Genomic DNA, 86,947 nt, shown 5'->3' with positions numbered 1-86,947 from the left:
TCGACACCGCCTTCAACGCCGTCGCGCTCCTCTTCGTCGTCGCAGCCCCAATCCTCGTCGCAATCAAAATCGGATTCGCAAAACGCGCGAAAGCACGTGCTGCCATTGCTCATGATACCGGAGGCTTGCCCCGAGCTCAGCCAAGCACGCCCGCTTCTGAGCGTTGAGTCAGCCACTGCTTTGGAGCGCCGATCCTCGCTATCCAGTCACTCCGGCGAGTTCCCTCTGGCGGATGCAGGCGACGCTGTGGCCGGGGCCAACCTCTTCGATCGCTGGCACCGCACTGGCGCAGGCATCGATCACATGCGGGCAGCGCGTGCGGAAGACGCAACCCGAGGGCGGGTTCAGCGGGCTCGGAATGTCGCCCTTGAGGATCACGCGTTCGCGCCTGACGCTTGGGTCCGGCACCGGGGCCGCCGAGAGCAGCACCTTGGTGTAGGGATGGCGCGGATTGGCGTAGACCTCCTGCGCCGGCCCCTTCTCCATGATCCGGCCGAGATAGAGCACGACGATGTCGTCGCAGAGATATTCGACCACCGAGAGGTCATGGCTGATGAAGACCATGGTCAGGCCAAGCTCGCGCTGCAGCTCCTGGATCAGGTTGAGCACCTGCGCCTGGACGGAAACGTCGAGCGCCGAGACCGGCTCGTCGGCGATAATCAGTTCCGGCTCGACGGCGAGCGCCCGGGCGATGCCGATGCGCTGTCGCTGGCCGCCCGAGAACTCATGCGGATAGCGCCTGGCATGGTCGGGATTGAGCCCGACACGGCCGAGCAGCTCGGCGATGCGCGCCTCCCGGGTCTTGCCCTTGGCGAGGCCATGCGTGTCGATCGCCTCGCCGATGATCTCGCCGACGCGCATGCGCGGGTTGAGGCTGGAATACGGGTCCTGAAAGATGATCTGCAGGCGGCGGCGATAGCCGCGCAGCGCCTTCTCCGGCAGGCCGAACAGGTCGGTGCCATCGAACACCGCCTCGCCGCCGGAGGGCTCGACCAGGCGCAATATGCAGCGCCCGACCGTGGTCTTGCCGGAGCCGGATTCGCCGACGATGCCGACGATGCTGCCGCGGCGGACCTCGAACGACACGTCGGAGACGGCGCGAACCTCGCCGCCACGCGTCGAGAAGATCTTCTGGAGATTGCGGACGGAGAGCAGCGGGGCGTCTGCCTGGACATTGCTTACGGCGTTCATAGCGCGTCATGCCTCCAGCAACGGGTGAGATGGGCGGCCGCAACGTCGATCAGCGGCGGCGCATCGTGCGTGCAGCGCTCCTCGACCAGCGGGCAGCGCGGCGCATAGGAGCAGCCGGGCGGCAGTGCGAGCGGGCTCGGGACATTACCGGGGATGGCATTGAGCAAGGCTCGGCCCTGGCCGGGGATGCGGTCGCGCCGGGCATCGGGAATGCAGGCGAGCAGGCCGCGCGTATAGGGATGGCGCTGGCGCGCGAACAGGCCGCCGACCGGCCCCTGCTCGACGACGCGGCCGGCATACATCACCGCGACCTCATGGGCGATCTCGGCGACGACGCCGAGATTATGGGTGATGAACAGGATGCTCATGCCGATCTCGGCCTGGAGCCGACGCAAGAGGTCGAGGATCTGCGCCTGGATGGTGACGTCGAGCGCGGTGGTCGGCTCGTCGGCGATCAGCAGCGAGGGATTGCAGGACAAAGCGAGCGCGATCATCACGCGCTGGCGCATGCCGCCCGACATCTCGTGCGGATACTGCGCAAGACGCCGCTCGGCCGCGGGTATCTCGACCAGCTCGAGCATCTGCTTGGCCCGTGCCCGCGCCTGGCTGCGCGACATCGTCTCGTGCAGCAGGATCATCTCCATGATCTGGTCGCCGACGGTGAAGAGCGGGTTGAGGCTCGTCATCGGCTCCTGGAAGATCATCGCGATCTCGCTGCCGCGGATGGCGCACATGCGCTTCAGCGGGACCTGCGCGAGGTCGACGGTCTCGCCGCTGCGGAGCCGGTAGAGGATGCGCCCGCCGACGATGCGGCCGGGATCGGCGAGCAGGCGCATGATGGTCAGGCTGGTCACCGACTTGCCGGAGCCGGATTCGCCGACCACCGCCAGCGTCTGGCCGCGGCGCAGCGAGAAGCTGACGCCGTCGACCGACTTGATCGCACTCGAGCCGATCAGGAAGTGAGTCTGCAGGTCCTCGACCTTGAGCAGGACGTCGTCGTCGGCGCGCGGCGCGGCGACGGCGGCGGGTTCCGTGGTCGCCATCATCACAGATCCTTTCGCAGGCGCGGATCGAGCAGGTCGCGCAGGCCGTCGCCGACCAGCTGAAGCGAGAGCACGGTCAGCACGATCGCGGCGCCGGGGAAGAGCATCATCCAGTCGGCCTGGCCGATGTATTGGCGCCCGCCGGCAATCATCGTGCCCCAGGTCGGGATCTCCGGGCTGACGCCGACGCCGAGGAAGGACAGGCTCGCCTCGGCCAGCATCGCATAGGCGAAGATGAAGGTGGCCTGGACCAGGATCGGCGAGACCAGGTTGCGCAGGACATGGCGCGTCATGATCCGCCAGGTCGGCACGCCGAGCGCCCGCGCCGCCTCGACATAGGGCAGTTCGCGGATGATCAGCGTCGAGGCGCGCACGATGCGGGCAAGGCGCGGCGCGTAGACGATGCCGAGCGCGACGATGACGGTGGCGAGCGAGGGGCCGAGCGCCGCCACCAGCGAGATCGCCAGCAGGATGTCGGGGAAGGCCATCATCGCATCGATGACGCGGGCGATGACGCCGTCCAGCTTGCGGAAGAAGCCGGCGACCAGCCCGAGCGTGATGCCGAGGACCGCGGCGAGTACGGTCGCCGCCGCGCCGACCAGCAGCGAAAGCTGGCCGGCATAGATGGTGCGGCTGAAGATGTCGCGGCCGAATTCGTCGGTGCCGAAGAACCAGCGCTCGCTCGGCGGCTTCAGGCGGTTGACCACCGAGAGCCGGCTCGGTGAATAGGGCGCGATCAGCGGCGCGAGGATCGCCAGCAGCGCGATGACGGTGAGGACGATGAGGCCGATCACCAGCGTCTTGCGCTGCAGCATCAGGCTGGCGAGCCGCGGGCGGCCGGCAGGAGCGGACGAGGCGGCCATCAGTAGCGCACCCTTGGATCGATCGCGAGATAGAGCATGTCGATCAGGAAATTGATCAGCACGTAGAGGGCGGCGATCACGAGAAGCGCGCCCTGGATCACCGGATAGTCGCGGCGCAGCACGGCCGAGACGACGAGGTTGCCGATGCCGGGCAGGCTGAACACCGTCTCGGTCACCACCGCGCCCGAGATCAGCAGCGCCGCGGTGAGGCCGACCACGGTCAGTACCGGGATCAGCGCGTTCTTGAAGGCGTGCTTCATCACGACGCCCCATTCACCCATGCCCTTGGAGCGGGCGGTGCGGACATAGTCGTCGTTGAGTACGTCGAGCATCGAGGCGCGGGTGAAGCGGGTGATCAGCGCCGAGGAGACGATGCCGAGCGCCAGCGCCGGCAGGACGAGATGGCGGAGCCGCTCGAGGAAGGAGGCGTCAGGGCCGCCATAGCCGGAAGCCGGCATCCAGCCATAGCGCACCGCGAAGACCTGGATCAGGATCAGCCCGAGCCAGAAGCTCGGAATGCTCGCGGCGAACATGGCGAAGGTGGTGGCGAGCTGGTCGAACAGCGAGCCGCGCTTGTAGGCCGAGAGGATGCCGACCGGCAGCGCGATCGCGCTGGCGATCAGGATCGAGAACAGGGTGAGGAAGAAGGTCGGCTCGGCCCGCTCGGCGAGGGCGCTGAGCACGGGCATGTTGAGGAAGATCGACTGGCCGAGATCGCCACGCAGGAGCTGGCCGAGGAAGAGCACGTATTGCGTCGGCAGCGACTGGTCGAGCCCGAGCCGGCTGCGCAGGCCGGCGATGTCGGCGGCCGTCGCATCGGGGCCGAGCATGACGGCGGCCGGGTCGCCCGGTGCGACGCGGACGATGACGAAGACGATCGTCACGACGGTGAACATCACCGCCAGCATGCCGAGGATGCGCTGCATCACATATCGCGTCATCGCGTGCCGGCTCCCTTTTGCATTTCGTGGCGTTCATCGCCTGCCAACTGTCGTTGCAGACGTCTCCCGCCATCGGCGTTCGTAAAACTCAAGTCATCCCGGACGCAGCGAAGCGGAGATCCGGGATCCATTCCTGAAGCGTTCCGGAATGGGTCCCGGGTCTCCCTGTGGTCGCCCGGGACGACCCGCGCTTGTCGGGAGCGAGAAACTGCTCCCGATGCGCCTCAGGGCTTGAGCGAGGCGTTCCAGAAATACGGCCAGGGCGAGGCCGTGTAGCCGGACAGGCGCGGGGCCTTGGCGCTGAGGGCGGCGAAGTCACCGACCTTGTAGAAGGGCACTTCCTCGAAGATCAGCTTCTGCAGATCGGCGAAGATGGCGATGCGCTTCTTCTCGTCCGACTCGGCGTTCAGGGCCGAGAGCAGCTTGTTCTTGGCTTCACTCGCCCACCAGCCGGGATAGCTGTCCGGCAGCGGCGCGATCAGGGCCGGCTCGGCCAGGAACGGGCTGTGGGTGATGAAGATGTCCCACAAAGCCGGCTCGGCCCGGCGCTGCACCAGGGTCGCCCAGTCGACGACCTGAAGGTCGACCTTGAGGCCGGCGGCCTTGAGGTATTCGGCCGCGACCTGCGCCATCTTGTAGTGGAACTCGTATTGCCGGCTGGTCAGGATGCGGATCGGCGCACCGTCATATTTGGCGGTCTTGGCCAGAGCCTTGGCCTTGTCGGCATCGCCCTGGTTGTAGGCCTTGATGCCGGCATCGCTGCGCCAGGCATAGCCTTCCGGATACATGGCGCCGTCGAGCTTGTAGAATTCAGGCTTGCCGAAGGCCGCTGCCAGCATGTCCTCGGCATTGAGCGCCGTCTGGACAGCCTTGCGCATGTCCTTCGACGTCATCATGCCCTGCTTGTTGTTCATGATGAACATCGGCCAGCCGAAGCCCTGCATCAGCACCGGCTCGGTCTTGGCCTGGCCCTTCAGACGGTCATAGGCCTCGACCGGGATCAGGTCGGCGAAATCGAACTGGCCGGCGAGCGCGCCCTCGACGCGGGTGTTGGCGTCCGGCACCGGCACGAAGCGGATCTCGTCGAGATACTGCTTGCGCGCGCCGCCGAAGCCGTCGGGCTCGCCCTGGCGCTGCTTGTAGCCGTCGAAGCGGACGAGCTGGATGTACTGGTCGGGCTTGCGCTCCTTGAGCTGGTAGGGCCCGGTGCCGATCACCTCCTTGATCGGGTTCTCCATCTTGTCGGCCGGCATGATCACCGCGGCCGAGTTGTTGAAGGCGAGCAGCGCGGTCAGCGGCGCGAACGGGGTCTTCAGCGTGATCTTGACGGTCTTCTCGTCGGCGGCCTCGATTCCCGCGATGTTGTCGGCGACGAGCTTGCCGCGCGAGGCCAGCTCGGTCCAGCGCTTCAGCGAGGCGACGACGTCCTGCGCGGTCATCGCCTTGCCGTTATGGAAGGTGACGCCCTGGCGCAGCGGGATGGTGTAGACCTTGCCGCCCTCGCTGATCTGCGGGAGCGTCTCGGCCAGCAGCGGCGCCAGCGCCCAGTTCTTGTCGAAGGTGTAGAGCGTCTCGTAGAAGTGCTGGGTGATCATGCCGAGCAGGTCGCCGGCGGCGACCATCGGGTCGAGCGTGTTGGGCTCGCCGATCGTGGCGACATTGATCGCCCCACCCTTCTGCTGGGCGAGAGCCGGCGCGCCGGCGCTCAATGCCGCGGCAGCGAATGCCGCTGCCCCGATCCGGGTCAATCTCTGCAACATCTCAAGTCCTCCCAGTTTTTCTTGGCTGTTGGTCGTCGGAAAATTGCGCGTGGTTTGTCAGCGCAGGCGGATCGTCTCCACCACATGGGCCAGCTGCGTGGTCACGGCGGCGGTGATGGCCTCACCCTTCTCGCGGGTGGCGAGCGAAGGGTCGCCGACGACGCCGGTGCCGCCGGACATCTCGTGCATCGAGCGGAACAGGGCGCCGCGGGCCGGCAGGATCATGTCGGCATTGGCCCAGTCATGGGTCTCGACATAGCTCATGCCTGAGACCAAGGCGGTGCGGACGCTCGCGGGCGCGCCGAGCAGCATCAGCGAGGTCTCGAACTCGCAGGCATGGTTGATGCCGGCGAAGGCGCTCTCGCGAATGGCGCCGAGCTCCTTGGAGGCGAGCCGCCACCAGGTCAGGAAGGCGACGCGGCACTCGCGGTGCTTGGTGCCGAAGGTCTCGAGCAGCACCTGGCCGATCGCCTGGTTGCCGCCATGGCTGTTGAACAGCACGATGTTGCGGAAGCCGTGGCGGACCACGCTCTCCAGGATGTCGCCGACATAGGCCAGGAAGGTTTCGTGGCGGACGCTGAGCGTGCCGGCGAAATCCATATGGTGCTCGGAGCAGCAGACCTTCACCTGCGGCAGGATCAGCACCTGCTCGCCGAGCTTCTGCTCCAGCGCCTGCAGGAAATGGTCGCCGATGACGGCGTCGGTCTCCAGCGGCAGATGCGGGCCGTGTTGCTCGATCGCGGCGACGTTCAGCACGACCGGAATGTCGCGGTCGAGCGCGGCGACTTCGTTGGTCGTCAGGGTTTCCCAACGCATGGATCTGAGCTCGCTGTTCAGGAAATCGTGCGGCCGCCGATGCGGAAGCGGGCGATGGCGGCTTCGTCGAGGATGATGCCGAGGCCCGGCCCCTCATCGGGGATGCGCACATGCGGCGGTTCGAAAGCGAGCGGCTTCACGAGCAGATCGTGGCTGCGGATCATCCGGCCGAAGATGTCGCTCGGCCAGACGCAGCTCTTCGCCGCCGCGGCCTGATGCACATACATCGCCTCGAGGATGCCGAGATCCACCTCCGAGCCGTGCCAGCAATAGACGCCGGCAGTCGCGGCGATATGGTCGAGCGTCTGGAACTTGGCGAGGCCGCAATTGAAGTTGAAGCCGTCGACCGCACCATGGGCGATGGCGTTGATTGCGTCATGCGGACGCTGGCCCTGATAGACGTAAGGCAGGGAGACGTGCAGCACGATCGGGATCGAGGAGAAGCGGCGCAGCTCGGCGAAGTCCTGCAGCATCCAGCGCGGCAGCGGATCTTCCAGCAGCAGGACGTTGCCGACCTTCTCCAATTCCCGGATGATCGGGCGGGCATTGCCCGAATTCTCCCAGCGCTGGTTGGGATCGAAGATCACCTTCATCCCGGGCGCATACTCCTTGATGCGCGCGCACCAGCCGGCGACATCGTCCTCAAGGTCGCACTTGAATTTGATGACCTTGTAGCCCTGCTCGAAATAGCGCTTCACCCAGGGGCCGACCTCACCTTGCGTGCGGTGGCTCGACCAGGCGCTGACATTGACCCGGTCGCGGATGGCGCCGCCGAGCAGACGATGCATCGGCACGCCGAGCGTCTTGGCGTAGGCGTCCCAGATCACGCATTCGAAGCCGTCATATTCGCGGCAAAGCGGCAGCGGCAGATCCTGCAGCGGCAGGTCGAACACCGACTGGCCGAGGAGGTTGGCGCAGATCGCCTCGATGCGCGGCCATTCATGGTCGCGGTAGAACTCGCCGATGCCGACGACGCCGTTCTTCAAGGTCATCCGGACGATGAGCTTGGGCAGCTCGTCGAACTGCACGCTCCAGCTCGCCTTGCCGCCGACCGGCAGCATGTGGAGCGGCTTGGCCAGGCTGTCCGAGTTGATCACGCCGGGATGGGCGGGGACTACGACCTCGTCGAACTGGAAGGAAACGATCGTCCCGTCGGCTGGCTGCATGGCTCGGCTCGTCTTTTGTTATTGCGCAAGGCGCGACGAGCCGGGAATGTAGCTAGATTACATTTCTTGTCAATCTGACCGAGGCGGTTTGCCCTGTCTGCTCCCTTGGTCACCCGGCGACAATGCCATTCATGGTCGCTCATGCAGGGCCGGAAGCCTTCCGCGTTCAATGGCGAAAGCTAATACATATCATTGATATAATTGATTTCAATTGCGGGGTGCGCGTCGATCGACCGCGCTTCTTGGTACGATCTTCTTGTTGAAATCCAAAATGTAGCAAAATTACCAAATGGCCAAGTCAATCGCCGATCGGCTGGCCTTCGGTGCTGCCATGCAGGGCGATCAGCGTCGCTCGCGCCCGCCAGAGCTTCTTCGAGACAATCTTCATGCGGCGCGCGCCCAGGAGCGTCGCCATGCAGTCGAGCAGGAAGAGCTGCCCGTAGCGGCCGCGATTGGGCATGTAGAAGAACTTTTCCTCGTCGAAGGCCTGCAGCGGCACCAGCACGCTGGCGAGTTCGGCGAGCGGGCTTGGCGGATGGGTGACCGCGATGACCCCGGCACCCTGGCTGCGGGCGATCTCGGCACTGTCGAGCAGCGAGCGCGGCTTGCCGGTGACCGAGAAGATCAGCAGCACGTCCTCCGGGCCGCAGGTCGCGGCCATGACGCGCTGCTGATAGGGGTCGGCCGTCGAGGACGCCGCGACGTCGAGGCGGAAGAGCCGATTCTCCGCCTCGGTCGCGACATTGGCCGAGCTGCCGCCGACGCCGAAGCAGAAGACGCGGCGCGCCTTGTCGAGCCGGTCGACGGCCGCTTCGATCGCTTTCGGATCATGCTGGCTGAAAGCCATCGCCAGCGCCTGGATGGTGGCGTTGTAGACGTGCTCGGCCACCTCGTTGCCGGTGTCAGCCGGCTGCTGGCGTTCGGCGGCGATATACATCCGGCCGATCGCATATTCCTGCGCCAGGCGGATCTTGAAGTCGGTGAAACCATCGCAGCCCATGCGGCGGGCGAAGCGCACCACGGTCGGCTCGCTGACCTGCGCCTGCGCGGAAAGATCCTTGGTGCTGATCCTCGTCGCGCCGTCGATATCGGCCAGGATGATCTCGGCGACACTGCGCTCGGCCCGATTCATCTCGGGCGCCTCATGCCGCATGCGATCGATCAGGCTGGTCACGTGGCGCATCGTCCTGTTCCTGGCGCTCGTGCTGCGGCGTCACATATCTGCCGATCCCGGCCAAGCGGAATCTGTCGCGAGCCGATTCCGGATTCCACAATTTTCTGCCCGAAGCCATGTCGCGCGAAGGAGCAGCGGCCGCAGCTCGATCGCGGCAGTCCGCTAGAACCGCTTGGTCGAGAGCACGTCGAAGGTCCGGCCGATCGTCGCCACCGCCTTGTCGTAATCGGCCAGCGACAGGCAGGCGATCAACGCGTCGATCACGGCGAGCTGGGCGATGCGGCTGGTCATCGCCTCGGTACGGAACTGGGTCTCGCGCGCCATGGTGTTGAGCACGATGTCGGCATAGGCGAGCAGCGGCGACTTGCCGAAATTGGTGATGCAGATCGTGGTCGCGCCCGCCTCGCGCGCCAGCCTTGTCGCCGTGACGGTCTCATGGGTCGAGCCCGAATGCGAGATCGTGATCGCGACGACGTCGGGGCCGGTCAATGACGCGCTGATCGCCTGGACGTGCGAATCGACCACGACCTTGGATTCGACGCCGATGCGCAGCAGCCGGTAATTGGCGTCCTCCGCGATCGGGGCGGCGCTGCCGATGCCGTAGAGCTCGACCCGGCGCGCCCGCCGGATCGCCCCCACCGCGCTGTCCATCGCGCCCCTGTCGAGCACCTTCATGGTGTCGTGCAACGCCTGCAGATCGCTGCGGAAGATCTTCTCGATCACCGTTCCGGTGTCGTCGGTGCGGGCGAGATCCTCGTGGATGAACTGCACCGGCTGCACGAGATCACGCGCCAGCGTGATCTTGACCTGCTGGAAGCCGCGCGCGCCGAGCTGGCGGCAGAGCGAGATCACGCTGCCTTCGCTCGCCTCCGCCCGCTCGGCCACCTCCGTCACCGACATGTGCACGACCTCGGCCGCATGGGCGAGAAAGACGTCAGCGATGCGTGCCGCCGTCGGCGGCAACGCCGGGCGCAGTGCGGTCAATCGTTCGATCACGCCATCGAAGCCGTCATGGGCCCCGGCGCGCGACCGGTCGAAGCTCTCGGGCATCGCGTCGGTGTCTGGCTTGGTCATGCCGGCAAGGCCATCACGGCTTCTTCCCGCGGGCAAGCTGTCTCGCCATGCGCTTGCGGGAAAATCCCGCCGGCGATCTCGACATAGCGCAGGCCGAAGCGACGGGCGCCCTCGCCATCGGTCTTGGGATTGTCGCCGAGCATCGCAACTGACCGCTTGGGCAGGCCGAGCAGGGCCAAACCCGCGGCGAACAGAGCGGGTTCGGGCTTGCCGACGAGATGGTAATTCACCGAGCCGGCACAGGCGAGCAGCGCCGCCAGCAGCGCGCCGGTTTCCGGCACGATCGCGCCGTCAGGTCCGGGATGGGCGAGATCCGGGTTGGCCACGACGAGCTCCGCCCCCGCCCGCACGGCATTGGCGGCGAGCGCCAGCCGCTGATGGCTGAAGCGCCGGTCGCGGCCGAGGAAGACGATATCGGGCCGCGTCCGAACTGGCACGAGGCCGCGCTCGCGAGCATGGCGCGCCAAGCTGTCACTCGCCAGCACGAGCACGCGCGCACCCGGCCGCCGCGCTGCGATCTGGTCGAGCGCGACTGCGCCGGCCAGCACGGTGCGGTTCGCCGGGACATCGAGCCCCAATTGCCGCAACTCGCTCGCGAGTTCCGCCGGGGTGTGTTCGGCGTCGTTGGAGACCACGACGAAACGGCCAGCGCAGGCTTCCAGAAAGGCATGCGCACCCGGCATCGCCCGGCCACCGCATACCAGGGTGCCGTCGAGATCGATCAGCCAGCCGCGAATATCGTCTGCTGCGTGCACTGCAAACTCCACATCCAAGCGGAGCATGCATGAACTGAGATTGTCTCAGTGTCAAACACAGTTATGAATGAGCAATATTCATAGTCCTGTCATGGAAGGCTGCCAGAAGGCTCGGGTCACGGCCCGCTGAAGCGGCCGTGCAGCGCCACTCGCCGCCCGTCCCCGAGGACGCCATGCTCGCATTCCTAGGCAGCCGTCTCCTGCGCATGACGATCACCCTCTGGGCGATCGTCACCGCCGTCTTCCTGGCGACGCGGCTGACCGGCAATCCGATCGACTTCCTGATGCCGGAAGGGCTCGATGCCGCCTCGCGCGCCGAGATGATCATCTACTGGGGCCTCGACCGCCCGGTCGCCGAGCAATACCTGCTGTTCTGGAAATCGCTGCTCTCGGGCGATTTCGGTCTCGGACTGATGGAGCGGCGGCCGGTTGCCGTCATTTTCGGCGAGCGGCTCTGGCAGAGCGCCTCCCTGCTGCTTGCGACATTGGCGCTGACGGTCGCGGTCGGCGTGCCACTCGGCATCCTCGCCGCGCTCTGGCGCGGCCAGGCGCGCGGCCAAGGCGTGCTCTTCGTCGCCTTCATGGGCTACGCGGTGCCCAACTTCGTCCTCGCCATCCTGCTGCTGCTCGTCTTCTCCTACACGCTGCATTGGCTGCCGAGCGCCGGCTCCGCCAGCCTGCTGCACTATGTGATGCCGACCGTGGCGCTCGCCGCCTATTTCGTCGCGGCGCTCACCCGCTACACCCGCAACGCCATGCTCGACGTCCTCTCCGAGGACTATATGCGCACCGCCCGCGCCAAGGGCCTCTCCGAAGGCGCCGTCATCCTCCGGCACGGCCTGCGCAACGCGCTGATCCCGGTGATCACCGTGCTCGGCCTGCAGATCACCACGCTCGTCTCCGGCGCCGTCGTGGTCGAGACCGTCTTTGCCTGGAACGGGGTCGGCGACCTGCTCGTCGGCGCGACGCTCCGCCGTGACTATCCAGTCCTGCAGTTCGGCGTCCTCGTCGTCGCCGGCGCGGTGATCCTCGTCAATTTCGCGATCGACCTCGCCTATGCGGCGTCGGATCCGCGTGTGCGCCTGGTCGGAGCCTGAACGCCATGACCGAGATCGCAGACGCCAAGCTGATGTTGTCGCCGCGCCGGCTGCCGCGGCTGAAGCTGCCCACACTGGGCGGTGCCAACTTGCTGGTCACGGCAGCCGCTCTGCTCGGAGTGCTGCTGCTGGCGCTCGCCATCCTTGCCCCGCTGGTCTCGCCCTTCGAGCCCGACCAACAGCGGCTGCTGGCGCGATTGAGGCCGCCGGTCGGCGCTGCTGGTGCCAACCCTCTCCACTGGCTCGGCACTGACCAGCTCGGGCGCGATCTGCTCTCGCGCTGCCTTCATGGCCTGCGCCTGACGCTCGCGCTCGCGCTGTTCGGCACCTTGCTCGGCCTGGCGCTGGGCGCGGCGCTCGGCCTCGCCGCCGGCCTGCTGCGCGGCTGGGCCGACGCGCTGATCATGGGGCTGGTCGACATTATGATGTCGCTGCCCTTCACCCTGGTCGCGCTCTTCGTTGTGGCGCTCGCCGGAACCGATGTCGCGGTGCTGATCTGCGTGCTCGGCATCGCCTATTGGGCGCATTTCGCCAGGCTGATCCGGGCCCAAGTGCTCAGCCTGCGCGAGATGCCCTTCGTCGAGGCCGCCCGCGCCGCCGGGGCCGGCCCCTGGCGCATCGCCACCGTCCACATGATCCCGAACCTGATCTCGCCGGTCGTGGTCATGGCGAGCCTCAACTTCTCCAACCTGATCCTGCTGGAATCGGCGCTCTCCTTCCTCGGCCTCGGCGTCCAGCCACCGACGGCGACGCTCGGCTCGATGGTCGGGCAGGGGCGGGACTACATGGCCTCCGCGCCCTGGATCGTCGCCGTGCCGGCCCTCGTCATCGTGCTCGTCAGCCTCGTCGCCATGCTGCTCGGGGATGCCCTGCGCGACCGCCTCGACCCGCGCCTGCGCGGGCGCTGACCACCCACTCGCCGTTCATGCCGTTCACCCGAACAAGGGATCGACAATCATGCGCAAGATCGTGAAGACACTGGCGCTCGCCGCGCTCTCGGCGACCGCCCTCGCCGGCCTCGCCCAGGCGCAGGAACTGAAGGTCGGCGTCCAGAACATGGCGCCCTGGCTCGATCCCGGCCGCGACTTCTCGAATGTCGGCTCGCAGTTCTATTTCAACGCCTTCGATCCGCTGGTCGGCAAGGACGCCACCCGCGCCGAAAGCGTCTGGCAGCCGGGCATCGCCACCAACTGGACTCAAGTGTCGCCGACCGTGATCGAGCTCAAGATCCGCCAGGGGGTCAGCTTCCACAATGGCGACCCGATGAGCGTCGAGGACGTCGTCTTCTCCTTCGACCGCATCATCAATTCGACCTTCGCGCCCTACACCGTGCGCAAGCGCGACACGCTGCCGAACATGGCCAAGGTCGAGGCGGTCGATGGTGAGACCATCCGCATCACCGCGACCCGGCCCGAACCCTTGTTCGAGACGCTGCTCAACGTCCAGCAGGGCATGATCGTCCCGAAGAAATACGTGATGGCCCTGACCGGCGATCCGAACGTCGCCGAAGCCTCCGACTTCGAGGCCTTCGCGCTGAAGCCGGTCGGCACCGGCCCCTACAGGATCAGCGAGTTCGTGCCGAACCAGCGCCTGGTCTATGAGCGCTTCGACGGCTTCTGGGGCGAGAAGGCGCCGTTCCAGAAGGTCACGGTGACGCGCATTCCAGAGCTCTCGGGCCGCCTGACGGCGCTCAAGAACAGCGAGGTCGATCTCATCACCAATGTCCCGCCGGATCAGCTCGAGCCGATCGCGGCCGATCCCAAGCTCAAGGTCGAGGGCATGCAGACGCCGCTCTTCCACGTCGTCATCTTCAACACCCAGAACCCGAAGATGGCCAATCCCAAGCTGCGCCAGGCGCTGTCCTACGCCATCGACCGCAAGACGCTGAACGAGGCGCTCTGGTTCGGCAAGGCGAAGGTGCCGACCTCGCACAGCTTCGCGCAGTTCGGCCCGCTCTACATGCCGGAGCTGAACACCTTCGAATACGACCCGGCCAAGGCCAAGGCGCTACTCAAGGAAGCCGGCTATGACGGCTCGCCGATCCGCTACGACATCCAGGCGGCCTATTACACCAATGGCCTGCTCGCAGCGCAGGCGATCCAGGAGATGTGGGCCGCCGTCGGCGTCAAGATGCAGCTCAACGTCACCGAGCAGTGGACCGGCTCCGACCCGACCATGATGGCGCGCGGCTGGTCGAACCCGATGTATTTCCCCGACCCTGCCGGCGCCTTCGGCATCATGTGGGCGCCGACCGGCAACTCCGCCTCTGAGGGGCGCTTCAAGGCCGACGACGCCTATGTCGCGCTGTGGGACAAGTTCCGCTTCTCGACCGACCTTAGCGAGCGCAAGCAGGCCTATGCCGCGCTGATGCAGGCAATCAAGAACGACCCGCCCGTGCTGCCGCTCTACCAGCCCTATGAGTCCTACGGGATGAAGCGCTCGCTCGCCTGGCGGCCGCTGCAGGGCCACATCCCCTATGTGCTCGATTTCCGCGCCGGCCGCGTGACGCTGGCCGCGCGCTGATGTGCCAGCGGGAGCCGGCTCGGCCGGCTCCCGCCCCCTTTTTCAATCCTGCTCGACGAGCCACGCCATGACCCGCTCCCTCCGCCTCGCCTTCGTCGCCGACATTCACCATGGCGAGAACAGCTTCACCAAGGTCGGCACCGCCGCCCTGCCGCTGATGGGCGAGTTCCGTCGCTTCGTCGCCGATGCCAGGCCTGATGCGGTGATCGACCTCGGCGACCGCATCTCCGATGTCGACCACGCCACCGACTTGCAGCTGGAGCGCGAGGTCGCTGAGGCTTTCGCGCCGATCACGACGCCGCGCTTCCATCTCTGCGGCAACCATGATCGCGACCATCTCAGCGTCGCCGAGAACGAGGCGATCCTCGGCCAGGGTCTCGGCCATCGCACTATCGACCTCGGCGATTGGCGCCTCGTGCTCTGGGCCGCCGACTCGCGCATCCATCGCCCGGGCGGCTTCGTGCTGCGCGAGGCCGATCTAATCTGGCTCGCCGCGACCATCGAGGCCGCCGACCGCCCGCTCGTGGTGATGAGCCATGTCCCCGTTTCCGGCCACGGCCAGACCGGCAACTACTATTTCGAGCGCAACCCGGCCTCCTCGACCTATCCCGGCGCCGAGCGCGTCCGTGCCGTGCTCGCCCGGGCGAAGGTGCCGATGGTCTGCATCGCCGGCCATGTCCACTGGAACACGCTGACCACCGTCGATGCGATCCCGCATCTGACGCTGCAGTCGCTGACCGAGAGCTTCACCACCATGCCGGAGCCGGCCGGCGCCTTCGCCCTGCTCGAGCTTGGCGAGACCATCGCCTGGACCGTGCACGGCCAGGACCCCTTCACCGCCCGCATCGACACGGCCGGAACGCTTCGGCGCTGGATGACGCCGCTCCAGCCCTTCGACGAGCATCCCGAGCTGCGGCAGCGGCGACTCGCTTCGGCGCAACTGGCGGAGGCGACTGCCGGAGCCTGATCGGGCGGCCTTGACTGCGCTCGCGCAGCACCTCCCGGCTGACCTCGGTTTTCCCGAACCAGTCGACCCCGAACACCGATTTCCCCAAGACTTTTCCAATTCCCTGGACGACCCAGAGACCCGGCTGCGACCAGCGGACCGGGCTCCCGAGATCGGTCGGAGACGCTCCCGTTGGCGTTGTGAAGGCTCGATCGACAACCGCCGCTCTTGGAATGAGGGCGCGAATCATCTGTATTGCAGACGGTTCTCAGCGCGTTCGGTGCGTTGTGGTTGTGTTGATGAGGGTAAGCCCTCGTTAACCTCTGTTAATCGATGGTTGAGCCATGACGATGCCGATCAAATACCGACCGGCGCGCCAATGAACGTCGTAGCACGACGCCTGGCCATACGGTTCACGGTGCGTGGCACGGCGGCTGGGCGGGCGGCGAGATCTGTCGTGGCTTGCTGTCTGAGCTTGGCCACCGTTGGTTGCGGAGAGCAGAGACTTGCCGAGGCCGAGCTGGTGATGGCGACGCGATCGCTCGCAGTCGATCCCAGCCGCGCGCTTGTGGTGCTCCCTCCCGGTAGCCCACCCGTGATCGGCGTCACCCAGCGCAGCTATGAAAACGCCATCGCGCAGACGATCTCATTGGCGACGCGGGGCCGGACGCCGGGTGAGAACTCGATCCAGGTCGCCTTCTTCACCTCCGCCGACCTGCCGGACAGTGCCGGTGTCGAGGGCAATCTGCTCAAACTACCGGGGATCGACGACTTCGCCGTCGCGCGGGACCTGGAGGAGCGCCTGCCGGGCACTGCGATGGCGCTGTCGGCCGTTTTCGTCCAGAACAAATACGGCCCGTTCGGCTACGCCTTCGGCCGCGGCGCCGGTGGCGAGGCCTGCCTCTATGCCTGGCAGCGTATCGCCGATGGCGACAGCATCTTCCGGCCGAGATCGGGGGCGGTATCGGTCCGCATGCGCATCTGCGACCCCAAGGCAACGGAAGCCTCGCTGCTGCGCCTGGCCTACGAATATTCGCTGAACGCCTCCTTGCGGCGTAGCGGCTGGAATCCAACCGGAGACGCGCCCGCGCCGGAAGCGGGGCTCGGCAAGGCCGGCGCCCCGATCTTCCCGCTACCGCAAGCCTCCGCCCAGGAGGCGCCGGCGCTGCGGCGGGCCACGCGGCCGCGGCCGCCGCGCGCTCCGCAGGCCGAAGCCGACGATCCCCGTGACACGCAGCCGGTCTCGGACGGACCGCTGGAAGGATACCCCACCGTTCCGCCACCACCCGCACCCTGAGGTCACAAAGCGCCCCACGAGCCAATGCGAACCGCGAGCTACGTCATCTTCTGGGCTATCGCGACCGCCGTGGTCGTCGCCCTGATCACGCTGCCGATCAGCCTGCAGGCGCATCTGATCGCCGGGACGATCGTGGTCGGGGCAATGATCCTGCTCAAGTTCCTGCGCCCCTACGGCGTCTGGCGCCTGATCGCGCTGGGGCTCGGTACCGCGATGGTGCTGCGCTACATCTATTGGCGGACGACAAGCACGCTGCCGCCGATCAACCAGCTCGAGGACTTCATTCCCGGCCTGATCCTCTATCTGGCCGAGCTCTACAATATCGGCATGCTGTTCCTCAGCCTGTTCGTCGTCGCGATGCCGCTGCCGCGGCGCAAGAGCGCACCGCCGATCCCTGCTGATGCTCCGACGGTCGACGTCTTTGTCCCGTCCTACAACGAGGAGCCGGAGCTGCTGGCGACGACGCTCTCGGCGGCGCTCGCCATGGACTATCCAGCCGGCCGGTTGACGGTCTACCTGCTCGACGACGGCGGTACCGACGAGAAATGCAATGCCGACAACTTCGTTGCCGCCAGCGCCGCCCGCGAGCGCCGGGCAGCCCTGCAGAAGCTCTGCGAAGGGCTCGGCTGCACCTATCTGACGCGCGAGCACAACATCAGCGCCAAGGCCGGCAATCTCAACAACGGCCTCGCCAATTCCAGCGGCGACCTCGTGGTCGTCTTCGACGCCGACCATGCGCCGGCGCGCAACTTCCTGACCGAGACGATCGGCTATTTCGCCCTGGATCCCAAGCTGTTCCTGGTCCAGACCCCGCACTTCTTTATCAATCCTGATCCGCTCGAGCGCAATCTCAGGACCTTCAAGGCGATGCCGTCCGAGAACGAGATGTTCTACGGCATCATCCAGCGCGGTCTCGACAAGTGGAACGCCTCGTTCTTCTGCGGCTCGGCCGCGGTGTTGCGCCGCACAGCTCTGCAGACGACCAGCGGCTTCTCCGGCCGCAGCATCACCGAGGATGCCGAGACCGCGATCACCCTGCACGCCACCGGCTGGAACAGCATCTATGTCGACAAGCCGCTGATCGCCGGGCTCCAGCCCGCGACCTTCGCGAGCTTCATCGGCCAGCGCTCGCGCTGGGCCCAGGGCATGATGCAGATCCTGCTCTACCACCGCCCGATGCTGAAAAGCGGCCTCTCGCTGCCGCAACGCCTGTGCTATTCGTCCTCGGCCCTGTTCTGGCTGTTCCCCTTCGTGCGCCTGACCTTCCTGGTCGCGCCGCTCTGCTATCTCTTCTTCGGACTGGAGATCTTCACCGCCTCGGGCGCCGAATTCATCGCCTACGTATTCAGCTACATGGCGGTGAACCTGATGATGCAGAACTACCTCTATGGCCGTTATCGCTGGCCATGGATCTCCGAACTCTACGAGTTCATCCAGTCGGTCTATCTGCTGCCGGCGGTGATCTCGGTTCTCATCAACCCCGGCAAGCCGACCTTCAAGGTCACCGCCAAGAGCGAAGAGCTCGGAACGCGGCGCGTTTCCGAGCTCGGCCTGCCCTTCTTCATCATTTTCGCCGTGCTCGCGCTCGGCGTCGTCGCCACCTATTGGCGCACCATCACCCAGCCCTACAATGCCGACACCACCCTCGTCGTCGGGCTCTGGAACATCCTCAACCTGTTGATGGCGGGCTGCGCGCTCGGCGTGGTCTCGGAGCGGCCGGAAGGGCGCGGCGCCCGGCGTTTCCCGGTGAAGCGTCGAGGCGAGATCAACGTCGACGGCCGCACAGCGCCGATCATCACCGAGAACGTCTCCGTCGACGGCGTTGCCGTCCGGATCCTGTCCAAGGGGTTCGACACGCTGCCGGCGAACAGCACGGGCGAGATCACCTTCGAGACGTCGATCGCGATGCCCCCCGGGGCGCTCCCCGTGCGTGTGGTCCGCACCGCTCCGGACGCAAAAGGCCTGGTGCTCGGTTGCCGCTACGAGCCGAGTGAGCCGCTGCACAGCCGCATCATCGCCGATCTCGCCTTCTCGGACGCCGGGGTCTGGAGCAGTTTCCAGAAGGCACGGCGCCAGAACATGGGCGTCATCTACGGCACCCTGCGCTTCCTGCGCCTCGCCATCTTCCAGACCAGTCGTGGCCTGTCCTATTTCTTCGGCCTCGCCCGCTTTGCCCGCTCCAATCCTGCGCGGAGGGCGGCGGAATGAGAGCGCGCCTCCTGCCCATATTGGCCGTGGCGGCAGCTCTTCCGATCCTGAACCCGGGCTCCGCGCCCTGGGCACAGGAGGCCCAGCCGACGCCGCCGCACGAGCCGGCGCCGTTCATGATTGCCCCGCCCGCCCAGCAACCTGCGGCCGCCCGGCCGGCGGAACCCAGACCGCAGGCAGAGCCGGCACCGGCACCAGTGGTGCCCGCCATTCCCGCCAGTTTTGCCTTCAAGCCGCTGCTGCCGGCCGCCCGCGTCATGCTCGAAGGCGAAGGCGATGCACGCAGCTGGGCCTTTTACCTGACCCAGGACGAGGCCGGCGCCGATCTCAATCTCGACATCGCCTTCCAGAATGCGCTGGTGGTGATGCCGGAGGCCTCGCGCCTGACGGTGCGCATCAATGGCGAGCGCATCATGGAAGCGCCGATCGCCTCCTCCGATCGCCTCAAGCGGACCTCGACGGCGATCCGCAAAGGGCTGCTCAGGCCCGGCCAGAACACGATTCGTTTCGAGGCCGTGCAGCGCCACCGCACCGACTGCACGATCGCCTCCACCTATGAGTTGTGGACGCGCATCGACGGCGCCGGCACGCGGCTCAGCTTCAGGAACCCGGCACAGCAATCGCGACTGCGCAGCATCGACGACCTGCCAGCGGTCGGCGCCGACGAGACCGGGCAGACGACCATCCATATCGTCGCGCCGGGCGCGGCGAGCGCCGTTGCCGCGAACAGCATTCTCGCCGTCGCGCAAGGCGTCGCGTTGCGCGGCCGCTACAGCCAGACGACCATTCGGATCTCCGAGCGGCTGCCCGACAGGGTCCGCCCCGGCATGCTGACCGTCCTGCTCGGGACGGGCAAGGAGTTGCGCGACCTCATCGGCATCTTGCCGGCGGAGGCTGGCGTCGGGAGCTTCGTCGGCTTCACGACGCATCCTAAGCTCGGACCTGCCGCCCTGCTCGTCACCGCAGAGAGCTGGCAAGACCTCGAAGCGACCATCGCCAGGCTCCTGACCGGGCCGGTCTCCCGGCCGACCAACATCAACCGCAAGACGATGGCCACGGCGAGCTGGCACATCCCCGATGCGCCGTTCATCTCCGACAGCCAGGTGCTGCGCTTTTCGGAACTCGGGATTACGACGCAGGAATCCTCGGGACGGCGCATGCGCGTGCGCGCCGTCATCGCGATGCCGGGAGACTTCTACGCCAACGCCTATGGCGAAGCGACGCTGTATCTCGACGGCGCCTATTCCGAGGTCCTGCCCGGCGACAGCCATATCGAGATCTTCGTCAACGGCAATGTCGCGGCGACCGTGCCGCTCAATACGACGAGCGGTGGCCTCTTTCAGCAAACCCCGATCACGATACCGCTCCGGCATTTCCGGCCCGGCATCAATGAGATCTGGTTCGAGGCCGTGACACCGGCCAAGTCCGACCTCGCCTGCGGGCCGGGCGCGACATTGCCCGGAAAGAACCGCTTTGCGCTGTTCGACACCACGGCCCTGGCGATCCCGAACTTCGCCAAGATCGGCGTCAGCCCCAATCTTGCGGCGGTGGCGGGAACCGGTTTTCCCTACTCGATCACCTCCCAGATCGCCCTGCTCGTCGGCCGCCTGGACATTCCCAATCTGGGCGCTGCTGCGACCCTGCTTGCAAGGCTCGCCCAGCGCGCCGACCGGCCGCTCCCGGTCGATGTCATCGGCAGCGCCGCCGCCATCGGCAACCGCCCCGCCTTGATCCTGGGCGCCGCCGGCCAGATGCCGGCAGGATTGCTGCCGCGCATCGGCATCGCCGACAATGTCCGCAGCACTTGGCCGCAGCGCGCGGATGCCGTCGTCCTCGTGCCGGAGACCGAGGGCACGGCCGTGTTCGACGCTGTGATCAACCGCTTTCAGGGGCGGCAGACGACGCCCGAGGATTCCGGCGGCGTCGCGCCGAGCACCGAGGCGATCCGCGATCGCTGGCGCGGCTCGTTCGGCGGCCCCCTCGCGCGCTATTTCATCAGCTTCGACCGATGGCTGCAGCGCACCTTCGATCTCTCCTTCGCCCAGCTGCGCACCCCCTCGCGCGCGCCCGCGCTCTATGAGCCGGCCGAAGGCGCCGAATTGATCGCCGCCCAGGCGAGCGACCCCGACACAAGGCAGGTCTGGACCGCCTTCGTCGTGCGCCAGGAGGAGGCGCTGGAGAGGAACGTCGACAGGCTCGTCACCCCCGGCAACTGGGCCGGCATGGCCGGCAAGCTCACCGCCTTCCGCAGCGGGCAGGACAACCACATCCTCTCGGCGGACAGCACGACCTTCGTCATGACCCGGGCGTTCAGCCTCGCCAATATGCGCCTCGTCTTCGCCAACTGGATGTCGAGCAATATCGGCATCTACGCGCTGACGCTGCTTGCAGCCTGCATCGGCCTCGGTATCGGCACCTTCCTCCTGTTCGGGCGCCTGGGGAGGCGCTCATGAAACGGCTTCGCGCAGCCCTGGCCACCACGCTGCTCGGCTTCACCTCCGGCGCACAGGCCGCCCTCCCCGCCGGTGCCTGGGAACTCTACCGGCAGAAATTCGTCACGGCCGAGGGCCGGGTCGTCGACGACGCCAATGGCGGCATCAGCCATAGCGAGAGTCAGGGCTATGGGCTGCTGCTGGCCTGCCTCGCCGGCGACCGCGGCAGCTTCGCCAGCATCCTCTCCTTCACCCGGACGGAGCTGCTGATCCGCGACGACGGCCTCGCCGCCTGGCGCTGGGACCCGAAGGCGACGCCTCGGGTCACGGACATCAACAACGCCAGCGACGGCGACCTGCTGATCGCGGAAGCGCTCGCTTGCGCCGGGACCCGCTGGTCGATGCCGGCCTATACCTCCGCGGCCCGCCAGATCGCCCGTTCGCTCGCCAAGGTCGCGCTGGTGAAACGCGGCAGCGAAACCTGGCTGATGCCGGCGGCAAAGGGCTTTTCGGAGCAGGAGCGGCCGGACGGGCTGGTGATCAACCTGTCCTACTGGGTGTTCGAGGCCTTCCCGATCCTCACGCGCCTCACCAACGATCAGGGCTGGATGCAGGCGCAGGCCAGCGGACTGAAGCTGCTCGACGATCTCGCCAGGCGGAAGACCCCTGCCGCCGACTGGCTCTCGCTGAAAGGCGAGCCCAAGCCCGCCGACGGCTTCCCGCCGCAGTTCGGCTACAACGCTTTGCGCATCCCGCTCTATCTGCTGCGGGCCGGCATCGCCGACAGGCAACGCCTCGAGCCGTTCCGCCAGGCCTGGGCCGGTGGCACGGCCGTGATCGACGTGCCGAGCGGCAAGCCGGCAGAGCCACTGCCTGATGCCGGCTATCGCATACTGGCGGCCGCCATGGCCTGCGCGCTCGACCGCACCCCCATCCCAGCCGAACTGAAAACCTTCCAGCCGACGGCCTACTACCCATCGACGCTGCATCTGCTTGCCCTCTCGATGCTGAGCGAGAGGTATCCGCAATGCATGTGAAATCCGCGCTGATCGCCGTCGCGGCCTCCGGCGCCGCCTTCTACGCGCTGGGCCGCTATGGCCATGATCTCAGCTGGCCGGAGGCGCCGGTGCCGGCGGTGCAGCAGGCGCAGGCCGAGACGCATCCCGATTCCAGCCAACCCGCCCTGCCCGCGGCTGGGCAGCTGGAGACCGAACTGGCTCAGGCCCCTGCGGTGCCGGGACGGACGCCGCCGCCCGGGCAGGCGCAGAGGGTCGACGAGACGGCGCTGCGCTATTTCGCCAGCCAGGGGGACACCCGCCGCTACGAAGCGGAGCTCGCCCGGCTGCGTGCCCTCTACCCCGAATGGAAGCCGCCGACCGACCTGACATCGCCGCAACCGACCGGCGATCCCGAGCTCGAACGGATCTGGAAGCTGTTCGCCGAGGGCAAGTTCGGCGAGGCGCGGGCGGCGATCGCCCAGCGCGGCACGGCCGATCCGAACTGGCAGGCTCCCGCCGACCTCCTCGCCCAGCTCGACCGGGCCGAAGCCGGCCAGCGCCTGGTCAACGCCGCCAATGCCAAGCAATGGGAGCAGGTGATCCGGATCGGCATCGAGACGCCGGCACTGTTGACCTGCGGCAATGTCGATGCGCTCTGGCGCGTGGCCGAGGCCTTCGTCCAGACCGGCGCCCCGGAGCGGGCGCGCGACGCCTATTCCTATGTGCTGACTAACTGCGCCAATCCGGCCGAGCGGGTCGGAACCATGCAGAAGGCGCTGTCCAGCCTGCCGGAGGCGCTGGTCAATCCGTTGCTGGCGCAAGAGAAGCAGAGCGAGTTCTCGAGCATTCGCGACGAGATCGCGCGGCGCCATATCGGCAAGGCGGCGGAAGAGCCGACCCTGACCGCGACGTCCGAGGAGCTCCGACGCATCGAGGCGCTCGCCAATGCGGCGGCGACACCAGATGATGCGATCCTGCTCGGCTTCTATTTCTTCCGCCACAACGACGCGGCCAAGGCTGTGACCTGGTTCCAGACCGCGCTCGCGCGCAATGGCGGCGCCAAGGCGGCGGAAGGTGCCGTGCTCGCGCTCGGCGCACAGCAGAAATACCAGGAGGCGGAGACGCTCGGCGCGCAATGGCTCGAAGCCGGCCCGGCAAACCGGAAAGCCTATCTCGACGTCGCCACCGCACTGATCGCCCAGGAGCCGGCGCCGCGGCTCGAGCGCGCCGTCATCGAGCGCATCGCCAGAACCGTCGGCGTCGACCGTTATGCTCCCGGCGGTGCAGGGCTCGGCTGGTATGCTTATAATTCCGGCCAGATCGCACCAGCCGAGACCTGGTTCGAGACGGCTCTCGCCTGGGATCGCGGCTATGAACCCGCCGCCTACGGGCTCGCTTTGGTACACCAGCGCTTGCGCGATCAGGCCGGCCTGCGCGCGATCATCACCGAATGGCGCAGCCGCTCACCGCGTATCGCCGATCTGCTGAACCCGAACCGCAGACGCCCCCCAGCCCCGGAGCGGGAAATCCGTCCACTTCCAGAGACGTCCCCGACCGCGCGGACAGCCCCGGTACCCGAGCCGGCCGAGCGGGCGCCACGTCGCATCGTTCGGGCCGAGCCCGCGTCGGCGATGCGCTACGAAGACGACATTCCCGCCGCTGTGGTGACGCGCCGCCAGGTGGCCGAGCGCCCGCGCAACGGCTCCTGCGGCACGGGTGCAGGTGGAGCAGCCGCGCTGCAGCGCGGCTGGTGCCTACTCAACCTGAAGCGGCCGGCGGCTGCGGCCGAAGCCTTCGACGCCGCCCAGCGCAGCGGCAACGCCCAGGTCGCCGCCGACGCCGCCGCGGGCAAGACCTATGCGAAAATCCAGCAAGGGCTGACGGGCGAAGCCAGCGCCGCAGCCGCCAGTGCCAACCTGCCGCCGGCACGCCGCAAGGAGCTCCAGACCCTGCTGCTCTCGGAGCGCTTCTATGCCCAGTACGACGCCAAGGACTACAACAGCGCTCTGATCACGCTCGGCGAGCGGGCGCGCTATGCCTCCGAGAGCACCGATCTGATGCTGATGCGCGGCTGGTCCTATTTCAATCTCGGCCGTTATGACGATGCTGCGCAGGTCTTCCAGGCGCTCTACCGGGCCAATGGCTCAGCGCAGGCGATGTCCGGCCTGTCTGCAATCCGGGACATCACGCAGCGCGACAGGTACTAGACCCCGCTCGGCCAGCCTGCCACGGCGCACCAGCGCAACCGCCTCTCGGTAACCGAGCGCTCCGTCTTCGACGCCCCCATGTCGGCGCGAACGCGCGGCGAACGGAGGGTCCCGACGACAACTCGGCTTCGCATCGGGTTTGGAATCGCATAGGTTGTCTAAAATCTGAGATTCAGATGATGCGCCAGATGAGGTCGGCTTGATGGCAATCCGGTTCAACGAAATCGGTGAGCGGCTGAAAGCCTACCGTCTGGGGCGGGGGCTTCAGGCAGAGGACATTGCCGAGCGCCTCGGCATCTCGCGGGCCGCAGTCTATCGGATCGAAGGCGGCGGCGTCGTCAAGATCGAGACGCTGGAGCGGTTGGCGACGCTGCTGGAGACGACCGTCGCATCGCTGCTGGGCGCGGGAGTCGAGTATTATTCCAGCCCGGTCAGCTATTTCGAGCGCATGCGGCAGATCGAAGAGCAGGCCGACCAGGTCGTCGCGCATTTTCCGCCGTTGTCTTATCTGCTGACCTCGGACAACTACTCCGCCTCCCTGCGGCAGACCCTCGTCGAGGCGCTTCCGCCCCATATTGCGCAGGAGCAGGCGGTGGCGGAGATCGAGGCGATCATCGCGATCCTCGATGAGCGCAAGAGGGCGCGCAAGCGCCGCCGCTTGAGCGTCGTCAACTTCGTCAACGTCCTCGAGATCGAGCGCTGGCTCAAGCTGGGAGTCGTCGGCCGTTTCAATCTGCCGGCCCCCGAACTGGCTCAGCGCCGCCTGGCGGCGCGTGCCGAGGTCGAGCACCTGATCGGCCTGATCGAAAGCGAGCCGATGGGCGTGCAGATCGGCCTGATCGAGGAGACGCTGCCGAACATCACCTTCCAGCTTTTCCGCACTGCGGAGAAGACGCTACTTGGCCTGAGCCCGTTCCGGCTGGGCGGCGAATTGCCGAATGTCCGCTCCGGCATCGCCATGTTGACCGCGGATGAGGAGCCGGTTCGGCTCTACGAGGAGATTGCCGACGGGCTCTGGCGCCGTGCCCTCAAGGGCAGCGAGGCAGGAGCGGTCCTGCGGGCCGTCCTCGATCGGTCTGGGATCGCGCAGCCTTCGGCGCCGGAACTGGTCTGAGGTTCGCGCGCCGCACCATCGTCGACACCTTCGGTTTCGTCGCACGAATAAGCCTCAGCCGCCACTTGTCGCAAAATTGAGATTGTTCTTGCAATTGAGATTTTAGCGTGACATAGAATGATCACGCGATCGCACCGAACTTTCCGGTGCCGTGGTGAATTTCTCGCGGCCGAGCTGATGCCTTGGCCGCCAAGCGGCGCAGCAAGCGCCCTGAGAAAGCGGGCGAATGCCCAAACTCCGACGACAACCAGCCGGCCGGCAGCCGCGCGCGGAAGCGCACGCTGGTGCTTTGGCGTTTTCGTACGCATCGCAAAGAAAAGCAGAACGGGGGAATTCGCCGTGAGTGACAACCAGGCCGCCATGAGCGGCTCCATCGCCCTATCCGCTCCGACCGAGGTCGACGGCAAGGCTCGCAAAGCCCTGTGGGGCGCCGCCATCGGCTATGCCATGGACGGCTTCGACCTCCTGATCCTCGGCTTCATGCTGCGGACGATCTCGGCCGATCTGCAGCTCACCCAGGGCCAGGCCGCCTCGCTCGTCACCGCGACGCTGGTCGGCGCCGTGCTCGGTGGCATCGGCTTCGGCATGCTGTCGGACCGCATCGGCCGCGTTCGCGTCCTGACCTGGACGATCGTGCTCTTCGCCGTCTTCACCGGCCTATGCGCATTTGCGCAGGGCTATTGGGACCTCTTGATCTACCGCACCATCGCCGGCCTCGGCCTCGGCGGCGAATTCGGCATCGGCATGGCCCTGGTCGCGGAAGCCTGGCCAGCCTCGAAGCGGGCGCGCGCCTCCTCCTATGTCGGCCTCGGCTGGCAGGTCGGCGTGCTCGCCGCAGCGATCGCCACCCCGATCCTGCTGCCGACGATCGGCTGGCGCGGCATGTTCGCCATCGGCATCTTGCCGGCGGTCGCCGCCTATTTCATCCGCCATTCGCTGCATGAGCCCGAGGTCTTCGTCGCCCGCAGCAAGGACCGCCCGAAGGAATCGGCGCTGCGCCTGCTGGTCAAGGATTGGGACACGACGAAGCTGAGCCTCGGCATGGTCGTGCTCTGCTCGGTCCAGAACTTCGGCTATTACGGCGTGATGATCTGGCTGCCGAACTATCTGGCGAGCCGGTTCGGTTTCGCCCTGACGCAGTCGGCCGTCTGGACCTCGGTCACCATCGCCGGCATGGCGGTCGGCATCTACGCCTTCGGCCATATCGCCGACCGCATCGGGCGCCGCCCCGCCTTCTTCGGCTACATGCTCGGCGCCGCCGTGATGGTCGTCGTCTATTCGCGGCTGACCGATCCGCTCCAGCTCCTGGTCGCAGGCGCGGTGATGGGCTTCTTCGTCAACGGCATGCTCGGCGGCTACGGCGCGCTGATCAGCGAGCTCTTCCCGACCGCCGCTCGGGCGACGGCGCAGAACGTCCTGTTCAATATCGGGCGCGGCGTCGGCGGCTTCGGCCCGCTCGTCGTCGGGACGATCGCGGCGGCCTACAGCTTCGAGATGGCGATCGCCCTGCTGGCGACGCTCTATGTGCTCGACATCCTCGCCATGTGGTTCCTGATCCCGGAGCGACGTGGCGCCGAGCTCGCCTGAGCGCATCGCCATGTCGATCCAGCACGATCAACTTCAGGCCGCGCGATCCGGCGCGGCCATCGGCGGAAGCTGCTCTTCCGCACCGTGGAAGGCGAGCATCGTCGCCGAGCTCGCCGAGGTCGTCCGCAACGAGGCTGTGAATGCCGAGTACCGGCATCTCGTGGTCAACTGCAGCGAGCAGGCCGCGGCCGCCCAGCCGGGGCAGTTCTTCCAGCTCCTCTGCCCGCAGCCGGCGGGCGAGCAACCCTTTCTGCGCCGGCCGATGAGCCTCTACGGCGCCGATCCCCACAAGCGCCAGGTCGAGTTCCTCTACAAGGTGACCGGCGCCGGAACGCGCGGTCTCGACACGCTGCGGCTGGGCGACCGGCTCGACATCATGGGACCGCTCGGGGTCGGCTTCACGCTGGACTCGGGCTGGCGCCACATCGTCGCCGTCGGGCGCGGGGCTGGGCTGGCGACGCTTGCGCCGCTCGCCAAGGCGGCGAAGGCGAACGGCACGCAGGTGACCGCGGTCTTCAGCGGCAGGCGCCCGGAGCTCCTCGTCTCGGTCGAGCTCTTCCATCGCCATGGCGCCGACGTCATCGCCGTCACCGATGCCGAGCAGACCAGCGGGCCCGCCAATGTCGAGCGCATCCTGCGCCGCCAGATCGCCGAGGGCCGCTGCGACGCCTTCTTCACCTGCGGCTCGAGCCGGCTGATGCGGGTGCAGCAGCGCCTGGCGCGCGAGTTCGGACTGCCCGGCCAGGTCGCGATGGAGCAGCAAATGGCTTGCGGAATCGGCCTTTGCCACTGCTGCGTCCGCGACTTCAACGTCAATGGCGAGATCGTCAACCGGCGCGTCTGCTGGGACGGTCCGGTCTTCGACCTGATGGAGGCGCTGCCATGAGCGCGACCGGCAAAGTCGACCTCTCCGTCAGGATCGGCGGGCTGACCCTGCGCAATCCGGTCATGCCGGCGTCCGGAACCTTTGCCGAGGGGCTGGAGAAGGTGATGGACTTCAACCGGCTCGGCGCCTTCGTCACCAAGACGATCACGCGCGAACTGCGGGCCGGCAATCCGCTGCCGCGGGTGGTCGAGCGGCCGGGCGGGCTGATCAACGCCATCGGCATCCCCTCGAAGGGCGTGCCCTATTTCATCGAGACCACCATGCCGCATTACGCGGCCTATGACACGCCGCTGGTCGTCTCGATCTCGGCGCCGACGGCGGAGGGCTTCGCCAGCCTCGCGGCCGAGCTTTCGATCCCCGGCATCGCCGCGATCGAGGCCAACATCTCCTGTCCGAACATCGAGGAGGACGGCAAGGCCTTCGCGATGCGGGCGGAGTCCACGCAGAAGGTGACGCGCGAATTGCGCAAGGCGACGAAGCTGCCGCTCTGGGTCAAGCTCACGCCCAATACCGGCGACGTGCCCGAGGTGGCGCGCGCCGCCGAGGCGGCCGGGGCCGATGCGGTCGTGGTCGCCAACACCATCCTGTCGATGGCGATCGACCTGAAGAGCTTCAAGCCCTGCCTCGGCAACATCATGGGCGGGCTGTCAGGGCCGGCGATCAAGCCGATCGTGCTGCGCCAGGTCTTCCAATGCGCCAAGGCGGTGAAGATCCCGGTGATCGGCTGCGGCGGTATCTCCACTGCCGATGACGCCGCAGAATACATGCTCGCCGGCGCCAGCGCCGTGCAGGTCGGCACCGCGACCTTCCTGCAACCGGCGGCGATGACGACGATCATCGACGGGCTCGCGGCCTTTTGCCTGCGCCGCGAGATCCCGCGCGTCGCCGACCTGATCCGCGGCGTCGTGATCGAGGAGGCCGACGAGCCCGATCTCGCCTGGCTGGACCCGGTCTCGTGACTGCACAACCGGCCGAGATGCGCAATGTCTTCAACGGCGACGAGAGCGACCGCGCCCTCGCCGAGGCGCTGTTCGATGCCTTGCGCGAAGCGACGGGCGATGGCGTCGGCATCACCCGCGAGGCCTATAGCGAGCGCGAATCGCTGGCGCTCGGTATCGTCGAGGCGAAGGCGCGCGAATTCAGCCTCACAACGGAGCGGGACGCGGGCGCCAATCTCGTCGTCACCCTGGAGGGCCGTGAGCCGGAACTGCCCTTCCTCGCCTGCGGCTCGCATCTCGATTCCGTCCCGCAAGGCGGCAATTTTGACGGCGCCGCCGGCGTAATCGCCGGACTCGCCATCATCGCCCGTTTCAAGGAAGAGGGCTTCGTTCCGCGCCGGACCATCAAGGTCTATGGCTTGCGCGGCGAAGAAAGTTCCCGCTTCGGCCGGGCCTATATGGGCTCCAGCGCCTTGTTCGGGAAACTCTCGGCCGCCGATCTTGCCGTGCGCGATCATGCCAGCGGGCAGAGCCTGACGGAGTGCATGGCCGCCGTCGGCGTCGATATGACCCGCGTCGAACAAGGGAAGCCGCTGCTCGACCCGGCCGATGTCGCGGCCTGGATCGAACTGCATATCGAGCAGGGCCCGGTGCTGGTCGCGCGGGATCTGCCTGTCGGCATCGTCACCGGCATCCGCGGCAATATCCGCCATCGCGAGGTCGAATGCCTCGGCGAGGCCGGCCATTCCGGCGCGGTGCCGCGCTGGCTCCGGCGCGATGCGGTCTTCGCCACGGCCGAATTGATCACCCATCTCGACCGGCACTGGCGTACCTTGCTGGAACGCGGCCGCGACGTCGTCGTGACCGCCGGCGTCCTCGGCACCGATCCGCAGGAGCACGCCATCGCGCGCATTCCCGGCACGGTGCGCTTCTCCTTCGAGGTGCGCAGCCAGAATCGCGAGACGCTGGAGGCCTTCTACGACCTCTTCCTCTCGGAATGCGGGCTGATCGGCGAGGAGCGCGGCGTCGAATTCCGCGTCGATCGCCGGCTCGAATCCGCTCCGGCTGTGATGGATGCCGGCTGGGTCGCCAGGCTCAAGGCCGCCGCCCGAAATCTCGGCCTGCCCGATGAGGACATTCCGAGCGGGGCCGGCCATGATGCGGCGGTGTTCGCCAATGCCGGCATCCCCAGCGCGATGATCTTCGTGCGCAACCAGAACGGATCGCATAATCCGCATGAGGCGATGGCGATCGATGACTTCCTCGCCGGGATCGCGGTGATGCGGGACGCCATCAGGGAGGCGGTGCGATGAGCGCGAACGAGATCGGCCGCGAGGTCGCCGAGCTGCTGTTCAGGGCCGGTGCCATCCATGTCAGCCGCCAGCAACCCTTCATCCTGGCCGCCGGTTGGGCGAGCCCGGTCTATGTCGACGTCCGCCTGCTGCTCGGCGATCCCGATCTGCGCCAGGCTGTCAGCGACCTTGCCGCCCGCTATGCCGGCGAGGCGTTCGCGCCGGGTGGCTTCGACGCGGTCGTCGGCGCAGAAACCGCGGGTATCCCGTTTGCCGCCTGGCTCGCCGACAGGCTGGCGCTGAAGCTGCGCTATGTCCGCAAGCGGCCGCTCGGCATCGGCCGCAACGCCCAGGTCGAGGGTGGGCCGGTCGAGGGCCTGCGCGTTCTGCTGATGGACGACCTGACCACCGATGGCGGCAGCAAGCTCAATTTCGTGCGCGGCTTGCGGGCGGCGGGTGCCGAGGTCGAACATGTCCTGACGATCTTCTACCACGACGCCTTTCCCGGCGCCGGAGATCGTTTGCGGGAGGCCGGCCTGACACTCCACGCCTTGGCGAGCTGGGCCGATGTTCTGCGCGCCGAGGCCAGCCAGCGGCTCGCGCCGGAGGATCGCGCCGAGATCGAGCGTTTCCTGGCCGACCCGGTGGCATGGTCGACCCGCCATGGCGGGCGCGCTAGCCTCGCCCTCCGGACCTGAAGCAGAGGACGAACTGTGACGGCCGGACGTCGAAAGAGATCCGATATGACTGACAAAGCTACCAGCACTCCGCCCACGGACGCCCCCCGCCCGGACAGCGTGCAGCTCGCCAAGACGCAGACCATTGCGCTCGCGGAGGTCTCGACCCGCCGCGAGCATGATCTGCTCGGCGAGGCCGATGTGCCCGCCGACGCCTATTGGGGCATCCATACCTTGCGGGCGGTCGAGAATTTCCCGATCACCGGCGTCCCGGTCGGCCATTTTCCCGAGCTGGTGCGCTCGCTCGCGCTGGTGAAGCAGGCTGCGGCCCGTGCCAATCGGCGCCTGGGCAACCTGCCGGCGGCCAAGGCCGAGGTGATCGACCGTGCCTGCGATCTCATCGCCAGGGACAACCGGTTCCACGACCAGTTCGTCGTCGATGCCGTGCAGGGCGGCGCCGGCACCTCGACCAACATGAACGCCAACGAGGTCGTGGCCAACGTGGCATTGGAGCTGATGGGGCGGCCTAAGGGCCACTATGGCGCGCTGCATCCCAATGACGACGTCAACATGGCGCAGTCGACCAACGACGCCTATCCGACGGCGCTGCGCCTGGCGGTGATCTTCGCGACCGAGCCCCTGATCGCGGCGCTCGACGAGCTCGCCTTCGCCTTCAAGGCCAAGGCGGTCGAGTTCGCCGACGTCCTAAAGATCGGCCGCACCCAGCTCCAGGACGCCGTGCCGATGACGCTCGGCCAAGAGTTCGACGCCTTCTTCACGACGATCAAGGAGGATGTCTCGCGCCTGCGCGAGGCTGCCGCGCTGTTCCGCGAGATCAATCTCGGCGCGACCGCGATCGGCACCGGCATCACCGCCGATGCGCGCTATGCGGCGCTCGCCATCGAGGAACTCGCGCGGGCGACGCGTCAGCCGCTGGTGCCGGCGACGAACCTGATCGAGGCGACCTCGGACATGGGCGCCTTCGTGCTGTTCTCGGGCGTGCTCAAGCGCGTCGCCGTCAAGCTCTCGAAAATCTGCAACGACCTGCGGCTGCTCTCGAGCGGGCCACGCGCCGGCTTCAGCGAGATCCGCCTCCCGGCTGTCCAGGCGGGCTCCTCGATCATGCCGGGCAAGGTTAACCCGGTCATCCCCGAAGTGGTCAACCAGGTCGCCTATCTCGTCATCGGCCACGACCTGACCGTGACCATGTGCGCCGAGGGCGGCCAGCTCCAGCTCAACGCCTTCGAGCCGACGATCGGCTATTGCCTGCTCTCTTCGCTGCGCCATCTCACCGCCGCGGTAACCACGCTGACGACCCGCTGCGTCAACGGCATCGAGGCGGATCGCGAACGTTGCCGCGCTTTGGTCGAGGATTCGATCGGGTTGGTCACGGCGCTCGGCCCGGCGCTCGGCTACGAGGCCTCCTCGCGCGTCGCAAAGCGTGCGCTCGCCGAGAAGCGCAAGGTCGCCGATATCGTGCTCGAGGAAGGGCTGCTGACGCTCGCCGAGCTCGACGAGCTCTTGCGCATCGAGGCGATGACCGCCCCCTCGCGCGCCAAGCCGCCGACCCCGTCGCGCGCCTGAGCGCGACCTGTCCCGCCCACCCATCGCGGTCATGATCGCAATCTCGCGGAGAGATGATGAACGAGCTTTTGAACTGGCTGCAGCAGCAGAAGGGCAGCCTGCGCACCTATGTCGAATTCCAGGACCGGGCGCTGGCGCTACGCGCCGACGAGCCGGAGCAGGCCGCGCTCCTGCGCCTGCTCGCCGATCTCACCGGCCGTTTCGTCGAGGCCTATGATCGCCAGCCCTTGTCCGCCGAGGTAGCCGCGCGTGCTCTCGATCGGTTGGTCGGGCTCCTCGAGAAGGCCGTCGACCAAGGCGCGGCAAACCCATCGGGTCACCTTGCGCTGCTCAATCAGGTCGGCACCAGCGAACTCGCCTAGGCGGTGCCCGCCCATCTGAGGACGACAGCCTTGGGCCCTGCGCAGGAGCGGAGACGCAAGAGCCCCAAATCCCTCAGGCGCGCCGCTTTCCCGCGCCTAATCGGGCTCGCCCTCCGCGCCCGGTTGCGGCGCAAGCTGGGTGCCGCCGCAGACATGGATGACATCGCCTGTGACGAAGCTCGCTCGCGGCGAGGCCAGGAAGGCGATGGCGCCGGCGACATCCTCGGCGGTGCCGACCCGACCTAAAGGCGACATCTTGCGGAAGGAGGCGGCGAGCCCCGCATTTTCGCGCACGATCTTGTCGTTGAACGGCGTGTTGAGAAAGCTCGGCGCAACGGCGTTGACGCGGATCTGGTCCGGCCCGAGCTGCACGGCCAGCACCCGCGTCAGCCCGATCAACCCGGTCTTGCTGGAGGTGTAAGCGACGCCGGTGCCGGCGAGATAGACCCGCGAGGCGACGTTGACGATGCTGCCGCCGCCGTTCCGCTTCATCAGGGGCTGCGCCGCCTGGCAGAGCAGCATCGGCACCGTCAGGTTGAGCGCCAGCACGGCGTTCCAGACCGAGACGTCGACTTCGCCGATCCGCGGCGCGCCCGTCATCCCGGCATTGTTGACGAGGCAATCGAGCCGGCCGAAGCGCTCTCCCACCCGCGCGATCAGCCGCCGCGGCGCACCCTCCTCCAGGAGATCGACCGCTTCGACGACGGCCCGTGCCCCGTGTTCGCGCTCGATCTCCGCACGGATCGCTTCCGTCCGCTCGGCCGCGCGATCGGCGAGCACGACATGAAAGCCGTCGGCGGCCAGCATCCGCGCCGTCGCGGCCCCGACCGCGCCGGCAGCACCCGTCACCAACGCGACCTTCATGGCAGCCTCCGCCTCATCGCTGCCAGGGCATCAGCCGGCGCTGCAGCCATTGCAGCCCGTAGGTCAGCAGCACGCCGAGCGCCATCACCACGACGAGGCCGGCATACATCTTCTCGGGATTGAGCACCTCCCAGTAGTAGAAGGTGATGTAGCCGACACCCTGCTTGGCGCGCACGAACTCGACCGAGATGATCACGATCATCGCCGTTCCCAGCGCGATGCGCAGGCCGGCGAAGATCACCGGCATGGCGCCGGGCAGGATGACATGGCGCAGCATCGACCAGCCGCGCGCACCGTAGTTGCGCCCGGCCATCAGGTAGACCTTGTCGATGCCGCGGACGCCAGCCATCGTGTTGATCGCCATCAGGATGAAGACGGCGAGCGCGACCACGACGATCTTCGGCGCCTCGCCGAACGGGTCGGCGAACATCAGCATCACGATCGGGAAGATCGCGATCTTCGGCAGGACATAGATCGCCGACAGCGTCGTATCGAGCATCAGCCGCACCGTCTGGTTCATGCCCATGATGACGCCGAGCAGCACGCCGGGGATAGCGCCGAGGACGAAGCCGCCGAACACCCGCCCGACCGTGGCCAGCAGGTGGCTCTCCGACAGAAGCTTCCAGACGCCGGCCATGCCGTCGGCAGCATAGAACTCGGGGATCAGCCAGGGCCGGCCGATGAGGCTGGTGCTGGAGAAGCGGTCGTAGCGCACCGTCAGATCCCAGAGCCCGGCGGCGATGCGCGAGGGCTGCGGGAACCAGGTGGTGTTGAGCAGGCCATAGTCACCGGCGAGTTGCCAGGTCAGCAGCACCAGCGCCGGAAAGCCGAAGGCGAGCGTGCGCTCATAGACGCCCCTGCCCCGCACCGGCACCATCCGGCCGGCGCGTTCGCCGATCAGCACCAGCAGGATGAAGCTGAGCCCGATCGCCGGCCAGGCGACGGCGCGCCACAGGCCGAGAAGGGCGAGCAGCGCATGAGCGGCCAGGCCACCGGCGACGAGCAGGACGAGAGCTCGCTTGTCCTCGCCCATCGCGGAGTTGCGCGGCGCCGGCTCGCGGCCCTGCCCGTCCGCGATTTCGTTGGCGGAGGTAATGGTCATGGCCTCGCCTCCATCGCGCGCGTCACCTCGGCGCTGAGCTTCTCCCAGATCGCCGCGCGGTATTCGGCGAAAGCAGGCAGGTTCGTTGTCGCGATGCTGCGCGGGCGTGGCAGGTCGATCTTGAAGGTCGCAAGATGCCGACCGGGCTGGGCACTCATCAGGATGACGCGGTCGCCGAGCAGGACCGCTTCGTCGAGGCTGTGCGTGATGTAGAGCACGGTCTTGCGGGTCTCCTCCCAGATCCGCAGCAGCTCCTCCTGGATGACGACGCGCGTCTGGGCGTCGAGCGCGCCGAGCGGCTCGTCCATCAGCAGCACCTCGGGATCGTTGGCGAGCGCCCGCACGATGCTGACGCGCTGCTTCATCCCGCCCGAGATCTGGTGCGGATAATAGTCGGCGAATTTGGAAAGACCGACGCGGTCGAGCCAGAAGCGGGCGGTGTCGAGCCGCTCCTTCCGCCCGATGCCGCGCATCTGCAGGCCGAAGGCGACATTGTCAGCGAGCGTCTTCCAGGGAAAGATCGCATATTCCTGGAAGACGACGCTGTTCAGCGGTTTGGCCGCGTCGGCGCCGGGCCGAATCTCGATCGCGCCCCGTGAAATCGATTCCAGCCCCGCCACCATGCGCAGGAAGGTCGACTTGCCGCAGCCGGACGGACCGACGATGCAGACGAACTCGCCATCGGTGACGTCGAGCGAGAAATCCTCGAGCGCGACCATGACCCCGTCGGCCGTCGGATAGTGCTTGCTGACGTTGCGCGCGCCGATCTTGGGCACGGCGACGCCCTGCATGGCGATCGTCATCGTTCGACCCTCCGGGCTTGCTGCGAGCCGCCCCTCACTTGGCGGGAGCGGCCTTGCCGAGGGTCTCGATCGCCTTGCTGGCGAAACGCTCGTCGACCGCCTTGGCCATATCGAGCGGCTTCTCGTATTCGGTGCGGCCGTTCTCGCGGTGGACGCGCTCGATATCGGCGAGGCCGGCGGTCGGGATCGCCATGTTCGGATCGAAGACGATGGCGCCGCCGCCCTTGATCGCCTCGGGCGTCGACGCCGTGAATTTGAGATAGGCGTCCATGTTGGCCTGCGCGAGATAGTCGGCGCCCTGCATCAGCCGGGCCGCCTCGGTCATTGCCAGCACGAAGCGCTCGGCCACCTCCGGCCGCTCCTTGATGAACTTGCCGGAGGCGACGAAGGCGACGGTCATCAGCCCAGGCGTGATGTCCTGCATCAGGAGCTTGCCGGTGCCGGCCTTGAGGATCTGGTCGGAATAGGGCGAGGAGGTCAGCACGGCATCGACCGATTTGCCTTCCATCGCTGCAGGCATGTCGGCATTGCCGACATTGAGCAATTGCGCGTCGCGCAGGGTGAGCTTGGCGCTCTCCAGCGCCTTGCTGACGAAGTATTCGCCGCCGCTGCCCGGCCCGCCGGCCGCGGCGATGCGCTTGCCCTTGAGATCGGCGACCGTCTTCACCGCGCCGCTCTCGATCAGATCCTTGCGGACGATCAGCTTGGTCGGCCCGTCCGTCATCGGATCGAGCGCGCCGGGCGCGATCACCCTGATGTCGAGCCCGCGGTTCCAGGCCGACCAGAGCGAGGCGACGATCGAGATGCCGCCGACATCAACCGAGCCCTTGTCGAGGAAGGCGATCGCCTCGGTGCCTGACTTGACGCTGTCGAGCTGGACGTTGAGCCCGTATTTCTTGAAGAGCCCGCGTGACTCCGCGACATAGGCGGTAGCGAACTTCATGATCGGCACATAGGCGACACGCACCGCCTGCGGCGGATCGAGCGGCTTCAGCGCCGGCGCCTGCGCGAAAGCGGGCAATGCTCCGGCGAGGCTGAGAAACAGGGCTGCACCGGCGCTGCGCCAGCGGTCAAATCGAAACAGCATTCTTGATCCTCCCCTTGGAGGCGGCTTGCTGCCGCCTTCCTGTCCATCTCCGGCAAGCTTCTTCGGCCTGCTCACAAGGTCTCGTCAACCGCGCGACAGCGCGGCCGGCGCATGCTCATCCTTCCGCCATAGCGGGAGCTTCGTTGAGATAGGCACCCTGCACCTTGAGCGCGGCCCGAAGGTCGGCAATCGGCACCTCGCTCGGTGCCAGCGCCCGGTCGGCGGCGATGGCGGCGGCGATACCCGCAGCCTGCCCGGTCAGCCAGCATTGCGGGATCTCGCGCATGAAGGAGTGGCTCGTGGCGTCGCAGGAGAGATGCCGGCCGGGCGCCAGCAGCCCATCGACCTCGCGCGGCACGATCGCGCCATAGGGTACCGAGACGTTCGCGAATTTCGGCGCGAGCGAGGGCGAGACGCCGATCTCGTCGGGCGCCACCGCGCCGTCCCAGTTCTCGCGGGTCAGCTTGCCGCGCCCGGCGAGGCGCCGGCCGTGCCTGACCCCGAGCTGCGAGCCCGACAGCATGATGAAGGCGTCAGAGAATCCCGGCGCATGGGCGCGGTAGAAGGAAAGGTGTTCCAGCATCAGCTGGTGGCTCCTGATCTCGACCTCGGAGAGATCCTCGACCTTGAGCGCCGAATAGCCGGCGAGCCGTGGCCCCATGAATACGGCGATGTCGTCGCGCCAGGACACCGACGGCTTGTCGAAGAAGCGCAATTCCTCGCGCCCGCGCGCCATGAACTGCGTGAACTGCTCGGGCGTCTGCGCTCGAAATCGCAGGAAGGCCTTCATGTCGACGCCGCCGAACAGCCAGGAGGTGTTCATGCAGCCATGGATATCGCGGGCGTCGACCTCGGTGTCGTAGGCCGAGCCCGCGCCGGCATAGAGATCGCCATCGCCGGTCGCGTCGACCGTCACCCGGGCAAGGATGGCGCGTCGTCCCTCCTTGCTTTCGAAGGCGCAACCGGCGACGCGCCGCCCATCCATGATCGGGCTCGCACCCCAGGCATGGAAGATCGGATGGACGCCAGCCTCGAGCACCATGGCGAGCGACTCAGCCTTCAGCCATTCCGGGTCGAGCGTCGGCGCATGGGTCACCGTGCCGTTGAAGGCGGCGTTGCGCTGGCCCCAGTACGCCACGCGCTCGGGGTCGCGCGAGCCCCATTCCGTCGGCTCGGGCCCGGCGATCTTGTCGCGGGTGAGGCGCGCCAGCAGCTCCTCGGCGAAGCCGCGGATGACATGCCGGCCCTGCCAGTCGCTCATCCGGTCGATCCAGATGACGAGCCCGCCGGTCGAGAGCCCGCCGAGATGATTGTAGCGCTCGAGCAGCACGACATCGGCGCCGAGCCGCGCCGCGGCGACCGCGGCCGCCGTGCCGGCCGGTCCTCCGCCGACGACCAGGACATCGCATTCGGTATGGACGGGAAGATCGCGTGCCGGCTCCGCGACCGTCTTGTCCGACGGCCTGCGGCGATCGAATTTCTGCGTGTCGAAGGTCTCGGAGCGGAAGAACAGCCGCCCTCCCTCGCCTTCCATCGATCCCATGACGCGTTTCCTCGGGCAGGCCCTGTGCCCGGGCACCATCGCGCTTGGCGCTGTGCCCGGTGGCCTCATGAAGCCAAGGATAGGGTTGCCGCTGCGCGCTGTTCAAATGAATTTCAAGGCCTTATTCATGAGCAAGATTGCTCAATCGGAGGTGACGCGATGGATGTCGCCGGGCTCGAAGCCTTCATCCAGATCGCGGAATTGGGCAGCTTCCGCCGCGCCGCCGAGGCAATGCGCCTGTCGCAGACGGCCCTGAGCCATCGCATCCGCAAGCTCGAGGAGGATGTCGGCGTCACCCTGTTCCAGCGCACCACCCGCAGCCTCGCTCTGACCCGCGCCGGGCAGGACTTCTTTCCCGAAGCGCGCGATGCGCTGATGCGGCTCTCGACGCTCTACGAGAACCTGAGACGCGAGGGCCGGCAGGCGCAGGAGCGGGTCTCAGTCGGTTGCCTCGGCTCGCTCGGCGAGCATTTCCTGCCGGAGGTACTGCGCGAGTTCCGCCAGCGCCATCCGGGCGTTTCGATCACGATCTTCGACGAGCCGGCGGCAGCACTGCGCGAACGTGTCGCCTCGGGCGAAGCGCAGTTCGCCCTGACCATCCTCGGCGCGCAACTCTGGACCCAGAAATCCCGCGCCCTGTTCGAGGAGGATTTCGTCGCCGCCGTCCCGGCCAGCCACGAGCTGGCGGATCGTGCGGAACTCACCTGGGCCGATCTCGTCGGCCATCCGCTGGCCCGTGTCGCGACGACGACGAGCCACGGCTTCATGCTGAGCGAAAGCCTCGGCACTTTCGGCGAACGCCTCGACTGGGCCTATGAGGTCCAGCGCGTCAACATGGCCACCTGCTTCGTCGCCAGCGGCATCGCCATCACCGTGCTACCGCGCCTCGCCATACCGCCGAGCACGGAATTGCGCGTCATCCCGATCACCGCGCCGCTGATCCGGCGCACCGTCGGCATCATCGCCAGGGACGGCGTGCAATTGCCCCGGCCGGCCTTGCAGCTTCAGCGCATGCTGCTGCACGCGATCGCGCGCCATCCCAAGACCGTGGCAGCGAGCGCAGCCCGAGCTCAGGCCGGCATCCCGGACAAAAGCACGACGGAATCGAGCTCGTCCCGGCCGAGCGCATAGGCGAGCTCGTAGCTGGTCCAACCCTCCCGGCCTTGCGCCAGACCGCGCACGTCGAGCGCCGCATCGAGCACGCCGGCGATGTCGGCAAGGCGATCCCGACCATGGCACTCGACCATCAGCGCCGCACCATCGGCGTAAGACGATCCGTCGCCCGACGGCACCGAGAACGGCACCGGTGCGACGGCAGGGTCCTTCGCCAGCACATGGACCGCCGTCGCGGCGGTCTTCTGCAGCACGAGCTCCGCCACAGCCTCCCACCCGCCTTGCGGCGCCGTGGCATCGGCGAAGACCGTCGCCATCAACGCCCCGCCCACGCCGCCGCCGCGGCTCAGCCGGACGAGGTGGCCGACGCGGAAGAAGCCGCGAAAGGACGGGCGCATGCTGCGCGACCACGCTGTCGGGTTCTGCAACAGCGCCCGATAAGGCGCGCTGTCGAGCACGCCGTTATTGTCGAGCTCGTAGAGCGTCAGGAATTCCGGCAACGGCCCCGCGCCGCGATGATAGCGGCGGGCGCGCAGCATGCCGGGAATGGCGAGCCGCTCCGGCACGTGCTCGCGCGTATGCCAGAGATCGTATTCGCCACGCCGCTCGGGATCGACACCGTTCCAGAGCGAGAGCAGTCCAGTGCCTTTGAGCATCGTCTCGGTTCGTCCTCTCGTCCAGCCGGATCAGACTTTCGGCAGCGGCCCGTCAAAGGTCCAACCCTGCGCCGCCAGCCTTGCCGCGCCGTCGACCAGTCCGGCGAGTGGCGCCTCCGACAGGATCTCCAGCGCCACCGGCCCGGCATAGCCCTGACGCTCCAGCTCGCACCTGATCGCAGCAAAATCGATGGCGCCGCTGCCGATCGGATCGTGCCGCCATTGGCCGGCAGGGCTGTCGGAAAGATGGACGATGCCGATGCGCCCGGCGAGCAGGCGCAAGCCCTCGGCCGGATCCTCGCCGATAGCGAACGCGTTGGCGACGTCGTAGATCACCGGAACGTCGCCATAACCTTCCTCGTCGAGGAAACGCCGTATCGTCTGCGCGCTGTCGAGCAACCCTTGCGGATGATTCTCCAGGATCACGCCGACCCCGGCCCGGCGCGCCGCCTCCACGACCTGGCGGAAAGCCGGCCGGAAACTCTGCATCAGCCGGTCATTGGCCTTGGCGAGCAGCGCATGCCGCCGCCCGGAACCGACGCAGACATGGCGGGCGCCCAGCTCGGCGCAGCGTAGCGCCAGCCGGCGATAGGCCTCGACCGAGAAGGCGACAACCTCGGGAGCCGCACTGGCGAGATTGATGTCGCTGCTGGCGAGGTCTGCAGCCAACAATTCGAGATCATGGTCAGCGACGAGCCGGCGCAGCCTTGCGGTCCTGGCTTCGTCGGCGCGCCAGGGGTCGAAATGCGGCGGCGTCGCCAGGAGCTGGATGCGGCGGAAGCCGGCACGGGCGAGCGTCGCGACCGTCGCCTCCGCCTCTTCCTGCCAGACGAAGCCGAAGGTATGGGCCGCCAGCTGCATTCTCTCACTCGTCCCTGCGAAGCTTGCCTATGAAGCTCGGCCTCAGCCGAAGAAGGGGCCGCGCGGCTGATGCGAGACCAGCGTCGGGCTCGCACCCAGCGCCAGCGACAGTTCCCGCGCGGCGCTGAGCAGCATCGGCGAGAACGACAGCATCTTCTCCTCGGTCAGGCGGATATGCGGCCCGGCGATCACCAAGGCGCCGATGACCTCGTTGGTCTGGGCACTGCGGATCGGCGCGGCCGTCGCACTCATCCAGGGCGAATAGGTCTGGCTCACCATGCTGAAGCCGCGCTTGCGCGCCTGGCGCAGATATTTGAGCAGCGCAGCCGGCGTCTGCGGCGCCTTCGGGCCGAACTCCTCGCGCGAGCCGTAGCCCTGGCGCTCGACCAGCGCGAGCGCCTCCTCCTCCGGCAGGCAGGAGAGCCAGGCATGGCCGCTGGCCGAGCAGGAGAGCCGGCCCGACTGTCCCATGTCGGGGTCGTAGCGCAGGCCGAAGGGCGAGCCCTGCGATTTCGCGACCCAGATCAGCTCGCGACCATCGATCAGGGCGAGGCGGACCAGCTCGGCCGTCTCGCGCGCCAGCTGGTCGAGCACCGGCTGGGCGAGATCGGTGATGCCGCTGCCGGCGAGGAAGCTGAAGGCGAGCGAGGCAATCTTGGCCGTGAGCTGATACATGCCGTGATGGCGCTCCTGCCGGACATAGCCGCGCTCGACCAGGCTGGTCAGCACGCGATGCGTCGCGCTGCGCGGAATGCTCAGCCGCTCGGCGATCTCGTAGAGCGGCAGCCCATGCGCATGGGCGGCCAGGAGCTCGATCACCCCCAGCGTCCGCTCGAGCAGCCCGCTGCGAGCCTGATCGGCCTCGGCCTCTTCCGTGTCAGCGACGAGCTTCTTCGCCATGGCCCTACCCGAAATTGAGTTCCTGGCGTTGTCTCTGGCGTGCCGCCTCAAGGACGGCAAGTGTGGCTCGCAAGGTGCGGGTCGCATCGGCAGCGTCGATCAGCGGGTTGGCACCCTTGCGCACGACATCATGCAGATGGCGCAGCTGGCGCAGATAAGGGCTTTCGCGCGTCACCGGCAGCGCCTGCCGCGAGAGCGGCGCGAACCAGCTCTTCTCCCCGTCATAGCGCCAGAGCTCGAGCCCCGGCAGCGCCAGCGAGCCTTCCGTCCCCGAAAGGAAATGCGAAGTCACCGGCGCGGGCTGCGCCGGATAGTTCGGCAGTTCGCCCGAGGACAGGTCCCAGCTCCAGGGCGCGACGGCGGTGTCGGACAGGCTGACCGTCACCAGCGCACCATTGGCAAGTTCGAGCAGGACCGCCGCCGTGTCCTCGACCGGCAGGCCGCGGATGCGATCGGAGGTGACGGCCTGCACCGCGGCGATCTCGCCGCAGATGAAGCGGATCAGGTCGATCTCGTGGATCAGGTTGATCAGCACCGGCCCGCCGCCGGGCTCGCGCCGCCAGGCCAGCTCGAAATAGGCGTCATGCTTGTAGAAGGTGTAGAGCACGGTCGCGGTTGTCAGCCGCCCGAGCCCGCCGCTTTGAACCGTCTCGCGCGCCATGGCGATGATCGGGTTGTAGCGGCGGTGATGACCGACGAGGACCGGCACACCGGCGCGCGCCGAAGCTGCCGCCAGCTCATCGCCTTCTGCCACCGTCACCGCAACCGGCTTCTCGATCAGCGCCGGAATCCCCTGCGCAATCGCATCGAGCCCGATCGGCAGATGGGTCTGGTTCGGCGTCGCAACGATCAGCGCCTCGACTCCGCCCGCCGCGATCAGGGCATGATGGTCCTTGAACCAGCGTAGCCCTCGCTCCTCGCAGAAGGTTCGGCCGGCCTCGGTAGGATCGGCGACACCGGCGACCACCGCGAAATCGGTTCCGGCGATCACGTCCGCATGCAGACGGCCGATCGCTCCAGCCCCGACGATCCCTATTGAAAGTGGCGACATAGCCTGAGCCTCCTGCGTTGCCCCCCTTATCCCGCCGGGTCGTCTCGCGGTCAAGGTAATTGGAACAAGATTCCATTTTTAAAAATATGACTGGAATTCTATTCCAGTAATGCTAGATGGTCGGCGCTGGCACGCATCGCGGAGCCCGCCAATCGAAGCCGAGCAAGGCTTCAAGGGAACGCCAACGCAGGGAGGACGTCGTGACCGACGCAGACAAGCCGCAGCGGATTTCCACCATCAGGCGCCGGAGCCTTCTCCTCGGCGCAGGCTCGCTCGGCGCGACCAGCCTCGTCTCCGCCAGGCTCGGCATGCCCTATATCGGCAACGCCGCCGCAGCCGAGCCGATCAAGATCGGCATGATCTGGGCGAAAACCGGCAACATCGTCGATCAGTCGGAATATCTGGCGCAGGGCAGCATGCTGGCGCTGGAGCAACGCAATGGCACCCTGCTCGGCCGCCCCGCCGAGATCGTCTGGCTCGACGAGCCCAACCCGCAAGGCGCCCAGCAGAACGCCGAGCGCCTGGTCGGCGAGCACAAGGTCGTCGGCATCGTCGGCGGTGCGCTCAGCTCCTTCGCGCTCGGCATCTCGGCCGTGGCGAAGAAGGCCAAGATCCCCTACATCGCCGCCAATGCCGCCACCGGCGAGCTCACCGGCAAATCCTGCAACAAATACACCTTCCGCCTGCAGCCGCCGGTCGAGGTCCATGCCCGGGCGCTCGCGCCCTATTGCCGCGATATCGGCAAGAAATGGTATCTGCTGACCGCCTCCTATGCCTTCGGCCAGGACATCAAGCGTTCCTTCGAGGAATACGGCAAGGCCAACGGCATCACCGTCGTCGGCGCCGACGAGGTGCCGGTCGGCACGCCCGATTACAGCTCCTTCATCCTGAAAATCCGCGCTGCCAAGCCGGACGTCGTCATCGGCGGCCTCTCGGCCAGCGACCTCACCACCTTCCTGAAGCAGTGGAACGAGCTCGGCATGCGCGGGCGCATCCCCTTCGCCGAGATCTCGGTGGGCAACACCGATCTCTGGGGCGTCGGGCCGGAGGCGGCGGACGGGCTCTACACCCTGACCTGGTACTACAAGAACCCGAACAATCCGCCGGAAGAGCAGGCGATGGCGGCGGCCTATGAGAAGAAATACAACCGCCCCGCCGCCGACAAGACCTGGATGGGCTGGTTCGGCATGAAGAGCCTGCTCGACGCGATCGAGGCCGCGAAATCGGCCGAGCCGGCCGCCATCGTCGCCGCACTGGAGACATGGCAGGTCAAGCGCGGCGATCTCAACGTCCACTATCGCGACTTCGACCACCAGATGGTCAACCGCCTGCTGATTGCCGGCATCAAGCCGAAGATCACTGACAAATGGGACTATTTCGACATCAAGGCCGAGCTGCCGAAGACGCAGGCCGACATCGACAAGGCCTTCGGCTCGCAGGCCGAGAGCGCCTGCAAGATGGACGCGCTCTGACGCTCCGCCCAGCCGGATGAAGGGCCGGCCGAGCCACGTGCCGGCCGGTTCCCTCCTCTTCCCTCGCCGCGCCCGCTCGAGGAGCGCCCCATGCTCGATATGATCCTGTCCCAGGCCGTGAACGGCCTGGTGTTGGGCTTCCTTTATGTCCTCATCGCCGTCGGGCTCTCGATCATCTTCGGGTTGCTCGGCATCGTGAACTTCGCCCATGGCGCCTTCTTCGCAGTGGGCGCCTATGTCGCCCTCGTGCTGGCGCGTGAATTCGGCTGGTGGGCGGCACTCCTCGCGCCCCTCGTCACCGGCGCGCTCGGCATGCTCGTCGAGATCGTGCTGATCCGCCATCTCTACGGCAAGGAGCCGCTGCTCGGCCTGATCCTGACCTTCGCCCTGGCGCTGCTGTTCGAGGCGGTGCTGCGCATGATCTTCGGCGGGGCGCCGCTGCCGTTCAGCGCGCCGCGCTTCCTCTCCGGATTCGTCGAATACGGGCCGATCCTGCTGACCAAGTACCGGATGTTCGTGCTCGTCGTCACGGTCGCGGCCCTCGTCGCCTTCTGGGCCTTCCTGACCTACACGCCCTTCGGGCGGATCATCCGGGCCGGCTCGCGCGATGCCGAGATGGTCGGCCTGCTCGGCATCAACCTGCCGGTGGTGTTCAGCTTCGTCTTCGGCATCGGCTGCCTGCTCGCCGGCCTCGCCGGCCTGCTCGCCGCGCCGCTCTGGACCGTGACACCCTCGATGGCGGCGAGCGCGATCATGCCGGCCTTCGTCATCGTCACCATTGGCGGGCTCGGCTCCTATGCCGGCGCGATCGTCGCCGGCCTGCTCGTCGGCATCACCATCGCCATGACCATCCAGTTCCAGCCGGAATGGGCGGGGGCGGCGATGTATGTGCTGATGGCGGCAATCCTGCTCGTGCGCCCCCGCGGCCTCTTCGGTGAAAAATGGGAGCGCTTCGAATGAACGCCCGCGGCTTCCTTGTGCACCCCGCCTTCTGGGCCGGCCTCGTCCTCTCCGGCCTGACGCTGCTCTGGCTCGGTCTCGGCGCGCCGATCGGGCTGATCACTCAAATCGCGATCTACACGCTCTACGGCATGGGCGTGAACCTGCTCGTCGGCTACACCGGCCTCGTGCCGTTCGGCGCCTCGGTCTTCTTCGGCTGCGCCAGCTATGCCGCCGCCTTCTTTGTGCTCGGGCGGATCAGCAACGACCTCTTCGGCATCGTGCTGGCCGTGCTGTTCTCGCTGGCGCTCGCCTTCGCACTCGGGGCGCTGATCCTGCGCCGCAAGGGGCTTTATTTCTCGCTGCTGACCCTGGCCTGCTCGCAGATCGCCTTCGAGATCGCCTTCAAATGGACGGCGGTCACCGGGGGCGAGAATGGTCTGCAAGGCGTCGCCCGCCCCAGCTTCGCCAGCGACCTATCCTTCCATCTTTTCGTGCTGGCCGCGGTCGTCGCCAGTATCTGCCTGCTCTGGCGGCTGGTGCACTCGCCCTTCGGCCGGGCGCTCCAGGCAGTGCGCGACAATGAGCAGCGCGCCCGCAGCCTCGGCTTCAACGTCTATCTGCTGAGACTCGGCTCCTTCGTCGTCATGGCCGGCTTCGTCGGCTTTTCCGGTGCATTGCTGACCTTTCTGCTGCAGGGCGTCTACGCCAACAATCTGAGCTGGCAGCATGCGGGCGACGCGCTGCTGATGACTGTGCTCGGCGGCGTCCACCATTTCCTCGGCCCGCTCTGGGGCGCGATCACCTTCATCATCCTGGAGAACCGGCTCTCGGCGATCACCGAGAACTGGTGGCTGATCTTTGCGCCGATCCTGATCCTGTTCGCGCTGCTCTCGCCGGAGGGCATCCAGGGCCTGGCCCAGCGCCTCCTGGGCAAGCAGCGCTGGACGCTGACCCGCAACAGCATCCCGCCGCGGCCGGCGCTGATCGAGCCTTATGTCAGCGCCGCCCAGCAGATGGATCCGGACAAGCCGATCCTGGAGACCCGCAAGCTCTCCAAGCAGTTCGGCAGTCTCGTCACGGCCAGGGAGATCGACCTTCAGGTCAGGCCCTTCGTCCTGCACTCGATCATAGGCCCGAACGGCGCCGGCAAGACCACCTTCTACAACATGCTGACCGGCGTGCTGCCGCCCACGAGCGGCCAGGTCTTCTTCGAGGGGCGCGAGGTCACCCGCCTGCCGATACATGCCCGCGCCCGGCTCGGCATCGCCCGTTCCTTCCAGATCCTCTCGATCTTCCCGAACCTCTCCGTGTTCGAGAATGTCCGCATCGCCGTGCAGGCCCAGCGGATCGGCGCGCGCAGCCTGTTGCGCGACGCCCATGCAGACGCGGCGATAAACACCCGTGCCTGGTCGATCCTCGATGCGGTCGGTCTCGTCGACCAGGCCGCCGAGCTCGCCCAGGACCTGCCGCACGGCGCCAAGCGCCTGCTCGAGATCGGCGTCACCCTGGCGATCGAGGCCAAGCTGCTGCTGCTCGACGAGCCGCTGGCGGGCCTGGCGGAAGCCGATCGCATCGTCGTCGCCGACCTGATCCGCAAGCTCGCCCAGCGTCACGCCGTGCTGCTGATCGAGCACGACATCGACCGCGTGCTGGCGATCTCGGATCGCATCTCCGTGCTGCATCAGGGCCGGATGATCGCCGACGGCAAGCCGGCCGAAGTCGCGCGCAATCCCGAGGTGATCGCCGCCTATCTCGGCGCCGCCAGGGACGGCGAGCGCGCGACCGCTCCGGCGGTGACGCGACGTGAAGGCGCGACCAGCCCGGTGTTGCTCGACGCCAGAGGCATCGCCGTTGGCTATGGTGGCAGCACCGTGCTCTCCGGCGTCGATCTCACCATCCGCGAGGGCGAAGCCGTGGCGCTGCTCGGCCGCAACGGCGTCGGCAAGACGACGACCCTGCGCGCGCTGACCGGCAGCCTGCCACTCGACGCAGGCTCGATCAGCTTCGCCGGCACCGACCTGCGCAAGCTGCGGCCCTTCGAGATCAACCGGCTCGGCATCTCGCTTGTGCCGGAAGGGCGCCGGCTTTTCCCGAACCTCACCGTGACCGAGAATCTGCTCTTAGCGCAGCGTCCGGGCGGCATCACGCTGGACGAGGCCTTCGCCCTGTTCCCGCGCCTCAGGACGCGCCAGGCCGCCAAGGCTGAGAACCTCTCCGGCGGCGAGCGCCAGATGGTCGCGATCGCCCGTGCCCTGATGGTGCCGAGCAAGCTCGTTTTGCTCGACGAGCCCTTCGAGGGGCTGGCTCCGGCCGTGGTCAACGAGGTCATGGAGGCGCTGGTGAAGCTGCGCGGCCGCGTCGCCATGGCCATCGTCGAGCACCATGCCGAGCTCGTGCTGCCGATCGTCGACCGCGCCTATGTGCTGGTCAACGGCCAGGTCGCCTTCGCCGGCGACGCCGCCCAATTGGAGCATGACGAAGCCATGCAGGCGCGGCTTCTCGGCGTCGTCGAAACCCAGGACACTCGTGCGGCCTGAGGGCTGCGGTCGGAGGATCTGACAAGTGAGCATCACCATCACCGGCGCGACGCGCCTCAACGTCATCGTCGGCGAGCCGATCGCGCAGGTGAAATCGCCGGCCGGCATGACCGCCGCCTTCGCCGCGCGCGGCCATGACGGCATCGTCGCGCCGGTGCGTGTCGCGCCGGAGCATCTCGACGCCTTCCTCGGTGCACTCGACCATGTGCCGAACTGCGACGGCATCATCGTCACCGTGCCCCACAAATTCGCCTGCCATCGCCACTGCGCCAGCGCCACCGAACGCGGCGACTTTCTCGGCACGGTCAACATCATGCGCCGACGCAAGGATGGCGCCTGGCATGGCGACATCGTCGACGGCCTCGGCTTCGTCGGGGCGGTCAAGGCCAATGGCGGCGAGCCCGCCGGCAAGCGCGCTCTGCTGGTCGGCGCGGGCGGCGCCGGCTCGGCGATAGCGCTCGCCCTCATCGATGCCGGCGTCCGCGAACTCGCCATCCACGATGCCGACACCGAGCGCCGTGACCGGCTGATCGCCCGCCTCGACGGCCGCAACGGAGCCAAGGTCACTGCCGGCTCGGCCGACCCGACCGGTTTCGAGCTCGTCGCCAATGCCTCGCCGGCCGGCATGAAGCCGGGCGATCCGCTCCCGATCCACGTCGAGAAGCTCGCAGCCGAAACCTTCGTCGGCTGCGTCATCACGGTTCCCGTGGTCTCGCCGCTGATCGAAGCCGCCCGCAAGCGCGGCTGCCCAACCTCGACCGGCAGCGACATGTACCAAGCGCTGCAGAGCGCCATGGTCGACTTCCTGCTCGCCGGCGAGCGTATCGGCTGACGTCCATGATGTTCACGACGCTGACGGCATTGCCGGAGCAGACATCCTACGACGTCATCGTCGCCGGCTCCGGCGCGGCCGGTCTGGCGGCGGCCGTCTTCGCCGCGCTCGAGGGCCGCTCGGTGCTGGTCATCGAGCGCACCGACCACGTCGGCGGCACCAGCGCCCTCTCGGCCGCCACGACCTGGGTCCCGAACTCGCTCCATGCCCAAAAGGTCGCGACCGGCGATTCATTCGAAAAGGCTGCCCGCTTCCTCGACGGCGTTGTCGGCAACCATTCCTCGGCGCGGCTGCGCGAGGCCTTCCTGCGCGCGGGACCGCAGGCGATCGCCACGCTGGAAGAGCGCACGGCGGTGCATTTCCGGCCCTACGCCACCCACCCGGACTATGAGTCAGATGTGGAAGGCTCGACCCTGCGCGGCCGCGCCCTCGAGCCCATTCCCTTCGATGGCCGCCAGCTCGGCGAGGACCTCCTCCGCATCCGACCGCCGATCCCCGAATTCACCTTGTTCGGTGGCATGATGATCGACCGGACCGATATCGGCCACCTGCTCAAGCTCAGGACGTCCTGGGCGTCCTTCAAGCATGCGGCGGCCATCCTCGGCCGCTACGGCCTAGATCGCCTGAGTAGCAAGCGCGGGACCCGCCTCGTCATGGGCAATGCCCTGATCGGCGGCCTGCTGCTGACGCTGAAGCGGCATGGCGGTACCGTCGTGCTGAACGCCTCGATCACGCAGCTGCAGAATGGCCCCGACGGCGTCACCGGCGTCGTCGTCGAGCAAGGCGGAATGAAGCGAACGATCGCAGCCGGCCTTGGCGTCGTGCTCGCCGCCGGCGGCTTCAACCGCCATCCGCAGCGGCGCGGGGAGCTGCTCAACGCGCCGATGCCTGCGCTCAGCCCCGCCGCCCCCGGCCATACCGGCGCGATGCAGGACCTCGCCCTCAAGCTCGGCGCGCGCTTTGGCGAGGGCAGCCGCGACAATGCCTATTGGGCGCCGGTCTCGACGCGGCAGCGGCCGGACGGCACCACCGCCGTCTTCCCGCATTTCGTGCTCGACCGCAGCAAGCCGGGCACCGTCTGCGTCGACCAGACCGGCCGGCGCTTCGTCAACGAATCCACCTCCTACCACCTGTTCAGCCGCGCCATGTTCGAGGCGAACCGGACGCGTCCAACCATCCCCTGCTGGATCATCACCGATGCCGAGGGCTTGCGCCGCTACGGGCTCGGCATGGTCAGGATGGGCACGCGCGACCTCAGGCCCTTCCTCGCCGACGGCTATCTCGTCGAAGGGGCGACCGTCGCCGAGCTCGCCGGCAAGCTTTCGATCGATCCCGCGACGCTCACCGAAACCATCGCCCGCATGAACGATCACGCCCGCAACGGCATCGACCCCGAATTCGGCCGCGGCACCACCGACTATCACCGCGTCAACGGCGACGCCTCGCGCGGCCTGCCCAATCCGACGCTCGGCCCGATCGCGACCGCGCCCTTCTATGCGGTCAAGCTGACGCCGGGTGATATCGGCGCCGCGACCGGGCTCGTCATCGACGAGAACGCGCAGGTGCTCGGCGAGGGCGACCGGCCGATCGGCAGACTCTATGCCTGCGGGAACGAGGCGCAGTCGATCATGGGCGGGACCTATCCGGGCCCCGGCATCACCATCGGCCCCGGCATCACCTTCGCCTGGTGCGCGATCCGCCATGCGCTCGGCCTGCGCGCGCCGGCAGCGGAGCGTGCAGCTGGATGAGCAGTGTTCTGCCCAGTTCCTGCGACCTGCTGGTGATCGGCTCCGGCGCCGGCGGGCTGGCGAGCGCCGTCACCGCCGCCGTGCTCGGCCTCGACGTCGTCGTGATCGAGAAGGAGCGTCATTTCGGCGGCACCACCGCCTGGTCCGGCGGCTGGATGTGGTTGCCACGGAACCCTCTCGCCCGCGCCACGGGGATCGACGAGGATGAGGAGACGATCCGCACCTATCTGCGCCACGAGCTCGGCGAGGGCTATGACGAGACCTTCGTCACCATGCTGATCGAGCAGGGGCCGCGCATGGTCGATTTCTTCCGGCGCGAGAGCGCGGTCGACTTCATCGACGGCAACCTGATGCCGGACTTCCACGGCAAGACGCCCGGCGCCGGCACCGGCGGCCGCTCGCTCTGCGCCAAGCCCTTCGATGGGCGCGAGCTCGGCCCGCGGCTGCAGGATCTGCGCCCGCCGCTCGCGGAAATCGCACCCTTCGGCATGAACATCGCCTCCGGCGCCGACCTCCAGCATTTCCTGCATGCGACGCGCAAGCTGCCCTCCTTCCTGCATGTGCTGCGCCGGCTCGCACGCCATATCGTCGATCGCGCCAGCCATGGCCGCGGCCTGCATCTGGTCAACGGCAACGCTCTGGTCGCACGCCTGCTCAAATCCGCCGATGATCTCGGCATCACCCTGCTCAAGAGCACCGCGGTGGTGGAGCTGCTGCGCGACGGCGAGCGCGTCACCGGCGCCATCGTCGAGCGCGAGGGCCAGCGTCAGACGATCCGGGCAGCGCGCGGCGTCGTGCTCGCCACCGGCGGCTTCCCGCATGATCTCGCCCGCAAGTCGGCGCTTTTCCCGCATGCGCCGACCGGCCGCGAGCATTGGTCGGCGGCGCCCTGCGCCAATACCGGCGACGGCCTCCGGTTCGGCGAGGCGGCGGGCGGACATGTCCGAACGGATCTGCCCAATGCCGGCGCCTGGGCGCCGGTCTCGCTGGTGCCGAAGCCGAATGGAGAGCCGGGCCGCTTTCCCCATCTGGTCGAGCGGGCCAAGCCGGGCGCGCTCATGGTGCGCCGCGACGGCAGGCGCTTCTGCAACGAGGCCGATTCCTATCACGACGTCATGCAGGCACTCTTCGCCGCGACGCCTACGGGCGAGGCGGCCGAGGCTTGGCTCCTCTGCGACCACCGCTTCCTGCGCCGCTACGGCCTCGGCCGCGTCCGGCCCCGCCCTTTCCCGATCCGGCCCTGGCTGAACAACGGCTATCTCAAGCGCGGCGCGACCATCGCCGAACTCGCATCGGCCTGCGGCATCGACGCCGCCGGGCTGGCCCGAACCCTCGAAGCCTATAACGCCGCCGCCGCCGAGGGGCGCGACCCGGAGTTCGGCCGCGGCGAAACACCCTATAACCGCATCCAGGGCGCGGCCGAGCATCAACCGAACCCTTGCGTCGCGCCGCTCGGACCAGGGCCGTTCTATGCGGTCAGGATCGTGCCCGGCAGCCTCGGCACCTTCGCCGGGTTGAAGACGGATGCGCAGGCGCGCGTACTCGGCGCCGGCGATGCGCCGATCCCGGGCCTCTATGCGGTCGGCAACGACATGTCGAGCATGATGGCCGGCCGCTATCCGGCCGGAGGCATCACGCTCGGCCCGGCCATGACCTTCGGCTACGTCGCCGCCCACCACGCCGGCGGCATCCCGCTCGCCAATAACCGGCCCTGATCCCGCGTCCGGAGACCCGCCATGCGCTATGAAATCGCCACCCTCACCGTCCGCCTCGGCAAAGCTGGCGCCGTCATCAACGCGATCGACGCCGCGCTGAAGGTGCCGAAGGCGAAGGGCCGCCTGCTCGGCTGCTGGGCGAGCGAGATCGGCACGCTCAACCAGGTCATCCTGCTGCGCGGCTTCACCGACGAGGTCGAGCTTCTGTCCGAGCGCCAGCGCCTGCTCGCCAGCGGCAATCCGTTCGGCGCCGGCGAGGACATCGCCAGGCTCGCCTTCGACAGCTATGCGCCCTTCCCCTTCCTGCCGCCGGTCCAGCCCGGCAAGTTCGGCGCCGTCTACGAGATCCGCACCTATATGCTCAGGCATGGCGGCGTGCCGGCGACGATCGCAGCCTGGCAGGCCGCCGTGCCGGCGCGCGTCGAACTCTCCCCGCTCGTCATCGCCATGTACGCGCTCGACGGTCCGCCGCGCTTCACCCATATCTGGCCTTACGCCGGCCTCGACCAGCGCGCCGCCGTCCGGGGCGCCGCCGTCGCCAAGGGCATCTGGCCACCCAAGGGCGGGCCGGAATGGCTGACCGGCGAGATGTATTCGACGATCGCGCTGCCGGCCGCGATCTCGCCGCTGGCGTGAGGGGATGTCGATCATGCCGCTGGTGTCGCTCGCCTATCTCACCACCGTGCCGCTGAGCCCGCCCGAAGCCGTCCGGCTCGCCGCCGAGCTCGGCTATGACGCCGTCGGTCTGCGCGCGCTGCCAGCCGCGCCGGGCGGCGACACCAGTCCGCTGATCGAGCACGCCGCGCTGCTGGGTGAGACCCGGCGCGCCATCGCCGATGGCGTCCCGGTCTTCGATGTCGAGATCATCCGGCTCGGCGCCGATTTCTCCGTCGAGGCAGTGAAGCCCTTCCTGGAGGTCTGCGGCGCGCTGAATGCCCGCGCCGTTCTGGTCGCTGGCGACGATCCCGACGAGAGCCGCCTCACCGCCTCTTTCGCCGCCTTCTGCGCGGCGGCAGCGCCCTATGGCCTCACCGGCGACCTCGAATTCATGCCCTGGACGAAGGTGCCGGACGCCAGCACGTCTTTGCGCATCGTTACCGCCGCCGATCAGCCCAATGGTCGCGTACTAGTCGATGCGTTGCATGCCGGTCGCTCCACGACGACGCTCGCCGACATCGCCGCGATGCCAGCCGCACGCCTGAGCTATGCCCAGCTCTGCGACGCGCCGGCCGAGATCCCCGCGACGACCGAAGGCCTGATTCATACCGCCCGGCAGGCCCGCCTGCTGCCCGGCGAAGGCGGCATCGACCTCGTCGGCATCTTCAGCCAGCTTCCGGCCGAGTTGCCGGTCAGCGTCGAGGTCCCGCACCTGGAACGCTCGGGCCGACTCGGCACCCGCGAATGGGCTCGCCAGGCCCTTGCGGCGGCACGAGCCGTCCTCGCCGCCCGCGACATCGCTTTAGCCCAAGGAGCTTCGTTGCGCTGAAAATGCGTCCCCCACCAGCGCTTCGGTCGCGATCAGGCCGCCACCCGCTAAATCCGCCCTAAGCAAGCAGTATTAACCGGATCGACCAGTCGCTCTTGCAGCCGGTCGACCAGCTATCCGTCTCCAGCTATCCTGCGGGCGCTGCGATCCGGAGACCTGATGACTTCCTCTCTCGGCCTCAATCTCACCCGGCGCTCGGTCCTGGCCGGCGCGGCTGCTACCGCCTTGGTGCGCCCTGCGAACGCCGATATCCGCCCGATCCTCAACGACGCCAGCCTGCTCAACCCAACGCCGGTGGCCAAGCACGTCCGGCCGAAATCGGGCCCGGCCGAACCGCTCGTCGACTTGCTGCGGGCGGAGCTCAAGGCCGCGGCGACCGAGAAGCGGCCGGTTGCCATCGGCGTCGCCCGCCATTCCATGGGCGGCCAGAGCCTGCCGCGCGACGGCGTCGCGGTCACCTTGCCCGGCGGCCCGATCGAGCTCGACAGCAAGGCGCGTACCTACCGAACCGTCGCCGGCACACGCTGGTGGGACGTGATCAAGGCGCTCGACCCGCAAGGCTTCTCGCCGGCAATGATGCAGTCGAACAGCGATTTCGGCCTCGGCAGCACCTTCAGCGTCAACGCCCATGGCTGGCCGGTGCCCTATGGCCCGTTCGGCTCGACCGTCCGCTCGCTGCGCCTCCTCATGGCCAATGGCGAACTCGTCACCTGCTCGCGCCAAGAGAATGCCGAATTGTTCGGTCTGGTGATGGGCGGCTACGGCCTGTTCGGGATCATCATCGATCTCGAAGTCGAGATGGTCGCGAACGCGCTGATGGCGCCGACCTTCGAGACCATGCCGGCGAACCGCTTCTCCGCGGCCTTCATCAAGGCGGTGCAGGATCCCAAGGTCGGCATGGCCTATGGCCGGCTCTCGGTCGCCCGCCAGGACCTGTTCGACGAGGCGCTGCTCGTGACCTATCGCGCCGCGGTGAGCCAGCCGGCGAAACTCCCGGCCGCAACCCAGTCGGGCAGCATGACCGGCCTGTCGCGCGAGCTCTACCGGGCCCAGACCGGCAGCGAATTATTCAAATGGTTCCGCTGGACGGCCGAGACCCGGATCGCGCCCAATGTCGCCTCGGCGGTCGCGACGCGCAATTCCCTGATGGCCGAGCCGGTTGTGAATCTCGCCGGGCGAGATGGCCGCCGCACCGACATCCTGCACGAATATTTCATCCCGCCCGACAAGCTCGGCGAGTTCATCGCCGCCTGCCGCGCCCTGATCCCCCCGGCCAGGGCGGAGTTCCTCAATGTCACCCTGCGCTATGTCGGCGCCGATCCCGACGCGGTCCTGGCCTTCGCGCCGGCGCCGCGGATCGCCGCGGTGATGTCGTTCTCGCAGGAGATCTCGCCGGCGGGCGAGGTCGACATGATCCAGTTGACCGAAGGACTGATCGAGCGGGTCGTCGGCTTCGGCGGCTCTTTCTACCTGCCCTATCGCCTGCATGCGCGCCGCGACCAGCTCCGCACCGCCTATCCCAAGGCCGAGCAGTTCGTCGCGGCCAAGCGCCGTCACGATCCCAACATGATCTTCCGAAACCAGATGTGGGACACCTACTTCGCCTGAGGGCCTCATGGACCGCTATCGCATCACCGCCATCGCCCTCGGCATCGCCCTGCTGTTCGCCGCGGCGACGAACTATGTCCCTGCGTTCAAGGACGCCGAGGGCCGGGTCTTCGGGCTGTTCTACCTCGACATCTACAAGGACGCGCTCCACGTCGCCTCGGGAGCCTGGGCCCTGGTCGCGGCCCTCCTCTCGCGCAACGCCTCGATGCAGTTCCTCAGGATCTTCGGCGTGCTCTATTTCGTCGACGGCCTCGTCGGCGTCGCCACGGGTTCGAGCTATCTCGATCTGAGCCTGTTCCTCGAAGGCATCCGCAACACGCCGCTGCTGATCAAGTTCCTGTCGAGCATCCCGCATCTGGCACTCGGCGGCATCGCCATCCTCGCCGGCTTCATGCCGGCCCGCGAGCGCGTGACGGCATGAAGCGCCGCACCAAGGTCGCGCTCTGGGCCGGTGGCCTCTTCGCCTTGTTGGTCGCGGCGATCGCCATCCCTGTCGCCAGCATCGAATATGGTTGCGTCGCACCGGCTGCGGCATCCCGCACGACAGCCCCGCTGGTCGACGCCCCGGACCGGCGTCAGCTCGGCGACAGCTACCTGACCTATCCCGAGTGGTACATCGTCCACGCCTATGCCGATCTTGCCGGCGTCACCCGGCAATCCTCGGAATCGGCCTATGACTACCTCGCTGGCATCGGCGGCTTCTGGACGAGCCTGTGCCGTGCGACCGATATCGCCTCGCGCACCGGAACTGGCACCGCCTCGCAGAAGACCACGAATTATGTGATCGGCCTGAGCTTCACCGCCGAGATGCTGCTGCAGGGCGCCTATGAGCGCAGCATCGGCGCCCTGAGCGCCTGGTGGCGCGGGCCCCGGAAGACCGCGGAGGACGAGCTGGCGGTGCGGATGCGCGCCGACTACGCCGATTTCCTGCGCCAGACGCCCTGGTATCGCTATCCCTTCGGCAGCGAGCTCCAACGCCTCTGGAATGAGACGCCCTTCGTCTTCTCCCTGCGCGCGCTCGAACGTCGCCTCGCGCTCAGCCTCGAATGGGGTGGCAAATATGCCTATGCCGCAGTGCTGGGCTACGCCGCCGGCTACGATCCGGCCGTGCTGACCCTGCGCAGCGTCGTGACCGGGTTGGACGAGAACGATCTTGCAGCCGATCCACGGATCAAGCGGATCAGGGATGTCTCGCTGCCCGACGGCCGCACTGCCACCCTGATCGAGACGCCGCGCTACCGCGCCTTCACCGAGATCGCGCGTGGGCTGGGAGCGAGAGGCCGCAGCATTGTCGAGATCGCCGGCAACACCAATATCCTCACGACCATTCTCAAAGCGGATCAGACGCCCTTGTCCGTGACCGGATCGGAGGTCTTCTCGCTGCCACTGCAATCAAAGCCGGGCTGGCGGCGCGTCGGCATCGACATGCCTGTCCCGGCGCTCGCGGCGCAGATCGGCGCGGTCGAGCGTCAGGGCGCCGAATTCGAGCACGCCTATGACTACTAGGTCGCTCCCGCTGCCGGCCGGCATGGCGCTCGCGCTGCTCGCCTGGTTCGGCGCCATGGCCGTCGCCGCCTTCGCGGTGGAGATGCCGGCGCTCGTCGCTTTCGGGCCGGCCCGGACGATCACCGAAACCGCTGCCGGCCAAGGCAGCCTCGTCTCGGCCGGCTCCAGCTTCGTCGTGCTGCGCCCGAGCGAGCCGGATGCGGTCCGAGCGCTTTATCGCGGCGGCGCCTGGCTCGTCCTGCCGGCCCCGGGCAAGGGTTGCGGCGGCGCGGCCTAGGCGGCGCTTTTACCCGTTTGCAGCGTAGCTCACGCGATCGACCGCGTTGACGGCGCGGACCTCACCTGTCGGCGCAGCGCTCGTGCTTGGGCGCTGCCGCAGGCGAACCCGCCGCGGCTCACCCGGCGCAAGATGGAACCAGCTCCGCTCCGGCCGCCAGCCGGCATCGACGATCTCGACGGATTGCGCGAAGCGCCGGGTCGAGAGAACGAGGCTCCACTCGTCGCCCTCGCGTTCCAACTGCGCGACAAGCCCACAATGATGGCGCTCATGGCCGCGCCCGAGCGGGAAATGGAAGGCTTCCGCCAGCACCGCGCCACTCGCGGCGTCCCGCAGCACGGCCGAGGTCGCGTCATGGCCGGGCGGGCCGAAGCGATAGGCATAGGCGATATCGAAGAAGCGGCCGATCAGATCGAAGGCCGAGAGCGTCGTTGCCGAGCGTGGGTTGAGCGCAATCTCGCGCTTCGCCTGGACCACGGCGACCTCACCAGCGCGCCAGCAGGTCAGCTCGACGGTGGCAGCGAGCGGCTCCGGCCGCTCGTTCAGGACATGTAGGCCGAGCCCATTGACGCCTTCGTCGGTCAGCGCGAGCTGGACCGGCCGGAAGGCGCGAGCGAGCCCATGCCAGGCCGATTTCGGCTCGCCATCGCTGGCGATCACGCCCCAGCCGGCTCCTGGCTGGAGGTCTTGCAGCAGCCAGACCAGCGCGCCTGATGTCGGCGAGCCCGGCCGGCGCCATTCGGCGAAGGTCTCTTCCATCACCTCGGCGACGGTCGCCCGAGACAGGGCGAAATAGCGCTCGGGGTCCTCGCGCCGCAGACGCGCCGGTTCGAGCCCGTAGAGCCGCTCCAGATAGTGGTCGCGGACATCCTCGAAATCCCAGGAGGCGCCGGCATCGCGCGGCACGGCGCGCTTCCAGTCGGGATGATGCGTGATCGCCGGCGGCTTGCCTGCGCGCAACGAGACCTCTTCCGGCACATTGGCGAAGGCGAGGCTTTCGGCCGCGAAACGCACATTGGCGCGACGGGCATCGTCGAGGCCGCGCATATAGGCGCCGACGCCGTAGTAATGCGTCACGCCCTTGTCGGCGACGAAGGGCAGCGGCCCGCCCGAGGGCGAATTCGGGACATAGGCGATGTCGGGGCGATAAGTGGCGACCGCCTCAGGCAACACCTCGTCGAAGACCGGTCCGGACCAGGCCTCAGGCGGCGCCCCCAGCATCGCCGATTGCTGGAAGACCTCGCTGCCGCCGCAGAGCACGGCAAGGCTCGGCGAGCCCTGCGTGCGGCTGAGCAGTGCCTCCGCCTCCATTTTGATGGCCGCGCGGAAGCCGGCATCACCCTGCGGATAGTCAAAATTGGCCAGCATCATCTCCTGCCAGACCATGATGCCGAGCTCGTCGCAGAGCGCGAAGAAGGCGTCGTCCTCATAGGTCATCACGCCGGGCAGGCGGATCATGTTCATCCCGGCCTCGCGCGCAAGCCGAAGCCAGGGCTCGTAGGCGGCGCGGCCGCCGGCCAGCGTCGTGACGTCCGCATTGCTCCAGCAGGCGCCGCGACAGAACACCGGCACGCCGTTGACGATGAGGCCGAAGCCCTCGCCGTCCTCTCCGCGATCCACCTCCAGCGAGCGGAAGCCGATGCGACCGAGATCGATCGTCTCGCCATCGAGCGTGAGCGTGAGATCGTGCAGCGCCGGCTCGCCATGGGTATACGGGAACCAGGGCGCTATGCCGGGCAGAGACAATGTGCCGGCTAATCGACGATCACCGTCCGAATGCAAAGCCGCCTCGCTGCCGGCACAGCGCATGACCGCGCGAGCTGGCAATGGCGCGTTCGCGGCCAGCGTCAGGCTGAGCGCGACGGTACCGGTCTGTCCAGCATAGCTCGTGCGTAGATCGACAGCTTCGATCTGCGGCGCATTCGTCTCACTCTCGATCCACAGCACCGGACGATAAGGCCCGGTCGGCAGGCCGGGCTGGCACCAGCCCGGCATCGATCCGAGTGCGCTGGTCCGGAACCAGCGCAGGCCGTTGGGCTGGATCATCCCCGGCCGCCAGCGGGATCGGCGCGGCGCGGCGGAGAGCTTCGGCGCCAAGGCGCGGAAGCACAGAGCGATCTCGGTTCCGGCCGGGCAGTTCACGGCGAGCTCGACCGCGGCGAACATCGAGGCGCTGTCGGCCTGCTTGACGCCGCCGACCCAGATTTCAGAGACGGTCGCCAGCCCCTCGAAGCGCAGACGCCCGTTCAGGGCTTCACTCAATCGTGTGCTGTACCAGTGATCCTGCTGGCCGATCGCGTTGGCGCTGGCATCGTCGAGCTGACCGAGCGCGCGCAGCGTCCCGGCAACCGTGCCGGGGACCGCTGCCTCCTGCCAATCGCCAGCCTCCGGCAGATCGGCCGGCGTCGCGGCAGCATCGGCCGCCGTCGCGAGCCAGGACCAGCCCGCGAGCGGCTCCACTCGTTCTCCGCTACGCGCGACGATGCGGGCCATGGCTCAGCCGGGGAAGCGCTGCCCGAGCGCCTCGCTGACCTGGTCGTGCTCGCCGATGAGGCCGGCGAGCGTCGCGTCGAAGCGCTCGAAGCGCTTCTGCTTCATCGCCCGCGCCAGATGGAACTGCGCCACCTTGGCGCCTTCGGCGATGCGCAGGGAGCCGTCGCGTGCCGTGTCCAATCCTTCGACGCTCTGGCCGAGCCATGTCAGGTGGCTGGCGAGCAGTTCGAAATTGGCGCCGAGCTGTCGCAGCGTGTTGAAGGCGTAATGGTGGAAGGCCGCGCCCGGCCGCTCGGCCAGCGCCTCGGCCTGCGCGGTGGCGACAGTGCGGAAGGCTGCGACCGGATTGTCGGTCGGCCGGCGCGCGACATGGCGGGCGAGCAGCTTCAGTGCGGTAGCGCGCAGAACCGCCTCGTCCGGCCGGCACCGCGGCAGGCGCACCATCTCGGCGTAGGGGAAGAGCGTGTCCTCGCGCATCTGCCCCGGCAGCAGCCGGAACAAACCGTCGAAATCCTCGCCCTCGGCGCGGTGCAGGCCGTCATTGTGGAAATAGTCGAGCTCGCGGGCGACGCGGTCGAGCCGGTTCACCGCGATCGTCGTCTTGCCGTGGCTGTCGCGATAGGACACGCCGCGGGTGTCGGGCATGTAGAAGGAATCGAGTTCGAGCAGGACGAGCCGGCCGAGCCCGATCTGCTGCTCGATATGGCCGATCAGCTCGTCATAGAGCGCAAGCTCCGTCACCTTGAGGCCGTAGAGCGCTTCGAGATCGTCGAGCGGCGGCTTGAAGAAGGTGAACTGGTCGCCCTCGAAATCCTGGGTGATGGTGAAGCCGAAGGCCGCCGCCGGCTCCAGGCCGAGCGCATGCAGGATCTCGATCCAGAGATCGGCATAGCAATTGGTCTGCGGCCAATGCCGCTCGCCGGCATGCATCGCATGCCTGTCATAGGCGAGCGGATCGACCGGCAGGAGCCGGCCCGCCATGGCGGCGGGCTCGGCGATCTTCTGCTGAGCCGTCATCGCGCTCACGGCCAGAGCACGTTGCGCACCGAAGCCGGCCAGCGCGCGACGTCGTAGCCGTGATGCTTGAACAGAGCGAGCGCGACCCGCTCCATGCCGAATCCGACGCAGGCGGTGTGCGCGGTCTCGCCGGCCGCGGTCTCGATGCCCCAGGTCGTGCCGAAATGGTCCTGATGGTAGTTGAAGGAGAGGCAGGCGGTCGGCTTCTCCTCGCTCTCGATCGGGATCAAGAGCTCGAACTTCAGGCGCTGATCGCGCTGGTTGTTGGCGAGCATGCGGCCGGCGCGGCCGAAGAACGGGTCGTTGGCGACGTCGAGGTTGAGCGGCACGCCGAGCGAGGCCATCATCTCCTGGCCGCGTTCGAGCCAGGTCGCGCGGAATTCGGTGACCTGCTCGGGCGTGCCGAAGCGGACATATTCGCGCATCCGGAAGAGCTGCATCCGGGCCGGGTCCTTCGAGGGCTCGTGCCGGAAGCAGTAGGATTGCAGGTCGAACAGCGCGCCTTCGGCCTTGAGCGGCCCGCGCTTGGCGACGACCGGATAGAGCGGGTAGCAGGCGGCCGGGGTCAGCACGACCTCGGTCGAGATCTGGCCGTCGGTCCAGTCGATCCCATCAGCCACCTTGTGCAGCAATTCAGCATGGGCGCGCTCGTCACCGGCAAAGGAATGCACGGTGCCGGCAAGCTGCGGAAAGCTCTTGAGATAACCGCTCTTCTCGAAATGCTTGCGGCTCATCGCCGGCGGAAAGCGCACGATCTCGGCGCCGTCCTGGCCGCCATGGCGGGTGATCAGGTCGTCGAAGCGGGCGATGACCTCCTCGAACAGGCCGCTGCGGCCATAGAGGCCATCGACGCCGGTGTCGATCAGCAGGCCGCTATCGATCAGTTCCGCGAGGAAGCCCTGCGGCTGTGGGCAGTTCTGGCACATGCGATCACCTGGAGAGGCTGGGGTCGTGCTTGTAGACCGCCAGCAGGTTGGAGGTGTTGCCGAGGATTCGGTCGTTGTTGATCATGATCGGCGCCGAGAGCGCATCGCGCATCAGCCGCGCCAGGCTCGCCGGGCTGTCGTTGCGATAGCCCTGGATGCCGCAAATCAGGAAGGCCTGCATCACGATCTCGCCCACACTCTGCGAGGCCACGACCTTGATGCTGTTCATCGCCACGACGAAGCCCATCGAGGAGAGCTCGTCGGCATCGCCGCGGGCGCGCTCGTAACGGTCGAGCCCGGCGACGACCAGCGCCTTGAACTGCTGCAGGCGGGCGAGCAGTTCGGCGAGGCGCAGCGCGCTCGGCGGGGTCGAACCGGGGCGCTTGCGCGCCTCGCTGCGCACGAAGCTCTCGGCGCGGGCGACAGCCTCGGCCGCGATGCCGTACCAGACCGAGGCCCAGAGCAGGTGTGCGTTGGGCAGCATCGACTGCGCCGCGATTTCGGCGAAGGACACCGGGATGATCTGCTCGGCCGGGGCCCGGCCGGCGAAGGTGAAATTGTCGGAGCAGGTGCCGCGCATGCCCATCGTGTCCCAGGCGGCGCTGCGCTCCAGCGTGTACTGGTCCTTGGTCAGGACGGACATCACCTGGTCGGAAGGCGGCGCCTCGGGCGTGCGCCGCGAGGTGATCAGGATGGCATCGGCCTGCGCGCCGTAGGAGATCAGGCAGCCTTCCTTGTCGAGCGTGAAGTCGTCGCCCTCGCGCACCACGCCGCAGATCGACGAGCGCAAGTCGCCGCCGACGCCACCGCCCTCGGTCGTGGCCGAGGCCAGCAGGAGCTGCTCGCGGGCGATGCGCGCCATGAAGGAGGCATGCCAGGGATCGTCATTGCAATGCACGACCAGGCTCGACGCCTTGATCTGGTGCATGGCGTAGATCATGCCGGTCGAGGCGCAGGCCTGGGCCAGCACCGAGCAGATCTCGGCGATGGTCGCATGGCTCGCCTCCTCGCCGCCATGGGCCGCCGGGATCATGATGCCGAGCAGGCGCTCACGCTTCAGGGCCTCGAAGGTCTCGTGCGGGAAGCGCGACTTCGCATCGACATCGCCGGCATGCTCGGCCGCGAGTTTCGCGATCTTGCGCGCCTTGGCGATCATCTCCTTCTGTGCCTCGGCGCTGGCGCCGGGCATCTCGGAGGTGAGCTGGTAGCCGGCTTCGGCGAGGCGGGCGAGCGTCGTCATCAGACGTGCTCGCTCTGGATGGTGCGGATCGCGTTCTCGATCGCGGCGATCGAGGCGAAGTTGCGCCGGTTCATCATGTTGTCGGGGAACTCGACCTCGAAGGCCTCCTCGAGCGCCATCATCAGCTCGACCGTGCCGAAGGAGGTCAGGCCGGCATTGTAGAGGTCGGCCTCGTCGGCGAGGGTGGCGACATCGACCGGCAGCTTGCCGGTGGTCTTGAGGATTTCGCGGATCCTGGTCTTCATCTCTGGTCCTGCCCTGTCTGATGTCACGGGGCTGCCTCGCAGCCCCGTCCTGGCCGGCCCTCGGCGCGCGGCGGCATACGCTCGCGCAGGGCGCTCGCGATGTCCGTCGAGAGGCTTGGGTCGGTTGGTTTGACGCCGTGTTGTTCGTTACGTCAGGCCTAACGCATAAAATTTAAAGTTACCTTGCGGCTGCAGCAGAAAGGCCGGGAGATCAGCCCGGCAGGCCAACGCCTGGAGATGTGGTAAATAGCAGATTGCTACGAATACTCGATTCTAGTGAATTCAACCCGCCGCGGCGGCAGAATAGTTCGGAGCCATGCTGCGTTGGCCAGCCGCAATGGGTTCGACTCCGGCATCTCCGTCGCTCGACCCCGTCATGAACCAGAGCAAGGCGGCGGTCTTGATCGAGTACACGGAGTCGCTGACGATCATCAGCAGGCAGATATAGGTCGCGACGCAGACCTTGAAGCGCCAGGCTCGCGGGGACTTCTCCGGCGCGAAGATGAACAGGCTCCAGAAGCCGATGACGCCAAGAAGCCCGATCTGGTTCAGCGAATAGGCATAGCCGGAATCCGACAGGAAGGGCTTGTCCGGCGACAGGCCGAAGACCGCAGCGGGCGAGAGCGAGGTGATCAGCCGCGCCGTCCAGAGCATGCGGCCGGCGAAGTTGTTCTCCCAGTTCACCTCGGCGCTGATGAAGCCGTAGAAGGCGAAGCCGACCAGCAAGACGAAGGGCGCGGCCAGCCAGACGATGCGCGGCGTGATCGGCGCCGCGAGGTAAGCGACCGTCGCGACGATGCAGACATTGGCGCCGAAGCGCGAGTCGCTGAGCACGATCGCGGTCATGCCCGCCAGCATGGTCAGCCAGCGCTTCGCCATCGCCGGGCGGTTGAGCGCCCAGATATAGAGGATCGCGCCGAAATTGCCGGTCGAGATCGGCTCGAGGAAGACCGAGGAGGCGCGGTGCGGCCCCAGGAAAGGCAGCAGGGTGCGCGCATCCGGACGCAGGCCGCTGGCGAAGAGCGCACCGGTCTGGGCGCTGACGTCGCTCGGCGCCACCGTGCCGCGCGCGACATAGTATTTGATGATGTTGAAATAGGTCACGTAGACGTCGAGGGCGAGGAACTCGAACAGGCCGAAGGCGACGACGATGATCCCGCAGACGAGGGCGGCCCTATCCGCCAGGCGCAGGTCGTTGCAGCTCTTGCCGAGCAGGTAGAAGGCGATCGGGATCAGGAAGTCGCGCACTGCCTTCGGATCGATCAGCGGGCGCATCGCCATCAGCATGGCGGCATAGGAGAGGAAGATCGCCAGCAGCAGATAGGGCGCGGCATTGCGGCCGAGGCCGAGATAGAGCGCTGTCGCGACCAGCACCACCTCGCAGCCCATCACCATGGTGTCGTTGATGCCGGTGACGTTGGTGTTGATGAAGCACAACGCCATGTTGAAGGTGAGCGCTCCGACCAGGAGCAGGATCGGCAGGGTCGGAAGCGGCCGGGCCGGCTCGAAGCCGCCAGCCATGGCCGAAGTCCTGCTCACGCGGCCGCCTGCGCCGGCCGGCGCAGCCAGCGCCTGGCCAGCCCGCTCGCGCCGGCGCCCTCGGGAACGACGAGGGCGACGATATGCTCGCCGGCCGGATCGACCGCCGCCGCCCGATCGACGAGGCTGCGCGTGGTCTCGCCGACAAGCGAGGCTGCGAGCACGATCGCGTCAGGCCTTGCGCCGGCCTTGCCGTCCGACGGCGCGGCCTGCCGCATGATGATGAAGTTGCGCCGCCGCCCCGGCCGGGCCGGCGCGGTCGCGGCCGGTTCGATCCGGCGGATGTTCATGTCGCGGCCGGCGCCATCCTGGCAGAGCAGCACGCTTTCGCCATGGGCCGCCAGACTGTTGGCGAGGTGCTCGGCGAGCTCGGCCTGCGTGGCGTCGTCAATCGGGCCAGCAATCATCACCGACGCCGGCAGATGCGGGCCCAGCGTCTTCTGCAGCAGCCGCGTCACCGGCACGAGCGCATCCTCCCGGCGAGCGGCCGCGGCTGGCAAGGAGACCACGGTGCCGACGCCGATCGCGAGGCCCGCCGCTTCCGGCGTCAGCGGCCTCGGCAGCTCCGGCATCAGCCTGGAGGAAGGCAGCCATTCCAGCAGATAAGCGATGCCGAGGCCGGCGCAGGCGCCGAAGAACAGCGCCGCGGCGAGGACCAGCGGCGCCGGCGGCTTGGTCGCGACGGCCGGGGCCACCGCCTCGGAGAGCATGCGCGAATTATTGGTCTCGATCCGCTTCTGCTGCTCCAGCTCCTTGGCGCGCTGCAGCGAGGCGCTATAGACCGCCCTCACCGCCTCGGCCTCGCTTTCGAGCTGGCGCAGCTTGATCTGGGCGGCGCCGCTGACCTCCTGCGACTTGGTCAGCTCGGTCGCCCGCTTCCTGAGATTGGCGAGATTGGCCTCGGCCTGGCGATAGCCTTCCTGCACCGTGGCCCGCAGGCGAGCCAGCTCGCCGGTGAGAAGCCGGCGTGTCTCGGCGAGCTCTGCGCGGATCTCGATCAGCCGCGGGTGTTGCGGCGCCAGCGTCTGGGCAAGGCTCGCCGCCTCGCGCGCGCTCTGGGCATATTGCGCCCTGAGGGAGGTCACCACCGACGAGGTCAGCGCCTCCGGCAGCGTGTCGGACAGCGGATCACGATTTTGATAGCGGGCGAGCTGGTCGCGCCGCGCCTGCTGGCGGGCGAACTCGGCCTCGGCCAGGCTGATCTGGCCGTAGAGATCGCGCAATTGCTGCGAGATGATCAGCCCGCCCTCACCGGTGCTCACCAGGCTGTGCTGGCTGCGGAAGCTCTGGACGGCGCGCTCGGCCTCATCGAGCTGCGTTCTCAAGCCGGCGATCTGGCCGATCAGCGTGGTGTTGGCGCGCTCGACCACGGCGCGGCGCCCGTCATTGCCCTGGCGGAAATAGACCTGGGCGAGTCCGTTGGCGATATCCGCCGCCTTCTGGGCCTGCGGATGCGAGACGATGATGCGGAAGACCAGCGAGTTGTCGACGCGCTGGATCACGATCGACTTCTTCAGCGCGTCCACTGTCTGCGCCATGCGCTGCTCCGGCGTCGGCTGCAACAGCCGGCCGAACAGACGTGAGAGCAGACCGCCCGAGCCACCAAAGGCCGGGTCCTTCTCAAGGTCGAGCTCGTCGATGACCTGACGCAGCACGCCGGATGAGGCCATCACCAGCGCCTGGCTGTCGACATTGGCGAAATCGATCGAGGCCGAAGTGTCGGTGCGCACGATGTCCTTGCCGACGACCTGCAGCGCCTGCGGGTCGACGAGCAGCTCGGCGGTAGCGCGGTACACCGGGACCTGGACCGAGAGATAGGCGAGCGCCAACAGGACGCAGATGCCGGCACTGGCGATGACCAGCCGGCGCCGGCGCCGGAGGAGCTGGAGCAGTTCGGGCAGGCTGAAGGCGGCAGACGGCCGGCCCGGCGCCGACGCGTCGTCTCTTCCACCTGCTTCGAGCGCAGCCGGCACCGCAAGTCTCCTCGATCCGTCCCGATCCGGCGCGCATCCATGGGCCGGACGCGCCGACGGGCTCGGCTGGAATTCCACCCTGCATCCTGTCGAGCCGTGGTTAATATTTCGGTAACGGAATAATTACAATTTTATCTAAGTATTCAAGTACCTCACTCTTGGAAAATTAACTAAACAACCAGCGCATACAAAAGGAATATTTCGTTCGGCAGTCGCCAATGATAGTTCAATATTTACGAAAGTTGGCGCCATCGGAGACCGCTTTCGGTTGCGCAGCCGCGATCCGCGCGATCTCGTTCACATCCCGTTTACAACAGGAAGAAAACCCCGCTCGCGCCAACCTTTGCTTAGTTCGTGCCGGGTATTGCTGACGCAAGGAAAAGCCGGCTCCGCAAACGCGCCGTGACGAGGACAGGTCCAGACCGTATGCGTATCCTGATGGCCTGTGCAGCGTTCCCGCCCTTCATCGACGGTGGCGGGCCGATCTCGGCGATGATCATCGCCAAGCTGCTGCGTGCGGCCGGCCATGACCTGACCGTGGTCAACGTCTCCGGCGAGGACCGGCACGAGATCTATGACGGCGTGCCGGTGCACCGCCTGCGCTCGCTCAATATCGACTGGAACTACCGGCTGCCGCGCCCGGCCTGGAAGAAGGCGATCTGGCATGCGCTGGAGAACTTCAACCCGCGCGCCTTCCTGGTCATGCGCCGCGAGATCAGGCGCCTGCGCCCCGATATCGTGCTGACCGACTCGATCGAAAACGTCAATGTCGCGACCTGGGCGGCGGCGAAGAGCTGCGGCGTGCCGGTCGCGCATATCCTGCGCAGCACCTTCCTGCTCTGCTGGAAGGGCAGCATGTGGCGCGGCGGCGACAACTGCGGGCGCGCCTGCAGCTCCTGCCAGGTCACGTCGTATGGCAAGAAAGTGAATTCGCGCTTCGTCGACGCGGTGATCGGCGAGACCGATTTCATCATCGGCCGCCATGTCGAGCACGGCTATTTCCCGAACGCGACGACGCACGCCATTCCCGGCGCGATCGCCCCCGTATCCGGCGCCCTGCCGCGCAGCGCACCGCCGACGGAGCGCCCGCTCCGCGTCGGTTTCATCGGCGTGCACGACCCGGTCAAGGGCCTCGATACCCTGGCTGCAGCGGCGCATCGGCTCGCGGGCGAGCCGGTCGAGTTCCTGATCGCCGGCACCGGCCAGAGCGACTACGCCAAGGCCCTCCCCGAACGTTTCCCGGCGCAGAACACGCGCTTCCTCGGCTGGACCAAGCCGGAGGATTGTCTGCCGCAGGTCGATGTTCTCGCAGTCCCGTCGCTCTTTCGCGAGCCTTTCGGCCGCGTTGTGATCGAAGCGTTCGCGCAGGGCGTGCCGGTGATCGGCGCGAAGTCCGGCGGCATTCCGGAGACGATCCAGCCGGGCGTCAATGGCGCCTTGTTCGATCCCGGTGACGATGCTGCGCTCGCCGCAGGGATTCTCGATCTCGCCCGGGACCGTGCCCTTGTCGCGCGGCTGTCTGCAGGCGCGCTTGCCGCCGCCGCGCGCTACGCGCCCGACAGGATCGCGGCCGCCTATGGCGCCGTCTTCGACAGCCTGATCCGCAAGCCGGCGGGAGACGCCTTCCTGCAGCCCGGCGAGGCGCGTCCATGAAGGCGCTGCTCGAACTCGCCTGGACCGGAGCCGGCCGCTTCCTGCCGGCCTTCTCCTCGCGCTTCAGCAGCACGCTGCTGAGCTTCTTCGTGCTGCTGGTCGCCAGCCATTTCCTGCCGACACAGGAATACGGGCTCTATGTCTTCCTGTTCTCGATCGGCAGCGCGCTCGGCCTGATCGCGGTGCTCGGCCAGCAGATCCTGGTGGTGAAGCACTATCGTCGGACCGAGGCGACGAGCCATCCGCTCAATCAGGCGCTCGTCGGCGTCAATGCGCGCTGGCTCGCGCTCGGCTGCTTCTCGTTGCTGGCGGCAGCACTGCCGCTCTGGCTCTTCGCCGGCGAGCTGCCGCCGACCTATCACTATCTCTGGCTCGCCTTCGTCTTCGCCGCGATCTTCGCACTGAGCGAATACCTGCAGAACTATTTCCGCATCCACGGCCGCATCAACATGTCTCTGGTGCCGCGCGAGATCGTCTGGCGCGGCAGCTCGATCCTGTGCATCGGCGCCGCCGGCCTCGCCGGCGTGTTAACGGGCGGCGCCGGCGCGATGGCGCTCATCACCGGGCTGCTCGCCGCCACCACGATCTATCAGAGCGCGATCTTTCTGCAGGGCGAGGGGGTGGGCTGGCTGCGCGCGGGACACCATGTCCCGGCGCAGACACATGCCGACTGGCGCCGCGAGAGCGGCTATTTCATCGCCAACAACGTGCTGAACTCCGCCTCGGCCTATCTCGAGACCATTCTGATCGGCGCCCTGCTCGGTCTCAACGAAGCCGGCTTCTATTTCGTCGCGCTCCGGATCGCCATGCTGCTCACCTTGCCGGTCGCAGCGATCGACACCGTCGGCATCCCGATGATCGCCGCCCGCTTCCAGAAGTCAGACACCGAGGGCGCGCAGCTGCTGATCGGACGGCTCTCCTTCGCGAGCTTCTGCATCTCGCTCGCCGGTGCGTTCGCGCTCGCAATCGTCGCACCGTTCATCCTGCACCTGTTCAATCCGGAGTTCGTCCGCCACGCCGACGTGCTGACTGCGCTCTGCGTGCTCGCCGTCTCGCAGGCCTTCTTCGGCCCCGGCTCCTGGCTGCTGATGATCGGTGGCGGCGAGCGTTTCTTCCTGATCGCACGAGCCGTCATGTTCGTGCTTTATCTCGGCCTGCTCTACGGGCTGGCGCGGGTCGGCGGCCTGATGGGCATCGCCATCGCCGGCCTCGTCTTCAGCACGGCCTCGAACCTCGCCGCCTGGTACTGGATCAAGCGGAAATGGCGGATCGACAATATGGCGACGGCCTTCATCCGCCCCTTCCTCTTCGGCGGCGCACCCGAGGCTGGAACGGCACCGCTGCCGGGCGATCGCGCCACCGAAGGAGCCGGCCGATGACGGCAGTCGTAGCCTATCGCATGCACCCGGCCGACGCGGTGTCGCTCGCGCCCCCCTCGCCCTTCGGCACGCCGGTGACCTTCGGCAGCAGCATGGGCATCTTCCACCCCGGCCATGCGCCGGTTGCGGTGCTGATGCTCGGCGCTATCGGCTATGAGGAGCTCTGCCTGCGCGCCACCTGGCGCAGCCTGGCGCAGACCCTGTCGGACAAGGGGATCGCCTGCCTGCGCTTCGACTATCCTGGCCAGGGCGACGGCCATGAGGCCGCCGATCCGCAAGGGCTGGACGACTGGTTCGAGACTATTAGCGCCGCGACCGGGCTGCTGCGCCGCGCCAGCGGCTGCGAGCGCCTCGTCCTGCTCGGCCAGGGACTCGGCGGCACGCTGGCGCTCAAGCTCGCCGAGGAACTCGCACCGCTCGCCGCAAGCGTGCTGCTGGCGCCGGTCAGCAGCGGCAAGCGCTATCTGCGCGAACTCTCGGCCTGGTCGCGCATCGTCTCGGACCGGATCGGCATCGGCACTGACCCGGATGACGACACGCGCTGCGCCGTGGCGGGCCTACGCATCGCGCCCGGCCGCTTGCCTGCGATCGCAACGCTCGGAACAGGCACGCTCCGGCAAGCCCCGTCGGAGCATGTCCTACTGCTGTCGCGGCCCGGCCATGGCGGCGACGTGGCCTTGGCCGAGGCGCTGTCCGGCCTCGGCGCTGTCGTGACGCAGCGCGACTATGAGGGCTACGAGACCCTGACCACCGACCCGACCGCGGCGCGCCCGCCCAGGGCGACGATCGCGGGGATCGTCGACTGGATCGCCGAGCGTGCCGCGGAACCCGGCAGAGCACCTGCCGAGGTGCCGAAGCGACCGCTCGCCCCGGCGGAAGGCCTGCTCGGCGACGGCTTCGTCGAGCGGCCGATCCGCTTCGGCCCCGATGGGCGCCTGTTCGGTGTGCTCTGCGAGCCGCTCGGGCCGGCGGCTCGCGAGCCGATCGTCTTCGTCAACGCCGGCCGCGACTACCATATCGGCTGGGCCCGGGTCAGCGTGAACCAGGCACGCGCCTTTGCTGCGCGCGGCATCGCCTCGCTGCGCTTCGACGCCAGCAGCGTCGGCGACAGCGGAACAGCGGCCGACGGGCCGGAGGAGATCCTCTATTCGCAGGCGCAGGTCGACGATGTCCGCCTCGCCATCGACGCCATGCAGATGCGCGGCTTCGACGCCCCGATCCTGATCGGACGCTGCAGTGGCGCCTATGCCGCCTTCCATGCCGCCGTACAGGATGAGCGCATCCGCCGCCTCGTCATCGTTAACAATGAGCGTTTCGTCTGGGACCCCGACGAAAGCGTCGAGGATGCGATCCGCTACGCCCATCGCAGCGCCGGCGACCTCGGCGCCACGCTGGCCCGCAAGGACGGTTTGCGCCGCCTGCTCACCGGCAAGCTGCGCGTCGGGCCGGCCGGGCGCTATCTGATCTACCGCTACCGTAAGAAGCTCTCGGTCAAGCTCGCGCCGGTTTTCGGAAGGCTGACCAAGCATGGCCGGCTCCATCGCCAGTGCCGTCGCCATTTCGCCGTGCTCGCCGCTCGCAAGGTCGAGCTCTCGCTGCTCTATGCCGATGGCGATGTCGGCATGGCCGAGCTCCAGACCTATTTCGGCGAGGCCGGCAAAGGCCTTTCCGCCTATCCGAACGCCTCGCTGTCCATGCTCGCCGACGCCGACCACAACTTCACGCATCTCGCCGCCGGGCGCCGGCTGCTCGATGCGCTCATGCGGATCGTCGCGCCGTGAGAGCGGCCCTGCTCGCCCTGGCGCTGCTCGCCGCCCTGCCGGCACGGGCGGAGACGTGCCTGCGCGGCGTCAACCTGTCGGGCGCCGAGTTCGGCGATACGCCCGGCAAGGTCGACACCGACTACACCTATCCCGGCGAAGCGGCGATCCAGCGGCTCGGCAAGCTCGGCGCGAGCGCCATCCGCCTGCCCTTCCGCTGGGAGCGCATCCAGCCGCAGCTCAACGGCTCGCTCGACATCATGGAGCTGGCCTATCTCGACCAGACGGTCCGGCGGATCAACGAGGCCGGGCTCATCGCCATCATCGACCTGCACAATTACGGCTACTACGCCAAGAAGCAGCTCGGCTCGGCCGAGCTTCCAGCCGAGGCGCTCGCCGATGTCTGGGGCCGGCTCGCCAGACATTACCGCGACCGCCCCAAGCTCGTCTTCTCGCTGATGAACGAGCCCCATGACATCCACAGCGCGAATTGGGCAAAGATCCAGAACACCGCGATCGCCGCGATCCGTAAGGCCGGCGCAAAGCAGTTGTTGCTCGTCACCGGTACGGCCTTCGGCGGCGCCCATAGCTGGACCTCGGACCTGCCGGTCGGCAACAACGGCCGCGATCTACTCGGTGTCGTCGATCCGCTCGACCGCTACGCCTACGATTTCCATCAATATCTTGACGCCGACTATTCCGGCCGCGCCCCGGAATGCTCGGCGGCGGCCAATGCGCTCAAGGCGATCGACGACGTCACCGCCTGGCTCAAGGCCAATGGCCGCCGCGGCTTCCTCGGCGAGTTCGCCGCCTCGAGCAAACCGGAATGCCTCACTGCGCTCAGGCAGATGGCGGCGAAGGTCGACGCCAATCCGCAGCAATGGCTCGGCTGGGCCGCCTGGGGCGCCGGGCCCTGGTGGCCGGCGGATTATCTCTTCAATCTCGAGCCGACCTCGGCCGGCGAACGTCCGCAGATGAAGGTGCTGCTCGAACGCTTGAAGACGAAGCGGCCGAGCGCCATCTGCGGCCGGGAGGCCAGATCGTGACCGCCCCATTCTCCCATCGCGCTACGCCTGCCGTACCGGCCGGCACCCGCATCATCCATGTCGTGCGTCAGTTCCTGCCCAATCGCGGCGGGCTGGAAGACGTCGTCGCCAATCTCTGCCGTGCGCAGTTGACGCTCGGCCTCAAGCCCTCAGTGGTTACACTCGATCGCCTGTTCTCGCGGCCAGAGCTCGTCTTGCCGGCGAACGAGGTCGTCGACGGCATTCCGATCATCCGCATCCCCTTCCGCGGCTCGACGCGCTATCCGCTCGCGCCTGAGGTCTTTACGCATCTGCGCGATGCCGATCTCGTCCATGTCCACGCGATCGACTTCTTCTTCGACGCACTCGCCCTCGGCTGGCTGCTGCATCGCAAGCCGCTGGTCGCCACCACCCATGGCGGCTTCTTCCACACCAGCGACTTCGCCGGACTGAAGAAGCTCTGGTTCAACGGCCCGACCCGGCTCTCGGCGCAGATCTATCGCGGCATCGCCGGCTGCAGCACCAACGATGCCCGCATGTTCGAGCGGCTCGCGCCCGGCAAGGTCAGGGTGATCGAGAACGGCGTCGACCTGGACAAGTTCGCCGGCGCCTCCAGCCCCGACCCGCAGCGGCGCCTCGTCAGCATCGGCCGCTTCTCCAAGAACAAGCGGCCGGACCGGCTGATCGCCACGATGGCGGCACTGGCGCGGCGCGAACCTTCCTGGCAGCTCGACATGCTCGGCGTCGCCTCGGACTGGACCGAAGAGGCCTTACGGGCGGCGATCGCCAGCGCCGGCATGGAGCAGAACGTGACGCTCCATCTTGGCCTCGACGACGCCGCGGCGCGGACGGTGATGAGCCGCGCCTCGCTCTTCGTCTCGGCTTCCGAGTTCGAGGGCTTCGGGCTCGCTCTGGTCGAGGCGATGAGCGCCGGCCTCGTGCCGATCGTCCAACCCAATCCCGCCTTCGCTGGCCTGGCGAACAAGTTTCCCGTCGTCCGCACCGTCGATTTTGCCGATGCGGACGAGGCCGCTTCGGCCGTCGAGCAGGCTTATGCCGATCTCGTCCACTTCCCCGGCAACACGCGCCCGCGGCTCTCGGACCTCGCGCCCTATTCCTGGAACGAGGTCACCCGCCGCTACCTCGAGTTCTACGCCGCGGCGCTCTAACCCCTCGACGCAATCGCGCTATCACCGGCGCAAGGAAACCCTTGCGCGCCGTCGACTTCTGGCTTTGTAATAGTGGATACACTCATACAAAGCTGCTGACCGCATAGCGGCAGCGCGCAGGGGAAACGGGATGAGCTTCGCCTCGAAGGGGATGGCTGCGACGGCGCAGGACGAGGCCTATCGCGCCATTCTCCAGGACATCCGCAGCGGGCGCTATCAGCCCGGCGAGCGGCTGATTCCCGAGACGATCGCACGCGAGCTCGCCATGAGCCGCATGCCGGTGCGCGAGGCCTTTCAGCGCCTCGCCAATGAGGGCCTCGTCCTCATCCGCCCCAATCGCGGCTGCATCGTCTCGGGACTGACCATCGCGGAGATCTACGAGCTCTTCGAAATCCGCTCCGTGCTGGAGGGCCTCGCTGTCCGCCTCGCCATGCCGCGCTTCAACGCCGCCGCACTGGCCGAGCTCGATGACCATGTCATTCGCATGCACCGCGCCGGTGCTGCCGGCGGCGCCGACTGGCTGACCAAGCACCAGGAATTCCACGCCTATATCTGCGGGCTGAGCGGACGCCCCAAGCTGATCGCCCAGATCGCCGCGCTGCACATCGCCGTCGAGCCCTATATGCGCGTCTGGCTCCACCATGTCGCCCAGCCCGCCCATGCCACCGAGCGCCAGGACGAGGTCGTCGAGGCGATCAGGACGGGCGATGCCGACCATGCCGAGGCGGTGATGCGCGACCACGTCCTGCGCACCGCACCGCGCCTAGCGAAATTCCTGCGCAAACGCGGTCAGGCAGCTGGAGCGTCTTCGGCCCTGCCGGCGAGCACACAACCCTGAACCGAACGATAGAGCGGCTCGCCAGAAGGCCGCACTGCCGAGGACGCCCGAGGCTCAACCAGAACAATGAGGGGATCAACGATGGATCGACGCCAGTTCCTGAAAGCCTCGGCCGCGGCTACCTTCCTGCCGGCCGCGCCGCATCTCGCCAGCGCGCAGGACGCCAAGACCCTGCGCTTCGTGCCCTATTCCGATGTCGCGATCATCGATCCGATCTGGACCAACGGCTATTCGACCCGCACCCATGCGCTATTGGTCTGGGATACGCTCTACGGGCTCGACGACCAGTTCCAGCCGCAGCCGCAAATGGTCGAAGGCCATGTCGTCGAGGAGGACGGCAAGCGCTGGACGCTGACGCTCCGGCCCGGCCTCGTCTTCCATGATGGCAGCAACGTACTGGCGCGCGACGCCGTCGCTTCGATCAAGCGCTGGGGCGCCCGCGACACCTTCGGCCAGGCGCTGATGGCGGTGACCGACGAACTCTCCGCGCCTGATGATCGCACCATCGTTTTCCGGCTGAAGGCGCCTTTCCCGCAGCTGCCGGCGGCGCTCGCCCGCCCAAGCGCGCTCGTCGCGGCGATCATGCCGGAGCGCCTCGCCCAGACCGACCCGTTCAAGCAGATCCCCGAGGCGATCGGCAGCGGCCCCTATCGCTATCTCACGGCCGATCGCATCGCTGGCGCCCGCCATGTCTATGCAAGGCACGAGGGGTACGTTCCGCGTCAGGGCACGCCGAGCTTCACTGCCGGCCCCCGCACGCCCTATCTTGACCGCGTCGAATTCTCCGTCATGCCCGATGCTGCGACCGCGGTCGCAGCGCTGCAGACCGGCGCGGTCGACTGGGTCGAGCAGCCGATCATCGACCTCCTGCCGTTGCTGCGGAAGGACCCGAACATCGTCGTCGAGGTCAAGGACCGAACCGGCATGGCCGGGCAGCTCCGGCTCAACCATCTGCAGCCGCCCTTCAACAACCCGGCGATCCGCCGCGTCATCCTCCAGGCGATCGACCAGGAGGAGTGCATGAACGCGGTCTGCGGCGGCGATCCGCAGGTCGAACGCGGCAGCATCGGCTTCTTCCCGAACAACTCGCCGATGGCGTCTGACGTCGCTGCTCCCGCCCTGAAGGGACCGAAGGATTTCGGCAAGCTCAAACAGGAGCTCGCTGCCGCCGGCTACAAGGGCGAGCGCGCCGTTTTCCTTGCGGCGCAGGACGTGCCGCGCATCGCCCTGGTCTGCGATGTCGCGGCGGATGCGCTGCGCAAGATCGGCGTCAATGTCGACTTCGTCGCCGCCGACTGGGGCACCGTGCTCCAGCGCATCAGCAGCCGCAATCCCGTCGAGCAAGGCGGCTGGAGCTGCTACGTCACCTATTGGGCGGGGCTCGATCTCGGCTCACCCGCGACGAGCTCGCCCTTGCGCGGCAATGGCGCCAAGGGCAGTCCTGGCTGGCCCGACAGCCCGCAGATCGAGGCCTTGCGCGCCCGCTTCCTGACCGCTGGCGATCCAGCCGAACAGAAGGCGATCGCCCGCGAGATCGAGCTGCAGGCGATGCAGGACGTGCCCTATGTCCCGGCTGGCCAATATCTGCAACCGGTCGCCTATCGCAAGAATCTCACCGGCATGCTGAACGGCGTCCCGGTCTTCACCAATCTGCGCAAGGGCTGATCGCCCTTCGCTTCCTTCCCAGATGGCCGGCGACGAACGCCGGCCAGGTTTCCACGAAAGCCTTTCCATGCGTGATCTCGAGCTTCCCGGCCGTTCCCTCTCCATCAGCCGCAATGCGATGGCGGCGACCTCACATCCCGCCTCGACGCTCGCCGCGCTCGACACCATGAAGGCCGGCGGCAACGCGATCGACGCCGCCATCGCCGCCTGCGCCGTGCAATGCGTGGTCGAGGCCGGCTCGACCGGCGTCGGCGGCGACTGCTTCGTGCTCTATGCGCGCGGCGGTTCGACCGATGTCATCGCCTATAACGGCTCGGGCCGCACGCCAGCCACCGCGACGCTGGACTGGTATGCAAAGGCCGGCATCACCACGCTGGAACGACACTCCCCGCATGTCGTCACCGTGCCTGGCGCGATCGACGCCTGGACCCGGCTCAACAAGGAGCATGGCCGCCTGCCGCTCGCGGAGGTGCTCGCACCCGCCATCGCCTATGCCCGCGACGGCTATGCGCTGACGCCGCGCGTCGCCTATGACCTCGCCGCCCAGCATGAGATCCTGATCCAGGACGCCAACGCCACCGCGACATTCCTGGTCGACGGCAAGGCTCCCCCGGCCGGCACCGTCCAGAGCCAGCCGGCGCTCGCCGATACGCTTGAAGCGATCGGCCGCGAAGGCCGCGATGCCTTCTATCGCGGCGAAATCGCCAGGGAGATGGTCGACTATCTCAAGGCCGCTGGCGGCCTGCACACGGCCGAGGACTTCGCTGCAGCCGAGGGCGAATACGTCACGCCGATCAGCGCAACCTTCCGCGGCCGCACCGTCTACGAATGCCCACCGAACGGCCAGGGCGTCATCGCCTTGCTGATCATGAAGATCCTCGAGCGCTTCCAGCCCAAGGGCGGCCCGCTCGCGGTCGAGAACCTTCATATCGAATTGGAAGCGACCCGCCTCGCCTATGCTGCTCGCGACCGCTTCCTCGCCGACCCTGCCAAGGCCGAGGTCCCGGTCGAACATCTGCTCTCGAATGAGCTCGCCGACGAACTCGCCAGCATGATCGATCCCAATCGCGCGCTCGATCCGCTGCCGGTCATCCCCGGCGGGGCCGAGCACAAGGACACGGTCTATATCAGCGTCGTCGACAAGGACCGGAACGCCGTTTCGTTCATCAACTCGATCTTCTCGCCCTATGGCAGCGGGTTGATGACCAAGAAGTCCGGCGTGCTCTTCCATAATCGTGGCCAGAGCTTCGTGCTGAAGCAGGGGCACCCGAACGCCATCGCGCCGCGCAAGCGCCCGATGCACACCATCATCCCCGGCATGCTCGCGCAGAACGGCCGCGTCGTCATGCCCTTCGGCGTGATGGGCGGGCATTACCAGGCGATGGGCCACGCTCATTTCCTGGCCAAGCTGCTCGACCATGGTCTCGATCTGCAGGAGGCGATCGACCTGCCGCGCCTGTTCCCGCTGCCGGGCACGAATACGGTCGAGGCGGAAGGACGCCTGCGCGACAGCGTCGGGGCGGCCCTCACCGCGCGCGGTTTCAAGGTCGAGGTGCCGAAATCGCCGATGGGCGGCGCCCAGGCGATCTGGATCGACTGGGAGAAGGGCACGCTGACCGGCGGCTCGGACCCACGCAAGGACGGCTGCGCCCTCGGCTACTGAGTGCCCAGCGCGAGGCCGCCCTGCACAGGGCGGCCTCGACAGCGCCGGCGATCCCGGCAAGCTTCTCCTCAGAACAAGTCGAGGGAGACGCGGGTATGGCAGGCGACAAGCCAAAGGGGCGCGGCATCGCCGGCGGGCTGACCAATTACGGCGACCCGGCCTTCGCCGCTTATCTCCGCCGCTCCTTCGCCCGCTCGATGGGCTATTCCGACGAGGCGCTGGCGCGGCCGATCGTCGGCATCGCCAACACCTATAGCGGCTTCAACAACTGCCACCGGCATTTCCCCGAACTGCTCGAGGCGGTGAAGCGCGGCGTACTGATGGCCGGCGGCCTGCCGGTCGAATTCCCGACGATCTCGCTCGGCGAGGTCTTTCTCAACCCGACCAGCCTCAAGTTCCGCAACCTGATGGCGATGGGCACCGAGGAGATGATCCGGGCCCAGCCGATCGACGCCGTCGTGCTGATGGGCGGCTGCGACAAGACCGTTCCGGCCCAATTGATGGCGGCGCTCTCGGCCAATGTCCCGACCGTCGAACTCGTCGCCGGGCCGATGTCGACCGGCCGTCACAAGGGCGAGCGCCTGGGCGCCTGCACCGATTGCCGCCGTTTCTGGGCCCGCTTCCGCGCCGGCGACGTCGATCAGGACGAGATCGACGTGGTCGAGGGCAGGCTCGCCACCACCGCCGGTACCTGCGCGGTGATGGGTACCGCCTCGACCATGGCCTGCATCGCCGAGACGCTGGGCCTAGCCCTGCCGCGCTCCGCTGCGATCCCCGCTGTCCATGCCGACCGCCTGCGCTGCGCCGAGGAGAGCGGCAAACGCGCCGTCGCGCTGATCGGCACGCAAACCCTGCTGCCGCGCCAGATCGTCACCGAGCAGGCGATCGAGAACGCCTGGCGCGTGCTCCTCGCGATCTCCGGCTCGACCAACGCCGTCGTCCACCTCACCGCCATCGCCCGCCGCGCCGGCATCAAGGTCGACCTCAACCGTCTCAACCAGCTTTCGGACGAGACGCCGGTGCTGGTGAACCTGAAGCCGGTCGGTGATAACTACATGGAGGACTTCTTCGCCGGCGGCGGCGTGCCGGCCGTGCTGCGGGAACTGCGCGACCTCCTGCATCTCGACTGCCTGACCATCACCGGCCAGACGCTGCGCGAGCTGATCGACTTGCCGCTCGTCGACCAGGTCGACCGCACCATCATCCGCTCGCGGGCCGAGCCGGTCGATCCGGATGGCGGGCTCGTCGCGGTGTTCGGCTCGCTCGCCCCGCGCGGCGCCATCGTCAAGCGTGCTGCGGCCGAGAAGCGCCTGCTCGAGCATGAGGGCCGCGCCGTCGTGTTCGCCTCGCTCGAAGATCTCTCGGCCCGCATCGACGACCCCGATCTCGATGTCGGTCCGGACGATATCCTCGTCCTGCAGAATGCCGGCCCCAAGAGCGCCGCCGCCATGCCGGAAGCCGGCTATCTGCCGATCCCGCGCAAGCTTGCTTCCAAGGGCGTCAAGGACATGGTCCGCATCTCCGACGCTCGCATGTCCGGCACCGCCTATGGCGCGATCGTGCTGCATGTCGCACCGGAAGCGGCGGTTGGCGGCCCGCTGGCGCTGGTGCGGAATGGCGACCGGATCAGGCTCAGCGTCGCCGAGCGGAGGCTCGACCTGCTGGTCGACGCAGCGGCGCTGGAGGCGCGCCGGGCCGCCCTCCCGCTACCGCCCGCCAAAGAGCGCCGCGGCTATGACCGGCTCTATGACGAGCACGTGCTCCAGGCCGACGAAGGCGTCGATTTCGACTTCTGCTGACCGCCCGCCGTCTTTCCGGGGCTTCGCACAGCGAAGAGCCCGGAACCCATGAACACAGCCCTCCCCGTCATGGTCGGGCTTGTCCCGACCATCCACGTCTTCGTTCGGCGAGCGCGGTGTTCAAGACGTGGATGCTCGCCACAAGGGCGAGCGTGACGAACTGGATAAACTCATGTTCATGGGTTCCGGGCTCGCTGCTGCGCAGCGCCCCGGAAAGACGGCGCGGTTCCGTGCTGACGCGCCTCAAGCCAAATGGCAGGCGATCTCCAGCTCGCCCTCACGCCGCAGCGCCGGCGCCTCGGTACGGCAGCGCTCGACGGCCTGCGAACAGCGCGGGTGGAAGGCGCAGCCGGGCGGCGGCGCGATCGGGCTCGGCACCTCGCCCGACATCGGCCGGCGCTGACGGTTCGGCTTCTCGACATCGGGGATCGTCTCGAGCAAGAGCCGCGTATAGGGGTGGCGCGGCCGGCCGAACACCTCTTCCGCCGGCCCGCTCTCGACGAAGCGGCCGAGATACATGATGGCGAGCTGGTCGGACATGTGCCGGACCACCGAGAGATTGTGGCTGATGAAGAGATAGGTCAGCCCGAACTCCTTCTGCAGGCGGACCATCAGGTTGAGGATCTGCGCCTGGACGGAGACGTCGAGTGCCGAAGTCGGCTCGTCGCAGACGAGGAAGTCGGCCTCGGTCGCCAGCGCCCGTGCGATCGAGATGCGCTGGCGCTGGCCGCCGGAGAACTCATGCGGGAAGCGGCTCGCATCCGCCCGCGACAGGCCGACGATCTCCAGGAGGTCACCGACGCGGGCTCCCGTCTCGCTTTCGTCCTTGCGCAGCTTCAATTCGCGGATCGGCTCGGCGATGATGTCGCCGACGCGCCAGCGCGGATTGAGCGAGGCGTAAGGGTCCTGGAAGATCATCTGCACCCGCGGCGGCCCGACCGAGCCGTCGGCGCGCTTGATGTCCTTGAAGTCGAGCATGCCCTGCGTCGGCCTCTGCAGCCCGACGACCATGCGCGCCAATGTCGACTTCCCGCAGCCGGATTCGCCGACAATGCTGAAGGTGGTGCCGCGTTCGACGCTGAAGGAGACGTTCTCGACCGCGCGCAGCACGCGGCGCGGCTCATGCGAGAACAGGCGCGACAGCGCCGGCGCCGAGACGTCGAAGCGGCAGGAAGCCGATGTGACCTCGAGGATGGTGTTCGCCTCAGCCACGGGCCGCCTCCTGGAGTGGAAAATGGCAGGCGGCGGCATGGCCGGAGACCGGCAGGCCGGGCTTGTGCTCGCGGCAGAAATCGGTGGCGAAGCCGCAGCGCGGATTGAATGCGCAGCCGGTGGGTATCGCGTTCAGCCGCGGCATCGCCCCATCGATCTGGTTGAGTTCGGCATTGCGGCGGTGGACGCTCGGGATCGAGGCCATCAAACCGGCGGTGTAGGGATGATGCGGGCGACGCGTCACCTCCTCGACCGGACCGATCTCGACGACGCGCCCGGCATACATCACCGCGACCCGGTCGGCTGTCTCGGCGATCACGCCCATGTCGTGCGTCACCAGCATGATCGCCGTGCCGTGCTCGCGGCAGAGCCGTTTCAGCAGCGTGGTGATCTGCGCCTGGATCGAGACGTCGAGCGCCGTAGTCGGCTCGTCGGCGATGATCAGCGTCGGCTCGGCGCAGAGCGCGAGCGCGATGACGACGCGCTGGCGCATGCCGCCGGAGAACTGGTGCGGGTAATGGTCGATCCGCGTCTCGGCGGCGGGGATGCCGACCTCCTTGAGCAGGTCGAGCGCACGCTTGCGCGCCTCCACCTTGCCGACCGGCAGGTGGGTGGTGATGGTCTCGACCAGTTGCTCACCGACCGTGAGCAGTGGGTGCAGCGAGGTCAGCGGATCCTGGAAGATCGCGCCGATCCGGCGGCCGCGCAGCTTGCGCATCGCCTCCGCCGGCAGATTGTCGATGCGCTGGCCCGACAGCTTGATCTCGCCGCCGGCCAGCCGTCCCGGCGGATCGAGCAGGCCGATCACCGCCGTGCCGGTCAATGACTTGCCGGCGCCGGATTCACCGACCACGCCGAGGATTTCCCCCGGCGCGATCTCGAAGGAGACGCCGTCCAGCGCCGTCAGCGGGCCACGCCGCCCGTCGAAGACGATGCGCAGGTCCTGCACCGAAAGCAGCGCTGGCTGGGCGTTCACGCGGCATCTCCCTTACGTTCGATCGCGTAGCTCGACGAGAAGATCTCGCTCGTCGGCGGATGTCCGTGGGTGCGCTCCGGATAGCGCGCCATCACGCCCTCGAACTGCTTCTGGGCACGGATGTTGTCGGCAGCTTCGTCCTGGCCCGGAATGGCGCGGTCCTCCATGACGAAGCGGCCGTCGATCACCACCGCCACGAAGTCGCGGCCATGGCCGGTCAGCATCATCGTCTGGATGGGATCGATGACCTGCCCGCTATGCGGCCGGTCGAACGCGAAGACGGTAACGTCAGCACGGGAGCCGGGCTGGAGGCGGCCGAGATCGGGCCGGTGCAGCGCGTTCGCGCCGCCGATGGTGGCAGCGTCGTAATAGTCCTCGGAGCGAACCGCGCCGACATTGCCGGCCATGGTGCGGGCGAGGATCATGCCGGTCTGCAGGTTCATCACCATGTCCGGCGGGGCTGTGTCGGTGCCCATGGCGATGTTGAGGCCCATGGCGCGGTAGCTGCCGAAATGGTTGATGGTGCCGCCGTGCCGGCCCGAGACCAGCGGGCAATGGACTATGCTCGCACCGGAATCCCTGATGATTTCGAGGTCGCGGCCGGGCCGGTCGATCAGACGGCTGCCGGAGACGACCGTGCCATGCGGCAACAGGCAGCGCTCATTGAGGAAGTCGAGGCTCTCCAGCCATTCCGGCGGGCTCATGCCGTGCTGGGCGAGGACGAGGTCGTATTCGATCTTCGACTGGCAGCAGTGGAGCCGAACGGGGATGTCGAGCTCGCGCGCGGCAGCGGCGGTGCGGCGCAGCAGCTCGGCCGTCGAGGTCTCGATCCGGTCGGGCGCGAACATCGCGCGGATCAGCCCGCCGGCCGCGCCTTCATGACGCCCCGCGAAATCGATGGCGGCGTCGAGCTCGGCGAGGCCGCGGGGCTCGTCGTAATGGGTGACGATGCGCCCGTCGGCCTCGACCAGCTGGTTGCCGGTGCGGTAGGCCGGGCCGAGATACGCCCGCAGGCCGAGATCGGCGACCGCTTCCGCCGCGTCCTCGAACTCCTGAACCGTCTCGCCCCAGGCGCGGTAGAACAGCGAGGCGATCGGCAGCGCCGTGGTGATGCCGTTGCGGATCAGCTGGGAGAAGGCATAGCGCTTCTGGAAGGCCAGCTCCTCACGCGTATACATCTCGTAGGGGCCGGCCTCGAGATAGCTGCGCGGCCAGACTCGACCCTTCTTCCAGGCCGGCTGGTTGTCATAGCCGAGGATGGTGGTGTCGAGGTCCGAGAGCGCGTCGCAGTCGATGAAGCCCGGCCCGATTAGGGCATGGCCGTAGTCGAGGCGCCGGGCGACCTCGCCCGGGAAGGCGTGACCGACGAAGACGACTTCGCCGTTCTCGAACACGACCTCGCCGTTCTCATAGAGGCGGTGGCGGCCATCCTTGTGGCCGACCACCCAGCGTGCGGTCATCAGGATGCGGCCTTCCGGCCGCTTCTTGGCTTGCAGGGTCACGGCGCGGTCCTGATCGAGACGCCCTCGCGAGCGACGACCTTGCCGCGCTTGATCACGCGGCGCCGCGGCGGACGGGTCGCGACGGCCTCGGCGATCGACTCGGTCGGCAGCAGGACGAGGTCGGCGACGCAGCCGACATCGAGCCCATAGCCCTCGATCTCCATCACCTTGGCGCCTTCCGTCGTGCAGACGTCGAGCGCCAGCCTGACCTCGTCGTCGCGGCGGAAATTGTTGCGCAGGCCGACGAACATCGCCCGCTCCAACATGTCCGCGTTGCCATAGGGGCTCCAGGTGTCGCGGATGCCGTCGGAGCCGGAGCAGACGCGCACGCCCGCCTGAAGCAGCTTCTTCACCGGGGGAGCCGGGCGACTCGCCGGCGCAGTCGTCATGATCGCGATGTCGAGCTCAGCGAGCTGCTCGACCAGCGGATCGATCAGGGCCGGGTCGGGCGTGCCGAGGCAGAAGGCGTGGCTGACGGTGACCTTGCCAGTCATCCCGAGCGCACGGGTGCGCTCGATGATCAGGTCGAGCGAGAAGGCGCCGACCTCGCCCGGCTCGTGCAGATGGATGTCGAGCGGCTTGCCATAGCGCTGGCAGAGGCCGAAGACGGCGTCGAGATGGCCCTTCGGATCGCGGTCGATCGTGCAGGGGTCGAGCCCGCCGACGATCTCGCAGCCGGCCTGCATCGCCTGGTCCATCAGCTCGAGCGTACCCGGTCGGCGCAGCAGGCCCGATTGCGGGAAGGCGACGAGCTCGATGTCGACGATGTCGCGATAGGCGTCGCGCGTCTTCATCACGCCCTCGACGCCCCACATCCCATGCTCGGTGTCGACATCGACATGGCTGCGGATATGGGTCGTGCCCTTGAGCGAAGAGAGGATGCTCTGGCGGGCCGACTGGCGCTCGGGATCGATGTCGAGCCGCTTCTTGTTCATTCGCTCGTTGTCGATCTTGTCGAGCAGCTTGGGGCCGACCTCGTTGGTGTACCAGGGCAGGCCGAGCAGGCTCTTGTCGAGATGGGTATGGGCCTCAACCAGGCCGGGGATGACGATCTCGCTTTTGCCGTCCTCGATAGCGACGCCGGCTGGCGCGGAAAGGTTCGCTCCAACCTGCGTGATCTTGCCGTTCTCGATCAGCAGGTCGACGGCGTTGCCGGCATAGGGGCGGACATTGCGGAGCAGCAGGGAGGCGGTCATCGCAGGCGTATCCTCTTTGGTTTCTTGTCGTCAGCGCAGCTTCGGGTTCAGCGCGTCGCGCAGCCAATCGCCGAGCAGGTTGACCGAGAGCACGATCAATCCGAGCTGCAGCGAGGGGAAGACGACGAGCCACCAGGAGCCGGAGAACAGGTACTGGTTGCCGATGCGGATTAGCGTTCCCAGCGAAGGCTGGGTGATCGGCATGCCGACGCCGAGGAAGGACAGGGTCGCTTCCGAGAGGATGGCGAGGCCGAGATTGAGCGTGGCCGCGACCATCACCGGGGTCAGCGTGTTCGGCAGGATGTGCCGGCGCATGATCCGCCCGGCCGGCACCTTGATGATCCGCGCCGCCAGCACATACTCCTTGCGCCGCTCGACCATGGTCGAGGCGCGCACCGTGCGGGCGTACTGCACCCAGCTGGTCAGCGCGATCGAGACGACCAGTACCGCCGCGGCGAAGGGGTCGCGCAGCGCCGGCGGCAACAATTCGCGGAAGATCGCCGAGACCAGGATCGCCATCAGCAGGGTCGGGATCGACAGCACGGTGTCTCCGAGCCGCATCAGCAGGTTGTCGATGCGCCCGCCATAGAAACCGGCGATGAGGCCGATCGAGACGCCGATCGCCATCGAGACCATCACGGCCGAAAAGCCGATGATCAGCGAGACCCGCGTGCCGTAGAGGATGGCGGAGAGCACGTCGCGCCCCTGCGGGTCGGTGCCGAGCAGGAAGGGCCATTCGCCGTCGGCCGACCAGATCGGCGGGATCTCGGCCTTGTCGATGAAGATCTGGGCGAGGTCATGCGGGTTCTGCGGCGCGATCAGCGGGCAGAACAGCGCGGTCAGGATCAGCAGCGCCAGCACCAGCGTAGAGAGCCAGGCGGCCGGCGTGCGCCGAAAACTCCAGCCGATATCGCTGTCGAGGAAACGGCGCAGGCGCCCGGGCTTTGCTGCAGCTTTGGCGGCTTCAGCGGGCATTGGCGCCTCCTGAGAGCGCGTCCTCGCGCAGGCGCGGATCGACCCAGGCATAGGTCAGGTCGACCAGCGTGTTGAGCGAGACGAAGATGAAGGAGACGACGATCAGATAGGCCGCCATCACCGGGATATCGACGAAGGTGACGGCCTGGACGAACAGCATGCCCATCCCCGGCCATTGGAACACCGTCTCGGTCACCAGCGCGAAGGCGATCAGATTGCCGATCTGCAATCCGGTCACCGTGATCACCGGCATCAGGCAGTTGCGCAGCGCGTGGCGGAAGTTCACGGCCCGGGCCGGCAGGCCGCGCGCCCTGGCGAAGCGGATGAAATCGGTCCGCATCGTCTCCAGCATCTCGGCCCGCACCAGCCGCATCACCAGCGTGATCTGGAAGAGCGAGAGCGTGATGCCCGGCAAGATCAGCGCCTTGCGGCCGGACGCCGTCAGCAGCCCGGTGCTCCACCAGCCGATCTGCACGACCTCGCCGCGACCGAAGGCCGGCAGCCATTGCAGCGTCACCGAGAAGACCAAGATGAACAGGATGCCGAGCGCGAAGCTCGGCAGGGAAACGCCGAGCACCGAGACGAATTGCAGCGCCTTGGCGAGCAGGCTGTCCCGCCGGATCGCGGTGTAGACGCCAAGGGGTATGCCGACCGCCAGCGACAGGAAGGTCGCGACCAGCACCAGTTCGAAGGTCGCCGGGAAGCGTTCGGCGATCAGTGTGAACACCTCCTGCTGATTGCGGTAGGAGATGCCGAAATCGCCGCGCAGCGCATTGCCGACGAAGGTCGCGAACTGCAGCACGAAGCCCTTGTCGAGCCCGAGCCTGGTACGCAGTTCGTCGCGCTGCGCCTGGCTCGCCTGCTCGTTCAGCATCAGTTCGACGGGGTCGCCGACGAAGCGGAAGGTCAGGAAGGCGAGGAACGCCACCGCCAGCATGACGCCGGCGGCATTGACGAAGCGCTTGAACAGGAAGGCCGGCATGGAATGGCTACTCCAGCTCTCGGATAAACCCCGCCGTCATGCTCGGGCTTGACCCGAGCATCTCAGGACCAGGGGGCGGCATTGCCTTCTCGTCACGAGATTCTCGGGTCTGCGCTTCGCTTCGCCCGAGAATGACGGCTCACCTCACTTCATCATGGTCAGCCACAGGCGCGGCTTGTTGTCCGAGGCCTGCACGGTAGAGGCGACGGTGCTGCGCATCGCCCAGGCCATCGGCTGCTGGTGCAGAGGGATGAAGAGATGTTCGGCCTTGGCGATCTTCAGCGCCTCCTTCATCATCTCAATACGCTTGGGCGTATCGAGCTCGACGCCGGACTTGTCGACCAGCGCGTCGATACGTGGATCGCCCCAATTGCCCCAGTTGAACACGCCGCCCGTGCCGCTCTTCGAGCGCAGCACCTGCACCAGCAGCGAATAGGCGTCGATCATCGGTTCGTTGGCCCAGCCGAAGGAGATCAGGTCGAAATCGCCCTTGACCCGCTTCGGCGCCTGCTGGCTGCGCGGCGCCAGGCTGAGGTTCGGCTTCAGGCCGGCGCGCGACCACATCGCCGCAACCGCCTGGCAGAACTCCTCCTCGTTGACGAGCGAGTCGCTCTGGCAGTTCATCAGGAAGGAGAAGCCGTTCGGATAGCCGGCCTCGGCGAGCAGCTTCTTGGCGCCGTTAAGGT

At 67.5% G+C, this 86,947-nt stretch carries 72 protein-coding genes (1 of these 72 running past the window's edge); 39 read left to right on the top strand and 33 right to left on the bottom strand.

What is annotated here, in order from left to right; genetic code table 11:
* Positions 1-198: 198 nt before the first annotated feature.
* The 10 genes from AC07O0_RS23695 to AC07O0_RS23650 all read right to left on the bottom strand — a co-directional run bounded on the left by AC07O0_RS23695 (position 199) and on the right by AC07O0_RS23650 (position 10,783).
* A complete protein-coding gene (locus AC07O0_RS23695) occupies positions 199-1,191 on the bottom strand; it encodes an ABC transporter ATP-binding protein (RefSeq protein WP_494626279.1) in 993 nt (330 codons plus the stop codon).
* On the bottom strand, positions 1,188-2,234 hold the full coding sequence (locus tag AC07O0_RS23690; protein WP_494626277.1) for an ABC transporter ATP-binding protein: 1,047 nt from the start codon (positions 2,232-2,234) through the stop codon (positions 1,188-1,190). The genes AC07O0_RS23695 and AC07O0_RS23690 overlap by 4 nt, the downstream gene beginning before the upstream one ends.
* 2 nt (positions 2,235-2,236) lie before the next feature.
* Positions 2,237-3,049 (bottom strand): ABC transporter permease, encoded by an 813-nt coding sequence (locus AC07O0_RS23685; protein WP_494626298.1) that lies wholly within the window; start codon positions 3,047-3,049, stop codon positions 2,237-2,239.
* A 47-nt stretch (positions 3,050-3,096) separates the two neighbouring features.
* Positions 3,097-4,038, bottom strand: coding sequence for an ABC transporter permease (locus tag AC07O0_RS23680; protein ID WP_494626275.1), 942 nt, complete (start codon positions 4,036-4,038; stop codon positions 3,097-3,099).
* Positions 4,039-4,262: 224 nt separating this feature from the next.
* Positions 4,263-5,786 carry an ABC transporter substrate-binding protein gene (locus tag AC07O0_RS23675; RefSeq protein WP_494626296.1) on the bottom strand — a complete coding sequence of 508 codons (1,524 nt, stop codon included), beginning with the start codon at positions 5,784-5,786 and terminating at the stop codon, positions 4,263-4,265.
* A 69-nt stretch (positions 5,787-5,855) separates the two neighbouring features.
* The gene (locus AC07O0_RS23670) at positions 5,856-6,614 is read right to left on the bottom strand and encodes a creatininase family protein (protein WP_494626273.1); all 759 of its coding nucleotides are present in this window, start codon (positions 6,612-6,614) and stop codon (positions 5,856-5,858) included.
* A 17-nt stretch (positions 6,615-6,631) separates the two neighbouring features.
* Complete coding sequence (locus AC07O0_RS23665; protein ID WP_494626271.1) at positions 6,632-7,780, bottom strand: mandelate racemase/muconate lactonizing enzyme family protein; 1,149 nt, start codon at positions 7,778-7,780, stop codon at positions 6,632-6,634.
* Between the two features lie 298 nt (positions 7,781-8,078).
* The gene (locus AC07O0_RS23660) at positions 8,079-8,963 is read right to left on the bottom strand and encodes a MurR/RpiR family transcriptional regulator (RefSeq protein WP_494626269.1); all 885 of its coding nucleotides are present in this window, start codon (positions 8,961-8,963) and stop codon (positions 8,079-8,081) included.
* A 153-nt stretch (positions 8,964-9,116) separates the two neighbouring features.
* Positions 9,117-10,028: a MurR/RpiR family transcriptional regulator gene (locus tag AC07O0_RS23655; RefSeq protein WP_494626267.1), complete on the bottom strand. Its 912-nt coding sequence runs from the start codon at positions 10,026-10,028 to the stop codon at positions 9,117-9,119.
* Positions 10,025-10,783 carry an HAD-IIA family hydrolase gene (locus AC07O0_RS23650; protein ID WP_494626265.1) on the bottom strand — a complete coding sequence of 253 codons (759 nt, stop codon included), beginning with the start codon at positions 10,781-10,783 and terminating at the stop codon, positions 10,025-10,027. Before AC07O0_RS23650 ends, AC07O0_RS23655 begins: the two co-directional genes overlap by 4 nt.
* A gap of 173 nt (positions 10,784-10,956) precedes the next feature.
* Here AC07O0_RS23650 and AC07O0_RS23645 point away from each other — a divergent pair, with 173 nt between their 5' ends.
* The 17 genes from AC07O0_RS23645 to AC07O0_RS23565 all read left to right on the top strand — a co-directional run bounded on the left by AC07O0_RS23645 (position 10,957) and on the right by AC07O0_RS23565 (position 32,931).
* Complete coding sequence (locus AC07O0_RS23645) at positions 10,957-11,880, top strand: ABC transporter permease (protein ID WP_494626263.1); 924 nt, start codon at positions 10,957-10,959, stop codon at positions 11,878-11,880.
* Positions 11,881-11,885: 5 nt separating this feature from the next.
* Entirely contained in the window at positions 11,886-12,788 is a 903-nt protein-coding gene (locus tag AC07O0_RS23640; RefSeq protein WP_494626261.1) for an ABC transporter permease, read from the top strand.
* A 49-nt stretch (positions 12,789-12,837) separates the two neighbouring features.
* The gene (locus tag AC07O0_RS23635; RefSeq protein WP_494626259.1) at positions 12,838-14,403 is read left to right on the top strand and encodes an ABC transporter substrate-binding protein; all 1,566 of its coding nucleotides are present in this window, start codon (positions 12,838-12,840) and stop codon (positions 14,401-14,403) included.
* A 67-nt stretch (positions 14,404-14,470) separates the two neighbouring features.
* Positions 14,471-15,370, top strand: coding sequence for a metallophosphoesterase family protein (locus AC07O0_RS23630; protein ID WP_494626257.1), 900 nt, complete (start codon positions 14,471-14,473; stop codon positions 15,368-15,370).
* A gap of 505 nt (positions 15,371-15,875) precedes the next feature.
* Positions 15,876-16,646, top strand: a complete 771-nt coding sequence (gene bcsN, locus AC07O0_RS23625) for a cellulose biosynthesis protein BcsN (protein WP_494626256.1) — start codon at positions 15,876-15,878, stop codon at positions 16,644-16,646.
* A gap of 24 nt (positions 16,647-16,670) precedes the next feature.
* The gene (gene bcsA, locus AC07O0_RS23620; RefSeq protein WP_494626254.1) at positions 16,671-18,854 is read left to right on the top strand and encodes a UDP-forming cellulose synthase catalytic subunit; all 2,184 of its coding nucleotides are present in this window, start codon (positions 16,671-16,673) and stop codon (positions 18,852-18,854) included.
* Positions 18,851-21,307, top strand: coding sequence for a cellulose biosynthesis cyclic di-GMP-binding regulatory protein BcsB (locus AC07O0_RS23615; RefSeq protein ID WP_494626252.1), 2,457 nt, complete (start codon positions 18,851-18,853; stop codon positions 21,305-21,307). The genes bcsA and AC07O0_RS23615 overlap by 4 nt, the downstream gene beginning before the upstream one ends.
* Positions 21,304-22,323, top strand: a complete 1,020-nt coding sequence (locus AC07O0_RS23610; protein ID WP_494626250.1) for a family 8 glycosyl hydrolase — start codon at positions 21,304-21,306, stop codon at positions 22,321-22,323. The genes AC07O0_RS23615 and AC07O0_RS23610 overlap by 4 nt, the downstream gene beginning before the upstream one ends.
* Entirely contained in the window at positions 22,314-24,491 is a 2,178-nt protein-coding gene (locus AC07O0_RS23605; protein ID WP_494626248.1) for a tetratricopeptide repeat protein, read from the top strand. Before AC07O0_RS23610 ends, AC07O0_RS23605 begins: the two co-directional genes overlap by 10 nt.
* A 202-nt stretch (positions 24,492-24,693) precedes the next feature.
* On the top strand, positions 24,694-25,605 hold the full coding sequence (locus tag AC07O0_RS23600; RefSeq protein WP_494626247.1) for a helix-turn-helix domain-containing protein: 912 nt from the start codon (positions 24,694-24,696) through the stop codon (positions 25,603-25,605).
* A gap of 339 nt (positions 25,606-25,944) precedes the next feature.
* Positions 25,945-27,192, top strand: coding sequence for an MFS transporter (locus AC07O0_RS23595; RefSeq protein WP_494626246.1), 1,248 nt, complete (start codon positions 25,945-25,947; stop codon positions 27,190-27,192).
* A 10-nt stretch (positions 27,193-27,202) separates the two neighbouring features.
* Complete coding sequence (locus AC07O0_RS23590; protein ID WP_494626244.1) at positions 27,203-28,078, top strand: dihydroorotate dehydrogenase electron transfer subunit; 876 nt, start codon at positions 27,203-27,205, stop codon at positions 28,076-28,078.
* Positions 28,075-29,037 (top strand): dihydroorotate dehydrogenase, encoded by a 963-nt coding sequence (locus AC07O0_RS23585; RefSeq protein ID WP_494626242.1) that lies wholly within the window; start codon positions 28,075-28,077, stop codon positions 29,035-29,037. The genes AC07O0_RS23590 and AC07O0_RS23585 overlap by 4 nt, the downstream gene beginning before the upstream one ends.
* A complete protein-coding gene (locus tag AC07O0_RS23580; RefSeq protein ID WP_494626240.1) occupies positions 29,034-30,329 on the top strand; it encodes a Zn-dependent hydrolase in 1,296 nt (431 codons plus the stop codon). Before AC07O0_RS23585 ends, AC07O0_RS23580 begins: the two co-directional genes overlap by 4 nt.
* A complete protein-coding gene (locus AC07O0_RS23575) occupies positions 30,326-31,006 on the top strand; it encodes an orotate phosphoribosyltransferase (RefSeq protein WP_494626238.1) in 681 nt (226 codons plus the stop codon). The genes AC07O0_RS23580 and AC07O0_RS23575 overlap by 4 nt, the downstream gene beginning before the upstream one ends.
* 45 nt (positions 31,007-31,051) lie before the next feature.
* A complete protein-coding gene (locus AC07O0_RS23570; protein WP_494626236.1) occupies positions 31,052-32,569 on the top strand; it encodes an aspartate ammonia-lyase in 1,518 nt (505 codons plus the stop codon).
* Between the two features lie 56 nt (positions 32,570-32,625).
* The gene (locus AC07O0_RS23565; protein ID WP_494626235.1) at positions 32,626-32,931 is read left to right on the top strand and encodes a hypothetical protein; all 306 of its coding nucleotides are present in this window, start codon (positions 32,626-32,628) and stop codon (positions 32,929-32,931) included.
* Positions 32,932-33,027: 96 nt separating this feature from the next.
* On the opposite strand, the gene AC07O0_RS23560 is transcribed toward AC07O0_RS23565, so the two are convergent.
* From AC07O0_RS23560 to AC07O0_RS23540, 5 genes are all read right to left on the bottom strand, one after another.
* Positions 33,028-33,795, bottom strand: a complete 768-nt coding sequence (locus AC07O0_RS23560) for an SDR family NAD(P)-dependent oxidoreductase (RefSeq protein ID WP_494626233.1) — start codon at positions 33,793-33,795, stop codon at positions 33,028-33,030.
* 13 nt (positions 33,796-33,808) lie between these two features.
* The gene (locus AC07O0_RS23555) at positions 33,809-34,897 is read right to left on the bottom strand and encodes an ABC transporter permease (RefSeq protein ID WP_494626231.1); all 1,089 of its coding nucleotides are present in this window, start codon (positions 34,895-34,897) and stop codon (positions 33,809-33,811) included.
* The gene (locus tag AC07O0_RS23550; protein ID WP_494626229.1) at positions 34,894-35,700 is read right to left on the bottom strand and encodes an ABC transporter ATP-binding protein; all 807 of its coding nucleotides are present in this window, start codon (positions 35,698-35,700) and stop codon (positions 34,894-34,896) included. The genes AC07O0_RS23555 and AC07O0_RS23550 overlap by 4 nt, the downstream gene beginning before the upstream one ends.
* 34 nt (positions 35,701-35,734) lie before the next feature.
* Entirely contained in the window at positions 35,735-36,787 is a 1,053-nt protein-coding gene (locus tag AC07O0_RS23545; protein ID WP_494626227.1) for an ABC transporter substrate-binding protein, read from the bottom strand.
* A 115-nt stretch (positions 36,788-36,902) separates the two neighbouring features.
* Positions 36,903-38,330 carry an FAD-dependent oxidoreductase gene (locus AC07O0_RS23540; RefSeq protein ID WP_494626225.1) on the bottom strand — a complete coding sequence of 476 codons (1,428 nt, stop codon included), beginning with the start codon at positions 38,328-38,330 and terminating at the stop codon, positions 36,903-36,905.
* Positions 38,331-38,489: 159 nt separating this feature from the next.
* Between AC07O0_RS23540 and AC07O0_RS23535 the strand changes: the two genes are divergently transcribed.
* Positions 38,490-39,461 carry a LysR family transcriptional regulator gene (locus tag AC07O0_RS23535; protein ID WP_494626223.1) on the top strand — a complete coding sequence of 324 codons (972 nt, stop codon included), beginning with the start codon at positions 38,490-38,492 and terminating at the stop codon, positions 39,459-39,461.
* On the opposite strand, the gene AC07O0_RS23530 is transcribed toward AC07O0_RS23535, so the two are convergent.
* From AC07O0_RS23530 to AC07O0_RS23515, 4 genes are read right to left on the bottom strand one after another with little or no spacing between them, the layout of a single operon-like run.
* A complete protein-coding gene (locus tag AC07O0_RS23530; protein ID WP_494626221.1) occupies positions 39,401-40,099 on the bottom strand; it encodes a hypothetical protein in 699 nt (232 codons plus the stop codon). The genes AC07O0_RS23535 and AC07O0_RS23530 overlap by 61 nt on opposite strands.
* Positions 40,100-40,129: 30 nt before the next feature.
* Positions 40,130-40,960, bottom strand: coding sequence for a sugar phosphate isomerase/epimerase family protein (locus tag AC07O0_RS23525; protein WP_494626219.1), 831 nt, complete (start codon positions 40,958-40,960; stop codon positions 40,130-40,132).
* A 42-nt stretch (positions 40,961-41,002) separates the two neighbouring features.
* The gene (locus AC07O0_RS23520) at positions 41,003-41,860 is read right to left on the bottom strand and encodes an IclR family transcriptional regulator (protein WP_494626217.1); all 858 of its coding nucleotides are present in this window, start codon (positions 41,858-41,860) and stop codon (positions 41,003-41,005) included.
* A gap of 4 nt (positions 41,861-41,864) precedes the next feature.
* Positions 41,865-42,911 carry a Gfo/Idh/MocA family protein gene (locus tag AC07O0_RS23515; protein ID WP_494626215.1) on the bottom strand — a complete coding sequence of 349 codons (1,047 nt, stop codon included), beginning with the start codon at positions 42,909-42,911 and terminating at the stop codon, positions 41,865-41,867.
* A 200-nt stretch (positions 42,912-43,111) separates the two neighbouring features.
* On the opposite strand from AC07O0_RS23515, the gene AC07O0_RS23510 reads away from it, so the two are divergent.
* The 12 genes from AC07O0_RS23510 to AC07O0_RS23455 all read left to right on the top strand — a co-directional run bounded on the left by AC07O0_RS23510 (position 43,112) and on the right by AC07O0_RS23455 (position 57,034).
* Positions 43,112-44,383 carry an ABC transporter substrate-binding protein gene (locus tag AC07O0_RS23510; RefSeq protein WP_494626213.1) on the top strand — a complete coding sequence of 424 codons (1,272 nt, stop codon included), beginning with the start codon at positions 43,112-43,114 and terminating at the stop codon, positions 44,381-44,383.
* A 90-nt stretch (positions 44,384-44,473) separates the two neighbouring features.
* Positions 44,474-45,343, top strand: a complete 870-nt coding sequence (locus AC07O0_RS23505; RefSeq protein WP_494626211.1) for a branched-chain amino acid ABC transporter permease — start codon at positions 44,474-44,476, stop codon at positions 45,341-45,343.
* Positions 45,340-47,862: a branched-chain amino acid ABC transporter ATP-binding protein/permease gene (locus AC07O0_RS23500; protein ID WP_494626209.1), complete on the top strand. Its 2,523-nt coding sequence runs from the start codon at positions 45,340-45,342 to the stop codon at positions 47,860-47,862. The genes AC07O0_RS23505 and AC07O0_RS23500 overlap by 4 nt, the downstream gene beginning before the upstream one ends.
* A gap of 25 nt (positions 47,863-47,887) precedes the next feature.
* Positions 47,888-48,694 carry a shikimate dehydrogenase family protein gene (locus AC07O0_RS23495; protein ID WP_494626207.1) on the top strand — a complete coding sequence of 269 codons (807 nt, stop codon included), beginning with the start codon at positions 47,888-47,890 and terminating at the stop codon, positions 48,692-48,694.
* A gap of 8 nt (positions 48,695-48,702) precedes the next feature.
* Positions 48,703-50,442, top strand: a complete 1,740-nt coding sequence (locus tag AC07O0_RS23490) for an FAD-dependent oxidoreductase (RefSeq protein WP_494626205.1) — start codon at positions 48,703-48,705, stop codon at positions 50,440-50,442.
* Positions 50,439-52,157: an FAD-dependent oxidoreductase gene (locus AC07O0_RS23485; RefSeq protein WP_494626203.1), complete on the top strand. Its 1,719-nt coding sequence runs from the start codon at positions 50,439-50,441 to the stop codon at positions 52,155-52,157. The genes AC07O0_RS23490 and AC07O0_RS23485 overlap by 4 nt, the downstream gene beginning before the upstream one ends.
* A 21-nt stretch (positions 52,158-52,178) precedes the next feature.
* Positions 52,179-52,793: an NIPSNAP family protein gene (locus tag AC07O0_RS23480; RefSeq protein WP_494626201.1), complete on the top strand. Its 615-nt coding sequence runs from the start codon at positions 52,179-52,181 to the stop codon at positions 52,791-52,793.
* Between the two features lie 13 nt (positions 52,794-52,806).
* Complete coding sequence (locus tag AC07O0_RS23475; protein ID WP_494626200.1) at positions 52,807-53,643, top strand: sugar phosphate isomerase/epimerase family protein; 837 nt, start codon at positions 52,807-52,809, stop codon at positions 53,641-53,643.
* Between the two features lie 159 nt (positions 53,644-53,802).
* Positions 53,803-55,251: an FAD-binding oxidoreductase gene (locus AC07O0_RS23470; protein WP_494626198.1), complete on the top strand. Its 1,449-nt coding sequence runs from the start codon at positions 53,803-53,805 to the stop codon at positions 55,249-55,251.
* A gap of 7 nt (positions 55,252-55,258) precedes the next feature.
* Positions 55,259-55,672, top strand: coding sequence for a DUF4383 domain-containing protein (locus AC07O0_RS23465; RefSeq protein WP_494626197.1), 414 nt, complete (start codon positions 55,259-55,261; stop codon positions 55,670-55,672).
* A complete protein-coding gene (locus tag AC07O0_RS23460) occupies positions 55,669-56,757 on the top strand; it encodes a hypothetical protein (RefSeq protein WP_494626195.1) in 1,089 nt (362 codons plus the stop codon). The genes AC07O0_RS23465 and AC07O0_RS23460 overlap by 4 nt, the downstream gene beginning before the upstream one ends.
* Positions 56,747-57,034, top strand: a complete 288-nt coding sequence (locus AC07O0_RS23455; RefSeq protein WP_494626193.1) for a hypothetical protein — start codon at positions 56,747-56,749, stop codon at positions 57,032-57,034. Before AC07O0_RS23460 ends, AC07O0_RS23455 begins: the two co-directional genes overlap by 11 nt.
* Before the next feature lie 9 nt (positions 57,035-57,043).
* Here AC07O0_RS23455 and AC07O0_RS23450 read toward each other — a convergent pair whose 3' ends face one another.
* The 7 genes from AC07O0_RS23450 to AC07O0_RS23420 form a co-directional block, all read right to left on the bottom strand.
* On the bottom strand, positions 57,044-59,527 hold the full coding sequence (locus AC07O0_RS23450; protein ID WP_494626191.1) for a glycoside hydrolase family 2 protein: 2,484 nt from the start codon (positions 59,525-59,527) through the stop codon (positions 57,044-57,046).
* A 3-nt stretch (positions 59,528-59,530) separates the two neighbouring features.
* Complete coding sequence (locus AC07O0_RS23445; RefSeq protein WP_494626189.1) at positions 59,531-60,544, bottom strand: DUF1839 family protein; 1,014 nt, start codon at positions 60,542-60,544, stop codon at positions 59,531-59,533.
* A 5-nt stretch (positions 60,545-60,549) separates the two neighbouring features.
* Positions 60,550-61,470 (bottom strand): amino acid--[acyl-carrier-protein] ligase, encoded by a 921-nt coding sequence (locus tag AC07O0_RS23440; RefSeq protein ID WP_494626187.1) that lies wholly within the window; start codon positions 61,468-61,470, stop codon positions 60,550-60,552.
* Positions 61,471-61,474: 4 nt separating this feature from the next.
* Positions 61,475-62,659, bottom strand: a complete 1,185-nt coding sequence (locus AC07O0_RS23435; protein ID WP_494626295.1) for an acyl-CoA dehydrogenase family protein — start codon at positions 62,657-62,659, stop codon at positions 61,475-61,477.
* A 50-nt stretch (positions 62,660-62,709) separates the two neighbouring features.
* A complete protein-coding gene (locus AC07O0_RS23430; protein WP_291673656.1) occupies positions 62,710-62,955 on the bottom strand; it encodes an acyl carrier protein in 246 nt (81 codons plus the stop codon).
* 282 nt (positions 62,956-63,237) lie between these two features.
* On the bottom strand, positions 63,238-64,494 hold the full coding sequence (locus AC07O0_RS23425; protein WP_494626185.1) for a hypothetical protein: 1,257 nt from the start codon (positions 64,492-64,494) through the stop codon (positions 63,238-63,240).
* Positions 64,491-66,467 (bottom strand): GumC family protein, encoded by a 1,977-nt coding sequence (locus AC07O0_RS23420; RefSeq protein WP_494626184.1) that lies wholly within the window; start codon positions 66,465-66,467, stop codon positions 64,491-64,493. The genes AC07O0_RS23425 and AC07O0_RS23420 overlap by 4 nt, the downstream gene beginning before the upstream one ends.
* Positions 66,468-66,905: 438 nt before the next feature.
* Between AC07O0_RS23420 and AC07O0_RS23415 the strand changes: the two genes are divergently transcribed.
* From AC07O0_RS23415 to AC07O0_RS23375, 9 genes are all read left to right on the top strand, one after another.
* Positions 66,906-68,120: a glycosyltransferase gene (locus AC07O0_RS23415; protein ID WP_494626182.1), complete on the top strand. Its 1,215-nt coding sequence runs from the start codon at positions 66,906-66,908 to the stop codon at positions 68,118-68,120.
* Entirely contained in the window at positions 68,117-69,499 is a 1,383-nt protein-coding gene (locus AC07O0_RS23410; RefSeq protein ID WP_494626180.1) for a lipopolysaccharide biosynthesis protein, read from the top strand. The genes AC07O0_RS23415 and AC07O0_RS23410 overlap by 4 nt, the downstream gene beginning before the upstream one ends.
* Positions 69,496-71,280, top strand: coding sequence for a serine aminopeptidase domain-containing protein (locus tag AC07O0_RS23405; protein ID WP_494626178.1), 1,785 nt, complete (start codon positions 69,496-69,498; stop codon positions 71,278-71,280). The genes AC07O0_RS23410 and AC07O0_RS23405 overlap by 4 nt, the downstream gene beginning before the upstream one ends.
* Positions 71,277-72,305 carry a glycoside hydrolase family 5 protein gene (locus AC07O0_RS23400; protein ID WP_494626176.1) on the top strand — a complete coding sequence of 343 codons (1,029 nt, stop codon included), beginning with the start codon at positions 71,277-71,279 and terminating at the stop codon, positions 72,303-72,305. Before AC07O0_RS23405 ends, AC07O0_RS23400 begins: the two co-directional genes overlap by 4 nt.
* Positions 72,302-73,453 (top strand): glycosyltransferase family 4 protein, encoded by a 1,152-nt coding sequence (locus AC07O0_RS23395; RefSeq protein WP_494626174.1) that lies wholly within the window; start codon positions 72,302-72,304, stop codon positions 73,451-73,453. The genes AC07O0_RS23400 and AC07O0_RS23395 overlap by 4 nt, the downstream gene beginning before the upstream one ends.
* Positions 73,454-73,583: 130 nt before the next feature.
* The gene (locus tag AC07O0_RS23390) at positions 73,584-74,291 is read left to right on the top strand and encodes a GntR family transcriptional regulator (RefSeq protein WP_494626172.1); all 708 of its coding nucleotides are present in this window, start codon (positions 73,584-73,586) and stop codon (positions 74,289-74,291) included.
* An 81-nt stretch (positions 74,292-74,372) separates the two neighbouring features.
* Positions 74,373-75,956: an ABC transporter substrate-binding protein gene (locus AC07O0_RS23385; RefSeq protein WP_494626170.1), complete on the top strand. Its 1,584-nt coding sequence runs from the start codon at positions 74,373-74,375 to the stop codon at positions 75,954-75,956.
* A 67-nt stretch (positions 75,957-76,023) separates the two neighbouring features.
* Positions 76,024-77,619 carry a gamma-glutamyltransferase gene (gene ggt, locus AC07O0_RS23380; RefSeq protein ID WP_494626169.1) on the top strand — a complete coding sequence of 532 codons (1,596 nt, stop codon included), beginning with the start codon at positions 76,024-76,026 and terminating at the stop codon, positions 77,617-77,619.
* Positions 77,620-77,714: 95 nt separating this feature from the next.
* On the top strand, positions 77,715-79,418 hold the full coding sequence (locus AC07O0_RS23375; protein ID WP_494626167.1) for a dihydroxy-acid dehydratase: 1,704 nt from the start codon (positions 77,715-77,717) through the stop codon (positions 79,416-79,418).
* Positions 79,419-79,661: 243 nt separating this feature from the next.
* Here AC07O0_RS23375 and AC07O0_RS23370 read toward each other — a convergent pair whose 3' ends face one another.
* The 7 genes from AC07O0_RS23370 to AC07O0_RS23340 form a co-directional block, all read right to left on the bottom strand.
* Positions 79,662-80,630, bottom strand: a complete 969-nt coding sequence (locus AC07O0_RS23370; protein ID WP_494626165.1) for an ABC transporter ATP-binding protein — start codon at positions 80,628-80,630, stop codon at positions 79,662-79,664.
* The gene (locus AC07O0_RS23365; RefSeq protein WP_494626163.1) at positions 80,623-81,606 is read right to left on the bottom strand and encodes an ABC transporter ATP-binding protein; all 984 of its coding nucleotides are present in this window, start codon (positions 81,604-81,606) and stop codon (positions 80,623-80,625) included. Before AC07O0_RS23365 ends, AC07O0_RS23370 begins: the two co-directional genes overlap by 8 nt.
* Entirely contained in the window at positions 81,603-83,066 is a 1,464-nt protein-coding gene (locus AC07O0_RS23360) for an amidohydrolase family protein (RefSeq protein WP_494626293.1), read from the bottom strand. The genes AC07O0_RS23365 and AC07O0_RS23360 overlap by 4 nt, the downstream gene beginning before the upstream one ends.
* A gap of 38 nt (positions 83,067-83,104) precedes the next feature.
* A complete protein-coding gene (locus tag AC07O0_RS23355) occupies positions 83,105-84,304 on the bottom strand; it encodes an amidohydrolase family protein (RefSeq protein WP_494626161.1) in 1,200 nt (399 codons plus the stop codon).
* A gap of 30 nt (positions 84,305-84,334) precedes the next feature.
* On the bottom strand, positions 84,335-85,279 hold the full coding sequence (locus AC07O0_RS23350; protein ID WP_494626159.1) for an ABC transporter permease: 945 nt from the start codon (positions 85,277-85,279) through the stop codon (positions 84,335-84,337).
* Positions 85,269-86,261 carry an ABC transporter permease gene (locus AC07O0_RS23345; protein WP_494626158.1) on the bottom strand — a complete coding sequence of 331 codons (993 nt, stop codon included), beginning with the start codon at positions 86,259-86,261 and terminating at the stop codon, positions 85,269-85,271. Before AC07O0_RS23345 ends, AC07O0_RS23350 begins: the two co-directional genes overlap by 11 nt.
* Before the next feature lie 144 nt (positions 86,262-86,405).
* Positions 86,406-86,947, bottom strand: the final stretch of a protein-coding gene (locus tag AC07O0_RS23340) for an ABC transporter substrate-binding protein (RefSeq protein WP_494626156.1). It continues 1,027 nt past the right edge of the window; the window shows 542 of its 1,569 coding nt (coding positions 1,028-1,569); its start codon lies off the right edge, out of view; the stop codon is at positions 86,406-86,408.

This window comes from Allobosea sp. GW821-FHT10B12 (assembly GCF_059415545.1).
The sequence above is the reverse complement of the archived record's forward strand: the minus strand, read 5'-3'. Positions and strand labels throughout refer to the sequence as shown.

Coding starts and splice junctions, on each gene's coding strand:
- AC07O0_RS23405 (WP_494626178.1), top strand. CDS start 69,496: ATGACGGCAGTCGTAGCCTATCGCATGCACCCGGCCGACGCGGTGTCG.
- AC07O0_RS23570 (WP_494626236.1), top strand. CDS start 31,052: ATGACTGACAAAGCTACCAGCACTCCGCCCACGGACGCCCCCCGCCCG.
- AC07O0_RS23605 (WP_494626248.1), top strand. CDS start 22,314: ATGCATGTGAAATCCGCGCTGATCGCCGTCGCGGCCTCCGGCGCCGCC.
- bcsN (WP_494626256.1), top strand. CDS start 15,876: ATGGCGACGCGATCGCTCGCAGTCGATCCCAGCCGCGCGCTTGTGGTG.
- AC07O0_RS23555 (WP_494626231.1), bottom strand. CDS start 34,897: ATGACCATTACCTCCGCCAACGAAATCGCGGACGGGCAGGGCCGCGAG.
- AC07O0_RS23535 (WP_494626223.1), top strand. CDS start 38,490: ATGGATGTCGCCGGGCTCGAAGCCTTCATCCAGATCGCGGAATTGGGC.
- AC07O0_RS23430 (WP_291673656.1), bottom strand. CDS start 62,955: ATGAAGACCAGGATCCGCGAAATCCTCAAGACCACCGGCAAGCTGCCG.
- AC07O0_RS23520 (WP_494626217.1), bottom strand. CDS start 41,860: ATGGCGAAGAAGCTCGTCGCTGACACGGAAGAGGCCGAGGCCGATCAG.
- AC07O0_RS23685 (WP_494626298.1), bottom strand. CDS start 3,049: ATGCTGCAGCGCAAGACGCTGGTGATCGGCCTCATCGTCCTCACCGTC.
- AC07O0_RS23665 (WP_494626271.1), bottom strand. CDS start 7,780: ATGCAGCCAGCCGACGGGACGATCGTTTCCTTCCAGTTCGACGAGGTC.
- AC07O0_RS23445 (WP_494626189.1), bottom strand. CDS start 60,544: ATGACGGCTCAGCAGAAGATCGCCGAGCCCGCCGCCATGGCGGGCCGG.
- AC07O0_RS23460 (WP_494626195.1), top strand. CDS start 55,669: ATGAAGCGCCGCACCAAGGTCGCGCTCTGGGCCGGTGGCCTCTTCGCC.
- AC07O0_RS23630 (WP_494626257.1), top strand. CDS start 14,471: ATGACCCGCTCCCTCCGCCTCGCCTTCGTCGCCGACATTCACCATGGC.
- AC07O0_RS23360 (WP_494626293.1), bottom strand. CDS start 83,066: ATGACCGCACGCTGGGTGGTCGGCCACAAGGATGGCCGCCACCGCCTC.
- AC07O0_RS23670 (WP_494626273.1), bottom strand. CDS start 6,614: ATGCGTTGGGAAACCCTGACGACCAACGAAGTCGCCGCGCTCGACCGC.
- ggt (WP_494626169.1), top strand. CDS start 76,024: ATGCGTGATCTCGAGCTTCCCGGCCGTTCCCTCTCCATCAGCCGCAAT.
- AC07O0_RS23695 (WP_494626279.1), bottom strand. CDS start 1,191: ATGAACGCCGTAAGCAATGTCCAGGCAGACGCCCCGCTGCTCTCCGTC.
- AC07O0_RS23660 (WP_494626269.1), bottom strand. CDS start 8,963: ATGCGCCACGTGACCAGCCTGATCGATCGCATGCGGCATGAGGCGCCC.
- AC07O0_RS23645 (WP_494626263.1), top strand. CDS start 10,957: ATGCTCGCATTCCTAGGCAGCCGTCTCCTGCGCATGACGATCACCCTC.
- AC07O0_RS23545 (WP_494626227.1), bottom strand. CDS start 36,787: ATGCTGTTTCGATTTGACCGCTGGCGCAGCGCCGGTGCAGCCCTGTTT.
- AC07O0_RS23655 (WP_494626267.1), bottom strand. CDS start 10,028: ATGACCAAGCCAGACACCGACGCGATGCCCGAGAGCTTCGACCGGTCG.
- AC07O0_RS23390 (WP_494626172.1), top strand. CDS start 73,584: ATGAGCTTCGCCTCGAAGGGGATGGCTGCGACGGCGCAGGACGAGGCC.
- AC07O0_RS23530 (WP_494626221.1), bottom strand. CDS start 40,099: ATGCTCAAAGGCACTGGACTGCTCTCGCTCTGGAACGGTGTCGATCCC.
- AC07O0_RS23385 (WP_494626170.1), top strand. CDS start 74,373: ATGGATCGACGCCAGTTCCTGAAAGCCTCGGCCGCGGCTACCTTCCTG.
- AC07O0_RS23440 (WP_494626187.1), bottom strand. CDS start 61,470: ATGTGCCAGAACTGCCCACAGCCGCAGGGCTTCCTCGCGGAACTGATC.
- AC07O0_RS23585 (WP_494626242.1), top strand. CDS start 28,075: ATGAGCGCGACCGGCAAAGTCGACCTCTCCGTCAGGATCGGCGGGCTG.
- AC07O0_RS23480 (WP_494626201.1), top strand. CDS start 52,179: ATGCGCTATGAAATCGCCACCCTCACCGTCCGCCTCGGCAAAGCTGGC.
- AC07O0_RS23690 (WP_494626277.1), bottom strand. CDS start 2,234: ATGGCGACCACGGAACCCGCCGCCGTCGCCGCGCCGCGCGCCGACGAC.
- AC07O0_RS23640 (WP_494626261.1), top strand. CDS start 11,886: ATGACCGAGATCGCAGACGCCAAGCTGATGTTGTCGCCGCGCCGGCTG.
- AC07O0_RS23455 (WP_494626193.1), top strand. CDS start 56,747: ATGACTACTAGGTCGCTCCCGCTGCCGGCCGGCATGGCGCTCGCGCTG.
- AC07O0_RS23355 (WP_494626161.1), bottom strand. CDS start 84,304: ATGACCGCCTCCCTGCTGCTCCGCAATGTCCGCCCCTATGCCGGCAAC.
- AC07O0_RS23450 (WP_494626191.1), bottom strand. CDS start 59,527: ATGGCCCGCATCGTCGCGCGTAGCGGAGAACGAGTGGAGCCGCTCGCG.
- AC07O0_RS23610 (WP_494626250.1), top strand. CDS start 21,304: ATGAAACGGCTTCGCGCAGCCCTGGCCACCACGCTGCTCGGCTTCACC.
- AC07O0_RS23680 (WP_494626275.1), bottom strand. CDS start 4,038: ATGACGCGATATGTGATGCAGCGCATCCTCGGCATGCTGGCGGTGATG.
- AC07O0_RS23435 (WP_494626295.1), bottom strand. CDS start 62,659: ATGCCCGGCGCCAGCGCCGAGGCACAGAAGGAGATGATCGCCAAGGCG.
- AC07O0_RS23525 (WP_494626219.1), bottom strand. CDS start 40,960: ATGCAGCTGGCGGCCCATACCTTCGGCTTCGTCTGGCAGGAAGAGGCG.
- AC07O0_RS23540 (WP_494626225.1), bottom strand. CDS start 38,330: ATGGGATCGATGGAAGGCGAGGGAGGGCGGCTGTTCTTCCGCTCCGAG.
- bcsA (WP_494626254.1), top strand. CDS start 16,671: ATGCGAACCGCGAGCTACGTCATCTTCTGGGCTATCGCGACCGCCGTG.
- AC07O0_RS23475 (WP_494626200.1), top strand. CDS start 52,807: ATGCCGCTGGTGTCGCTCGCCTATCTCACCACCGTGCCGCTGAGCCCG.
- AC07O0_RS23485 (WP_494626203.1), top strand. CDS start 50,439: ATGAGCAGTGTTCTGCCCAGTTCCTGCGACCTGCTGGTGATCGGCTCC.
- AC07O0_RS23635 (WP_494626259.1), top strand. CDS start 12,838: ATGCGCAAGATCGTGAAGACACTGGCGCTCGCCGCGCTCTCGGCGACC.
- AC07O0_RS23410 (WP_494626180.1), top strand. CDS start 68,117: ATGAAGGCGCTGCTCGAACTCGCCTGGACCGGAGCCGGCCGCTTCCTG.
- AC07O0_RS23575 (WP_494626238.1), top strand. CDS start 30,326: ATGAGCGCGAACGAGATCGGCCGCGAGGTCGCCGAGCTGCTGTTCAGG.
- AC07O0_RS23505 (WP_494626211.1), top strand. CDS start 44,474: ATGCTCGATATGATCCTGTCCCAGGCCGTGAACGGCCTGGTGTTGGGC.
- AC07O0_RS23550 (WP_494626229.1), bottom strand. CDS start 35,700: ATGACGATCGCCATGCAGGGCGTCGCCGTGCCCAAGATCGGCGCGCGC.
- AC07O0_RS23490 (WP_494626205.1), top strand. CDS start 48,703: ATGTTCACGACGCTGACGGCATTGCCGGAGCAGACATCCTACGACGTC.
- AC07O0_RS23565 (WP_494626235.1), top strand. CDS start 32,626: ATGAACGAGCTTTTGAACTGGCTGCAGCAGCAGAAGGGCAGCCTGCGC.
- AC07O0_RS23350 (WP_494626159.1), bottom strand. CDS start 85,279: ATGCCCGCTGAAGCCGCCAAAGCTGCAGCAAAGCCCGGGCGCCTGCGC.
- AC07O0_RS23375 (WP_494626167.1), top strand. CDS start 77,715: ATGGCAGGCGACAAGCCAAAGGGGCGCGGCATCGCCGGCGGGCTGACC.
- AC07O0_RS23465 (WP_494626197.1), top strand. CDS start 55,259: ATGGACCGCTATCGCATCACCGCCATCGCCCTCGGCATCGCCCTGCTG.
- AC07O0_RS23600 (WP_494626247.1), top strand. CDS start 24,694: ATGGCAATCCGGTTCAACGAAATCGGTGAGCGGCTGAAAGCCTACCGT.
- AC07O0_RS23590 (WP_494626244.1), top strand. CDS start 27,203: ATGTCGATCCAGCACGATCAACTTCAGGCCGCGCGATCCGGCGCGGCC.
- AC07O0_RS23500 (WP_494626209.1), top strand. CDS start 45,340: ATGAACGCCCGCGGCTTCCTTGTGCACCCCGCCTTCTGGGCCGGCCTC.
- AC07O0_RS23470 (WP_494626198.1), top strand. CDS start 53,803: ATGACTTCCTCTCTCGGCCTCAATCTCACCCGGCGCTCGGTCCTGGCC.
- AC07O0_RS23415 (WP_494626182.1), top strand. CDS start 66,906: ATGGCCTGTGCAGCGTTCCCGCCCTTCATCGACGGTGGCGGGCCGATC.
- AC07O0_RS23560 (WP_494626233.1), bottom strand. CDS start 33,795: ATGAAGGTCGCGTTGGTGACGGGTGCTGCCGGCGCGGTCGGGGCCGCG.
- AC07O0_RS23615 (WP_494626252.1), top strand. CDS start 18,851: ATGAGAGCGCGCCTCCTGCCCATATTGGCCGTGGCGGCAGCTCTTCCG.
- AC07O0_RS23345 (WP_494626158.1), bottom strand. CDS start 86,261: ATGCCGGCCTTCCTGTTCAAGCGCTTCGTCAATGCCGCCGGCGTCATG.
- AC07O0_RS23515 (WP_494626215.1), bottom strand. CDS start 42,911: ATGTCGCCACTTTCAATAGGGATCGTCGGGGCTGGAGCGATCGGCCGT.